This window comes from Kitasatospora sp. NBC_00374, assembly GCF_041434935.1.
Lineage (GTDB): Bacteria > Actinomycetota > Actinomycetes > Streptomycetales > Streptomycetaceae > Kitasatospora.
Genome location: NZ_CP107965.1, coordinates 1 through 114,696, shown reverse-complemented (window position 1 = coordinate 114,696; position 114,696 = coordinate 1). Strand labels below are relative to the sequence as shown.

The 114,696-nt window shown below is 72.1% G+C and carries 117 protein-coding genes (1 of these 117 only partly in view); 89 read left to right on the top strand and 28 right to left on the bottom strand.

Features of this window, described 5'->3' with window-relative positions; translation table 11 throughout:
• Together OG871_RS40015 and OG871_RS40010 are read right to left on the bottom strand one after the other, a co-directional pair.
• On the bottom strand, positions 1–11 hold the 5' end (the start) of the coding sequence (locus OG871_RS40015) for a hypothetical protein (protein WP_331727310.1). The gene continues 253 nt to the left of window position 1, outside the view; only the first 11 of its 264 coding nucleotides appear in the window; its start codon is at positions 9–11; the stop codon falls past the left edge of the window.
• On the bottom strand, positions 8–262 hold the full coding sequence (locus tag OG871_RS40010; protein WP_331727309.1) for a hypothetical protein: 255 nt from the start codon (positions 260–262) through the stop codon (positions 8–10). The genes OG871_RS40015 and OG871_RS40010 overlap by 4 nt, the downstream gene beginning before the upstream one ends.
• A gap of 160 nt (positions 263–422) precedes the next feature.
• Between OG871_RS40010 and OG871_RS40005 the strand changes: the two genes are divergently transcribed.
• Positions 423–1,004 carry a kinase gene (locus OG871_RS40005; RefSeq protein ID WP_371503553.1) on the top strand — a complete coding sequence of 194 codons (582 nt, stop codon included), beginning with the start codon at positions 423–425 and terminating at the stop codon, positions 1,002–1,004.
• A 61-nt stretch (positions 1,005–1,065) separates the two neighbouring features.
• Here the strand turns inward: OG871_RS40005 and OG871_RS40000 are convergent, their stop codons facing one another.
• Both OG871_RS40000 and OG871_RS39995 read right to left on the bottom strand, forming a co-directional pair.
• A complete protein-coding gene (locus OG871_RS40000) occupies positions 1,066–1,794 on the bottom strand; it encodes a hypothetical protein (RefSeq protein ID WP_331727308.1) in 729 nt (242 codons plus the stop codon).
• A gap of 178 nt (positions 1,795–1,972) precedes the next feature.
• Positions 1,973–3,298, bottom strand: a complete 1,326-nt coding sequence (locus OG871_RS39995) for a transposase (protein WP_331727307.1) — start codon at positions 3,296–3,298, stop codon at positions 1,973–1,975.
• A 248-nt stretch (positions 3,299–3,546) separates the two neighbouring features.
• Between OG871_RS39995 and OG871_RS39990 the strand changes: the two genes are divergently transcribed.
• The gene (locus OG871_RS39990; RefSeq protein WP_331727305.1) at positions 3,547–4,323 is read left to right on the top strand and encodes a hypothetical protein; all 777 of its coding nucleotides are present in this window, start codon (positions 3,547–3,549) and stop codon (positions 4,321–4,323) included.
• A 521-nt stretch (positions 4,324–4,844) separates the two neighbouring features.
• On the opposite strand, the gene OG871_RS39985 is transcribed toward OG871_RS39990, so the two are convergent.
• From OG871_RS39985 to OG871_RS39950, 8 genes are all read right to left on the bottom strand, one after another.
• The gene (locus OG871_RS39985; protein WP_331727302.1) at positions 4,845–5,045 is read right to left on the bottom strand and encodes a hypothetical protein; all 201 of its coding nucleotides are present in this window, start codon (positions 5,043–5,045) and stop codon (positions 4,845–4,847) included.
• 469 nt (positions 5,046–5,514) lie between these two features.
• Complete coding sequence (locus OG871_RS39980; protein ID WP_331727299.1) at positions 5,515–6,021, bottom strand: hypothetical protein; 507 nt, start codon at positions 6,019–6,021, stop codon at positions 5,515–5,517.
• Entirely contained in the window at positions 6,021–6,518 is a 498-nt protein-coding gene (locus OG871_RS39975) for a hypothetical protein (protein ID WP_331727297.1), read from the bottom strand. Before OG871_RS39975 ends, OG871_RS39980 begins: the two co-directional genes overlap by 1 nt.
• Before the next feature lie 31 nt (positions 6,519–6,549).
• Positions 6,550–9,597 (bottom strand): hypothetical protein, encoded by a 3,048-nt coding sequence (locus OG871_RS39970; protein WP_331727295.1) that lies wholly within the window; start codon positions 9,595–9,597, stop codon positions 6,550–6,552.
• Between the two features lie 1,044 nt (positions 9,598–10,641).
• A complete protein-coding gene (locus tag OG871_RS39965; RefSeq protein ID WP_331727293.1) occupies positions 10,642–11,526 on the bottom strand; it encodes an oxidoreductase in 885 nt (294 codons plus the stop codon).
• Positions 11,523–12,104: an isochorismatase family protein gene (locus OG871_RS39960; RefSeq protein WP_331727290.1), complete on the bottom strand. Its 582-nt coding sequence runs from the start codon at positions 12,102–12,104 to the stop codon at positions 11,523–11,525. Before OG871_RS39960 ends, OG871_RS39965 begins: the two co-directional genes overlap by 4 nt.
• Entirely contained in the window at positions 12,101–13,264 is a 1,164-nt protein-coding gene (locus OG871_RS39955) for an XRE family transcriptional regulator (protein WP_331727287.1), read from the bottom strand. The genes OG871_RS39960 and OG871_RS39955 overlap by 4 nt, the downstream gene beginning before the upstream one ends.
• A 201-nt stretch (positions 13,265–13,465) precedes the next feature.
• A complete protein-coding gene (locus OG871_RS39950; protein ID WP_371503552.1) occupies positions 13,466–14,263 on the bottom strand; it encodes a GntR family transcriptional regulator in 798 nt (265 codons plus the stop codon).
• Between the two features lie 298 nt (positions 14,264–14,561).
• Here OG871_RS39950 and OG871_RS39945 point away from each other — a divergent pair, with 298 nt between their 5' ends.
• The 40 genes from OG871_RS39945 (at position 14,562) to OG871_RS39750 (ending at position 46,512) form a co-directional block, all read left to right on the top strand.
• Complete coding sequence (locus tag OG871_RS39945; RefSeq protein ID WP_331727283.1) at positions 14,562–14,948, top strand: hypothetical protein; 387 nt, start codon at positions 14,562–14,564, stop codon at positions 14,946–14,948.
• Complete coding sequence (locus OG871_RS39940; protein ID WP_331727281.1) at positions 14,945–15,100, top strand: hypothetical protein; 156 nt, start codon at positions 14,945–14,947, stop codon at positions 15,098–15,100. Before OG871_RS39945 ends, OG871_RS39940 begins: the two co-directional genes overlap by 4 nt.
• 889 nt (positions 15,101–15,989) lie before the next feature.
• Entirely contained in the window at positions 15,990–16,184 is a 195-nt protein-coding gene (locus OG871_RS39935) for a hypothetical protein (protein WP_331727279.1), read from the top strand.
• Between the two features lie 129 nt (positions 16,185–16,313).
• On the top strand, positions 16,314–16,556 hold the full coding sequence (locus OG871_RS39930) for a hypothetical protein (protein ID WP_331727277.1): 243 nt from the start codon (positions 16,314–16,316) through the stop codon (positions 16,554–16,556).
• A 139-nt stretch (positions 16,557–16,695) separates the two neighbouring features.
• On the top strand, positions 16,696–16,971 hold the full coding sequence (locus OG871_RS39925) for a hypothetical protein (protein WP_331727276.1): 276 nt from the start codon (positions 16,696–16,698) through the stop codon (positions 16,969–16,971).
• 228 nt (positions 16,972–17,199) lie between these two features.
• The gene (locus OG871_RS39920; protein ID WP_331727556.1) at positions 17,200–17,490 is read left to right on the top strand and encodes a WhiB family transcriptional regulator; all 291 of its coding nucleotides are present in this window, start codon (positions 17,200–17,202) and stop codon (positions 17,488–17,490) included.
• Positions 17,491–17,599: 109 nt separating this feature from the next.
• On the top strand, positions 17,600–18,007 hold the full coding sequence (locus tag OG871_RS39915; RefSeq protein ID WP_331727274.1) for a hypothetical protein: 408 nt from the start codon (positions 17,600–17,602) through the stop codon (positions 18,005–18,007).
• 9 nt (positions 18,008–18,016) lie between these two features.
• Positions 18,017–19,993: a hypothetical protein gene (locus tag OG871_RS39910; protein ID WP_331727272.1), complete on the top strand. Its 1,977-nt coding sequence runs from the start codon at positions 18,017–18,019 to the stop codon at positions 19,991–19,993.
• A gap of 572 nt (positions 19,994–20,565) precedes the next feature.
• The gene (locus OG871_RS39905; protein ID WP_331727270.1) at positions 20,566–22,857 is read left to right on the top strand and encodes a hypothetical protein; all 2,292 of its coding nucleotides are present in this window, start codon (positions 20,566–20,568) and stop codon (positions 22,855–22,857) included.
• A 3-nt stretch (positions 22,858–22,860) separates the two neighbouring features.
• Complete coding sequence (locus OG871_RS39900) at positions 22,861–25,125, top strand: hypothetical protein (protein WP_331727269.1); 2,265 nt, start codon at positions 22,861–22,863, stop codon at positions 25,123–25,125.
• Positions 25,126–25,211: 86 nt separating this feature from the next.
• Positions 25,212–25,394, top strand: coding sequence for a hypothetical protein (locus tag OG871_RS39895; RefSeq protein ID WP_331727268.1), 183 nt, complete (start codon positions 25,212–25,214; stop codon positions 25,392–25,394).
• Positions 25,395–25,490: 96 nt separating this feature from the next.
• Entirely contained in the window at positions 25,491–25,925 is a 435-nt protein-coding gene (locus tag OG871_RS39890) for an NUDIX hydrolase (protein ID WP_331727267.1), read from the top strand.
• A gap of 89 nt (positions 25,926–26,014) precedes the next feature.
• Entirely contained in the window at positions 26,015–27,085 is a 1,071-nt protein-coding gene (locus tag OG871_RS39885) for a hypothetical protein (RefSeq protein ID WP_331727265.1), read from the top strand.
• A gap of 113 nt (positions 27,086–27,198) precedes the next feature.
• On the top strand, positions 27,199–27,468 hold the full coding sequence (locus tag OG871_RS39880) for a hypothetical protein (protein ID WP_331727264.1): 270 nt from the start codon (positions 27,199–27,201) through the stop codon (positions 27,466–27,468).
• Positions 27,465–28,043 (top strand): hypothetical protein, encoded by a 579-nt coding sequence (locus OG871_RS39875; protein WP_331727263.1) that lies wholly within the window; start codon positions 27,465–27,467, stop codon positions 28,041–28,043. Before OG871_RS39880 ends, OG871_RS39875 begins: the two co-directional genes overlap by 4 nt.
• A 38-nt stretch (positions 28,044–28,081) precedes the next feature.
• A complete protein-coding gene (locus OG871_RS39870) occupies positions 28,082–28,690 on the top strand; it encodes a hypothetical protein (protein WP_331727261.1) in 609 nt (202 codons plus the stop codon).
• Positions 28,691–28,868: 178 nt separating this feature from the next.
• A complete protein-coding gene (locus tag OG871_RS39865; RefSeq protein ID WP_331727259.1) occupies positions 28,869–29,144 on the top strand; it encodes a hypothetical protein in 276 nt (91 codons plus the stop codon).
• Positions 29,145–29,149: 5 nt separating this feature from the next.
• A complete protein-coding gene (locus OG871_RS39860) occupies positions 29,150–29,959 on the top strand; it encodes a hypothetical protein (RefSeq protein ID WP_371503551.1) in 810 nt (269 codons plus the stop codon).
• A gap of 107 nt (positions 29,960–30,066) precedes the next feature.
• Positions 30,067–30,741 carry a hypothetical protein gene (locus OG871_RS39855; RefSeq protein WP_331727256.1) on the top strand — a complete coding sequence of 225 codons (675 nt, stop codon included), beginning with the start codon at positions 30,067–30,069 and terminating at the stop codon, positions 30,739–30,741.
• A gap of 98 nt (positions 30,742–30,839) precedes the next feature.
• A complete protein-coding gene (locus OG871_RS39850; protein WP_331727254.1) occupies positions 30,840–31,574 on the top strand; it encodes a hypothetical protein in 735 nt (244 codons plus the stop codon).
• Between the two features lie 73 nt (positions 31,575–31,647).
• Complete coding sequence (locus OG871_RS39845; protein ID WP_331727252.1) at positions 31,648–32,169, top strand: hypothetical protein; 522 nt, start codon at positions 31,648–31,650, stop codon at positions 32,167–32,169.
• 194 nt (positions 32,170–32,363) lie between these two features.
• Complete coding sequence (locus tag OG871_RS39840) at positions 32,364–32,912, top strand: hypothetical protein (RefSeq protein WP_371503550.1); 549 nt, start codon at positions 32,364–32,366, stop codon at positions 32,910–32,912.
• 427 nt (positions 32,913–33,339) lie between these two features.
• The gene (locus tag OG871_RS39835) at positions 33,340–33,987 is read left to right on the top strand and encodes a hypothetical protein (protein ID WP_371503549.1); all 648 of its coding nucleotides are present in this window, start codon (positions 33,340–33,342) and stop codon (positions 33,985–33,987) included.
• A 49-nt stretch (positions 33,988–34,036) separates the two neighbouring features.
• Entirely contained in the window at positions 34,037–34,618 is a 582-nt protein-coding gene (locus OG871_RS39830) for a hypothetical protein (protein WP_331727245.1), read from the top strand.
• Positions 34,619–34,859: 241 nt separating this feature from the next.
• Positions 34,860–35,072 (top strand): pRL2-8, encoded by a 213-nt coding sequence (locus tag OG871_RS39825; protein WP_331727244.1) that lies wholly within the window; start codon positions 34,860–34,862, stop codon positions 35,070–35,072.
• A 341-nt stretch (positions 35,073–35,413) separates the two neighbouring features.
• Positions 35,414–36,310 (top strand): DUF4097 family beta strand repeat-containing protein, encoded by an 897-nt coding sequence (locus OG871_RS39820; protein ID WP_331727243.1) that lies wholly within the window; start codon positions 35,414–35,416, stop codon positions 36,308–36,310.
• 114 nt (positions 36,311–36,424) lie between these two features.
• Positions 36,425–36,685: a hypothetical protein gene (locus tag OG871_RS39815; RefSeq protein WP_331727242.1), complete on the top strand. Its 261-nt coding sequence runs from the start codon at positions 36,425–36,427 to the stop codon at positions 36,683–36,685.
• A gap of 103 nt (positions 36,686–36,788) precedes the next feature.
• Positions 36,789–37,202: a hypothetical protein gene (locus OG871_RS39810; RefSeq protein ID WP_331727241.1), complete on the top strand. Its 414-nt coding sequence runs from the start codon at positions 36,789–36,791 to the stop codon at positions 37,200–37,202.
• Between the two features lie 150 nt (positions 37,203–37,352).
• A complete protein-coding gene (locus OG871_RS39805) occupies positions 37,353–38,336 on the top strand; it encodes a hypothetical protein (protein ID WP_331727240.1) in 984 nt (327 codons plus the stop codon).
• An 82-nt stretch (positions 38,337–38,418) separates the two neighbouring features.
• On the top strand, positions 38,419–39,495 hold the full coding sequence (locus tag OG871_RS39800) for a hypothetical protein (protein WP_331727239.1): 1,077 nt from the start codon (positions 38,419–38,421) through the stop codon (positions 39,493–39,495).
• Positions 39,492–40,343, top strand: coding sequence for an ATP-binding protein (locus OG871_RS39795; protein ID WP_331727238.1), 852 nt, complete (start codon positions 39,492–39,494; stop codon positions 40,341–40,343). The genes OG871_RS39800 and OG871_RS39795 overlap by 4 nt, the downstream gene beginning before the upstream one ends.
• Before the next feature lie 81 nt (positions 40,344–40,424).
• Positions 40,425–41,195, top strand: coding sequence for a hypothetical protein (locus OG871_RS39790; RefSeq protein WP_371503548.1), 771 nt, complete (start codon positions 40,425–40,427; stop codon positions 41,193–41,195).
• Positions 41,196–41,284: 89 nt separating this feature from the next.
• Positions 41,285–41,944, top strand: coding sequence for a Crp/Fnr family transcriptional regulator (locus OG871_RS39785; protein ID WP_371503547.1), 660 nt, complete (start codon positions 41,285–41,287; stop codon positions 41,942–41,944).
• 42 nt (positions 41,945–41,986) lie between these two features.
• Entirely contained in the window at positions 41,987–42,361 is a 375-nt protein-coding gene (locus OG871_RS39780; protein ID WP_331727234.1) for a hypothetical protein, read from the top strand.
• Between the two features lie 470 nt (positions 42,362–42,831).
• Complete coding sequence (locus OG871_RS39775) at positions 42,832–43,347, top strand: RNase adapter RapZ (RefSeq protein WP_331727232.1); 516 nt, start codon at positions 42,832–42,834, stop codon at positions 43,345–43,347.
• Positions 43,278–43,853: an HIT family protein gene (locus OG871_RS39770; protein WP_331727555.1), complete on the top strand. Its 576-nt coding sequence runs from the start codon at positions 43,278–43,280 to the stop codon at positions 43,851–43,853. The genes OG871_RS39775 and OG871_RS39770 overlap by 70 nt, the downstream gene beginning before the upstream one ends.
• Positions 43,854–43,938: 85 nt before the next feature.
• A complete protein-coding gene (locus OG871_RS39765; protein WP_331727230.1) occupies positions 43,939–45,015 on the top strand; it encodes a hypothetical protein in 1,077 nt (358 codons plus the stop codon).
• A 91-nt stretch (positions 45,016–45,106) separates the two neighbouring features.
• Positions 45,107–45,259: a hypothetical protein gene (locus OG871_RS39760; protein ID WP_331727229.1), complete on the top strand. Its 153-nt coding sequence runs from the start codon at positions 45,107–45,109 to the stop codon at positions 45,257–45,259.
• A complete protein-coding gene (locus OG871_RS39755) occupies positions 45,256–45,741 on the top strand; it encodes a DUF3307 domain-containing protein (RefSeq protein ID WP_331727227.1) in 486 nt (161 codons plus the stop codon). Before OG871_RS39760 ends, OG871_RS39755 begins: the two co-directional genes overlap by 4 nt.
• Before the next feature lie 129 nt (positions 45,742–45,870).
• Positions 45,871–46,512, top strand: a complete 642-nt coding sequence (locus tag OG871_RS39750; RefSeq protein WP_371503546.1) for a hypothetical protein — start codon at positions 45,871–45,873, stop codon at positions 46,510–46,512.
• Positions 46,513–46,580: 68 nt separating this feature from the next.
• Here OG871_RS39750 and OG871_RS39745 read toward each other — a convergent pair whose 3' ends face one another.
• Positions 46,581–47,135, bottom strand: coding sequence for a hypothetical protein (locus tag OG871_RS39745; protein WP_331727223.1), 555 nt, complete (start codon positions 47,133–47,135; stop codon positions 46,581–46,583).
• 262 nt (positions 47,136–47,397) lie between these two features.
• Between OG871_RS39745 and OG871_RS39740 the strand changes: the two genes are divergently transcribed.
• From OG871_RS39740 to OG871_RS39700, 9 genes are all read left to right on the top strand, one after another.
• A complete protein-coding gene (locus tag OG871_RS39740) occupies positions 47,398–48,183 on the top strand; it encodes a hypothetical protein (RefSeq protein WP_371503545.1) in 786 nt (261 codons plus the stop codon).
• A gap of 211 nt (positions 48,184–48,394) precedes the next feature.
• Complete coding sequence (locus tag OG871_RS39735; protein WP_331727221.1) at positions 48,395–50,611, top strand: Mucin-19; 2,217 nt, start codon at positions 48,395–48,397, stop codon at positions 50,609–50,611.
• A gap of 123 nt (positions 50,612–50,734) precedes the next feature.
• Positions 50,735–51,463: a helix-turn-helix domain containing protein gene (locus tag OG871_RS39730; RefSeq protein WP_331727219.1), complete on the top strand. Its 729-nt coding sequence runs from the start codon at positions 50,735–50,737 to the stop codon at positions 51,461–51,463.
• Between the two features lie 77 nt (positions 51,464–51,540).
• Positions 51,541–54,030 (top strand): Helicase associated domain protein, encoded by a 2,490-nt coding sequence (locus OG871_RS39725; protein ID WP_371503544.1) that lies wholly within the window; start codon positions 51,541–51,543, stop codon positions 54,028–54,030.
• A gap of 61 nt (positions 54,031–54,091) precedes the next feature.
• Positions 54,092–54,367, top strand: coding sequence for a hypothetical protein (locus OG871_RS39720; RefSeq protein ID WP_331727215.1), 276 nt, complete (start codon positions 54,092–54,094; stop codon positions 54,365–54,367).
• The gene (locus OG871_RS39715) at positions 54,364–54,687 is read left to right on the top strand and encodes a helix-turn-helix transcriptional regulator (RefSeq protein ID WP_331727212.1); all 324 of its coding nucleotides are present in this window, start codon (positions 54,364–54,366) and stop codon (positions 54,685–54,687) included. Before OG871_RS39720 ends, OG871_RS39715 begins: the two co-directional genes overlap by 4 nt.
• Before the next feature lie 22 nt (positions 54,688–54,709).
• A complete protein-coding gene (locus tag OG871_RS39710; RefSeq protein ID WP_331727209.1) occupies positions 54,710–55,480 on the top strand; it encodes a hypothetical protein in 771 nt (256 codons plus the stop codon).
• A 30-nt stretch (positions 55,481–55,510) separates the two neighbouring features.
• Complete coding sequence (locus OG871_RS39705) at positions 55,511–56,377, top strand: hypothetical protein (protein ID WP_331727207.1); 867 nt, start codon at positions 55,511–55,513, stop codon at positions 56,375–56,377.
• A 102-nt stretch (positions 56,378–56,479) separates the two neighbouring features.
• Positions 56,480–57,289 (top strand): hypothetical protein, encoded by an 810-nt coding sequence (locus OG871_RS39700; protein ID WP_331727203.1) that lies wholly within the window; start codon positions 56,480–56,482, stop codon positions 57,287–57,289.
• A 123-nt stretch (positions 57,290–57,412) separates the two neighbouring features.
• On the opposite strand, the gene OG871_RS39695 is transcribed toward OG871_RS39700, so the two are convergent.
• The gene (locus OG871_RS39695) at positions 57,413–59,086 is read right to left on the bottom strand and encodes a 3'-5' exonuclease (RefSeq protein WP_331727200.1); all 1,674 of its coding nucleotides are present in this window, start codon (positions 59,084–59,086) and stop codon (positions 57,413–57,415) included.
• Positions 59,087–59,278: 192 nt separating this feature from the next.
• Between OG871_RS39695 and OG871_RS39690 the strand changes: the two genes are divergently transcribed.
• The 4 genes from OG871_RS39690 (at position 59,279) to OG871_RS39675 (ending at position 61,711) form a co-directional block, all read left to right on the top strand.
• Positions 59,279–59,668: a hypothetical protein gene (locus tag OG871_RS39690; protein WP_371503543.1), complete on the top strand. Its 390-nt coding sequence runs from the start codon at positions 59,279–59,281 to the stop codon at positions 59,666–59,668.
• Between the two features lie 122 nt (positions 59,669–59,790).
• Entirely contained in the window at positions 59,791–60,180 is a 390-nt protein-coding gene (locus OG871_RS39685; RefSeq protein WP_331727196.1) for a hypothetical protein, read from the top strand.
• 137 nt (positions 60,181–60,317) lie between these two features.
• On the top strand, positions 60,318–61,133 hold the full coding sequence (locus OG871_RS39680; RefSeq protein ID WP_331727193.1) for an alpha/beta fold hydrolase: 816 nt from the start codon (positions 60,318–60,320) through the stop codon (positions 61,131–61,133).
• Positions 61,134–61,399: 266 nt separating this feature from the next.
• The gene (locus OG871_RS39675) at positions 61,400–61,711 is read left to right on the top strand and encodes a hypothetical protein (protein WP_331727191.1); all 312 of its coding nucleotides are present in this window, start codon (positions 61,400–61,402) and stop codon (positions 61,709–61,711) included.
• Positions 61,712–61,724: 13 nt separating this feature from the next.
• Here OG871_RS39675 and OG871_RS39670 read toward each other — a convergent pair whose 3' ends face one another.
• The 3 genes from OG871_RS39670 to OG871_RS39660 form a co-directional block, all read right to left on the bottom strand.
• Positions 61,725–63,020 carry an XRE family transcriptional regulator gene (locus OG871_RS39670; protein ID WP_331727189.1) on the bottom strand — a complete coding sequence of 432 codons (1,296 nt, stop codon included), beginning with the start codon at positions 63,018–63,020 and terminating at the stop codon, positions 61,725–61,727.
• Between the two features lie 296 nt (positions 63,021–63,316).
• The gene (locus OG871_RS39665; protein WP_331727188.1) at positions 63,317–63,529 is read right to left on the bottom strand and encodes a DUF397 domain-containing protein; all 213 of its coding nucleotides are present in this window, start codon (positions 63,527–63,529) and stop codon (positions 63,317–63,319) included.
• A gap of 30 nt (positions 63,530–63,559) precedes the next feature.
• The gene (locus OG871_RS39660; RefSeq protein WP_331727187.1) at positions 63,560–64,405 is read right to left on the bottom strand and encodes a helix-turn-helix transcriptional regulator; all 846 of its coding nucleotides are present in this window, start codon (positions 64,403–64,405) and stop codon (positions 63,560–63,562) included.
• Positions 64,406–64,671: 266 nt separating this feature from the next.
• Between OG871_RS39660 and OG871_RS39655 the strand changes: the two genes are divergently transcribed.
• The 4 genes from OG871_RS39655 to OG871_RS39640 are packed head-to-tail and all read left to right on the top strand — an operon-like array spanning position 64,672 to position 67,268.
• Positions 64,672–65,382 (top strand): hypothetical protein, encoded by a 711-nt coding sequence (locus tag OG871_RS39655; protein WP_331727186.1) that lies wholly within the window; start codon positions 64,672–64,674, stop codon positions 65,380–65,382.
• A complete protein-coding gene (locus tag OG871_RS39650; RefSeq protein ID WP_331727185.1) occupies positions 65,379–65,855 on the top strand; it encodes an ATP-binding protein in 477 nt (158 codons plus the stop codon). The genes OG871_RS39655 and OG871_RS39650 overlap by 4 nt, the downstream gene beginning before the upstream one ends.
• A complete protein-coding gene (locus OG871_RS39645) occupies positions 65,855–66,148 on the top strand; it encodes a hypothetical protein (RefSeq protein WP_331727184.1) in 294 nt (97 codons plus the stop codon). Before OG871_RS39650 ends, OG871_RS39645 begins: the two co-directional genes overlap by 1 nt.
• A gap of 4 nt (positions 66,149–66,152) precedes the next feature.
• A complete protein-coding gene (locus OG871_RS39640) occupies positions 66,153–67,268 on the top strand; it encodes a hypothetical protein (RefSeq protein ID WP_331727183.1) in 1,116 nt (371 codons plus the stop codon).
• Positions 67,269–67,504: 236 nt separating this feature from the next.
• On the opposite strand, the gene OG871_RS39635 is transcribed toward OG871_RS39640, so the two are convergent.
• Complete coding sequence (locus OG871_RS39635) at positions 67,505–68,818, bottom strand: GNAT family N-acetyltransferase (RefSeq protein ID WP_331727182.1); 1,314 nt, start codon at positions 68,816–68,818, stop codon at positions 67,505–67,507.
• 139 nt (positions 68,819–68,957) lie between these two features.
• Positions 68,958–70,349: a transcriptional regulator gene (locus OG871_RS39630; RefSeq protein WP_371503542.1), complete on the bottom strand. Its 1,392-nt coding sequence runs from the start codon at positions 70,347–70,349 to the stop codon at positions 68,958–68,960.
• Between the two features lie 290 nt (positions 70,350–70,639).
• On the opposite strand from OG871_RS39630, the gene OG871_RS39625 reads away from it, so the two are divergent.
• The 14 genes from OG871_RS39625 to OG871_RS39560 all read left to right on the top strand — a co-directional run bounded on the left by OG871_RS39625 (position 70,640) and on the right by OG871_RS39560 (position 85,097).
• On the top strand, positions 70,640–71,260 hold the full coding sequence (locus tag OG871_RS39625) for an HAD family hydrolase (protein ID WP_371503541.1): 621 nt from the start codon (positions 70,640–70,642) through the stop codon (positions 71,258–71,260).
• Positions 71,257–72,243: a glycosyltransferase family 2 protein gene (locus OG871_RS39620; RefSeq protein WP_331727179.1), complete on the top strand. Its 987-nt coding sequence runs from the start codon at positions 71,257–71,259 to the stop codon at positions 72,241–72,243. Before OG871_RS39625 ends, OG871_RS39620 begins: the two co-directional genes overlap by 4 nt.
• Positions 72,128–73,486, top strand: a complete 1,359-nt coding sequence (locus tag OG871_RS39615) for a hypothetical protein (protein WP_331727178.1) — start codon at positions 72,128–72,130, stop codon at positions 73,484–73,486. Before OG871_RS39620 ends, OG871_RS39615 begins: the two co-directional genes overlap by 116 nt.
• Positions 73,487–73,493: 7 nt before the next feature.
• On the top strand, positions 73,494–74,510 hold the full coding sequence (locus OG871_RS39610) for a phosphotransferase (protein WP_331727177.1): 1,017 nt from the start codon (positions 73,494–73,496) through the stop codon (positions 74,508–74,510).
• Between the two features lie 134 nt (positions 74,511–74,644).
• On the top strand, positions 74,645–75,634 hold the full coding sequence (locus OG871_RS39605) for a Gfo/Idh/MocA family oxidoreductase (RefSeq protein WP_331727176.1): 990 nt from the start codon (positions 74,645–74,647) through the stop codon (positions 75,632–75,634).
• Positions 75,631–76,698 carry an aminotransferase class I/II-fold pyridoxal phosphate-dependent enzyme gene (locus OG871_RS39600; protein WP_331727175.1) on the top strand — a complete coding sequence of 356 codons (1,068 nt, stop codon included), beginning with the start codon at positions 75,631–75,633 and terminating at the stop codon, positions 76,696–76,698. The genes OG871_RS39605 and OG871_RS39600 overlap by 4 nt, the downstream gene beginning before the upstream one ends.
• Complete coding sequence (locus tag OG871_RS39595) at positions 76,695–77,483, top strand: hypothetical protein (protein ID WP_331727174.1); 789 nt, start codon at positions 76,695–76,697, stop codon at positions 77,481–77,483. Before OG871_RS39600 ends, OG871_RS39595 begins: the two co-directional genes overlap by 4 nt.
• A gap of 96 nt (positions 77,484–77,579) precedes the next feature.
• On the top strand, positions 77,580–79,490 hold the full coding sequence (locus OG871_RS39590; RefSeq protein WP_331727173.1) for a polysaccharide deacetylase family protein: 1,911 nt from the start codon (positions 77,580–77,582) through the stop codon (positions 79,488–79,490).
• A 21-nt stretch (positions 79,491–79,511) separates the two neighbouring features.
• Positions 79,512–81,035, top strand: a complete 1,524-nt coding sequence (locus tag OG871_RS39585) for an AMP-binding protein (protein ID WP_331727172.1) — start codon at positions 79,512–79,514, stop codon at positions 81,033–81,035.
• A complete protein-coding gene (locus OG871_RS39580; RefSeq protein ID WP_331727171.1) occupies positions 81,032–82,207 on the top strand; it encodes an aminotransferase class I/II-fold pyridoxal phosphate-dependent enzyme in 1,176 nt (391 codons plus the stop codon). Before OG871_RS39585 ends, OG871_RS39580 begins: the two co-directional genes overlap by 4 nt.
• Positions 82,200–83,480 (top strand): asparagine synthase-related protein, encoded by a 1,281-nt coding sequence (locus OG871_RS39575; RefSeq protein ID WP_331727170.1) that lies wholly within the window; start codon positions 82,200–82,202, stop codon positions 83,478–83,480. Before OG871_RS39580 ends, OG871_RS39575 begins: the two co-directional genes overlap by 8 nt.
• A gap of 11 nt (positions 83,481–83,491) precedes the next feature.
• Positions 83,492–83,767 carry an acyl carrier protein gene (locus OG871_RS39570; RefSeq protein ID WP_331727169.1) on the top strand — a complete coding sequence of 92 codons (276 nt, stop codon included), beginning with the start codon at positions 83,492–83,494 and terminating at the stop codon, positions 83,765–83,767.
• A gap of 107 nt (positions 83,768–83,874) precedes the next feature.
• Positions 83,875–84,387 (top strand): NUDIX domain-containing protein, encoded by a 513-nt coding sequence (locus tag OG871_RS39565; protein WP_331727168.1) that lies wholly within the window; start codon positions 83,875–83,877, stop codon positions 84,385–84,387.
• A gap of 23 nt (positions 84,388–84,410) precedes the next feature.
• The gene (locus OG871_RS39560) at positions 84,411–85,097 is read left to right on the top strand and encodes an HAD family hydrolase (protein WP_371503540.1); all 687 of its coding nucleotides are present in this window, start codon (positions 84,411–84,413) and stop codon (positions 85,095–85,097) included.
• A gap of 222 nt (positions 85,098–85,319) precedes the next feature.
• Here the strand turns inward: OG871_RS39560 and OG871_RS39555 are convergent, their stop codons facing one another.
• A complete protein-coding gene (locus OG871_RS39555; protein WP_331727166.1) occupies positions 85,320–85,703 on the bottom strand; it encodes a hypothetical protein in 384 nt (127 codons plus the stop codon).
• Positions 85,704–86,329: 626 nt separating this feature from the next.
• On the opposite strand from OG871_RS39555, the gene OG871_RS39550 reads away from it, so the two are divergent.
• The 3 genes from OG871_RS39550 to OG871_RS39540 all read left to right on the top strand — a co-directional run bounded on the left by OG871_RS39550 (position 86,330) and on the right by OG871_RS39540 (position 91,118).
• Complete coding sequence (locus tag OG871_RS39550) at positions 86,330–88,297, top strand: ABC transporter ATP-binding protein (protein ID WP_331727165.1); 1,968 nt, start codon at positions 86,330–86,332, stop codon at positions 88,295–88,297.
• A 414-nt stretch (positions 88,298–88,711) separates the two neighbouring features.
• Positions 88,712–89,746, top strand: coding sequence for a hypothetical protein (locus OG871_RS39545; protein WP_371503539.1), 1,035 nt, complete (start codon positions 88,712–88,714; stop codon positions 89,744–89,746).
• Between the two features lie 400 nt (positions 89,747–90,146).
• On the top strand, positions 90,147–91,118 hold the full coding sequence (locus tag OG871_RS39540) for an endonuclease domain-containing protein (protein WP_371503538.1): 972 nt from the start codon (positions 90,147–90,149) through the stop codon (positions 91,116–91,118).
• 70 nt (positions 91,119–91,188) lie between these two features.
• Here the strand turns inward: OG871_RS39540 and OG871_RS39535 are convergent, their stop codons facing one another.
• Positions 91,189–92,199, bottom strand: coding sequence for a hypothetical protein (locus OG871_RS39535; RefSeq protein WP_331727162.1), 1,011 nt, complete (start codon positions 92,197–92,199; stop codon positions 91,189–91,191).
• Positions 92,199–95,012: a DEAD/DEAH box helicase gene (locus OG871_RS39530; RefSeq protein WP_331727161.1), complete on the bottom strand. Its 2,814-nt coding sequence runs from the start codon at positions 95,010–95,012 to the stop codon at positions 92,199–92,201. Before OG871_RS39530 ends, OG871_RS39535 begins: the two co-directional genes overlap by 1 nt.
• Before the next feature lie 380 nt (positions 95,013–95,392).
• Here OG871_RS39530 and OG871_RS39525 point away from each other — a divergent pair, with 380 nt between their 5' ends.
• A complete protein-coding gene (locus OG871_RS39525; protein ID WP_371503537.1) occupies positions 95,393–95,959 on the top strand; it encodes a hypothetical protein in 567 nt (188 codons plus the stop codon).
• 89 nt (positions 95,960–96,048) lie between these two features.
• Here OG871_RS39525 and OG871_RS39520 read toward each other — a convergent pair whose 3' ends face one another.
• Both OG871_RS39520 and OG871_RS39515 read right to left on the bottom strand, forming a co-directional pair.
• Positions 96,049–97,533 (bottom strand): hypothetical protein, encoded by a 1,485-nt coding sequence (locus OG871_RS39520; RefSeq protein ID WP_331727159.1) that lies wholly within the window; start codon positions 97,531–97,533, stop codon positions 96,049–96,051.
• 28 nt (positions 97,534–97,561) lie between these two features.
• Entirely contained in the window at positions 97,562–98,620 is a 1,059-nt protein-coding gene (locus OG871_RS39515) for a hypothetical protein (protein ID WP_331727158.1), read from the bottom strand.
• Positions 98,621–98,805: 185 nt separating this feature from the next.
• On the opposite strand from OG871_RS39515, the gene OG871_RS39510 reads away from it, so the two are divergent.
• Entirely contained in the window at positions 98,806–98,991 is a 186-nt protein-coding gene (locus tag OG871_RS39510) for a hypothetical protein (protein ID WP_331727156.1), read from the top strand.
• 112 nt (positions 98,992–99,103) lie between these two features.
• Here the strand turns inward: OG871_RS39510 and OG871_RS39505 are convergent, their stop codons facing one another.
• Positions 99,104–99,289, bottom strand: coding sequence for a hypothetical protein (locus tag OG871_RS39505; RefSeq protein ID WP_331727154.1), 186 nt, complete (start codon positions 99,287–99,289; stop codon positions 99,104–99,106).
• 41 nt (positions 99,290–99,330) lie between these two features.
• Here OG871_RS39505 and OG871_RS39500 point away from each other — a divergent pair, with 41 nt between their 5' ends.
• Entirely contained in the window at positions 99,331–99,957 is a 627-nt protein-coding gene (locus OG871_RS39500) for a hypothetical protein (RefSeq protein WP_371503536.1), read from the top strand.
• A 172-nt stretch (positions 99,958–100,129) separates the two neighbouring features.
• Here the strand turns inward: OG871_RS39500 and OG871_RS39495 are convergent, their stop codons facing one another.
• On the bottom strand, positions 100,130–100,774 hold the full coding sequence (locus OG871_RS39495) for a hypothetical protein (protein WP_331727150.1): 645 nt from the start codon (positions 100,772–100,774) through the stop codon (positions 100,130–100,132).
• A gap of 154 nt (positions 100,775–100,928) precedes the next feature.
• Here OG871_RS39495 and OG871_RS39490 point away from each other — a divergent pair, with 154 nt between their 5' ends.
• Entirely contained in the window at positions 100,929–102,383 is a 1,455-nt protein-coding gene (locus tag OG871_RS39490; RefSeq protein ID WP_331727148.1) for a hypothetical protein, read from the top strand.
• Positions 102,384–102,505: 122 nt separating this feature from the next.
• Here OG871_RS39490 and OG871_RS39485 read toward each other — a convergent pair whose 3' ends face one another.
• Positions 102,506–103,123, bottom strand: coding sequence for a hypothetical protein (locus OG871_RS39485; protein ID WP_331727145.1), 618 nt, complete (start codon positions 103,121–103,123; stop codon positions 102,506–102,508).
• A gap of 123 nt (positions 103,124–103,246) precedes the next feature.
• On the opposite strand from OG871_RS39485, the gene OG871_RS39480 reads away from it, so the two are divergent.
• The 7 genes from OG871_RS39480 to OG871_RS39450 all read left to right on the top strand — a co-directional run bounded on the left by OG871_RS39480 (position 103,247) and on the right by OG871_RS39450 (position 110,367).
• On the top strand, positions 103,247–103,705 hold the full coding sequence (locus OG871_RS39480) for a hypothetical protein (RefSeq protein WP_331727144.1): 459 nt from the start codon (positions 103,247–103,249) through the stop codon (positions 103,703–103,705).
• Between the two features lie 123 nt (positions 103,706–103,828).
• Positions 103,829–107,242 carry a DNA polymerase III subunit alpha gene (locus OG871_RS39475; RefSeq protein ID WP_331727142.1) on the top strand — a complete coding sequence of 1,138 codons (3,414 nt, stop codon included), beginning with the start codon at positions 103,829–103,831 and terminating at the stop codon, positions 107,240–107,242.
• Positions 107,243–107,247: 5 nt separating this feature from the next.
• Entirely contained in the window at positions 107,248–108,309 is a 1,062-nt protein-coding gene (locus tag OG871_RS39470) for a hypothetical protein (protein ID WP_331727140.1), read from the top strand.
• Positions 108,310–108,354: 45 nt separating this feature from the next.
• Positions 108,355–108,600, top strand: a complete 246-nt coding sequence (locus OG871_RS39465) for a hypothetical protein (RefSeq protein ID WP_331727137.1) — start codon at positions 108,355–108,357, stop codon at positions 108,598–108,600.
• Positions 108,597–109,379, top strand: coding sequence for a transcriptional repressor LexA (lexA, locus tag OG871_RS39460; protein ID WP_371503575.1), 783 nt, complete (start codon positions 108,597–108,599; stop codon positions 109,377–109,379). The genes OG871_RS39465 and lexA overlap by 4 nt, the downstream gene beginning before the upstream one ends.
• Positions 109,380–109,407: 28 nt before the next feature.
• Positions 109,408–109,665, top strand: coding sequence for a hypothetical protein (locus OG871_RS39455; protein ID WP_331727135.1), 258 nt, complete (start codon positions 109,408–109,410; stop codon positions 109,663–109,665).
• A 360-nt stretch (positions 109,666–110,025) separates the two neighbouring features.
• Positions 110,026–110,367: a WhiB family transcriptional regulator gene (locus tag OG871_RS39450; RefSeq protein WP_371503574.1), complete on the top strand. Its 342-nt coding sequence runs from the start codon at positions 110,026–110,028 to the stop codon at positions 110,365–110,367.
• 7 nt (positions 110,368–110,374) lie between these two features.
• On the opposite strand, the gene OG871_RS39445 is transcribed toward OG871_RS39450, so the two are convergent.
• On the bottom strand, positions 110,375–111,355 hold the full coding sequence (locus OG871_RS39445; RefSeq protein WP_371503535.1) for an ATP-dependent DNA ligase: 981 nt from the start codon (positions 111,353–111,355) through the stop codon (positions 110,375–110,377).
• A 417-nt stretch (positions 111,356–111,772) separates the two neighbouring features.
• On the opposite strand from OG871_RS39445, the gene OG871_RS39440 reads away from it, so the two are divergent.
• Positions 111,773–112,486, top strand: coding sequence for a hypothetical protein (locus OG871_RS39440; protein ID WP_331727124.1), 714 nt, complete (start codon positions 111,773–111,775; stop codon positions 112,484–112,486).
• Positions 112,483–112,956 carry a MarR family transcriptional regulator gene (locus tag OG871_RS39435; RefSeq protein WP_331727121.1) on the top strand — a complete coding sequence of 158 codons (474 nt, stop codon included), beginning with the start codon at positions 112,483–112,485 and terminating at the stop codon, positions 112,954–112,956. The genes OG871_RS39440 and OG871_RS39435 overlap by 4 nt, the downstream gene beginning before the upstream one ends.
• Positions 112,957–114,696: the final 1,740 nt, after the last annotated feature.

Here is a 114,696-nt window from a genome sequence, read left to right as displayed (position 1 = left end):
AGGGCGGTCACCGGAGAAAGAGGTCGTCGAAGTCGACGCCGTCGTCCTCGGGGCGGCCGGCGCGGTTCCAGTCGTGAACGGCCGCGGCGGCCAGCGCGGTGGCACGGGCGATCCGCTCCTCGCGGGTGCCGCTGGCGGCCAGGTGATCGGCGGTGAGGACCCGGCCGATCAGGGTGTCGACGTCGATGCCCGCACTCGCCGCCCGCTCCCTCAGCTCGCGGACCAGTGCGTCGTCCAGACGGGTCGTCAGCTCTACGGTCATGAGGCGATGGTAGAGCCCGGGCGGGCCCTGGCGTAGGGGCACGGATGTGGCACCGTCCACTCGTGCCCAGACGAGGCACGCGACGGCCGAGGGCCGCTTCACCCGTCGAACAACCGGCCCAGCCGAGTTGCCAGCCCTGGCCGTGGGTACGGTCCGCGGTGTGGACGACAGCGTGGAGCAGCCCTCCGCCGTGAGGGCCGGTGCCGGGACGGGCAGCACGGACACGGTGCTGGTGGTGGTGCGCGGACCGAGCGGCGCCGGGAAGTCGAGCACGGCCGCCCGGATCCGCTCCGCGTACGGCCGCGGCCTGGCCATCGTCGGGCAGGACCTGCTGCGCCGTGAGGTGCTCCGTGAGCGGGACGTCGCCGGCGGCGCGAACATCGGCCTGATCGGCCTGGTTGCCTCGCACGCGCTCGACAGCGGCTTCCACACCGTCGTCGAGGGCATTCTCGACGCCGGCCGGTACGGCGCGATGCTCACCGACCTGGTGGCCGGCCACCGCGGGCGTAGCTTCCTCTACTACCTCGACATCGGCTTCGACGAGACGGTGCGGCGCCACGCCACCCGGCCGTTGTCCGCGGAGGTGAGCGCCGAGCAGATGGCCGGCTGGTACCGGCCGCTGGACCTCCTGCCCGGCGGCGTCGAACACGTCATCGGCGAGGACAGCACCCTTGACGGCACGGTCACGCGGATCCTGACCGACACCGCGCTCACCCCGCCAGGCTGGTCACCCCGCCTCTGAACTGGCGGTCAACGCCGGCCGGTCACCTGGTGAGCAGCGTCCAGCCGCCTGGCTGCCCGGATCAGCTCGCCGTCGCGCGAGCGGCGGCTTCGTCGTCGCATAGCTCCGACAGCTTCGCGACCTGCTCGAACACGGCCTCGATGATCCGTTCCTTGCGCTTCTGCCGCTTCAGGCCGTCGGGGGTGTCGATCGTCTCCAGCGCGATACCGTCCACCGCGTGGGTCAGGTGCCGCAACCCGACCGTCATGAGCATCAACTGGCTCAGCGGGTCCAGGTCCTTGGCCGCCGCTGGGGCGTACTTCTTCGGCATCGGGCCGTCGCGCTCGACGACACGCTTCTCGGTCAGCCGCAGTCCAGCTGCCACCACCCGGGCCAAGTGGACGCTCTGCGGCGCCACCCCGGCGGCATCGGCGTCCGTCGGCCGGGGCGGGGCATCGCCAGGGAAGCCAGTCACGCCCGCGCCCAGCAGTTCCAGGACCTCCGCGGTGCACGAGCAGGGACGGGCGACACCCTTCTCGTCCAACGGCAGGACGTCGAACTCGTCGCTCTCCTCCGCCCCCATCGTCCAGGCCGGGAAGTGCCGCACCACAGTGACGTCCGATCCGAACTCCCGCACTGCGGCCCGCACCAGGCTCTCCGCCGAGTTGATCAGACCCGCACCCAGCATCAGGTCCGTGGCGACCACGAGGAAGCTGCCGTCCTTCGTCGGCCAGACCCGCAGCCGCACGTGGGTGCGGTACCCATTGATGTTGGGGAAGTACCACGCGTGATCATCCCGGACCGGGGTCAAGCGCGACAGGACAGGAAGGACAACCTCATGCACAGCGCGATCCCTTTCGCCGCAGACGCAACATCAAGACGATCACGTTATCCAGTCGGTCCGCTCCCTCACCGGTGAACGCCTGAACCAACCGCTGAGCGCCGCGCTCTGGAAGTCGGGATCGTGGTCGCAATCGCCGGGCCGGACATCACCACAGCGGCAGCTGCCCAGGAGGGCACACACCCTTGCTTGGCCTCCTCCGCGCCGGCCCGAAGACCGTCGAGGACTCCCGGGGGCGGGGCAGCACGACGGCCGCTCGCTCCCGGGTGGTTGACGCTTCACGGACCCGCCGTTCGGCTGGAGGTCTCCACGTCCTGTAGCCGCCGAGCCCGGCGGCCAGAGCATTCTTCGCACCCACCACGTCGGCGTGCTCACGGTGTCCGCAGGATGTGCACACGAAGTCCGCTTGGCTCTTGCGCGACTTCCTGTCCACGTGCCTGCACCGCGGGCACGTCTGACTCGTGTAAGCGGGGTTCACCTTCCGAATGGCCGTCCCGGTGGTCCGCGCCGCGTTGCGCAAGGCCAGCTCCAAGGCGAACCAGCCCTTGTCCCGGATGGAACGGTGCAGGCCCCGCCGCTGGGCCCGGCCCGTCCCCGGGTAGCCGGCCGCCGCGGACGACATCGCCCGCACGTCCAGATCCTCCAGCACCAACAGCGCGCACCCGGTCACCAGCTCGCGGGCCGTCTTGGCGTTGAAGTCCGCACGACGGTGCCGCACCCGGCCGTTGACAACCGCGATGGCGTCCGCCGTCGCGTGCCACCGGCCCGATCCCTTGCACCGCCGGTGCAACTGCTTGTTCAGACGGCGAAGACGCTCAGCCTCGCCCGGCGTCACGAAAGCCCGGTCGAACATCCGCCCGTCGCTGGCCACCACCGCCTGCACGACCCCCCGGTCGACACCCAGCCGGCCGCGCTCCAGCGACACCGTCCGCTGCTTCACCGGGGTGTCCACCCGGAACGCGATGTACCAATGCCCCCCGTCGCGGGAGACCGTCGCCGCCCGTACCTCGCCACCCAGCGGACGCGACCAGCGAAACCGCACCCACCCGAGCTTGGGCAGCTTCACCCGGCCCACGTTGCGAGACACCCGCTCCACCCGCAGCAGCTTCCCCTCCGGGAACCGCATCGACGGCGCCCACCGGCGCTGAGAACGCCACCGCACCCGGAACGGACCGTGCCTGCGGCACGCACCCTCAAGATCACGCAAGGTCTGCTGAAGCACCGAAGACGGCGCCTCACCCAGCCACCCGAACTCGGCCTTCGCCTGCGTCAGCTGCCGGCTCTGCTCCACGTACCCGATCGACCCGCCACGACGCCGGTACTCCCGGTACTGCTCCAACCCCACGTTCCACACCGCCCGGCAGATCGAACCGAACGACTCCGCCAGCACGGCCTGCTCGACGGTCAGCTCCAGCTGATACCTACGCCCCGACAGCACCCGACCCCCTTCGCCGGCACCGAAGCTACCGACCATCCCCAGCCAGCAGGGCGCGTACCAACACCATTCACTCGATCGGGTCCGGAAGGGCCCTCCCGGACCGAGCCCTCCCACGCGACCGGATCCCACAACACGCCCCGCGCCCGCACCCCCCTCTGGCATGCTCACCGACGGTGCGCCGTCCATCACCCGGGCGGAGCTGACCCCGCCGGTCGGCACCAGAAGACGAACACCACCCTGGAACCGACCGAACCACACACCACCCCTGGGCAGGAGACGACACCGTGACCGCCGAAGCCGTATGGACCACCCTCTTCTGGACCGGCCTGCCAGTCCTGGCTGCCGTCGGCACCGCGGCCTGGTGGATGACCCAGTACCCCGGCACCTGGCGGCATGCCTTCGACCCCCGCCACCGCCAGGACCGCGAACACCTCCGAACCGCCCGCCACAACCTCCGCCAGGCCGAGCAGCAGATCGCTGCCGAACAGGACCGCGCCCGCTCCGCCGCCGACACCGCCGCCCGCGATCACCAGAACCGCATCCGTCAGGCCGAGCAACACCTCGCCGCACTCCGCGCCCCCAGCACCGGGCCGCTGCTCCACTCCCTCGGCGAGCGGCTGGACCTCTACGAGCAGGTCCTGCGCGTCAACACCGATCTCTCCACCGGCACGGACTACCCGCTCCTCGGGCTGGAGGTGGACGATCGCTACTCCCTCACCGATGCCTTCCTCTACGTGACCCCGCCCCGCGGCCGACGCGAGCTGGTCACCCTGCCGCTCACCAACATTCCGGAAGCGGACGTACGGGCCTTCGCCGTCCACGTCCACAACGCGATCGCCGACGCTGGCCCGGCCAGCGAACGTCGCCGCGCCCTCATCCCGGCGGCCGAGGCCGAGCTGAAGCACGCCATCGCCGACACCACCGGGCGCGGCCGAGCGGAGCGGAACCTGCGGCAGGTCACCGACCGGGCGAATAACGACCTGCGCATCCCCCGGGCCCGGCGCGACCTGGAAGCCGCCCACGATCGCTGGCACGAGCTGACCGGCCACCGCCCGACCTGACACCCCGGTACCGACCAGTGGCCGGCTGGTCAGGTGCGGCCGGCCCGGGCGAGGTTCCGTGGTCGCAGGAGGACGATCCCCTGAGCCTGGGCCGCAGGCCCGGGCGCAGCGTCCACGGCACGGGGGAGGTCTGGGTCAGCCAGCCGTCCGCCAGCAGGCCCTGGACGATGCGGGACCGGAGCGGCGTGCGCACCTGCCAAGCGAGCCCTTGGCAGAGCTGCGCGTAGGAGGGGCGGTGGCCGTGACGGGCCCGGAAGAGCACGGTGTAGTCGGCGGCGGCCTGGCCGGGTTCGGGGTAGTCGGTCTCCCACGTGGTGATCTGGCCGGGGTGGGGTGGGCATGAAGCCTTCCGCCACCAGGGCCTGCGGGTACAGGCACAGCGGGCAGGACTCGACGGCGTGGATGTGCCGCTGCAGCGCGGGGGAGGCCGAGTTCCGCCAGAGCCTCCAGGCGGCCGGGTCGTAGCGGAGCCCGCGGGTCTTCGCCGTACTGCGGTCGTGCTGGGCTTTCCGGGCCGACGCCTACTCCTTCCAGGTGCGTGGGCGCTGGCCGACCAGGTGCGCGAAGTCGACGGCGAGGTGCCAGCGATGCTTCGGCAGCTCGATCCCGGAGCCGCTCTCGGCGAGCTCGGGCAGTGCAGCCCGGCAGGGGCCGGGCCGGCCGAGCGGGATGACCCCGACGCGGGAGGCGGAGCAGTGCGCGGCGAGTGCCAGGCCATCCACCTACTGCCGCCGCGGTGGAGAGCTCGGTGACCGGCTCGGCGTTCAGCACCGCGGCGACCCAGTCGCCGACCCAGGTGCGGCCGGCCCGCTGCGGCGGCAGCAGGTGGATGGCCTGGTCCGGGAGTGGAGGGGCGGTCAGGACGGCAGGGGACGGCCGCGCTCCCTGGGATGCTGGCGTTCCGGCCCGCCAGCCGGCCGCCTTCAGTGCCGTGACGGCCGCGTGCGGGTCGTCCAGGTTCAGGGCGGCCAGGTCGGCACGGCTCACGCCGGATCCGGCCCGGACGGCCGCGGTCACGGCGAGGAGCTGGGCCTCGGTGCCCGGCAGGCGGAGCGCGAAGACCTAGCCGAGGAGGTGAGGGGTTCACGGGAAGTCCAATGCCCCGCCCCGGCCGGAGGTCACCTCCCCTGCCGATGCCCAGGTCAGTGCCGTGGCCAAGATTCGGGATCGTGTGAACGGGCAACGGGCAGGTCAGCCGCCGTCGGCACCGGTGCTTCGGCGGGATGGGTGGACGTGGCGGGCGGTGCTGCGCGCGGTCCGGATCTGCTGGCGGACCAGGTGAGCCATCTCCTCCTGGTGCTCGGGGGTGGCGGGCGGTCGGACGGCGGGAACGAGCTGGATGTCGATCCGGCGCTGGCGGCAGAGCGGACAGCCGTGGTCGGCGTCGAGGTGCCAGCCGTCCTCGCAGCGCGGGTCCCGGCACTCGGGCGGGGCGGCCAGGTCGTACGCGATGTCGTCGGCCCGCTCGGCGATGCCGGTGCCGGACAGGTTGCTGAACCTCGCGTAGAACCGGCGCTCGATCCGCTCGCGCAGTTCGCCGGGGGTGCGGTGGTGGAGCTCCTGGAGGACGAGCTCGCGCACGGCGGCGGGAATGCCGCCGTGGCGGTTCAGGGCGCTCTGCAGGACGGCGGGGTAGGCCTGGGTGACCCAGACGGCGGGGTGCTGGCCCTGCGGGCCGTGCGGGTGGTGGACGGTCATCAGCGGTTCCTCTCCGCGGCGGCCGCATCGGCCCCCGCCTTCAGGCCCATGTCGAAGTAGCCGCGAACCAGCCGGCCGACCCACTGGCCGACGTGCTGGGAGTGCTGCCCGGCCGGATACCAGGCTCCGCACGAGCACTCCTCCTCCGGGCCGCGGACGCCCGAGCGGGTGAGGCTGGTGAAGATGTGGCCCCCGACCACCCACATCACCCGCCGGTCCAGGTCCTCCGGGACCGTCGACGACGGACCCCGGACGCCGGGCTTTCCGTAGTGCAGGGTGGTCCACTGCCCGCTGCCGGGCTCGGCGTCCAGGTCGTCGTCGGGCACCCACTCCTGGGTGTGCCAGGCGTGCGGCAGGGCCTGGTAGCGGATCTCCACCGCGGTCTCCGGGTGCCGGCCCCGGTGCCACGGCCCGTCGTGCCCGACGGGCAGGGTGCAGGCCGCAGCCCACCGGTAGTGGACGGTCCCGCACAGCTTGTTCGCCGCTGCGTTGGTCATGCCTTCAACTCCCTCGTCCTTGACATCCTTGTCAGCTCACCGCAGCAGGCCGGGTCTCCGTCCGGCGCGCCCGCTGCCGCTCCACGGCGGCGATGCGCCGCTCCAGCAGGTCCTTCGCCGTCCGCTTGCCCGTGGCGACCGCCTCCCGCTCGGCACGCGCCCGGGCCGCCGCCGGCCCCTCGTGCCGGAACGCCTGGAGCGCCGCGGCGTAAGCAGTCTCGACCCCGGCCTGCACGAACTCCGAGTCCTCGTACTGCTCCAGGGCCTCCTCCCGGTACTCCTGGAGCAGCCGCCGCACGGCCTCCAGCTCTGCCACCAGGTCGCCGCCGGACCCGCGCCGGGCCTCCTCCCGGGCCTGCCGCACCTCCCCCCGGGCCTGGTCCCACACCTCGCGCACCGAGGCGTAGACGGACAGGTCCGCCCAGGCCGCCACCGCCAGGGTGACGCAGTCGTGCACCGCCCCGGCGACGGCCGCGGCGACCCGCTCGCCCTCCTGGGCGCGCATCGCGCTCCGCAGCTGAGCGGCCCGGTTCGCGCCGGGGTCCACCTCCGCCACAGCCGGAACCGCCTCGACCCGGGCGCGCCACTGCTCCACCGCGGCGATCTGCCCCTTCAGCAGCCACCGGGCAGCCCGGCCGCGGGCCTCCTCCGCGTCCGCATCGGCCTTCTTCCGGGCAGCCGTCGTACCACCGTGGCGGTGCGCGGCCCGCATCACCACGCCCCACGCCGCAGTGGCCTCCTCCTGAGCCTTCTGCGACCCGGCGAACCGCCCCAATCCGAGCTCCCGGTACTCACCCAGCAGCCACTGCACCGACACCAGCTCCGCCACCTGCGACGCACCCTCGATCAGGTCGTCCCCCACCGACTCGCGGCGGGCAACCTCCCGGGTCCGCCGCAGGTGAGCCAGGGTCTCCTCCCGGACCCCGAGCACCGAACGCTCATCGGCGAGATCCGCGAAGGCCGCCAGCGCCACCGTCACGCACTCCCGCTCCACCCCCGCGATCTCCCGCACCCCGGCACACCGCCGGCACAGACCCGCAGCCTGCTGCGCACCGCAGTCGGCGCACGGCACCGCGACCCGGACCCGCTCGGCCTCCGCCGCCAGCGCCTCCCGCTCCGGGCGCTGCGCCTCCCAGCGCGCCTCGGTCTCGCGCTCCCGCTGCTCGGCTTCGGCCTGGCGGGCCGCACGCTGGGCGGCGTGGTCGGCCAGGGCCTGCTCGATCGGCGCCTGCCGCTGCTCGAAGGCCGCGCCGGGCAGCTGCTGGACGACCTGACGGATCACTGCGCGCCGGGTTGTCCGGCGATCCTCCACCCGCAGGTCACAGCTGGTGCAGTCGGTGTCGGTGTCCAGTCGGACGCCGTTGTCGCAGGCCATGTACGAGCAGACCTGCTCCTGCGGCAGCCCGCGCCTGAGAAACCAGCCGACCGGGTCGTCGACGTAGCCCTTGCCCTGGCTGCGCTGGCGCTGGAGCCGGAAGCGCAGCCGGGCGGCGAGCGCATCCGGCGCGTCGTCCAGGCCCGTCCACAGCGCGACGGCGTCCAGGGCCTTCCGGACGTGCTTGAGGACGAACTCCCTGGTCGAGGGGTTGGTCAGACGTACCCACAGCTCCTCGACGGGAGCGAGCACCGTGTTCAAGCGGGCGTCCTTCGGCAGCTCGACGTAGACCGCCGGCCGGTCGCAGGAGGCCACCGCCAGGTGCTGGTCGCTCTGGTGAGGCTTCGAGGTGTTGGGCTGTTCCCCGCGAAGCGGGCCCTCACCTGCCCCGACGAGCCGAAGTCGGGGCAGGTCGGATTCCGGTCGGTCCTCGCGCGCGCCCGCGCGCTCCGGCCGCACGTCATCAACCACGACGGCGCAAGCGCCGGAAAAGCCACCTCCAACCTGCACAAGCACCCCTACCTCAGCCATCAGAGAGTGGAGAGCGTGAAGGGGGGTAGAAGCGGCCAGGTCTGCGGCTACCGGCTCCCCGGCTTCCTCCACCGCACTGACCTGCGCATCTTCGGCGGGCGAAGGCTCGATTTCGCCGGGGGTAGCAGCGGCAGGGCCGCCGACGAAGACCGAGCCGTTCCCGAACGCGTCCTCCAGGTCCACGGCCAGGTCCGCTACCGGCGGCTCCTCGACCTCGGGCTCGCCACAGGCCTCCCACCACCGGTCCTCAGCCAGCTGCTCCTCGGCGACGGGAGCGGGTACCACCGGGGGGACGGCCGAGGCGTCGGTGTCGGGCGCGGTCTGCTTCGGGACGGACCGCAGACGCGGCGCGGCCCCGGTGACCGCCGGCACGTTGGAGGAGTCGGCCTTGTATGCGGCGGCCACCGCCGGAATCACCAGGCGGGCGCGCGAGCGCAGACCGGACGCGCCACGGCGCGGCCGCGTCAGCACTCCGGCTTCCTCCAACCGGGCCAGGATGTGCGCGGCACCGTCGGGGGAGCAGCCCAGCATCCGGGCCACCGTCACGGCCGGGCGGCCGGCGTGGGTGTCCACCCGGCCGCCGCACATCCGCACCCGCCCCCGGGCGGACGCGGCGAGAACCAGCAGGAGGAGAGCGAGCCGGTCGGTCGCGGCCCCGCGCCCGGTCCGGGAAGCCAGCAGCCCGACCATCGGGTCCCGGCCATCCTGGTGGGCCCACCCCGGCGCGAACAGGTGCTCGACCAGATGGAAGAGCACGCTGAGCTCGACCTGGTTCAAGGCCAGCGGGTTGCGCTCGCCCGTCTCCGGGCAGCGCCCAGCCGGGCCCTGGGAGGTCGTCATCGCCTCCCAGAGCGGCAAGACCCGCAGGCTCAGCGAGTCGACGGAGCCCTCAGAGCCGTCCTCGGTGACGTCGGCCACCGCCGCCTGGACGCCCTCGGGCAGACCCGTCCCCCGCAAGGTCCGCGTCACAGCCTTCATGTAGTTGCGGCTCGATCCGCACCAGCGGCCCAGCTCGCCCTTCCGGATCGTCACCACCCCGCTGTCGGCTCGGGTGCGGGCCATCAGGACCACGGCCGCGAAGCGCACGGCGTCGCTCTGACCCACCAGGCCCGGCGACGCCAACAACGCCCGCACCGCGGCACCCAGCCGGGACCGCATCACCGACGACAGCACCAGCGGATGCGGCGGTGCCTCCGCCGGCGTTCCGTCCTGGGACGGGACAGCACGAAGCCACCGCCGACCCTGGGCCGGACGGGACTCGGCCGCGCGCGGGCGCGGCAACGTCATCGCGGTCGCGCTCACCGGCAGCCTCGAAGGGCAGTCGGGCGCACAACGCGACCGGCCCGCATGGCCGGAGAGGCCGAAAACGGGCGGTTTCGACGGCGTGCGGGCACGCCGGAGTGGAAAACGGCAGCGGGATGCTGCATCATGACGGTGCTCTCTTACTGACGCGGGAGGGCACGCAGAAGCCCCTCACCGGGCCGACGCGGTTCTGGGTAGAACCGAATGAAAGTGCGAATCGACAGGCGACGCCCGGCAAGGCGAAGCGGTCACTCACGAGGAACACATCTGGGCGCACTACCGGGCTGCTAACCCGGTTGGCTCCCGGGCGGCGCTACCGCAAGCCCTCCCTGGCAGGAGGACGAGCGGACGGACGCGCCGCCCCAGTAGGCCTAGGTCATCCCCACCCCCGCAGTGGGCCGGCCACTCAAGGCGGCCGCAGCGGACACCACGCTCCTGACAACACGGAGCGAGGGACAACCCGAACGGACCAGCCCAACAACACGGGCGCCACACGGACGGGTGAACCCAACACGGCGGGCAACGCCGCCGACCTGGGAAATCTCAGACATGTGCAAGCCCGTGGCAGCCGGGCGCGGCAGTGAGCCGCGCGACACCGGCCGGGTGCTGTTGCACCGGCGAGCTGAACTACGGGTACGCTGAATCACAGCGCCACCTCTTCCTAGGTGTGCGGAGTCAGTAGAGCCGCTACCACACAGCTCCTGGCTCCCCGGCCCCGGGCAACCGAGACCGGTGGGGACTATTCCACCCCGCCGCGGTTGCAACGGGGCTTTGGGCTTTCTGGACCTTCACCGCCTTGCAGGGATTCCACCCCCCGCGAGCAGTTGCGGACCGTGTCTGATCCTACGCCCACAGACACCCTCTCCCGCCACGCCATTGCACTCCTCGCGCGTGTGTGTCGGGCTTGACCGTTCATCACACCGCCTGCCGCCGGAAACGGGCCTGAAGGGCCAATGGGGCGCCTGCTCCAGCCCCAACGGCGGTGGCCACCCGCTGGCCGACCCGAGCGGTCAGATCGCCGGCCGTTAGGACGCGAGGATGCTGAGCGGCGGGCGGGCAGAAACCGTCAGGGTCGACCCCGAGTCCCGGGATAGAGGAGGCGACGTTGCCGACGTTCGTGAGCACTGAGTCGACCTCCGCCACCTTGTGGGTACCGTCGGCCATCTCGAAGAGCACCTCGAAGGGCCCGTCCCCCGTGACCGTGACCCGTCGGACCTGGAGCAACGTCACGCGCCCGTCGTGCCGGACTTCGTCGACCTTGTATGCCTCGCCTGCCGTGTGACAGACGGTCAGGTTCTGGCCAGCTTCCGAGTGAGTCCGAAGCCAGGTTCCCAGCGGCCGGTCTCCGCCGAGGACGACGGTTCGCACGCCCAGACCATCGGGCTTCGAGGAGGTGAGGGTGGGGAAGTCGTGGTTGCAAGTGATCCACCCGACTTCACCCGCCTTCGCCGGGCGGGTTCCGGTTGAGGCGATGAGCAGCTCGCCCACGAGGCTCGTGCCGTCGGCGAGTACAGCACGGACGTGATCGTCGGCTGCTTCGATTCGAACCACAGTTGCCCGAACGTGCGTGCAGTACCCATCGATGCCGGCGAGGGCCTCGCCCAGGACTCGGGCGTAGCTGGGGCCGTCCGAGTAGCCGGGGAAGTTGGTGAGGTTGCCAATGCGCCAGAGCGTCCCACCAGGGGTGGTCGCAGGGTCGATCAACACCGAGGTCATACCCACGCTGGCCGCCATGGTGGCGGCGTGGCAGCCGGCGGGACCGGCCCCGACGATCAGGATCTGGGCGTCGGTCGTGGTCACTGAGACCCCCCTTGAGTGAGCGTGCGGTGCAAGTCGGAGCTGGTGAGGAGGAGGTGCTGGCCGAAGTTGCGACCGGCGAGCAGGAGAGCGGCCTGGTGGAACTGGTGGCCACCGGAGGATGCGCAGGCGTCGACTACGAGCCAGGGCGTGATGCCGTACTGGTAGGCGTCGGACGCGCTGTCCAGGACGCAGCTGTCGGTGTCGATCCCGGTGAACACCGCGTCCGTCCATCCCCTCGACTTGAAGGTATCCAGGACTCCGGGCACCTTGAACAAGCTGGACGTCGTCTTCACGATCCGCTCTGTGGCCACCTCGGCCAGCAGGGACAGGTCGGGGTCGAGGGCCTGCTCCTCGGGCGTCCGCAGCTTCTTCCAGCCGCTGATCTTCTCGTACTGCGAGCCGGGAGGGTTGGTGAACGTGGCGACGACGGTGGCACCCCCCGCCCTCTGCCAAGCTCGCATCAGGTCCACGATCACCGGGACGGCGTGCCGGCTCGACTCCTTCACGAACCCGGCCTGGACGTCGACCGCCACCAGAACCGCAGACTCCAGCCGCGGTCCGAGCGGCGCGGTGCTCAAGAGGACTCCTTCAGTGCCGTCCAGGCGCCCTGCAGGCGCTGGGGGAGGTCGCTCGTGCCGATGATCGCGGCCCGCATCAACCGGTCGTGAACCGTCTCCGTCGGCCGGGCTGCTGTCAGGCGGAATTGCGCGCCCCTCAGCCACCGCCAGTCGAGATGACCGGGCAGGGTTGGGTCGGAACCCGCCTCGATCTGGCCCAGGAGATGGGCCGACAGGGCCCACAAGGCCTGAGTGTCGAGCTCCATCGCCACGATGCTGCCGACCGGAAGGGCTCGTTCGTCGGGAGCCGGGTGGTAGGCCACGCCCGACCAACTAGCCACGCCCCGTGACATCTCCCTTCCTCCGGAGAACGTGACCGCCTCCCCATCACGCCAGCCGGTGGAGAGCCGGTCTTCCTCGACGCCGAGCGGCGACGGGTTCGCCTCGTCGGCAGAGCGGTCGACCAGTACCCCAGGGGTTGCCAGCAGCTGGAGCGCGGCGTCCAAGACCTCGTCCTTCCACGGGTGCTGGTGCAGCTCGTAGAGCGAGAGCACGTAGTCCGGCACGGGCACGCCCGCCGCCTCACCCAGAAGCCCGGTTACCAAGACGGATACCACCTGCTGCGCCCAGGCACGATTAGCGAGGTAGGAGGGATATCGCCAAAGCGCCAGGTCAGTGACCGAGTCCAGGCGGAGAGGCTGCCGTATGTGTAGGACGGCGACGTGGAAGTCGTAGACGTACAGGGTCCCGTCTCGGCTTCCGTCGGTTGCCAACCGCAGCATCCGACGATCGAGGCCGGCCGGGCCAGGCGGGCTGGGCGCTGCGGCGGCGCGCAGGGCGTCTGCGGTGGGTCCAAGGTGGAGGGGGATGAACTGGTGGGACGTCAGGCTGAACTCGCCCACCAGCGTGGGCGGTAGATCGACGAGTTCGAACTCGGCCCCGTGCTCGATCAGCAACCCGCGGAACGCTTCCTCTTCGACGGGGCTCAACCGGTCAACCATCCGATCGAGCAGCTGACTGGTGCTTGTCTTGCACGCCAAGTTCTCCCCTCCCCTGCGCCAGTTCTTCACTGAGGTGGGCGACATGCCCAGGCGCTCGGCGAGTTCGAGGTTGGTCATCCGCAGCGCCTCCTTCAGGCACATGGCCTCGCGGCCGGTCCAACGCCTGATGCGGATGCTCACGATTGCACTCCCTCCCTGAACTGCAACGCCGAACTTGCCCAACTGCCCCTCTAGTGACCCGCAACTGGCCTGTAACTGCCCTCGCCACGCCTCCCCGCCCCCCGATCGTCTGGCCATGCTTGATCCGCAGCGGCCGCCAGGCCCTGACGGCAAGGGGGAAGAGTCATGGGTGAGTCCCAAGAGCCAGCTGACGGGACATCGTCAGGAAAGCTTCTTGAAGTCGAGCCCGTCGAAGACGAACTCGACCTGGTCGGGAAGCGCGGCGACCTGGAGGAGCTCCAGCGGTTGTCCGTCCTCGTCGACGAGCAGCCGTTCGACGCGGGCCACGTATCCACCTGGCGCGAGCTTCAGAACACCTACTTCGGCGTCGGTGGCTCGCTGGAAACTGATGCGTTCTGTGCCCAACCCGAGACGGAACTCAGCGGCAAGCGCCGGCAGAGTGCCGCCTTCCACTTTCCCTCTGCGGTCGAGTCCGCACCGGCGAGCCACGTCAACGGGGTACGAGGCGAGCTGGATCTGGAGCACTTCGTCATTGATCATCGCGTGCCTCGTGCGGCGGGTCACCTGGAAGCTCGTGGCCTCGGTCAGGCCCAGCTTGGCTGCCACGCTGACCGTCGCCTCAACGGTCGCGACCTCGATCAAGGCCATGGTTCCGTTCAGCCCTTGGGCCCTCGTGGCTGTCTCCCAAGGGCCCAGGCCGTCGGCGCCGGACTGCCCGTAGCGACTCCAGGGGATTGCTACGACGCTCCTGTCCCGCACGATGTAGCCGGTCCCTGGAACGCCTCTGACCAGCCCGAGTCGCATCAGCTCGTTGTACGCGTTCCCCACGGTCGTCCGAGAACCGCGCCCCTGGGCGATCAGCTCTTTGGTGCTTGGAAGCACGCCTCCCGGTCCAAGCTGGGCGCAAAGCTGCGTCAACTCGGCCGCGAGGGCTTCCCACTTGCGGGACATCCGGGTCCTCCCCTCTGTGTGATCCAGTTCCTCAGTGTCGGAAGACATAGTGAACCACATGTGCAGCTATACCGGCATAGGACAGGTGAGTGCAGCTGTGCCGGAATAGCGTTGACTATGTCGCTGATGGTGTGTCATTCTTATCTCGTCGCCAGGCGGAACGGCCTCGCAAGCCGAAAGCCGCAGGTGACAGACCAGATCGCTGTGTCGGAGCCGGGATTCGCACCCCGGAAAAGGCACTGCGGGCCCGGGACTCGCAATCCCGGACCCGCAGCTGGTGCGGCACGCCTGCCGCACCGGATGGCGATCACCTTCAACCTCAACGCATCTGAGGGAGTAACTCGCCGTGAGCAGTTTGCCGCAGGTCGGAGTGTCCGACCACATCGACCCCACCATGAACGACTCGGCCGTCGCGCCGGTGCTGGAGTTCCGCACCGCGCCGGCCGCGAGCAGGACCGCCGAGCTCCTGGCGGCCGGGCTGTCCGAGGAGGACATCGCCGAGGACCGCTTCGCCGCGATGTTCACACTCCTGGGGCTCGCCGTCGAGCTCGGTGCCGCGGGCACCCTCAACCTGGGGGCCGTCTCGCCGGTCGGCTTCGAGTCCATCGTGTGCGCCCTGGAGTCCGAGGACGTCAGCCACACCGGTGACATCGCCACCGTCGCCACCATGACCTCCGGGGGCCGGTTCGCCGTCTCCGTCCGGGTCGACGCGAACGGGCTGGTGGCCGCATGAGCGCCACCGAGCAGTCCCAGCCGCAGCAGGCGCAGCAGCCGACTCCGGTTCAGCCGGCGTTGACGACCCAGCAGTTCGCCGCCTCGGTCGAGGCGCACGTGGCCCGTGTCAACCTCGCGGTCTCCGACCACCAGGCCGGTGGTCCCCGGTGACGCCGCAGGATCAGGCCCGCCAGCAGGCGGAAGAGGCCCTTCGTCAGGCGCGCGAGCAGCAGGCGCGCATCGACGCGGCGAAGGCCGCGGGCCGGGGCTAGCGCCACCTGGCCGTTCACCACCCTATGGAGCAGCAGTTCTAGCGACTGCCCTTCCTCCGTGAGTAACCCGATTGGCGGGCACGGGGGTTGGGGACCTGGCTAGGCCCAGCTCCGCCACCAAGTGATCACTCTGAGTGCATTAACGGTGGCTCATCGCGAGAGCGGTGGATCGAATGCGCGGAGGCAGACCCCGAGGGGGGACTGAATCCTGCAGCAACCGGACCTTGAGAACTCAACAGCGTGTCATGAGCATTGCAATGACGGGACCGGCGCGGAAGCGCCGGCCGCGGTTCCGCAGTCCGACCCCTCGGGGACGGACGACGAGCCGCCGGCCGCAGCTGCTCCTCCTTCGTGCTGGCAGGCACGACACCCCAGGGTGCGGAGGAGCAGCGGGTCCCGAGCTTGAGGGCGAGATGAGACAGATCGCCCCCCAAGGACGGCAGGGGATGCCGTCGGCGAAGCGGAGCCCTTTCTGGCTCCGCCGCTCTGCCAGCGGTGTCCGGCTCTGGAGAACACGCCCTCGCGGCGTGCCACCCGCACCGTGCGGTCTTCGCCCCGTCGTAGGTGAGCAGGCGGATCTGATGCCCACCCGGTCGCCGGCCTCGAAAGGCCGGCCAGTCCCGCCCCACCGGCGGCGTGCCCATCCGCTGCGAGCGCGCGACGGACGGGCACATCGAGCAGCCCCGTGGTTGCCCTGAACCCCCGGTCCGGTAGCGCGGTTGACGCGCCGTCGAGCCGGGGCGGAAAGGGGAGTTCCGGGACCGCCCCGGCTCCGGAAGGAGCTCGATATGTCGGACCAGAGCGACGCCCAGCTCGCCGCCCAGCTCGCGGGCGGCGCGATCAACGAGGCCCTTGCTAACCCGGGCGACCCGATGGCGGTGATGAAGGCGGAGGCCTTCACCAACGTGGCCCGGGTCTACGGCTCGACTCCGGAGCAGGTCCAGACGGCCCGTTCCGGCGCAGCTGGCCCGAAGGTCGGCTGATCTTGCCCCGTGGTTGCCCTGACCTCCCGGCCACCGACGTCCCGCGCATCAGTGCGGTGGCGCCGGTGTCCGGGGGCGACGGGGAGCTCCGGGACCACCGAGGTCCCCTCCGGTTCGAAGGGGAAGCCCATGAAGCGCTTGACGAGGTTGGTACTCGGCGTCGCGGCGGTCGTCATGGCGGCCGCCGTGTTGACCGCTTGCTCCGACGAGCGGTCCGACGGCTGCGGTCAGCAGTCGCAGGCCGCCGCGCAGTTGGTGGCCAAGTCCACCACGAAGCCGTCCACGGCCAAGCCGTCGGCGAAGGTCTCGAAGACGCCGTCGAAGAAGCCGAGGAAGCACGACCACGACCACGACGACGACTGCGACGACTGAACGCAGTTCAGCAGCCCCGTGGCTGCCCTGACCCCCGGCTGCCGCCCGCGCACCAGCGCGGTGCTTGGGTGCGGCCGGCGGCGATGGGGAGCTCCGGGACCACCCCGGTCCCCTCCACCGAGACCGACCAGGAGGCCACATGGCCCACCCGAACACGCCCAAGCCCAAGATCACCCCCAAGGACAACCCGGACCGGCGCAGCGCGGCCGAGACCGAGGCGCTGAAGAGGACGTCCCCGTTCAACGAGAAGCGTGCCGACCCGCGCTTCGTGTGCCGTTCGGGCCGCTACCCGAACGGCGAGAAGGCCCGCGCTGTGCGCAAGCCGTCGCGGCCGCCGGCCCCGACCACCCCGATCCGCCCGTGGCCGCCGTTCCGCTACCAGGCGGACCGGGAGGCCGGGCAGATCGCGGCCTGACCGGCCGGGCGGAGCGCCCGGCCGGACCCACGTCCCGGAGGACATCCCCGTGTACGAGCACCTGCTGTGCCGCAGCTACATCGGCGGCGGCGACGCGAAGCCGAAGTCGCCGCCCGCGAGCCCGAAGGAGGGCACGAAGTGAACTACCCCTACCTGCTCAACGTTCACCGGCCGCAGGAGCCCGGCGACCTCTACCGCCTGAGCCGGGCCGCCGCCGACTACCTGCCGGTGGCCCCGCCTGCCCCTACGGGGGAGACGGCGACCAACGACTGGCGCCACCGCGCCACCTGCCGGGAAGAGGACCCGGAGCTCTTCTTCCCGATCGGGAACACCGGCCCCGCCCTGCTGCAGATCGAGGAGGCGAAGGCGGTGTGCCGTCGATGCCCGGTCCGGGACACCTGCCTCGCATGGGCGTTCGACACCAACCAGGACCACGGCGTCTTGGGCGGGGTGAGCGAGGACGAACGCCGCTCGATGAAGCGCCGGGCGTCCCGCCAGCGGGCCGCCGACAAGGACTGACCATCCCTCTCTGCCAGTTGCCGGATCCGCCCGGTACCCCCGACGCGGGGCCCCGGGCGGTGACGGGAGCCGGACAGCCCGGCCCGCGAACCCCTGTCGCGGAGGCACCATGCCCGTTCCGCCCGCACCGACCGCGCTCGTGCTCCTGCCCGTGCTGCTGCTGATCGTCGCGGCGGTACGGACGCTTCGAGCCCGACGCCTGCCCGAGCCCGACATCTACGAGCCCGGGCACCACCTCAGTCCCGCCGAGGCCGCCGACATCGAGGCCGGCTTCGAACCGGTCTACCTCCCCACCGCCGACGGGCCCACCCAGCCCGCCGGCCCCGGAGGCGACCAGCCCACCGACGCGGACGCGCTCCAGGCCGAGGCCGACGCCGCTGAGGCCCGGCTCCTCGACCAGTTCGCCGCCCTGGACGAACTGCTGCGCCGCACCGACGACCGATTCCCCGCCGCCGATCCGGCCCGACCGGCAACGGCACCCGCCAGCGCCGCCGCGCCCGGCCGATCGAAGAGGTAGCAGACCTTGATGACCAACCAGACCGGGCCGTCGCTGACGGCCTCCCCCCTCTCCCAGATCCGAGACTTCGTCCCCGTCAACTGGCTCTCGGACCACCTCAACCTCCTGCTCGGCATCGGGGTCGCGGCGGTCGCCGGCATTCTGGCCATGCGCATGTGGCGCCGGGTCGAGCGCGAACTGGAGGAGCAGAAGAACCTGCCCGAGGACGAGGCCGAGCGGCGCAAGGAGCTCTCGGACGTACGGGGCCGCCGGGTCGAGGACGTCCTGACCGTCCTGGTGGCCTCCGCCGCGGCCGGCCTGTCCTCAGACGGCCTTCGCCGCCTGGGACGCCACGTCATCCACCTTCAGCCCCCGTGGGACTGGATGCCGTTCGCCGCACTCGACGTCGCCGCGGTCGTCTGCGGCATGCGGGCGCGGCGCCGCTCGCGCAGCGGCAAGTCGCCCGGCCCCTCCGGCGTGCTGGTGTGGGTCCTGGCTGCGACATCCTCCGCCTTCAGTGCCTCGGAGGCCTCCGACACCATGGGCATGGTCGCCCGCGCCGTGTGGCCGATCATCGCCGCCACCCTCTTCGAGCTCGGCTCGATCGAGGAGCGGCTCGCGATGCGCGAGCTGTCCGCCCGCAAGGCCGGGCAGTGGCTGGACCGCAAGCTCAGCCTGGTGCGGATGTGCCACCCCGTCGAGTGGGTGCGCGTCCAGCTCGCCCTGGCCGCCAACGAGCACATCTCCCAGACCGAAGCCACCCGCCAAGTCCGCATCGACCGCGCCGGCTACCGCCTCTACCGCCTGCGCCAGCTGCTGGGCGACCCCAAGACCCCGGCCCGCACCGGCCGGTTCATCAACGCCCGGATAGCCCGGGCCGACCGCCTCGCCCAACTCGCCCAGGCCCGCGTGCCGATCGAGGACCACGAGGCGGTCATGACGGCCCTGCTGCGCCGGGTGCGTACTCCCGAGTACGCGCGGCTGAACTTCCGCAGCACCAAGGACGTCGAGACGGCGATGCAGACCCGGCTGACCGACCAGGCGGGTACGGCGTCAGGCGGCCGGGGCCCGGGAGCGGGTACGGCCGAGGCGGGTACGGGTACGGGCACCGCGCCGTACCCGCGTGATCGGGTCCGTACCCACTCGGCGCTCGGCCCGTACCCGGGTACGGCACCGGCGGGTACGGGTACGGCCAGCGGGCTGTACCCGGTCGCCGCCGACGCGGGTACGGGTACGGCTGAGGCGGGTACGGGTACGACCGCCGAGCCGTACCCGGGTACGGCGGGTACGGGTACGGGTACGGGCGAGCGGCCGTACCCGGCCACAACGGGTACGGCTGACAGGCCGTACCCGGGTACGGCCGACGCGGGTACGGGTACGGCGAAGCAGGCCGTACCCGCCGCGAACTCGCAGGTCACGGCGGGTACGACCGTACCCGCCCCGCGTCCGGGCTCTCAGCCGGAGCCGCTGCCGGGTACGGGAGCGGGTACGAGCGCGGCGGACACGGGTACGGATGAGGTGCCCGGCCCGGTCGCGGACAGCGTGTACGAGTACGACCTCGGTCCCGTCCGACCCACGGCGGGTACGGGCGGCGAGGCCGACGGCCCCGCACCGGGTACGGCCACCACGCTCACCCACCAGTGGGCGGGTACGGCCGCGCCGGGTACGGACACCGACCCGGGTACGGCCCCGTGGCCCGACGACGCGCTGGCGGGTACGGACTCCGACACCCGCACCGACGAGGAGCTCGCTCCTTTGCTGCTGGCTCGGATCAACCCGGACGGCAAGACGTTCAGCACCGGCGGCATCAAGAAGACCCAGGCCTGGCTGGGCGTCAACCAGGCGCGCGCCCAGCGCGTCATGGACCTGGCCCGCCAGCTCCACCAGAAGGCCGGCGAAACGGCGGCCGCCGAGGGCGCCGAGGCGCAGCAGGCGGCCGGCCCGTCCGAGTCCGGGGTCGACCTGGGCAAGGCGCACACCAAGGAGCTGGCCCATGCTCCGGCTTGACTGCACCGGCCCCCGCAGGGTCTGCGACTGCCTCTGGCGAAGCTCTCTCCCGGGCTCCCCGGCCTTCTCGGCCGGGGTCCCCGGGGGCCCTGCCGGGCGGTAGCCGCAGGCCTTCGGGAACTGCTCGAACCGGCTCGGAACGCGCACTCGCGGCACCCGGTCCGGCCCTGCGCGAACCCCCGAAGACGGGTGCCAGATATCCCGTCCTGCCCCCCGCCGGTGACCTGTCGGCGGGGGGTCCGGACGGCGGTCCGACGGGCCGCCGAAAGGCCTGGCACCGACCCCGAATAATCACCTACAGTTACGAAATCGCTTGTTGTCGCTTGTTGTCGCTACAGGCGACAGCAAGGCAGAACCCCCCGTTTTCCGGGGGACGGGGGGTCCTCACCCCCCCTTTCGCTGTCGTCGCTACAAACGACGACAAGCACGGAACGTAGTCGGCGGGGCGGAGCTCCCCGACCGCGCGGAACACCTCGTTCCGCCCCTCTCCGTCCCGCCCCGGCGCCGCTTCCCCGACCCGGCCGGACGCCCCTCCCCGCCCTTGCGGCGTCCGTCCCAGAGGAGTCCCGAACATGACCACGTCCACGTCCGCAGTCACCGATCCCACCGCCCCCGAGAAGCCCGCCTTCGTCCTGCCCGCCCCGGTCCGCTCCGGCGCCACCGCGCCGCCGCCCGGCCCCGACCCGGAGCCCCAGCCGGCGGAAGCCGGACCTGCCCCGGACCCGGAACTCGCGCCCCCTCCGGGCCCCGACGACGAGCCGGACAGTGTCTACCTGGACGACGAACAGGCGCAGGAGCCGCCGGAGGAGGAGAGCGCGGAGCCCGAGCGCGGGCGGGTCGCGGCGGTGCCGCTGCTCGTCAACGGCGCCAACCTCGCGGTGGTCGCGATCAGCGGCGGCGGCTACTACGGCGGGATGACCGGTGTGGTGGCGGCGGGAGCCGCGACGGCGGCCGGAGCCGGGATCGCGGGTGTCGCCGCGGTCCGCTCCGCCCGGACCGCCGCGGCCGCGACCAAGGCGGGTGGCCGTGCGGCCGGGGCCGCCGCGCGCGGTGCCGGTTCGGCGGCGGGTGGAGCGGGCCGGGGCATAGGAGGCTGGCTGACCGGCAGCCGCTCCGGCGGCGGTGCCGGAGGCGGTCAGCGCCGCTCCGGCGGCGCGGGCGGCGCAGGCCGCGGTCCGGCCGGCCGGTCCGGTGGCAGCGGCAGCTTCTTCGGCTCCGGCGCAACCGGCGGCGGCCGGAGCAGTGCGGGCGGGACGGGCGGCCGGAGCTCCGGCTCGACAGGCTCCACCCGCCAGCCGCTGGGCACGCTCGGCAGTACCACCTCCGGCCGCGGTGCGGCGCAGCGCGGCACCGGAGCGGGCGGCACCACCCGCAACGGGACCTCGGGCCTGAAGGGCACGCACGGCAACGGCCGCGGCGGGACCTCCACGTCGGGGACCGGCGCAGGCCGGCTCACCTCGGCGGCCGGGCGCAGCAGCACCCTGGGCCGCGGTGGCGGGTCCGGCTCCCGGACCGGCGCCGGTACCGGTGGCGGCGGTTCGGCCTCCGGCGGGGCGCGCGACAGCGGCCGGGGCCGGGACGGGATCGGCGCAGCGCGCAACCGCTCCGCCCGTGAGCGCGGCGGTGACCGGCCGCAGGTGCTGAAGGACTGGGACAAGGCGAAGGCCGGCGCCGCCCGCGCAGGCCGGCGGATGTTCGCCTGGGGCCGCGACCGGTCGGCGAAGGCATGGACCTCCTCGGCCGCCGCCCGCCGTCACGCCCGCAAGGCCGGGAAGCGGTGGGCCAAGCACATGGCTCGGATGGCCGGGGCGGGCTTCCTGGCGACGCTGGCCTCGCTGGTCGTGGCCCCGTTCGGGCTGCTGGTCGGCACGTTCGCCAACATCCCGGCCGTGTTCGGCTATCGGCCGTTCACCGGGTTCGGCATGGACTGGCCGGCCCGGGTCTGGCGCAAGATCTGGGGCTGGCTCGGAGCCGGCTCCCGGGCCCGGATGGACGCCGAGCGCCGGGCCGACCAGGCCGCCGAGGACGAACTGGACTCGGGCGGCGACGAGAACGACGTGGCGCACGCGGTCGACGACCCGGGCTCCACGGCACCCACGGTGGCCGGCATGGCCACCACGAACAGCAAGGGAGAGCACGTGTCGGTGTTCGCACAGTCGGCTGAAGCGGTGGCGGAGGCCTACCGCTCCTACGAGCCGCCGGTCATGGCGTCGGTGGCAGCCGAGTACCGGGGGCTGCCCGGCGCGATCCGGCACGCCATGGGCGCGGTGATGGCCCTGGCCGAGAACTCGGCCACGCAGTACCCGATGGACCCGGCGATGGCGGAGAAGGTCTCCGAGGTCGCCCAGATCCTGGAGAGCACCGCGGCCTACGCGGACGACCTGGAGCCCGCCTTCCGGCAGGCACACAAGGACGACCTGCTGCGGCACGAGGAGCCCCGGCCGGGCGAGGACATGTGGAACGTCGGCGGCCTGAAGTCGGACGGCTCGCTCTGGTTCGCCCCGAGTGTGCTGGAGACCGCGGCCGAGGAGGTCCGCACCGTCTACAACAACTGGTCTCCCAAGGGGATGGGCATGGGCGCGGGCGCCATGGCGGTGGGTGCCGAGTACGAGGGCATCCCCGTCGGCCTGGCGCACCTGGCCGAGACCGTCACCTCGATCGCCGTCCGCTCGGCGGAGATCTGGCCGGTCGAGGCGGTCATCGCTGAGATGGCCGGCGACATCGTCCACGGCCTCAAGCAGGCCGAGTCCGCCGCCATGGAGCTGCAGCCCGCGTTCCGGCGCCTGCACGCCAAGGAGATCGACAACAACGAGAACCCTCGCAACGGCGAGGAGATGTGGAACGTCCCCGAGGGAGGCGCGTAACCCATGCCGTACGAACTGGACTGGAGGGCACCGCACACCCTCAACACCGCAGCCCTGACCGCCGCCAGCAGCACGCTGACGGCGGCCAGCCTGACCTACGTCACCGGCCTGAACCCCTGGTGGGACCTGGCCGTGGCCGGCGGCGGCGCCGCCGGCACCATCATCAGCGGGGCCCGCGAGGGCGCCGAGCGCTCAACCCTCGCCTACCGGGCCGCACTGTGGCTCGCAGCGGGCGGCTGGGCGTCCTGGGCCGCCGGCATCCAGGTCCCGTGGTCGGCGACCGCACTGGCCGCACTGGCCACAGGCCTGGTGCTCGGCCGGGTCTCCTGGTCGGCGTCGACCAGGCACGACGAGGCCGTCAAGGTGCGCCGCCGCAAGCAGGCCGACGCCAAGGAGTCCCGCGGCCGCCAGGAGGAGCACAACCGGTGGGGCCAGCAGTGGGAGGCCCGCATCCAGCGGGTCACCAACATCCAGGGCTGCCGCGTCGTCGGCATCGCGACCTGGGAGGCGAACACCGGCTACACCGTCGAGGTGCTGCTGCCCCCGGGCGGCGTCACCTGGAAGCAGGTCAAGGCGAACGAGGAGGGCTTCGGCTCCGACCTGCGCCTGGCGGAGGGCTGCGGCGTCGAAGTCGCAGCCGGCCGCGCCAAGGGAACAGCGATCATCCGGGTCTCGACCGTCAACGTCATGGCGCAGAACCTGCCGTTCCCGATGGACCTGTCCCCGACCAGCATCGACAACCCGTTCGAGATCGGCCGTCACCGCGACGCCACCCCGACGCTGGGCTCGCTCGCCTACATCTGCGGCCTCGGGATCGGCGACACCGGCTCCGGCAAGACCAACACCCTCGGCGTCATCAACGCGCAGCTCCTGCGCACCGTCGACGCGATCGTGTGGCACATCGACACCACCGGCGCGGGCCTGGCACTGCCCTGGCTCACCTCGTGGGCCCTGGACGGCGCCTACGCCCGCCCGGTCCTCGACTGGGTCGCACCGACCCACGACGAGGCCCGCGCAATGGTCCGGATGGGCATCCAGATCATCGAGCGCCGCAAGACCCGCTACCAGCGGCGGATGCGGGAGGTCAACGACACCAAGCTGCCCGTCGGACCGGACGTCCCCGAGATCGTCATCGTCGTCGACGAGACCGCGGACCTGCCCAACGACATCAAGAACGACATCGTCACCATCCAGAACACCGGCCGCGCCATGCGCGTCCGGGTCCTGGTGGCCTCGCTGCGCGCCACCAGCGACAGCATCCCCGTTCCGATGAAGAAGCGGGCGACCTGGCGCTGGGGGATGTTCGTCACCGACCCGGAAGAGCTCAGCTACCTGTTCGCCGGGTACCAGAGCGTCGACCCGAGCGACGCCCCGTGGCCGGGCTGCGGGTTCAACGCCTACGAGTCGACCAAGCCGCGCCCGTTCAAGGCGTACATGCTCGACCCGCGGAACATGGACGCCATCGCCAAGGGCGTCTGGGAGCGCCGGCCGCTGCTCGACCAGATCAGCCGGGACGTCGACTACGGGATCTACTACGGCAGCCGCTGGGCCCGGACCCTGCCGCTGCTGTACCCGGACGAGCCGCTCCACCCGGTCACCGTGCCGTACACCAGCGTCACGGTGGTACCGGTGCCCAGCGCCTCCAACCCGGCCGGGCCGGGCGGCACCTTCGGCGAGGACCCGGTGGTGACCTCCCGGTCCGGCACCGGGCAGGTCGTCCAGCCCGGCACCGTGCGGTGGGACAAGCTCTTCCCCAAGCACGGCGCCCGGCTCGCCGCCCAGCAGCAGGCACCGGCCGGTGCTGACGGTCCGGCCGCCCAGGCCATGCCGCCGGTCCAGGACCGCCCCGCCCCGCCGCCCGGCGAGAGCGGACTGCGCCTGGTCGTCGACAACAGCGGCACCGCGGACCGCGCGGCCGCCGCACCGGTGCCGGCCGAGTCCGAGCCCCAGGCGCCGACCGCACCGGTCGGGCCCGGCGACGCGGCGCCCGCACCGGCTGCTGCGGGCACCGAGCTGCCGCAGCAGGGCCGACCCTCGCCGCAGGACGCGGCCATGCGCCTGCTGCTGGACGCCGGACCGCAAGGAACCGGCCCCTCCCGGATGGAGGCCGAGCTCAAGAGGCTCGGCTACCCGACCGTCCGTACGACCATCAGCGGTTGGCTCACGGTGTGGGTCGCCGAGGGCGAGGTCGTCCGCCAGGGCTCCGGGACGCAGACGTACTACGTGCACCGCAGTTGCATCCGGCACTCCGGCCCCAGCTGGAAGTGAGCAGCCGGGCCGCCCCGCGCGGCCCGGCCCCGGCCCACCGACCCCACCGGCGGCCCGCCGGCCGACACCGAGAACGGAACAACCTCATGTCCGTCATAGACACCCTCAACAACCTCCTCGGCCGCACCGGAACCGACGCCGACCGGGCCCGCGAGCTCATCGACCAGGCCCTCCAGCTCGGCACCGACGGCAACTACAACCAGGCCCACCTGACCGTCGAGGCCGCCAAGGTCTTCGCCACCCTGTCCACCATCCCGCCCCGCAAGTAGCCGCGCCCCGCCCGGGCGCAACACGCCCGGGCGGCGGCCCCACCACCAACCCCAGACCGGCCCGCCACCGCGCGGGCCAGACAAGAGGAACCACGAATGACCGACACCGAGACCGTCCGCCACACCGCCGACGTGGTGTGCATCAGGTCCGCCGCCGCCGGCGGCACCCGCGAGGTCCTGCTGATCGAGCGCGGCTGGCCGCCCCACAAGGGCAAGCTCGCCCTGCCGGGCGGCCACATCGACGACGACGAGAGCGCCCTCGCCGCCGCCGTCCGGGAGCTGGAGGAGGAAACCGGCGTGCGTGCCGACGAGGAGCAGCTGCGCCTGGTCGGCCGCTACGACGCCCCCGGCCGCGACCCCCGCGGCCGCTACATCACCGACGCCTACCTGGTCACCGTCCCGGCCGGCACCCAGGCCAACGCCGGCGACGACGCCGCCGCCGTGCGCTGGGTCCCCCTCACCGACCTCCCCGACGACCTGGCCTTCGACCACGCCGAGATCCTCGCGGACGCACTCTCCCTCGCCGGCTGACCGTCCCCGGGCACCGACAACCGAACAACCCAGCAGGGCACGGCAGCACCAGCTGCCGTGCCCTGCGCCATCCCAGAAGGACAACCGCCGTGACCACCACTCCCACCGCGAAGCAGCTCGCGGACCTGCAGACCATGCCGAACCGACCCAGCGTCGAGACGCTGTTCGAGCCCGAAGCCGGAACCATCGCGATCGGCCGCCACCCCGAAGGCAACGACGCCACGCTGGAGCTGTACGACCCGGACGGCGCGGTCCCCACCGCCATCACCGGTCTCCCCGGCAGCGGGATCAGCGCCCTGCTGAACACGCTGTGGGCCGCCGAGCTCCACTCGGGCCTGGTGACGTCGTGGGTGGTGGACCTGCGCGGCACCCAGGCCGGGCACCCCCTGCTGGCCCGGAGCACCGACACCGTGAGCGGCGCCGTCGAGCTGCTGGCCCAGGCGCGCGAGCTGGTCCTCACCCGGGTCCAGGCCGGCACCGGGCAGCCGACGTTCCAGCCCTACCGGCCCACCCCCGAGCACAAGCTGCTCACCCTGACGCTGATCGGCCTCTCGGACCTGCTCGGGCACGACGAGCGGATCCGGGAGGACCTGGAGTCGATCTCCCGCCTCGCCCGGCGCGGCGGGATGAGCCTGCGCTCGGTGGACACGCCCGGCATCCGGGCTCCCGGCCAGCTCGGACGGTTCTTCGGCAACGGCAACCTCATCGAACTGCTCGCCGGCCGACCCGGCAGCGATCCGGAGCACGTCCTGCCCGGCATGGCGCTGCTGACCCCGCCCTACGGGGAGGGGCTCCTGTTCCGGGCCTGGCCGCCGCTGCCAAGCACGGAGCCCACCCCGGCGCTCGTCCCCGGCGCCGACCTCCCTGACAGCACCGACGCCGCCCTGGACGAGGACCTGACCGAGGTCACCCTCGAACTGGCCACCGACGACGAGCCCGACCACCGCGAGCGACGGCTGCTCGCCCAGACCGAGCTGACCGCCCTTCTCCTCGCCTTCGACGACTGCCAGGACGGCGACGACGACCCGCACGCTGCGGAGGTGTCGCTGAGTTACGTGCCCGCCGAGTACGGCGGAGCGACCTGGCGCGAGACCCGGTACTTCACCGACGCCGCCGCGAGCTCGGTCCTGCTGGCGTTCGAAGCCGGAGAGCCGGCCTGACCGGTTGACCGCATTGCCCACCAGCTCGCCCGCCGCCCGTTCCCACGTCTTCGGCGCGGCGCTCTGGTGGGCTGCGCGGCCAACCGGCCGGACGCAGAAAGGGAGCCGCGACCGTGCCCGAACCGACGACCCGCCACGGGTCCCCAGCCCGACGCCTGCTGGGCGTCCTCGCCGAGCACGACCAGGGCAAGGGCCTCCACTTCGACCAGCGCACCCGCGACCGCTGGTGCCTGCACGGCACCGGCTACGTGGTGCGCAGCGCGACCTTCCGCGAACTCGCCGCCGATCAGCTGATCGACGTCGGCGACAGCAACGAGGACCCCGTCACGATCACCGAACTGGGCCGGGCCTACCACGCCGCGGTCCTGGAAGGACCCCGATGAACACCCTGCCCACCAACCGCGAGACCGTGCTGGAGAGCGCCGACGGCTCCCTGCTTCTCGCCTTCGACCAGATCTCCGGCGTCACCCCGGACGGCCGGATCGTCACCCACCCCCTCGACCGCCGCGGCGCCGAGCCCGCCCGGATCATCAACCAGCAGGCGCCCGCCTGCCTGCAGCCCCAGATCCCGCAGCCGCTCCCGGTCGTCCCGGGCGCTGGCGCCGGGGCTGGGCAGGAGGAGCAGGGGCTGCCGCTCGCCGTGCGCCAGGCCGTGATGCTCGGCTGCGCGATCTCGGTGTCCACCGGCGTGACGCTGTGGCTGGCCGGGATGGGCCTGGCCGCCGCTCAGCCCGCCCTGCACGAGGCGATCGAGTTCATGAAGCTGGCGATCGCGTTCGTTGCCCTGGTGGTCGGCTCCGCCACCGCGGCCGTCGTCTACGTCCGGCGCCGGGTGCGGCGCGTCAACAGCTCCGCCGGCGGGACGGGGGCGACCTACGCGGTGTTCCACCGCACCACCCACAACTCGATCGGCAAGCAGAGCGCCCGCGGCCGGGCGACGGTCACCAACAACTTCTGAGACCACCCGCCGCACCCCGTCAGGAGCACGGAGAACCCATGGCCTCGCCCTCGCCCATCAGCAATCAGGACGCCCCCGCGGCCGCCCGGCCCGGACCGGCCGTCAACACCCCGGCACTCAGCGCCCGGCACACCCGGCTGATCGCCGAGCAGATCCGCGCCCTGGCCGGCCCCGTCGCGGAGGCGGTCGAGCAGCTGGCGGGCCCCCTGCCCACCGTGCGGACCCTCGTCACCGGCCGGGTGCGCGGGGCACTGGCCTCCGCCGCGGCAGAGGCCAGTGCCATCGGCGGCCTCACGCTGCGCGCCCGACTGCGCGATGCGGTGTCGACGTGGTGGATGACCCGCCGCAATACGGTCACCGCCACCTGCGTCCTTGCGGACGACGGCGTGCTGATCGTCGTCTTCGCCCCGGCACTGCGCGCGGCTCCCGGGGACGTACTGGTAGAGGTGTTCGGCCACGAGCTGGTCCACGCCGCGCAGGTGCACCGCCCCGGACGGCGCGAGGAGCGGCTGGAGGACCTGCGCTCCAACCACGGCATCACGAAGCGGCCGCCGGCGGACAGCTACCGCGCGGAATCGAAGGTGTGCCTGGAAGAGGCCCAGGCGCACGAACTGGAGGCCGCGATCAAGGAGCTGACCGGCCGCTGACCGGCCGTCACACCGGCCCGCCCCCGCGCGACGATCCGCGCGGCCCCCGCCGCGCAATGTCCGGCCCTACGGCTTCGTCCCCGGCCAACCGCCCGCCCCGCCCACCGGCCGGGGCGGGCAGCCGCGCTCCGGGGGCGTTGCCGGCCGACCGGCCGACCACAGCATCCAGGAGGACGCCTTGGGCAACACCCTCACCTTCACCCTCCCCGCCGTCCTGGCCGCCGCGCTGGCCGACGACGACCAGGCGGGCACCTGTGACCAGACCGGGTGCGACACCGAGATCGACCTCGGCCCCGCCTCCCGGTGCGGCACCGGCCCGGACGGCTCCGCCGCCTCCGGCTGCGGGCAGCACTTCTGCTCCCGGCACCTGTGGCTGGACGGCGACCACCTGACGCCGCAGCCGCAGCAGTGCGAGCCCTGCATCGACCAGAACACCCTGCGGAAGGCGGCCTGACCACCATGTCCCTGCTCCGACACCTGATCATGAACCGTACCGACCGGCAGGCCTGGCGCAGCGCCGCCACCCTCGCCGACCTCGGCGAGCTCACCGCCCAGTGGCTGGAGGGCACCCGCGCCTCCCGGCCCGGCTACGTCCCCGGCTACGGCCCGGACCCCGAGACCACCGACACCCCCGGCCTCGTGCGGGCCCTCGCCCTGGCCAACCGGTCCGGATACGTCACCGACGCCAGCCAGCCCGGCGAACACGGTCCCGACCAGGACCAGGACTGGTGGGCGCAGCGTGCGGCGGTCTCCGGGTTCGTCGCCGACCCGCAGGTCCTCCACACCCTGCGCCTGGTGGCCGAGAGTCACGGCCTGCTGTACGTCGAGCACCAGCCCGACACCGCCGAACACCTGCGGCCCGAAGGCGTCGTCGTCACCGTCGTCAACGGTCAGCCGTTCACCCAGTTCGGCGCCTGGATGCCGCCCCAGACCGCCCGCCTGGTGTGGAAGGGCGCGGGCAAGGAAGCCGTCGCCGCCGCCGAGCGGGCCTGGCAGGTCACCCTCGCCGACCCCGACTCCGGCCCCGGCCGCGCCGTGATCAACGCCCTCTTCGAGGCCTTCGCCGACCCGGCCGAAGCCCGGTGCGTGCGCTGCGGCTGCACCGAGGACGACCCGTGCAAGGGCGGCTGCTGGTGGGTCCCGGGGCTGGTGATGGAAGACGTGTGCAGCGCCTGCGCACCGGACCGGTTCGACGAACTGGCCGCCCAGGCAGACGCCGCCGCCGACGGGTCGCCCCTCGCGCCGGGCTCGGCGCCCCTCACCCCCTGACCGATCCCAACCGGGCCACCGGCCGGCACAACCGTCGCGGCGGGCCGACGCGCCCGCCCGCGCTGGCCCGCCGCCGAACCGCACCACATCCACGAGGAGAGCAGCCGATGCAGACCTGGAACACCCCCGACCACCACATCGCCGGCGCCGAGCACGGCACCCTGACCTTCAGCGGCGGCGAGGAACTCGTCCTCGCCGACTGGGAGGTCACCGAAGCTGCCCCGGACCAGGACGGCCGCGTCTACGCGTCGGTCCGCGGCTGGATCGCCAACACCGAAGGCACCGGAAGGGGCGACGACCCCTACGTCCTGCCCATCAAGGCCGGCCGGGCGCAGCTGGTCCTGGCCGAGCTGCGCGGCCGCGAGCCCCTGCGTGACCTGGCGGTCCACATCGACAGCTTCAACCCCGGCGCCCCGCACCCGAACACCTGGGACCACCCCGGCTACTTGTGCACCGTCTCGTGGATGGACCGCCGGATCGACGGCGACGGGCAGCCGGTCCTGGAGACGGAGATCGGCTCCATCCGCTGGACCGACCCCGCCAGCGGCCGCGAGTGGGACCTGCAGGCCGCGTACCTGCACGACGGGAAGACCTACAACCCGCTCGGTTTCGTGTGGCGGCACTTCGACCGCTGGCACCGGGGGGTGCCGCTGCTGCACCCCTTCTACGGCGACCACCGCAGCCCGGCCCAGGGCCTCTACGGCCGCCTGCTCACCGACGGCCCGTGGGCCCTGGCCACCGAAGCGCCCGCCCTCGCCGACCCGGCCGCCGCCAGCCGCTGACCCGGCCGCCACCGCCAGCACGACCTCACCACGGGCCCGGCCGCCACGGCCGGGCCCGCATGCCGAGCACCCCACCAGCCCAGATCCGGGAGCAGACCATGAACAACCACACCCCGACCACCACCGAGCCCACCCAGCCCACCCACGCCGTGGCGGCCGCCCCGGCCGCCGGGCGGCGCACCCTCAGGGCCGCCGCCCGGGCCCGCTGGGCGAAGGCCACCGCGCCCGGGACCTTCCTCGACCGCCGCCGCGAGGACCTGGTCGAAGCCCTCGACCACGGCTGGCGGGGATCCGCCCGCTGGGTGCGCATCCTCGCCGGGGTGCTGATCGCCGCGTTCGTCCTCTACGGGTCCGTCGCCCTCTATTCCATCGCGCACCACGTGCTCGCCCAGAGCGGGGAGAACGCCCGGATCGTCGGCATCACCGACAGCATCACCGGCCCGGTGCGCCTCTACCTCGACCAGCACACCGCCGGCCTCCCGATCAGCGGCGCCGACACCTACATCGTGTGGAAGGCCACCGGCGTGCTGACCGCGCTGCTCTCGTTCCTCCTCGGCTCGGCCGTCCCCCGACTCGCCTGGACCAGCTGGTCCGCGGCCACCCTGGCGACCGTGTGGCAGGCCAGCCCGGACAGCGGCCGCACCGTCGCCACCGCCCTGACCGCCGCGGCGCTGGCCGCCGTCTCCATCCCGGCCCTGCGCGGCCTGAGCTTCTCCCTGCGTCCCCAGGTCACCATCCACCGCACCGTCGTGCGGAAGGTCCCGGTCACCGGCCGGCCCGCCCGGAGCCGGGCGGCCGTGCCGTCGCCCCGCACCCCGTTCGACATGTCCTGAACGCCCGCACCCCCTCGGGGCCCGGGCGGCACCGGCCGGGCCCCGGTCAACCCTCAGACCACGGAGCCACCCTGTGAACACCCTGCTCGACCGAGCCGTCGCCCTCGCCGGCGCCGACTCCCCCTCCGCACGAACGATCTGCGTGGACTTCGACGGGGTGATCCACCCCGAAGGCCCGTGGAACGGCGGCCGCCTCCGCAGGGGCCCCCTGCCCGGCGCTGTCCAACGGCTGCGCGCGCTCCTGGACGGCGGATGGTGCCTGGCAGTGGTCACCGCCCGGCACTCCGATTTCCACGAGGACGTCGCCATCTGGCTCGGCGAGCACCTGCAGCGCAAGGTCATCGTGCTCCGCGGGGCCGAGACCGCGTACTGGCTGGAGCCCGGCGTGGTGCTGGTGACCAACGTCAAGGTCGGCGCCCTGGTCTACCTGGACGACAAGGCCGAGGAGTTCACCAGCTGGGCCACCGCCCTCGCGGGCCTGCCCGACTCCCCGGACGACCTCCTGCGGACCGGCTCACCGCATGGCCGCCTGGCGGCCTGGCGGCAGCGGCTCGCGGTGCGCCTCAGGTCTCCAAGGTTTTCCCGAAGGCGTTGATGTCGCAGGTCAGAGCCTTGGCGGAAGCCTTGGTGAGCGCCGGTACCGCTCCGGTATCGCCTCACCAAGGTTTCCGCCAGGGCCCGTCCGGGCCGTCCGTAGTCGCCCTCGACCCCGTCGAGGCGGCCACCGGCCACCCGGCCGATTCACCGCCCGCACCACGGGCGATCCGAGCACCACGAGATGGAGCAGACATGCCCCAAGCGCCCATGCCCGAGAGCAACCAGAAGAAGACGGCCGGTCTGCCCGGGGTCTTCGCCGAGCTGATGTGGGTCGACAGCCCGGACTTCGGCGGCCGCCCCACGGACCGCCGCAACCCGTTCGTCTACGACGTCGATCCCGCGCCGCTGGCCCGGGTCCTGGCCGCCGTCCTGGACATCAACGAGACCGGCATCGGCCGGTCGGAGCTGTCGCGCATCGTCGCCGACGACCCGGACGACGGCCCGATCCACATCGTCCACCTGGCCGCCGTGGTCGAGTCGACGGCCCGCCGCCACGGCGGCTCGCTGGCGACCCCGGCCGGCACGTCGGCGCTGTTCGACGCGGCGGTCAACGGCAATGCCAGCGGCCAGTTGGTCAGCCTCATGGCCAAGGAGGGCTTCGGCACGGCCACCGAACGCGTCCGCGCCCTGAGCGCCCCGCAGCGGTACGAGCTGCTGGAGTCCCTCATCGAGCACTGGTCGCACCCGATCCTCGGCCTGACGTTCGACATCACGCACAGCGGCGTGTTCGGCACCCGCTGACCCACCGCCGTGGTCCCGTCCCCACCCGGGCGGGACCACGGCCCAACCGACGCGCAGACCGGTGCAAAACCTTGGTGGCAGTCAACCCGCCAGGCCACCAAGGTTTCCAGCGGCACACCGTATCCGCAGGTCAAAGCATTGGTGGAAACCTTGGTGGGCGCCGTTGCCGAACCGGTACCGGCGCCGACGGCCTCCACCAAGGTTTCCACCAAGGGTCGCGGGATCCACTGCGGGGACCGGCCGCCGACGTGAGCGGCCCGCAAGCCCGGGAGCTCCCGCTGTGATTCCCCACCGCGCTATCAGTCTGCGAGTCCTGCGCGCCACCATCGACGCGACCCAGTCCCTGGTCACCGTTGCCGGTGCAACGGCCGCCGGCCTCGCCACACACCGAGCCCTGCGGGGCCGGCGAACGACCGACGAGCTGGCCGTGACATCCGTCGTCACCGGCATCGCCGTCGCCGCGGTCGTCCAGGAGGTCCTGGACGACGCCGCCTGCTCCCTGCGAATCAGTCTTGAGCGCCGCAGCCAGCGGCCGGTCGGGGCGATCCTCCGGGAGCTGGCTCCGGAGCCGGAACTGACGCCGATGCAGCAGGTCGAGATCGCGGCCAGCTCCGCTGCCGCGTATGAAGCCCGATGGCAGTCCAACAGCATCCTGGGCACCAACGGCCCGTTGCGGGCACGGAGCTGGACCGGCGCCGCCGACGGATCGGCCACCCTCGACCTGCCGTTCGGCGCGGTCCTGCACTACCGACCCACCCGGCTTGTGGAGGGCATCCGGACCCAGGCGCCGTGGAAGGAGGAGTACCTCCTTGCCGCGGGGGGCTTCGAGGTGGTGGTGCGGACCGGCGGGGACCTGCTGGCTTACCTGCAGCGCCTGGCCGACGGGAAGAGCCTGATCGAACTGGCCAAGCTCGCCGCTGTGCGGCTGCGCGACGCGGACATGTCCGGCTGCTCGCCGGAACCGGGCAGCGCGATGGACGCGGCCCCAGCTGTGAAGGCGAAGCCCGCCTCCCGCCCGAGCCCCGGACGCCCCTCTCCTTCCGGAAAGCCGCAGCAGGCCGCCGCCGACGAGTAGGCCCAGGGAGCCAGTGCCTGCCCTCCCGCCCACATCTCAAGGAGCGAACGTGCCCCAAGACCCCGATCTTCCCGCCCTCGCCATGCTGATCACGCCTCAGACCCACCCCGACCAGGCGTTGGAGAGCGTCCTGCTCCTGGCCGCGGCTCTGCTGCCGATCACCGTGGACAGCCTCTACGGGCCCGTCCGCTACGAGCCGGCGGTGTCCTGCTCACCGGGACCCGTCGGCGCCGGCGATGACGAGGTCCTCGCCGCCTACGGTGCCGTGCCCTCGCTCGGCCAACTGCTCAAGGAGACCGCCCGGGCCTATCACGCCTGGCGCCAGGCCGTCGGCGAACCGGTCGGAGACGACCGAGACGGCGTCCGCGCCGGGCGCCTCGGCGCCCTGGAGCGCCGCTACTTGCTCTGCGAGGCCGTCGTTCTTGATATCGCCTGCCTGCGGGACGGGGACGACCCGCGTGGAGCGGCCGAGTGCGTCGGCTCGATCAACCGGCTGCGGGCGCTGTACGGCCTCGCGGGCTGCGACGAATGGGAGGCCAGGGCTTGGCTGCGGTACGTCCACGCCACGGACTGGGAAGGCGCAGCGCTCCCCGTGCGGGCGGACGCAAGCGGCCCGCGCCCCTCGGAGTAGCTCTACCTGATCCCGGTCGGTGCTTCTGCGGACTGCCGCGGCACCCAGCGCTCAAGCTCGCGCGCCCGGCGCGGCCGCCGAAGCGCCACATGCCAATTTTGAGTTGGCCAAGTCTTGAATGGCCAACTCAAAGTTGGCATACTTGAGATGTCGGGCACCGGACCACCGGAACCGCCGACCCGCACCACCGGGGCCGCCCCGACCGGGGCCGGCCCCACACCGATCGCAGAAGGAAACCTCGATGAGCTGGATCGACGCCCTGGGCGAGGCACTCACCGTCGGCGGCAGCAACCCGGAGAAGGCAGCGAGCCCGCCCCGGGGCGAGTGCCGCCAGTGCTGGGAGCACGCGTATGACAGCCGCCGGGTGCACGCCCACCTCGCCCCCGGTGAGGAGTGCGAGCCCTGCCTCTCCCACATGGGGGGCCGCCACCCCGCCCACCTGATCGTCACCTGATCGGGCACCACGGAGACCGTCAGACCGGGCGGGCCCGGCCGGGCCCGCCCCCCAGCCGACCACCAGGCGGCGGCCGACGCGAACCGCGCCGCCGCTGACCGCCTCCGCTCCGCAGCGGCATCCCGTCCGTGAACCGAAACCGGCGTGCCACCTGTCCGGCTTCATGCGCGCCGACGCCCCCGCGGTGCGGGACGGCGTCCACCCGGCCGAGATCGGCTACCCGACTCCCTGACCACGGCGCCGACTACCTGGCCGTCCGTTCCGCCGAGGGGCCTCGGCGACCCCCGCCCGCAGGAACCCCCACCCCGGCTCAGCCGGGGCGCAACCCGAGGGAAGCACGCATGCCCACCACGAACTCGTTCACCGCTGAGACCGACGGCCCGATCCGCTTCCAGATCGGCATCACGCACGGCACGGTCAAGGTCACCAGCAACTCCGCCGTCACCCGGGCCACGGTGAGCGTGCGCACCGAGGACAACAACGGAGAGGCCGCCGAGGCCGTGACCGCCGCCAGCGCCATCCAGGCCAACCGCACCCTGCAGGTGACGGTCCCGGCCACGGAGAACGCCACGACGTCCGCCGTCTACTTCGGCGGCGGCAACACGGTCGTCAACTCCGTCATCCACGGCACGGTGGACACCGTCAACGGCGCCACCTTCGTCCAGCGCGACTCCGGCAACGTGCACATCGCAGGCTCCGTCAGGGACATGCACATCGGCCGCTCACGCACCGGAAAACGCACCATCGTGGCCGACGGCCAGGTCCTCGTCGGGCACGGCCCGTCCGGCGGGCGCAGCGGCCACATCCAGGTCGATGTCCAGCTGCCGCCCGGCAGCGAGATCGCCTTCACCAGCGACGGCGGCGCCCACCTCGAACTCGACGGCAACTACCGCCGGGTCGAGGCCACCACGGTGAACGGAGACGTGGAAGGCCGCGACTCGGACATCGGCACGGCGACCATCCGCACCACCTCCGGCGACGTCACCCTCGACCGCCTGCGCCAGGGCGGTCTGCTGAAGTCCGTCAACGGCGACCTCAAGATCCGCGAGTACGCGGGCGCCACGCTCACCATCTCCACCGTCAACGGCGACATCAAGGTCACGGCTGCGGACCGGACCACGCCGGGGGACGTCACCCTGAAGACCGTCAACGGGGACATCACCACCAAGCGCGTCCGGGGCAACCCGTACCTGCGCCTGTCCGTGGGTACCGTCCACGGCGACATCAACCACCGGTAGCAGCCCCGGGGCGACCCACTGAGCTGGCCGGCCTGGCGGCCGCCCCGAGGCACCGGACCCGATCCGGACGGACGGGACCCACGATCATGGTCCCTCAACCGATCTGGAGAACCGATGACCACCCCCGACAACACCGCCGCCCAAGGCGGCACGAACGACGACCCGAAGGACATCCTGACCGCCGCCCTCGAACTGAGGGCCCAGGAGTACGCCGCTGCGGACCGCAAGTTCTGGACCACCGTTGACGGCGTGATCAAGGGCGGTGTGCCCCAAGTGGCCGCAGCCAACGCCCTCGGCTACACCCGCGAGACCGTCCGCAAGCAGTTGAAGCGATGGGTCTCCGACGACCCAGCGCAGAGCAGCGGCGACTGCTGACCGAGCAGCCGCCGGTGGTGGGGCCCGCCAACCCGGGCCCCACCACCGGCGCACCTCCACCCGCGGTGGCCCCGCGCCCACCGACACCTTTCCGGAGAGGCTGATGACCACCATCGTCGCGGGGCAGGACCCGCTGCCCGCCGAAGGCCCCCGCCCAACCGGCCCCGGCCACAGGCACACGATGATCGACATCTTCCAGGACTGGCCCGCCGACAAGCCGGTGAACACCGCCTGGCTGGAGGCGGCCGAGTCCGGCACCCTGCGCTACGACCGGGACCGGTACCCGATCCACGCCGTCCCCAACAACGTGGTCTACCTGATCTGGGGCGGCCTGCTCACCGACGGCCCCGACGGACCGGAACTCACCGACGCGGGCCGCACCCGCCTGGCCCACGAGCGGACCTTGCGACCGCCCGCCGCACCCGAGCAGCCCGACAGCCCGGCCGGCGCCGCCCCGGCTCCAGAACCCGCCATCCAGCCCCAGCCGCCGGCCGACCAGCTCACCCTGTTCGGCTGAACCCCCCTCCGACGGGAGTGCCTGCCACGACGCGCAGGTACCACCGCCACACCGCACCCCGTGCCATCCCCGGGGCAGCGCGCCAGGCCTCGCACCCGCCCTCTCTTCGGGCTGCCCGCAGCCCACCCCACCCGCCTTACGGAGACCACCATGACCCAGCCCCTGCCCACGCCCGACACCACCCTCTCGGCCACCGAACTGGCCAGGATCCTCGCGCAGACCGCCCCCCACCGCTCCGACGGCACGGTGTGGAAGGAAGGCGCCGCCACGCTGCTCGACATCGTGGAGCAGCGGCTCCACGCGGTGACCACCGACAGGACGGCCGTCGCCGTCGGCACCGCCGACCTCCACCACACCTCCGGCTCGTGGCGTGTGGCCCTCCTCGACGCCGACGCCGACACTCTGCAACGGTGGGCCGCATCGCGCGGCTACGACGAAGACGTCCATCTGGCCACCGACGGGCAGCGCCTGGACGCCTACACCGCTACCAGTGGCCTGCACCTCCCGGCCCGCCCCGACTACCCCCTGCTCTACTGGCGAGAGTTCCTCACCCCCTACCTGTCCGCCGCTACGGGGCAGCCGACCGCTTTGGACACCGACGCCCTGCGTCGCTGGAGCACCTCCGGCGATGCCCTGTGGATGGACTTCACCGAGCCCACCAGGCCGGTGGTCGTCCGGGGCGAGCGCTTTGTCGGCGTGCAGATGCCGATGAAGCGGACCGCCCCCGGCATCCGGGTGCCGGGCACCGACCCCACGGGCACGGCCGACACCGCGCCGACCCTGCCCCTGCGGGACAAGAACGACGACTTCGCGGTACTGCGCGCGGAGATGCTGAAGCGCGTGGTGACGGCGGAGGAAGCCGTGACCGACGCCCATCAGGCGCAGGACGGGTGGGCAGCGACCGCACACATCCGCTCCGCCGGTTCCGCATGGCTGGCCAGCCGGCTCCTCGCCGAGCTGGAGCGGATCGACCCCCGCCAGGCCTACCTCATCGCGGCGCAGGTCCATGAGGAGCTCGACCTGGGCGAGTTCACCGACGCCGCCTTCGCGACCGCCGTCGAGTCCGGTCTCGACCCCAGCACGTGGCGCGGGAAGTACCAGGACGCCAAGGACGCCTGGCTCCAGCGGTCCTGACGCCCGTCCAGCCACCGCACCCGGGCCCGGGGCGCTGCCGCCCTGGGCCCGCCCAACCCCCTCCGAGAGGACAATCCGAACGATGCCCACCACCGCTTCCACCCCGCCCAGCCCGGCTCCGACGGCTCCCGACGGGCCGAGCGCAGCTACCCCCCGCTCCCTCGCCGAGGTCGCCGGCGTCGTGGCCAACTGGATGGACGGCCGCACCCGCCTGCTGAGCTGCGTGTCCTACCACGTCCCCACCGGCGCGGAGAGCGGCCCGACCGCCCTGCTGGCCGACCTCAACCGGGCCGGCCTGCTCACCCTGGCCTCCCAGTACGGCCAGGACACCAAGTTCCACGGCGACGGCAGCAGGTCCACGCGCCGCGCCGCCGTCGACCTCCTGGTGCCCGGCCGCCAGCTGCGCCGCCGCCTGCGTACCCAAGCCCGAGCCGCCGGACTGATCGTCACCACCCACCGTTTCCCGCGCTTCACCCAGCTGACCGGGCTGGGAGGCCTGACGGTCTCGCTGCTCGACAGCGAGCCCGACGCGAGCTTCGGCGCCCGCCGCGACCGGGACGAACTGCGCCGGCTCCTGCCCGGCGTCGGCCCCGCCGTCCTGCGCGAGGCCGCCTCCGCCCGGCAGATCACCGTCGCCGACCCCGACTGGGGCCGCAACGACCGGCTGTGGCCGCTGCTGCAGCGGTTCGCCGCCCCGGCCGCCACCGAGAGGACCGAGCCCGTGGAACCCCGCGATCAGCTGATCGGCTACGGCGAGAGCGCCCACCTGGACACCGACGTCCTGGAGGAACTCACCGCCCGGACCGAGGACGCCCAGCTCAACATCGTCGAGCAGGTCCTGCGCCAACTGCCCACCACCAGCGGCACCCTGGACCGCGAGCAGGTCCTGCACGTCCTGCAGGCCATGCGGCACCACCCGCAGGACGTCCCGGCCGACGAGCAGCCCGAGCCGCCGGCCGATCTCCTGGCCGCCTACACCCACGTCTCCGACCTCGCGCTGCGCCTCACCGACGCCCTGGACGACTTCCACACCAGCCTGGTCCACGGCGTCCAGCGGGGCGCCGGCCCCGAGCTCGTCCGCCGCGCCGTCGCCGTCGCGGCCGCCGCCGTCCCGCTTGAGGGCACCATGTTCCCGCGGGCATCGGACAGCCTCCGGTGAGCACCGACGAGACCCGCCGCGTCCTGGCCGCTCTCGGCCTGCCCGAGAACTGCCTCCTGGTCCTGCTCGGCATCAGCGGCAGTGGCAAGACCACCCTGGCCACGCTGTTCCCGCCCGCCTCCGTGCTCAGCGCGGACAAGCTCCGCGAGATCCTGACCGGAGACCCGGGCAACCAGACCGTCTCCCGCACGGCGTGGGCGCAGCTCAACGCCCAGCTCGACAGTCGCCTGCGCCACCACGTGCCGACGATCATCGACGCCGTCAACAGCGAGCAGTGGGTGCGGCTCAGCAGCATCTCCCTCGCCCGACACCGCGGCGTCCCGGCCATCGCCCTGGTCGTGGACACCGAGCTGCCGACCGCGCTGATCCGAAACGCCGCGCGCCCGCCCAGCAGCCGTGTGCCGGACCAGGTCGTCCGCACGCAGCACGCCGAGCTCACCCAGGCGCTCCCCGGTCTGCTGGAGGAGGGCTTCGCCGCCGTCCACCACGCCCGCGACCTCCCCATGATGTTGGCGCTCGTCGGCGCCGCCGCCCGCCGGGAGAAGCAGCACCCCGTCCTGCACGTCGAGCGGGTCTTCGGCCGTGACCTCGCCCGCCTGTTCACCTGGCACGACGAGAAGGACGAGGAGGGCTTCGCCACCGGCTCCTTCGCCGTCGCCGGGCAGGAGCTGCTCCTGCGGTGGATGGACGACGGCGACCCGTACGACTGCTCCTTCCAGACCCCGTCGGCGCAGCCCTGCCGCTACTGCGATGGCCCGACCTGGCTGCCCGTGCGCAGCGCCACGGACCTCTTCGGCGCGATCACCGGCAACAGCGCGGCGGACGCCGTCTGCGCGAACTGCGACTGACCTGCCCGGTGCGGCCCGCCCCGGGCCGCACCGCTCAGCGCCCTACCCACAACCCCTGACAGGACCGCCATGAACCCGTTCGTGACCAGCACGATCCTCCCCAGCACCGACGACCGTCAGGTCAGCTACTCGGTGCGCGAACTCGCCAAGGCCCGCAAGCCGATCGTCATCGATGTGCCGGGCGACGGCCAGGAGGCCACCGCCGTCCGCTACCACCCGGAGAGCGACCCGGTCACCGAGGCGCTGGCCGTCGCCGCCGTCCGCCACGCCTACCCCGACCTCCCGGCCGTCGGCACGCTCATGCTCGACTCGGCGACCGAGTACCACCTCTGGCAGCAGGCCGTCGCCGCCGACCGCCGTACCCCCGGAATCGTCGACCGGGACCGGCTGCGCCAGCACGAGTACACCCATCTCCTCCTGCGCGGCGTCGCGCTGGACGTCGTGGCCCTGCAGAGCCAGGGCGACATCCACAGCGCCGCCCAGTGCGCGCGGGCCGCCAACGAGCTGCGCCGCCTGGACGGCATCGGCGCCGTCCCGCAGGAGACCGCCCGGACCTGGCTGCGGGCCACCTACCGCGAGCGGCTGCTCGACGGCCCCCACGCCTGGGACTGCGCCGGCGGCTGCGGCTCCCTGGGCACGGTGATGCGGTACTTCCGGGAGGACGGCGTCATCGTCCACCAGGAGCCGGACGAGTGCGACCGCGGCATCCCCGCCGAGGCGCACGAGGACGACTGCGTCTGCGCCGGGACCGGCCAGGGCGTCCACGACGGCCAGCACCACGTCTGCCTCGGCTACGCCGAAGCCGACGACATCCTCGCGGTCGACGACCCGTGGGCCTCGACGGGGCGCTGAACACCCGCCGGTGACCAGGCCGGGCGCCGGCCACCGGCCGCCGAGTGCTCTACGTTGTGGCAGGACCCGACACCCAGGAGGACAAACCCGTGCCCGACACCAGCGCCGAACCGCAGACTGACCCTCTCGCCCGGCTGTTCGACGAGAAGGGGCACGACATGCGATTCCAGCCGGGGGAGGTGATCCTCCGGCAGGGCGACCTCTCGGACCACGTGCTGCTCGTGTGCAGCGGGTTCGCCAAGGTGGTGCTCACCAGCGGGGACAGCGGGATCGTGCTGGCCCTGCGGGAGGCTCCCGAGATCATCGGTGAGCAGGAGGCGATCGCTGGCGGCCCGCGGTTCGCCTCGGTGCTCGCGCTGACCGAGGTCAGCGCCCGGGCGGTGTCCGCCGGCGACCTGCGGGCCCTGGTAGCTGCCGACCCGGAGGCGGCCCGGGCGCTGGCGCGCACCCTCTCGGACCGGCTCACGGCGTCCAACCAGGCCCGGCGGGACCAGGCCGCGTTCACCGTGACGCAGCGGACCGCCCGGCAACTGGTGGCCCTCGCCGACCGGCTCGGCGCCCCCGACGAGGCGACGGGCACCGTCCGGCTGCCCGTGACGCAGCAAGACCTCGCCGCCTGGGTGGGAGCCTCCCGCGAAGCGGTCGTCAAGGTGCTGCGGCAGCTGCGCGGCCAGGGCACCGTGGCCACCGAACGCAAGACGATCGTCATCCACGACCTGGCCGCCCTGCGCGCCACGGCGGCCCTCTGACCGCCGGGGCCGCCCGGCCCCGGTCTCGCCTGGAGAGTGTGCGTGCACCACGAAGACCCACCACGCCGGCTTCCCGCCCCCTGCCACGACGCCAAGGACCCCGACGGCGGCACCTTCCTCGTGCCCGGGTGCGCCGGCCGGGCCAACGACCCCGACAACGTCTCGGCTTGTACGTGCGTGGATTTCAAGGACGCCGCCTTGGCGCTGATCGCGAAGCAGGACGCCGAACTGCGGGAGAAGAGCCGCCAGTACCTCGGGGTCTGCGACGACTACGCCAAGCTCGCGGCGCGGTGCCGGAAGCTGGAGGCCGAGCTCGCGGCGGCCAACACCGCCCTGGCGAGCTCGCCGTCGGCCGTCCGGCCCGGAGGGCGAGCCGCCAAGGCCGCCCGGACGCCCACCCGCCCGACCCGATCGTGAAAGAGCTGGTCCGCCAGCCCGAGAGCCTGTCCTCGCCGAACTCCTCCCCCCCCGCAGCCCTTAGACCACGAAGGCGCCTGGGAAGACGTCCTGCCGCAGGTCTACCTGCGCGACATTGCGCTGTGGCGACCGCACCGCACCTGACCGTCGAATCACCAAGCCCACCGGCCGCCGGCCCCGCCGCGCAGCCGGTGGGCTTTCGCATGCCGCCGCTCGGCCCGGCCGCAGCCGGCGGTGCGGCCCCGGGTGCCCGCTCAGGCGGTGTCCAGGAACCGGCGGCGGGCATGGCACGAGTCACAACTGCCAGTCCGACAGTGGACGGTGATCGTCCAGCAAAGAGGAAACGGGAAACCCGCCAAGTGCCCTTCCCCGGCCGTTCGGCGCACGGTGGAATGGAGTCATCCCCGCTTCGAACCGCCGGATCCCGGCGGCCGCGGCGATCCCCAAAACACGAAGGGCAGTACACGATCATGAGCATTCTCGACTCCCGGGCCCGCCTCGCTCTCAACCCCGAGGGCACCGAGGCCCGCTACGGGCACGACCACGTGATCCGCGGAGTCGTCCAGTCGTTCGGCTACGGCCACCGCCCGCTGGCCGGCAGCCGCGAGGACCGGTGCGCCCGGCCCGTCTGCCGGCACGTCCCGCGCGCGGACCTGTGCGTGGACGCCACCGTCCACTACCGCAACCCGCACACCGACCCGAGGATGCGCGAGCTGACGGGCCTGGACGACGAGGTGCTCCAGCACGTCCTGGACACCCCTGGTGCCGCCGGCAGCATCGACGCGGCAGTCACCTTCACCGCCAACCTGCTGTACGACGTGGCCAACCGCAAGATGCGGATGGTCAGGGTCGCGGTCGGCTGCGTCGGCGGCCGCCACCGCTCGGTCGCGATGGCCGAGGAGATCGCCCACCAGCTCTGGCTCCGGCACGGCTTCACCCTCGACGTCGAGCACCTGGACGTGCGGCGCCCGGTCATCCAGCCCTGAACCGGCGACGTGCCCGGCGGCTCCTGACCGCGGCCGCGCGGGCCCGGAGGGGCCGGCAGGCCGGCGGCCGCGCCGAGCCGGTCGGCACCCAGCCGGAGGAGTGCGTCTTCTGCCTCATCGCGGCCGGCCGGGCCCCGGCCCGAGTCGTCCAGCGGTGGCCGGACGCCCTAGCCCTGCGCCCCCTCAGCCCGGTCACGCCGGGACACCTCCTGGAAATCCCCGTCAAGCACGTCACGGACTTCACGTCGGACCCCGCCACCAGCGCCGCAGTGATGCGGCGGGCCGCCGAACTCGCGGTCCCTCCGTGCAACGCGATCAGCAGCGCCGGAGCCCCGGCCACCCAGACCGTCTTCCACCTGCACATCCACGTGCTGCCCCGCTCCGCCGCCGACGGCCTGCTGCTGCCCTGGAGCGACCCAGGAGGACCGGAGGAACCCTGCCAGTGCGGATGCGGTTGCGACTCCGAGTTGTGGACGCACCGTCAGTTCGAGGGCTCGGCGACGTAGTTGCACGTCGGAGGCCCTTCCAAATATGGAGAACTTCTCGTACAGTTAGACGTACGAGAAGTTCTCCACTTCGGGAGGGAACCCCATGCCCCTGCACACTGCCAGCGGAACTGACGCCCAGCGAGGCGGCCTCGACATCACTCTCAGCCTCCCCTACAAGGAAGCCCTCGCCGTCGGCCCCGCCGACGCGGACGACCTCGCCAGCTTCCTCCACTCCGCCCTATGGGGCCTGAGCGTCCTGCGCACCGGCAAGGACCACCGGCTCGAAGAGGGCGAGGGCCAGGCCCAGCCCGTCAGCACCGACGACTGGCCCGGGCTGATCAGCACCCTGGAGACCGTCCGCACCACCCTGCTCGCCGGCATCACCGCTGCGGCGATCCGGGCCCACCACGCCTCCGGCGGCAGCGTCGGCCACCTCGCGCTCGGCATGGACACCGCCCGCTCCACCGCCCAGGCCCGCCAGGACAAGGTCCTCAAGAACCCGGTCACCGAGTGGGAGATCTGGGCCACTCAGCCGACCGAGTCGCAGCCGGACAACAGCGACGGCTGGGCCTACACCATCGATCTCCACCCGGAGGAGGCCGCCACCGTCGGCTTCGAGGCCGAGCGGTTCGCGGACTGGCTGGACACTGCCCTGTGGGCCCTGGTCATGCTCCGCACCGGCATCAACCCGCGCGCCGAAGGGGGCCCCCGCCCCGCCGGGCCGGACGACTGGTACTGGGTCTTCGTCCACCTGGTGCACCGGCTGGAGCCGCGCATCAAGGGCATCACGGACGCCGCGGTCCGCACCCACGCCGGGATGGAGGGCACCGTCACCGACCTGGCCGTCGCGATGGGCGTGCCGACCAAGACCGCCCAGAAGCGGCGGGAGAAGATCGTCAACGCGTTCCCCAACGGCTGGGAGCGGTGGGCTCTCATGGGCGGGACCCAGGGCGGCGACCACACCGAGGAGGACGCCGCCAACCCGGCCTTCCACGTGCCCCTGCCGGCCCACGTCACCCAGGTCGTCGAGATCGCCGCCAAGGACGGCCGGGTCGGCACCACCTGCAACTGCGGCTGGACCTCCGAGGACCGCACGGTCGACACCGTCCAGGCGGCGCAGTGGGGCGAGGCCCACAAGGCGGAGATGGCCGTGAAGGACACCACCCTCTCGCGGCGCTGATTCCCGGGGCGGCCGCGATTCCTTGGCCGGACGGCGGCCGCCCCGGACTCCACGACCCGATCAGACCTGATCAACGGACAGGAGTACCGCCATGCTGCACCACACCGAACGTGCTGTCACCCAGCCGGACTGCGTCAGCCACCCGGACGCCCATCGAGGACACCGGCACCTCGCCGGCCTCTCCACCGTGGCGACGCCCACCGCACCCGCCCGCTCCCTCGCCTCGGCGGAGGTGCCCCGGTGACGAGCGCCGACCAGATCGCCCAGGCCGTGACCCTCGCGACCTTCGCCACGGTATGGGCAACTCTCGCCGTCGGCCACACACTCGCCGACCACGTCTTCGGGCAGACCGACCACCAGGCCAGCAACAAGGGCGCACCGACGGCCGACGAAGTCGCCAAGGGGGTCAGCCCGCGGCGCGGCTGGGGCGCGTGCCTGGCCCACGTCACCCAGTACCACCTGGTTCTCGGACTCGTGCTGGCCCTGGTCCGGGTCGCACTCCCACTTCAGCTGCCGTGGCCCCGGCTGGCCGCAGCTCTCGCCCTCTCGGCCGTGACCCACGCCTTCTTCGACCGCCGGTGGCCAGTCCGCTGGGTTCTGGAGCACACCGGGTCCCCAGGGTTCGCGAAGCTGCAAGCAGCCGGGTTGAACGGCCTGTACCTGGCCGACCAGGCCCTGCACCAGACGGTGCTGCTCCTGGCCGCCCTGGTGATCACGCTCCCGTAAGAAGGGAAGAAGCGGCTCACGGCGAGCCCGACCTGTCTGCACTGACTCGAACCTCGACAATCTACCGACTGAGAGGCGCACGCCGTGAGCCAGCTCCACATCCACCCCGCAGGGCTGCCGGACCCGGCAGTGCGCTGGTACGACATTTCCACCGGCCGCCACGACTCGTACTGGGTCCGCAACCTCCCCGACGACCCGTACCAGGGCCCGGCAGAACCGGCCTTGGGCGTGGACGAGCTCGGATTCGCGCTCTACCGGGCCCACCACGAAGCGGCCCACGCGATCCTGGGGATGGCCGCCGGGGCCCATGTCGCATGGGTGAGCCTGCGAATCGGCGACGGGGGAGTGACCGCTACCAACCACCTGGGGGCCGATCTCTGGGGTGAAGTCCTCGCAACCGCCGCCGGCGAGCGCGCCAACGACCGGTGGCTGCGCGAGCAGAGCCTGTGGACCCCGCTCGCCGCGCTGATCACCGAAGTCTGCGCTGACGGCGACCGCGACGAGATCACCGCTGCCCATCCCTACATCGGCTTCGGCGCCAGCGCCGCACTCGACTACGGCGTCCTGCACACCGCCGCCGACCAACTGCTCGACACTTACTGGCCGCAGATCACCGCCGTGGCCGAAGCCCTCGCCGACCGCCAGCACATGACCGGCGACGAGATCGCTGCGCGTGCCGACATGGCCAACCCCGGCCGAACAGCCCACCAGGAGACCGATGCCGGACAGCGCAGCCGGCACGCTGGAACGGAGAAATCTGGGGCGCGGTGACGGTGTGCACGAGTACGATCCCGCATGGTCGGCCGGAGGCAGAGCAGCAGCCTCCGGCCGATCCTGTTTCAGCAGCCGTAGGAGCGCAGGATCTCGGCCGAGCCGGGGTCGGCGGCCGTCAGGTGCTTGGTTCCCCCGCGTCGGGCGTGGTCGAGCACCAGCGGCGGGACGCTGCGGTCCAGCGGCGTGACGGTCATCCGGCCCGGCGCCTGCCGGGTATAGGTGACCTGGGCTGCCCGGGGAAAGGCGTCGTCGGAGGCGTACGGGCTCAGGTTCAGGCACTTGCCCGGGCCCCCGAGCTCGCGGTGATAGCGGTCCATCGGCTCCGGGAAGACGTACGCCGAGGCGCTCGGAGCAGCTGCCGTTAGGGCGAGCATCCCGGCCAGCGCGACGGCGACGTGCCACCAGCGCGCGTTGAACCGGCGCAACAGCCACCTCGCGAGGGGAAAGGTCACTCCAGCGGCGAGGAGCGCCGCTGCGGCCTGGACCGCCGTCGCCGCGACCCGGTGGTCGTGCCAGAGCTGCGAGGCAAGGACGAAGGAGAACGAGCCGACGCCGGCGAGCAGTGCAGCCGCCCCCGTCAGAGAGGCGGCCAGCATGGTGGATTCCTCGTTCTCCAGCATGCCGAGTCTCCGCGCTCCGATGCTCTGAGTCACCGTTCCCCCTCGATCTGCCACGTACCGGTTGACCTGCACTGTAAGCCCAGTGCCCGTCCGGGCGTCGTCATATTCGAGGACGCCAGCCCCGGCCTCCCCAGGCGATCGGGCCGACCTGGTTCCGGGGAGGTGAGGCGGTCACGAGCTTTGCGGCCGCTGACGAGCGACATGCGGCCAGAATTGTAAAGCGACTTGCCATGTCAAGCAGTTTTACAGCATGCTCGTACCTGTGAGCACGCAAATCGAGATCGCCCTGATCGAGCTGAGGACCTGGTCCGCCCCCGGCCGCCGGGCCGCACTGATCGCCGCCGCCTGGGATGCGGGAGAGACCAACGTCTCCGCGCTCGCCGAGGCCGCCCGCGTCAGTCGGCCCACGGTCTACGCCGACCTGCGATCCCAGGGCATCGACCCCGACCACCGCCCCGCCAAGGAGAACGCCGTGCCCGTCAGCCCCGTGACTCTGGAAGGCTTCACCGGACTCAATCTGGACGGCCAGGAGGCCAACCACTTCCAGAAGAGCGTCTACCGCCACCTGCAGGAGCACCCGGAACAGAGCAGTGGCGAGGAGGCAGGCCGCCTGATCGGCCTGATGGACGCCTTGCGCGACTACAACAACCTGCGCCCCCGGCTCCAGGAAGAGCGGATCGCCCGCGAGGAGCGGGACCGGTCTCTCCACCGGGTCGAGGTCCGCTGGGAAGCACTGAGGACCGCGGCGAACTGGCTGGCCGCGCACCACGACTATGTGGTGACCGTCGCCGATGCCCGGATCGCCATCGACATGTGGGAGGACAGGGCGTCCGGCGCGGTCAGCGTGCCCTTCCGGCAGGAGACCCCGCACCAGCGGGCCGCGTACCAGCAGATCCTGGCAGCCGGCCATCCCGCGATCGAACCCCTGACCGTCGACCCGGCCGCCGAGGCCGACCGCCTCCGGGCGAACCTGGAGCAGGCGACCGAGCATCGGCGCCGTCTGGCCGCCGAGACCCTGGCCCTGGCAGGGCAGGGCGATGGCCGCTGACCCTGCCGCCGTGGCCTGACCAACGTCCGGATGCTGGCGGGGTCAAAGGGGGCGACCCCATTCATTCGTAAGTGTAAAGCCACTTGACATGTAAATTGGCTTTACAGGAGACTTGTTCCGTGACCATGCACTCCGTTTCGGCTCCGGCCGACCTGCGGACCCGGACCGCCGAGCGCGGCACCAGCAACACCATCGACAAGGAGGGGGAGTGATGGGACGCCAGGACTACAACAAGGGACTCGCCGACCTGCGCGACCTGCGCGCCGAACTCGGCGTCGCCGAGAAGACCCTGGCCGCCGCATCCGCCGCACGAGACAAGCTGCGGGACCAGCGGGCCCGCAAGGTGATGCAGACCGCCGCCGCGTTCGAGGGCGCGAAGGCGGACGCGATCGCGAAGGCCGCCGGCATGTCGGTCGGCGAAGTCGTCGAGATCGCCCCCCTGCTGGACCCCACCCCCGTCGAACTGCGCTCCGCCCCCGCGGCGCAGCCCGAGCCGTCCCCGGCTGTCACCCCGCAGCCCGAGCCGTCCGGGTCCGCTGCCGTGGAAACCGCACCCGCAGCCGTTGCGGCGGAGGCAGTCGCCGTTCCTCCGGCCCCTGACCGCGAGGCTGGCATCCCCGAGGCGGCCGCCGCCCCCGAACCCGCCGACGAGCTCCAGGCCCCCGAGCCGCAGGCCCGGCCGGTTGAAGAGCCCCCGACCGCCGAGGACCCCGAGCCCGCGGTGCCGACCGACGCCGGGCTCGTCTTCCGTGAGCTGCCGACGATCCCGGCCGGCCCGCAGGGAGCGGCGTTCACCCGCCTCGATCCCGACCTGGTCTCCGAGCGGGCGGTGTTCAACCACAGCCTGCGCAGCATGATCTTCCTGGACACCGCCACCGGCGAGATGACGCTCAAGGGGCAGATCGTCCGGGTCGAGCTCGGCGCGCGTACGCCCGGTGAGATCCTCGATGCCGTGCAGGCCGCCGCGCCGGGCACCCGGCGGATCTACGTCACCAACGGTGCGCCCTGGCACGTCGGCGCCGAGCGATTCCCGACGCTGACCAGCGCGGTGAGCTTGTGGCTGAACACTCCCTCCCCGCGTTGGACCACGGCGGTCGGCCGCGGGCGGGACACGACGGCGGGTCACTTCGTCCACGAGCGTCACCCGGTGGGCCGCTACGTCCGGGTCAACGCCCAGCCCGAGGACATGAGCGTCGAAATCCTCTCGGCGGGGCAGTGGTTCGACACCGGCGGGGCCAACGTGGCCGTGGTCCGCCAGGCGTTCCTCTTCATGTACGAGGCGATCCGTGCGAATAAGGGGTGGGAGAAGCAGGTCCTCCTCGGTTTCCCGTCGGCCACCGCGCTGGACCTGTGGCGCCACACGCTCCCGAAGAGGGGGGTATGGGCGGACGGCTACCCGGTGCTGAGTAGGGAGCTGCGCGAGCTGATCCACGCGACAGCTGGCCAGGGTCGCACCGAGCTGATCCTGCCGCCCCGCGTGCCGGAAGTACTGCCGGGTCTGGTCGAGTACGACCGCATCTTCGCGTACGCCAAGCACACCTGGAAGAGCGGTGTCGGAGCTCCGTCCCGGCTTACCCGGGCGGCCTTCGCCTCGCTCTCCGAAAGGGAGCAGGACGACGCGCTGATGGCCCCCTCGCACTGGAATCTCAAGGTCACTGTCCCGTCCGGGTGGCAGCACATCGGCCTGCTGCCGGCACCGGTCCCCGGAGAGCGGTCTTGGGACTACCCCGCGCGGCCCGGCACCAGCTTCACGACCTGGGCCAGCGGCCCGGAGGTGGTCATCGCGCGCGCCCGCGGGTGGCACGTCGAGGTCCTCGACGGGTTGGTGTGGAAGGCGGGATCTCCGCTGAAGGAGTGGGCGGACAAGCTGAAGGCCACGTGGGCGGGCCTGGCGGCACAGGCGCAGCTCAACAACGATCCGGGCCTCCGCCAGGCGTACCACCTGGCCTCCCGAGGGATTCGTTCCGTCCTGCTGTACGGGATCGGTGCTTTCGCTCAGGGGCCGACGTTGAACAGCGGATTCACCGCCCATGGCCAGCAGGTTCCGGACGGGGTGGAGATCCTGCACCAGGACGCGAACGGCATCACCTGGCAGCACCTCAGCCACACGGCGAGCGACCCTCACCCGGACTGGTCCGCTGCGGTCTGGGGAGGGGGGCGTGCCGCTCTGCTGGAAATGGTGATGAAGGAGGAGGGCGAGGTCCTTGCCACGGTTGGGGCACTTCACGTGCCGCCGGGCACGGTGGTCGCCTTCCGGACCGACGCGATCTACCTCACCCAAGACCCGGGCTGGCCCTCGCGCGGTGTGCCTGGCGACTACCTGCTCAAGGGCGTTCTGCCCGGGCCGGTTGCCAAGCCGACCACGGTCGTGGACCTGCTGGCCCTGCGTGACCGAGGCCGGGCCCACCTGGCCCAGCAGGTCGCCTGACAGCATTCGCCGCCGGGCCCGGGCCGCTCGCACTCGCGGCCGGCCCGGGCCCGGGCACCCCCCGGTCGTCCGGCACCCCGACGTCCAACCGCCGCCCGTACTGCCACCGCTGAGGAAGAGCCGATGCCCGCCACCCCGCCCCCGCTGAACGAGGCCGGCCGCCTCGCCAAGGACCTGATCGACCTCGGCTACAACCGCTCCCAGGTAGCCGGGATGATCGGCCGCGACGCCTCTACCATCTCCCAGATCTTCACCAAGGGTGGAGGAAAGGGGAAGGCCTACATCGGCGCCCTGCAGCAGGTGCTGCGCGCCGTGCGCGGCGGTGAGCGCGACCTTGACGCCCTGGCCGCGATCGCCCAGCAGAACATCACGGACCGGCGTACCCGCAGCGGCCAGAAGGCCCGGGTGCGCGGAAAGAACATCGTCGGCGAGCTCGGGAAGTCGAGCACCGGGACCGCCGGGCGCCAGGCCATCCTGTCCGGGGCCTCACACCTGGCAGAGGTCATCCACGAGACCGCCAAGGTCAACGGCCGGGTCGCTGTCACCGTCCGCATGAAGTCCGACCAGTTCATCCACGCCGCCGGATCGCGGAAGGACTCCCCGGGCCTGCGCCGCGGTGTCGTCCCGCGAGCCGACGGCACCGAGGAGCGCAGCTACGGCTCCACCGTCACCGGCGGGTTCGACGCCCGCGAGTGGTCCCGGCGAGTGGCCGACCAGCGGGGTGACGTCACCGCGGCGGTGTTGGCCTGGCTGGTGGAGACCGGCCGGGCCCGGCCGGGCGCTGAAATCCTGTGGCTCCAGGTCAGGGGATGGGTGCCGCGCCCGAACAAGCGCAAGGGCGGCCGACGGTGACCCACGATCCCGATTCGGCTGGCACCGCGACCGACCCTGACCCAGACGGAGCGATGAACAACGCAGGAGCACCTGACGTGGACCAGTCCGCCACCAGCACGCCGCACTCCGACCAGTGGGCGCGCGCGATCGCCGACGCACCACCACCCCCTCGCCGCCCCAAGGCACCGCCTCGGGTTGTCATCACCGAGTTGCGGGACTACCAGAAGGCCATCACCACGGACGCGGTAAGGGAGGTCAAGGACGGCGGCCGGGCCACGGTCGAGATGACCTGCGGCTCCGGCAAGACCGCCGTCTCCGCAGAGTGCGCCCGCCGGCTCGCCCTGCGCGGCCGCGTCCTGGTCCTCGTCCCGACCATCGAGCTGCTGGAGCAGACGGCCAACGCCTGGAGCACCCGGCACGGCCGACGGGGCCTGTCGGTCGCGGCGTGCTCGCGCGAGGAGGCTCTGGAGCGCGCCGAGGCCGGCGGCCACATCGAAGCCAGGGTCACCACCGACGCCGCCGAGCTCGCCGACATCGTCGCCTCCGCCGCCGCCGACCAACCGGTCACCGTCTACGCCACCTACGCCTCGCTGGCACGGCTGGTGAAGGCCCACGCGGACTTCCGCCTGCCCAGCTGGGACCTGGTGGTCATCGACGAGGCCCACCGCACCGCCGGCGCCGTGGACAAGCCGTGGGCCGCCGTTCACGACGACGACCAGGTCCCCGCCGCCCGCCGCCTCTACTTCACCGCCACCCCGCGCATCGCCGGCCAACGCTCCGGCGGCGACGACCTGACCGATCTCGTGATCGGGAAAGCCCCGAAGCTGTTCTCGATGGACGACGAGCAGATCTTCGGCCGGGTCGTCGCCCGCTACTCCTACACCCAGGCCCAGGCCGAGGGCTGGGTCGCCGACTACAAGGTTTTGGTGCCCGTCGTCACCGACGAGGACCTGCGCGACCTGCTCATGCTGCCCGCCGTCGCCGACCTGCGCTCCCAGCGCACCAACGAGGACCTCCAGAGGCTCGCCCTCCAGGTCGCAGTTCTGCGCGCCGTCGCCGACCTCGGGCTCCGGCGCGTCATCACCTTCCACTCCCGCATCAGCGCCGCCCGCAAGTTCTCGGGCACCTTGCTGGAGACCGCCGACCTCCTGGTCGACCAGGAGCGGCTGAAGGCCGGCGACCCGCTGGCGGACTACGCCCGGCCCGAACGCATCTGGACCGCGGCCATCGCCGGCAACGACCCGCTGAAGGAGCGCCGGGAGAAGTTCCGCCGCTTCGCCGCCCACACCGGCGAGACCGGCGAGGAGTGCGGCATCCTGTGCAACGCACGCCTGCTGGGCGAGGGCATCGACATCGAGGCCGTGGACGCCATCGTCTTCGCGGACCCCAAGTCGAGCGAGATCGACATCGTCCAGGCCTTCGGCCGGGCCATCCGCCAGCGGCCGAACCAGGGCAAGATGGCCTACGTCATCATCCCGGTGTACCTGCCCACCCCGGATGCCGAGACCGACGGCAGCGAGGCCGACGACCTCCCCACGGCCGACCCGGGCGTCGTCAGCGACGCGGGCCAGGCCGTGCAGGCCGAGGCCGAGGAAGCCATCAACGCCTCCGTCTTCCGGACGATCCTGCAGGTCCTGCGGGCCCTGTCCTCGGTCGACTCCCGGGTGGTCGGACGCATCACCGACCTGCGCACCCACCGACCGGGCAAGACCGCACTGCGCGCCACCACCACGGACAGCGAAACGCCGGCGCCGCCGGCCGCCGACGCGGACGAGGCCCCCGGGGAGCAGCTGGACGAGGAGTGGGAGGAGGAGCTGCCGGAATGGCTGGTGATCAACGCCTCTGACCACCAGTCGGAGATCCTCCGTGCCCTGAAACTGCGCGCCTTCTCCCCCCGGGCCCAGGAATGGGAACGCCTGTACCGCATCGCGGCGGCCTTCTACGCCGAGCACGGCCACCTGGACGTCACCGACAAGGAGCGGTTCGGCGAGCTGATCACCTGGCTCGACCAGCAGCGCTACCTGAAGACCGCTGGATCCCTCGGACCGGCCTGGGTGTCCGAACTCGAAGCGATCGGCATGATCTGGTCCAAGCGCGCCAACGCCTGGGAACGCGGCTTCGCCTACGCCCTGCGCTTTCACCACCGCCACGGCCACCTCGCCATGCCAGTCGGCCACCGCACCGACGGCTACGGCGACGGGCAGTGGATGCGGCGCCAGCGGGTGAACGCCGACGCGCTGACCGACGCGCAGCGTGCCCAGCTGGACGACCTGGACCCCTTGTGGCGCCAGGACCCCGACTGGAACCGCTCCTGCCGCCGCTTCGCGGCCTACCTCGCGGCAGGCGGCACCGTGGACGGACCGGTCAACCGGACCGGCCTGGCCGACGACATGGACTTCCGACCCGGGCGATGGCAGTCCCGCCAGGTCAGCGCGGCCAAGAGCGACCAGCTCAACCCGCAGCAGCTCCTGGTCCTGCGCTTCCTCGGCGTCCTGCCGACCGGCCCGGCCGACCCTGCGCCGCACATCCCGCTCGCCCTGCCTTCCGCGCCCCCGGCCGGCGAGGACAGGCAGCCGACCGGCTGAGCTCCGAACACCCCGCGGCCCGGTCGGCCACCGACCGCACCGACCACCTGGAGACACCACGATGACGACTACCAGCGAACCGTCCGGCCTCGCCGAGACGGCTGCTGCCCCAGCGATCACCTGGCATGCGACCTGGGAATGCCACGACTGCAGGGACGGCGGGGACAGCGTGTTCGACGACGGCACCATCGTCGACGCCGATCACGACTGCGACGAGGGGGACGGAGACATCGCCTGGGAGGGCCGAGCGGAGTGCGGCTGCGGCTGGTCCCTGACGACGGACTTCGAGGACGGCGACTACATCGAGGCCAACCACGACTGCGCGAGCGACGGATGACCGGCCCCCGCACCCAGACCGCCGAACGCGAGGAAGTGGCGGGCCGCATTCGTGCGGCCCGCCGCACCTGCGGCCTGTCCCAGGCCCAGGTCGCCCATGCCCTGGGCATTCCCCGCCCGTCCGTCAGCGACATCGAACAGGGCCGCAGAGGCGTCGAGGCCATCGAGCTCAAGCGGCTCGCCAACCTGCTGGGCACCACGGCGGACCACCTTCTCGACACGCAGGACGGCGCAGCGCTCAGTGCCCTTCACCCGGCCGACCGCCGGGCCGCCGAGCTCTACGCCGGCTACCTGCTCTGGCGTCGGACCGGACAGACCTGACCACCACCGCTCGGAGGCCGCCATGACCGACACCGCCGAACCCACCATCTTGACCGTGGCCTGGCCGGCCGTCTGGGGCGAAGGCCTGTACAGCCGCACCGCGCTGCTGTTCTGGCTGGTCTTCCGGGCCCAGGGCGACCGAGACGCGCAGGCCCTCGTGGCCGCCTTCGAAGCCGACATCTTCGACATCGTCCACCACCTCAACGACCTCCAGTTCGGCATGGGCCCCGAGCCCAGCGAGGACTATGTGAGCGGCTGGAACGACGCCAACGCCAAGCTGTACGCCACGCTCTCCCAGCGCATCGACGAGCTCCGCGGCCTGATCTACGAGTGGAGCAGCGGCCGGGGCACCCAGCTGGCCGACGCGACCCCGTACACCTGGAACCGCGAGGCCGTCACCGCCGGCGAACTGCTGCACGCCGCCCTGCCCCTGTACGCCGAGCTCGCCGGAGCGAAGCCCTTCGACACCGAGCTGACCTCCACCGTCCTGACCAACCTGGCCCACTCCATCGCCGACGACGCCGGCACCTACAGCACCCACCTGCGCGACTTCACCGCCGCCCACCGCGACCGGATCGAGAAGCTGCTGGCGGACTACGGGCCCGGCAGCGCCCACGACCGGCCCGAGGGCCGGTTCCAGCTCGTCCGCCAGCCCGAGCTCCTGCCGGTACTGGAACGCCTGCACGCCGAACCGGTCAGCCTGATCGGAGCGTTCGAGGACACCGGCCTGCCCGACACCCTGCTGCTCGACCTGGCCACCGCCTGGGGCATCCGCCGGCCCGAGCAGCCCTGACCTCCCGCCGTCCCGAACCCGGAGACTACCGTGAACACCGCACCTTCGACGTCGCCCACCGCACCGGCAACCCAGGCCGTCCCGCGCCCGCTGGTGGTCTTCGACATCGACGGAGTCCTGTCGCCGTACGACATCCGCGCGGACCTCACCGGCTACACCAGCCATGAGGTCACTCCGCAGGCCTGGCGGGCCTGGGCCGCGTTCGTGCAGCCGCGGCCGACCCGCCATTACATCCGCCTCAACCCGGAGATCGGCGCCCGCCTGGAGGCTCTGCCGGTCGACCTCGTCATCGCCGGCCCGTGGCAGCCCGAGGAGATCGAGGCGCTGCTGCCCGCCCTGGGTCTGACCCGACTCCCGGCGCTGATCCCCCTGCGCGAGCAGGTCTTCTTCGTCCGCCTGGACGACCCGGGCAAGAGCCTGGAGAACCCGGCGGTCGATCTCGACTGGCGCGGCGAGGACGTCCTGGCCGCCGCCAGTCTCCACCGCGTCGGCGCCGACCGGCCTCTCGCCTGGCTCGCCGGCGGATTCACGGACTGGATCAAGCGGACCCTACCCGCCGCCCACGCCGCGCCCCTCCTGCTGCACGAGGTCGACCACCGCATCGGGCTCACCGACACCGACTTCGCCACGCTCGCCGCCTGGGCCACCGCCGTCGCGGCCCGGCCGCCGGCCCCCGAGCTGCGCCTGCGCCGCTGCCGGGACTGCGGTGAGCGCTCATCCACCGTCGTCGACGGCCAGCGGGAGGACCGCACGCACGACGTGTGCGGGAGCTGCTGCGAGTGCTATTGCCCGGACCCGGCATCGGACGGCGGAGACCGATTCCAGCCGTGCGGCGACCTGGAGCGCGAGCGCTGCCAGGCCTGCAGGTGCTGCGCGAACTGCGGTTGCGGCTGCTGACGGCAGCGCCCTGCGAGCACGCATATCCTGCGGGCGTCCCGGTGTGGCCACCGCTCAGATCAAGTACGCACCGCAGACCCGCAGGCCGAGGAGGCAGCCACGATGGCACAGGACACGGACCCGTACGCGAGGCCGGAGTACCCAGGGCCGCTCGCCGAGCAGGAGTTCCGCGACTTCCTCGCCGACACGTACGGCACGACCCTGCCGCTCCACAAGCACCGTTTGGAGAGCTGGGAGACCTACCGGCTGCTCGGTGTTGAGATCGGTCGCGCCGGGCACGACTACGTCATCGCCACGTGGCCGGACGGCTGGCACAAGGTCAGGGCCGGTGAGACGGAGTGGTGGTTCGAGCTTCGGGACGAGCGCGGCACCCCGATGATCAAGGGGACGTACTTGCCCCAGCAGCGCAGTATGCACCTGACCGACGAGGCGATGAAGATGGTGCGTCGCCGGTTCCAGGGGCTGCCGTACTGGCGGCAGAGTCTGATCAGGGCGAAGGGAGGCCCGTGGGCGACCTGGCACCCCTCGATCCGCAAGGGCAGGCCCTTCGACGCCGCCAATCGACGTGCCGTCGCCATCATCGTCGCCAGGCTGAGAGCTCTGGGTTGGGAGACCGGCGAAGAGCTACCGACCGGGGTGGAAATCCTGCTCACCGACCAGGCCACCGGATGGGATGAGGAGCGGCAAGCCGGCGACCGGTTCTGGGTGCTCTCCCTGGGGGTCGCGAAGCTCTCCTACGGAGTGGCTGCCGGCAACGAATACCCGTGGTGCTGGTGGGACCTGAAGACGCCGCTGTCGGAGAACCACCGTTCGGTGAAGTTGCCCGCCGGGCCCACGGCGCTTGCGACCGAGATCGACCAGGTCCTCCGCGGCGGCGTGCCCGCCGGGGTGACGACACCTAAGGCGCTTTGACGTACTGAGCCGGAGCAGAGCGGAGCGACGCTCAGCCACCGGCGACGGCCGGCAACGCTGAAACAGTGAGGCCTCCCGGGATCCGGGAGGCCTCACTGGCTGCATTCTCAGAGCGCGCCCACCCTACCGCCCGCCTGCACCCGGACTGGGGAGGCCGCCCGCTGGGCTGTCGCCCGCCGGGCCGTCCGTCGGGGTGATGGTCACCAGGCTCTTGCTCTGGGCAATCGAGTGGAGGACGTCGCGGGCCGCCTGGGCGTCGCCGAGAGCACGGTGGCCGCCGTAGAGCTTGTAGTCCCGGTGGACCTCCCACACCGACCGGGCGTTCATCAGGCACCACCACGTCTCGGCCGTGTCGAGCCGTCCGGGCCGTCGGCCGATCGCCCGGGTGTGGTCGGCGATCACCGACCGGTCGTAGCCGCTGTTGTAAGCCAGCAGGCGGCGGCCCCGGGTGATCCTGAACAGCTTCGGCAGGATCTCCTCCCAGGTCGGGGCGTCGGCGACATCGGCGTCCGTGATGCCGTGGATGTGCGTCGCGCGGATCGGCGTCTGCGGGTTGACTAGGGTGTTCAGGCGGACCTTCCCGGATGCGGCGTCGATCACTGCGATCTCGCACACCCGCCCGTACAAGTCCGTGGTCTCGGTGTCGATGACCAGACCAGCGCCCGTGGCCGAGACCTGCCGGGCGGTCAGCAGGGTCCGCAGCCGGGCGTCCTTCAACCGCAGCTCGCGGGCGAGCGCGTCCAGGTCTTCCCTGCCTCCGGCGGCCTCCAGGAGCAGCGCCCGGGTCAGCTTCTGCCCGTCCTGCACCGTCCAGTTGATGCTCCAGGCGTCCTGCACGTTGTCGTGCAACAGGTGGACCGGCGTGCCGTGGCGGTCGGCCAGGGTGGTGGCCAGGCGGCGTGCGAGTTCGGCCCGGGAGGGAAGCTTGGCGGCGACCGCCCGCAGTGCTGACGTACGGCCCCGCGGGACGGACCGAACCGCTTCCCAGTCCACCCCGTCCCGCTGGCGCAGCGCCAGGACGTCCGAGGTCTGGTACAGCTTGACCTCCACGGTGCGCACCGACCCGACCTGCTTGACGTGGGAGCCGGCCGCGGCGATCCAGCCCGCGGCAAGGACGTACGGCCAGTCCCGCTTGTAGCTGATGTCCAGGTAGTCCGCCGCCCGTTCGCCAGGGATCAGACGCCGTCCTTCGACCTGCTCGGCGACCTCGGTGTCGGCAGCGAGGACATCGACATCCGTCTTCGCCCACCGTCCCAGCCGCCCGGCGGCCAGGCCGCGCTGCTCGGCGGCCCAGCGGAACTCGGACTCCGTCTCCGCCCAGGGGACGGTTTCCGTCGCGCGGGTGGTGGACAGCGAGGCCTCGATCCAGGCGGTGCGTTCGCCGACGACGGCGGCCAGGGCGCCGGTGTCCGACCACTGCTCGGCCTCCAGCGCCCCATACGTCGGGTGCCCCTCGTAGTTGCCGAGGCGGCGCAGCAGGCCGAGGTCGGCCAGGACCGGCACGTCGTCGGGGGTGATCTCCTCCAGGCCGGTGGTCCGGCGCAGCGTCTCGGCGATCCTGCGGGCGCCGAGCGGTCGCAGGGCGTCGAGCCGGGGGAGCAGGTCGGGCAGTTCGGTGCGCAGCTGGTGGACGAGGGTGCTCGACCAGCGACCCTTGTCGGTGTCGGACGCGGGGATCAGCCCGGCCGAGCGGCCGAGGTCCCAGAGGTAGCGGTCGATGCCAGCCGCATCGGCGGCCTGGTAGGGGCCGTGGTCGGCGCGCTCGGGTGCGGGGGCGGTCTGGGCGGGTGCGGTCATTCTCGCTCGTCCTCCAAAGTGATGTGGAACATAAACCGCATTGGGAACATTTGGCCGATTAGGCATCAAATACCCATGAAGAGACAGTAGTTGGTACCACGGACACAACGGCCCGTGCGCGCACGGCCTGCGGCCCCGAAGCCGCCAGTACAGTTGGCCCGGCAGTGCTGGAAGAGACCGAAGGGGGCCAGGGTGGACCGGCGCAAGATGGACGATGGCCGCCACGCCATCCGGCACGAAGTCGACTTCGCCGCCTCGGTCATCGCCGGGCAGCAGCGCACGCAGATGGTGTGCCAGTGCGGAGTCGTCACCGGCGACATCGCCGGCCACCGCGCTCACGTCGAGCAGGCCCTGCGCGTGCCGGGCCCGGCCTGGTTCCCCGTCGGCGCGCGGCTGGCTGTCATGCTCGTGGGCGGCGTCGCCCTGCTCTTCGGGCTGATGGCCCTCGCGAACCTCAGCCTGTCCGGCACCGCGCACACCGTCGTCCTCGGCCTCTCCCCGCTGGTGAGCTTCGCCGCCACCATGGGCGCCGGCCACGCGCTGCGCCGATTCATTGTTCCGCTCGCCATAGATGGTCGCTAGATGATCTATTCCAAGGGGTCAGTGATCGTAGGACGGTTTGTCCGGTGGCACCGGTCTGCCAGATCGGGCCCTCGTTCTCGTCTCCGCAGGCACCCCTTGGACCACGCCACCAGGAGGAACCAGTGTCATACCCGCAACTGCTCACCCCCGAGGAGAGGCTCGCCGACGCGAAGAAGCTGTTGAGCCTCCCCCGTATTGTCGTGATCTGCGGATCCACCCGCTTCATGACCGAGATGACCGAGGCTGATCTTCTGGAGACCAAAGCCGGAAAGATTGTCGTCAAACCGGGCTGTGACATGAAGTCGCCACACGCACTTTGGTCCGATCCTGTCGAGGCCGAGGCGCTGAAGGTTCAACTCGACGATCTGCACCGGGCGAAGATCCGGCTCGCTGATGAGGTGCTCGTAGTCGGCGACTACATCGGAGACAGCACCCGAGCCGAAATCGCCTACGCCCGGTCGCTGGGCAAGCCCGTGCGGTTCACGCACCCCGAAGTCGACCCTGACGCCTGACCGCCCGCTGCCACCTAGACAACCAGGGTCGGCAGCCGCCGCCTGACCGTCTCACGGTGGCTTCGGCCGCCCCCCGGGGGCGTCGCACCTTTCGTGAGGCTGACACTCGGGCACCCGGTGATGGCTACCATCGGTGAATGGCTGATCGCGATACGCAGTTCAGGTCCCTCGACGGCACGCGGCTGCACGGCACCATCGCCGCCGCTGAGCGCCCCCAGGCTCTGGCCGTCCTGGTCCACGGGGCCGGCGTCACCCGGGAGGAGGGAGGGTTCTTCACCCGGCTGGCCACCGCGCTGGCCGCCTCACGGATCGAGAACCTGCGCTTCGACCTGCGCGCCCACGGCCAGAGCGCCGGCCGCGAGCAGGACATCACCATGGCCGGCGTCGCCAACGACATCCGCGCCGCCGCCGACCACCTGCGCGCCCAGGCCGGGACACTCGACCGGCCGGTCCACCTGATCGCGGCGTCCTTCTCCGGCGGAGCCGCAGCACTGGTCGCCGCCAACCACGTCGAGACAGTGAACAGGCTGGTCCTGCTGAACCCGCGCCTGGACTACCGGGACCGCTACATCGTCAGCAGGCCGTACAACGATGGCGACTACCTGAACGAGACCGCCGCCCGGGACCTGGACGAGCAGGGCTACACCGAGCGCAGCCCGTTCGAACTCGGCCGGGCGCTCCTCAACGAGGTGCACTACCTCGACCCCTCGGCGATCCTCCCGCGCATCATCGCCCCCGCCCTGCTGGTGCACGGCACCAGGGACACCTTCGTTCCGGTGGAGTCCTCCCGACACTACGTGTCCCAGTTCGGCGAAGGCGCCGAACTGGTCGAGCTGGACGGCGCGCAGCACGGCTTCGCCGTGCACGACGACCCCCAGTACCTCGACCCGCAGACCCAGATCTGGCAGGCCGAGGTGATCACGAAGGTCACCGACTTCCTCACCGCGCCGTAAGCACCGACCCGGACGTCGTCCCTCGGGACCTTGAAGCGGAGGCATTCGCCGAAGTCCGCGCCGCCGCACAGGTCAGGAGCCCCCTGAGCGCCGAGCACCTGCAGCGCCTGGTCACCCGGGCGGGGCGACTCAACGGGCCAGCGCTGCTCCACGACTCCTGGTACGGGCTGGTCATCACCGATGAGGACCTCGCCCGCTACATCGGCCGGGCGTGGAGCGGGGCCGAGTACCCGGACCGGAACCTGCCGAGGGCGAGGTGGCGGGAGATGTTCCGCGCGGCCGGCTACACCGCGGACGGCGTCCCGGCACAGCTGCCGTCCGCTCCGGTGGAGCTGTGGCGCGGCAGCGTCCCGGAGCGTCGACGGGACTGGTCGTGGACCGCGAGCCTGGCGGTGGCGCAGGGGTACGCCGCCGGTACGGCCGCCGTCCGGCCGGCAGGGAAGCTCTACCGCACCGTCGCCCCGCCCAGCGCTCTGCTGGCGTACAACAGCGGCCGCGAGGAGGACGAGTACGTGGTCGACACCCGCGGGCTGCGGATCAGCGAAGCCGGCCTGTTGCCGGCGGCGCCGGTGGGCTGAGCCGCCCGCCCGGCTACGCCCCGGCCCGGCCCGCCGGGGCGCCGGCATCCCGGAGTGCGTGGCGGAGCAGGAGGACGGCCGGGCGCCCGGCGTGGGGGAGCAGCGCGGCCGCGGTGCGGCGCAGTTCGGCGAGGGCCTGGCCGAAGCCCGCGTTGGCGGCGATCGACAGCGCGGCCAGGCCGGCGTGGGCGGCTTCGTCCGGCTCGCCGGCGGCGGCCAGGGCGCCGGACATGGCGGCGGTGAAGAAGCTCCGGTCCCGCGGCGCGAACTGGCCGGTGGCCAGGTGACGGCGGAACAGCTCGACGGAGCGGTCGGGCCGTCCGGCCTCGCGGTAGCACAGGGCGCTCTGGACCATCAGCCGCTCCAGGGTGTAGCCCTCGCCCAGGGGGCCGGTGCAGCTGGCCGGGCCGGTGGGCGGCGGGGCTGCTTCTACGGCTTCCCGGGCCTGGTCGAGGAGGCGTTCGATGGCGTCGCCCCGGACACCGGTGATGGCCAGGGCCCGGGCTTCCTGCTGGAGGGCTTCCGCACGTGGCCGGGGTGGCAGGGACCAGGGGCCGGCGTGGGCGGCGTGGGCGAGGTCCCGCATGCGGGCCGGGTCGTCGTCGGCGGCCTGGGCCTTGCGCAGCAGGATGTAGGCGTGCAGCGGTCCGTCACCGGCCATGGTGGCCAGCTCGATCGCGTGGTTGTGCCAGTAGGCGGTGGGGGCCGGGCCGGCGCCGGAGTCGCGGTGCAGCCAGGCGGTGAACTCCGCCGCCCGGGCCCCCAGCGCCAGCAGGTCGCGCCGGGCTCCGAGCGGTGCGCTGCCGGCCGCGGCCTCGATCGTGGCCAGGATGGTGACGGCCTTCGGCAGGGTTCCGCGCGGACCCAGCACGCCGTCGGTGCGCGCCGCCTCGTCCAGCGCGTACCGCAGCTGCGGCAGCCACCGTTCGCGCGGGCCCGCCAGAGCGAGGCTGACGTCGGGCGAAGGCGGAGCGTAGAGGGCAAGGGCGTCGTCGGCTCCCGGCCGGCCCTGTACGGGTAGGCCCGGGCGCCGTCCCGGGGGACGACCGAGCGGCACGAAGCCGAGGTCTTCTAACGGGCGGCCGAACAGGTCCTTCAGCACGGTGCGCGCGGCCCGGTTCGGCCAGCCCGGGCGCGGGGACTCCCAGCGCCGCACCTGGCGGATGGAGATGCCGACCGGCGTGCCGAGCCGCCCGGCGCGGGCCTCGAAGGCGTCGACCAGGTCCTGCTGGGTGAGCAGCCCCAGCGCGACCCGGGCCGCGACGAACGCCGGGTTGCCCACCCCCGTCGCCGATTGCGCCTCGTTCACCGGACCTCCCTCTGGTGCACCTGCTCTTTGAGCGGCGCACCAGTATTGCGGCGCCGGGGCCGATGTGTCCGGTGATCTGACCTCGACTCGCCCGCCCGGGGCACGGTGGACTGGTCGGGCAGGTGCACAGCGAGGAGAGGTGACGGATGTCCACGCCCACGGCCAGCTGCGGCTGGCCGCAGGCAAGGACGAAGCACGCCTCGGGGCTGGCTGGCCGCGCTGCAGAGCGGCGCACCGAAGGGCGGGGCCGGGTGTCAGCGACCCGGCCCCGCCCTGGTGCTCGATCTTCCCCGCCGCTACACCTCGAAGCCCTTCGCGAAGTCCACGAAGGCCCGCCACTGCTCTTCGGGCAGCGTCAGCGTCGGGCCGTCCGGGTTCTTGGAGTCACCCACCTCGACGTGGGCGGCCCGGGTGCGGGACTGGCGCCAGCGGACGCAGTCTCCCGTCTGGCCGCTGTACGAGCTGGTGGTCCACTCGTCCGGGAGGGGACGAGGGGTGCTGCTGGGCATGGCGTTCCCTTCGAGGTGCAGTCGGGCAGGTCAGTCGGCGCGGACGAGCTGTTCGAGGAACGTCCGCGTCGCGCTCGGGTCGAGCGCGAGGTCGGTGATCTGGACCATCGCCTTGGCGTAGGCGTCCAGGGAGGTCTCGTCGTCCAGGTACAGGGTCGTGACCAGCGTCTCGACGGTGGCCACCCGGGCCCCGTCCGGGAAGTCGAGAACGCTGAAGGCGCTGTCGAGGCCGACGTGCGCACCGCGCTCCGCCGGCAGGACGAGCACGGTGGTGACAGCGGGGTCCTGGATGAGCAGGTGTCGGATCTGGGCGCGCATCACCTTGGGATCACCGACCGGATTGCGGAGCGCGGCTTCGCCGATGACGACAGTCAGCGGGGTGGTGACCCGGTGCTGGCGTTCCTGGCGGACCCGGACCAGCGCTTCGGCCTGCTCGGGCCCGTCGTGGACGATGCCAACTCCGGCGTGGAGCAGGGCCCGCGAGTACTCCTCGACCTGGAGGCGGCCGGGGATCAGCAGAGGCTGCCACGCCCACACGGAGCTGGCGGTCTCCTCCAGCCCCAGGTAGTTCTTCAGGGCGATGTGCAGCGATCGGTTGTAGGACTGCCACCAGGTTGGCGATGTGAGACTGCGGACCATCTCCTCCAGCGCGGCGCGGACCTGCCGGTCCTGCACGCCGTAGACGTCCAGCAGCGCCCTGACCACGGGGACGTCGATCCTCACCACGCCCCGCTCCAGGCGGCTGAGACGGTCGATCTTGATCCCGGCCTCCTCGGAGGCGACCTCCAGGGTCTTGCCGGTCTGCTCGCGGAGGCGGCGCAGGATCCCGCCGACCCGCGTCCGGCGGAGGTCCTGCTCGCTGTTGCTGCTGGCCAAGGTCGCTCCTCCTCGTCGTGGTGCCTGAACAGTGTGACGCGTCAACCGGTGATGATCACCGTCGGGGTAACGGTGCGTCACAGTGTGCCGGTGGTCCGGCCGCCCGCCAAGCCTATGTCGCTAATTAGCGTTCCGCGATATTGACGACTCGCTAATTAGCGAGCACAGTAGTGATGCTTGCTCAAGGTGACCGCTTGATCGCACCACGCGATGTGCGGCGTCGCCGACCTGCCCGGCAGGCCTAAACGACGTGGCTGGAGCCCCCGATGACCCACATCACCGCTCTCCTGGACCCGCCCTCTGCGCCCACACGCGCGGCCAGCCCAGGCGCCCGCGATGCCGCGCCCGTCCCCTTACCGACGGCCCCCCTTCCCCCGAACGCAGCGGGCAAGGACTGGCTCGCCCGGACCAGCGCCGACCCTGGCGCCTGCCTGACCGCCTGGCGCACACCGCACGCCCTCGCACCCGTCCGCCCGGCCGACGACAGCCCCTGGCACGTCATCAGCACCGATGTCCGCCTCGGCGACGGAGCGCTCCAGGTACTGGCCGCCGCGAACGCGGTGCCCGGCCCCGCCCTGCTCACGGACACCCACCTCCACTTCTGGGTGCCACGCCTCACAGCCGACTGGGACCGCCTCCTCGCCGGGCACTCCGACACACCCGACGGCCCGTGGGCCTGGGGCAAGGCCCTCACCGTGCACCTGACCCCTTCCAGCGGCACCACCCTGCTCTGCCCCGCACCCGGCGCCGACGCACGCAAGGCCCGCTGGGTCCACGCCCCCGACGGCAGCGGCGCCCTCACCTACGCCGGCAGCCTGGCCGCCGCACTCCACGACGCCTTCCGCGTCCTGTTCGCCGCCACCCCCGCGATCCCGGCCCCCCGAACCGCGAAGCAACCGCGGCAGTCCGACCCGGCCGCCCGGGCCGACCACTTCGCCGCCTTCATCGGGCGGCCGCACCGCACGGAGGCGCCGTGACCACGCCCGCCCGACTCCACGACGCCCAGACCATCTGGCGCAAGGAAGTGGACCAGCTCGCCCCGCGGGACGTCGCCCTGATCCGCAACAGTGCCGTCGCCCACTGCCGCGACATCCGGCTCGCACAGAACCGCCCCGCCGACGACAACGCGCTCGACGACGTCGCCCTGGTGATCACCGAACTGGTCACCAACGCCCTCAAGCACGCCACCACCCCGGGCGCACCCACCCCCATGGCGATTCTCCTCGCGCTCCACCGCGACGACATCCTTGTCGTCGTCAGCGACCCCAGCACGCAGGGACCGCTGCTCGACACCACCGTCCCCGGCCTGGAGGTCGGGGGCCTGGGACTGGGGCTCGTACGCACCATCACCCGCGACCGCTGGGGCTGGCACCCCCTGCCCTTCGGCAAAGCCGTCTGGGCCCAGTGCCCGCTCACCACCCAACCCAGCCCGAATCGAACGGAAATCTGATGGCGCCACTGCCCGGCCCCACCCTCGCCACCGTGCTCGAACAGAGCGACGACCGCACCTTCCGCCTCTCGGACGGCCGCACCCTGCTCGCCCCCCGCCCCGCCGGCGACCAGGACGTCGCCATCGGCTCCTGGATCAGCGTCGACGGCTGGCCCTACGAGATCACCAACATGCTCTGGCGCCCCAGCGGGGGACGCATCCTGCACCTGAACGGTCCCCCCGCGATCCTCTCGATGAAGCCGCAGCAGACGGTCGAGAAGTTCACCGTGCTCACCACCCCCACCCGGCGGTAGCCCGGTGGACCTCCCCCGCCCCCGGCGGCGGCCCGACCCCGCGCAGGCCGCCGCCATGCCGCCGGCCCTGTGGCTGGCCGGCGTCCTGGGACCGCTCCAGCGCGACCGCACCGTCGTGCGGTGGCTGGCCGAACCGGACCGCCTCGTGCCGATGCCCACCGGCATCCGCTGGAACGCGATCTCCCTGGTGGCCGCCACCGCGCTGCCCCTGCTTGACGCCGCGTTGGACGGCCCCTGCGCCCAGCGGATCGGGCCGGTGCTCCACGACGCGCGGACGGGGCAGACCTACTGGCTCATACCGCCCGACCAGGCACCGGACTGGGTCACGCTCCATCCACAAGCCCACCTGCTGCTGGCAGGCCACCTCCTCGACATCCCCGACCCTGGACGCACCCTCGAACCGGACAGCCCTCGCGTCCGCTGGGTCCACTGGCCCGAGGTCAACGGCACGCTCACCTCGCCCCAGTGGCTCCGCTCGGCGCTCCTAGCCCCTGAAGACCTGGATCGGCACACTCCTGCGGCCGCCAGCACCGGAAGTCCTACGACCCCGGGGCGCTCTCCCCCGGCGGTCCCGCCTGACCGTCCGGCCGCAGCCACGACCCGCACCGGGGCGGGCTGCCGGTACCCGGTGGGGGCGTCAGAGGTCGACGGCATAATCCGGGCTGTGGATCTGAGAGCGGAACTGATACCCCCATTGGTGAGCCAGCAGCGGCTGGACGAGCTCTTGAGCGCGATCTCACGGATCGCCGAGCTGGTGCTCTTCGGGGCCGGGAGCGCGGACGACGAGATCAGGGCTTTCAACACGAAGACGGGCCACGACTACGTGGCCCTGGACTTCGCCGAGTACGACGGCAGCCGCAGTCTGAGCGAGTTTGCTCTGGAGGCTGCCCGGCCGGCTCGTCCCTGGATCGCGAACATCACCACGGAAGAGCTTGTCGAGATCGTCCGCAGGATCCTCGCTGGTGACCCGGAGAGCGACTACTACCTACGTCTCTTCGCCGCCAACGTGTCGCATCCCCGGGTCAGCGGCCTGATCTTCCACCCCCCGGCCGAACTGCGTGATGCCTCGGCCGAGGAGGTCGTCCATACGGCCCTCAACTATCGGCCGATCGCCCTGTGAACGGCTGGGAGGTCAACCAACGGGCTGCTGCTGGGCGCTGGCGGGGGAGCCGATCGGACTGCTGGCCAGCCGGGATGCGGCCGAGGTGCCGCGCCGGGCCCGGGAGCGTACCTCGGCCGGTGGCCCCTCTGGCACGTAATGGTGGCGCACCGCCTCGATGCAATGGGGTTGCTGGTGGGCGCACCTCCAAGAGCAGGCCGCCCTCGGGGCGCAGCGCGAGTGCCGATCCCGGTCGACTACGACGGAAGTCCTTGGCCAGGGGCTGCTGGTGATTCGCCTGGTGCAAGTACGTAGACCGCCTGCTCCACACCGTGTTCGTCAAGGCGCCTGTCCGCGCTCAGCCCCAGTGCCTCCAGGAGGCGCCGGGAGCGGCGATTGGCGGCCTGGGTCACTGCCACGAGTTCGCGCTCCGGGTCAGTGGTGCGCACCCAGCGGATGACTTCGGCGACGGCTTCGGCCGCCAGGCCGCGGCCGCCGGCGCTCGGGAGGAACTCGTACGAGACTTCCGTCCGGTCTGCGGTGCGGTGGTCCTGGTCGACGGTGACCCGACCGATCGGCGCCCCGTGGAGGGTGACCGTGAAGTGTCCGGGGTGCCCGGGGGCCTGCTCCAGTCGCCGGGCGATCCGGTCCAGGGGGACGGGGCCGCCCAGGTAGCGCCGGACGCCCGGATCGGACCACAGAGTGCTGAGTAACTCAGCGTCCGCCGTCTCGACCGGGCGCAGGTGCAGTCGGCTTGTGGCGAGGGTGGCCGGCCAGACGCTGGGCTGCCATCTGTCCGATGCCTGGGCGGGGTCTGCCCATCGGGCCAGGACGGGGTGCAGGTAATCCACGGTGGGTCCCAGGGCAGCCAGTCGCGTCGGGGAGTCGACCGTCGCGATCGCCTCTAGTTCCGGTTCGGCACTGCTGGCCATCGACGTCAGCAGCGCCTGGTGGCAACGGCGTACCAGTCCCTCGGGCACGGGCTTGGCAGCCAGGTGCACGCCGATGTTGCTGTGCTCGCCCCGGGAGACCGCCCACAGCCGCAGGCTGTCCGGATCGCTCTCCAGCCCGATCTCCTCCGCGAGTTCGCGCGCGGCGTGCCGGCGGAGCGCCTCGAAGTCGAGCTGCTGTCCGTCCGGCGGTGGTTCGACAGAGCCGCCCGGGAGCTGCCACCGGCCGGGGTGAGCGGTCGAGGCGCTTTCGCGGCCCACCACCAGGCCGCCCCCGGTCACCGGCTGCAGGACGGTGACGAAGACCGCCGCCGGTTTCCACGGGGTGCCGGGCAGCTGGCGCAGGGCCCGGTACCGGTAGGAGAGGGGTGCCCACGATAGGACCAGGCGACCGGGCTGCTGCTCCAGCCCGGTGCAGACGATCACCGGACCGTCGAACAGCGCCGGATTGGCGGCCGCGTCCCGCGCCCAAATTCGGTCCACGGCGAGCCGGTCGGCAGCCGAAACCTGCGGGGGAGCGGTCTCGACCAGGACGAGAGGCTGCGGGCCGAAGAACTCGACGGCTTGGCCGGCCGACGCGGCCGGATGGGCGGCCGCAGGGCTGCGACTGTCGGAGGTCAAAGTGCTCCGTTCATGGTCAGGACTCACTGCTACCGGCCGCGGCCGGTGTCCCATGCGCAGCCAGCCACGACGGACGACGGGCACCATAGGTGGGCCATCTAGGAAGTATGGGGGCTGGAGCCGGGATCATCGAAGGCGCTCACGCTGCACCGGCGTAGACGGTGCTCTCCAAGAACTCGTGAACGACCGGAACGTCGCGGTGGGCCTGGAACTTCGAGCGCAGGTCGGCAAGCGTAGTTGAGCTGCGGGCGGAGGTGACTCCACCCATGTGCTCCACAGCCCGGTGAGCGGTGTCAATCGCTCCGTCGAGATCGTCGAGGGCGATCCTGGCCTCAGCCTCGCGAGCCAGGTAGATGGCTGCTCCGCGGGGAAAATCGTCCTCGCGGTAGGTGTCCGCGGCCCGCAGCCCAGCGGAGGCGTCTTCGAAGTGCGCCAAGGCTTCCTTGGGCCGGCCCAGGTTCAGGGAGCAGGAGCCCTGCAGCATCCTGATCTCCCCCAGGTTCACCCAGTACACGCAGTCCGGGTCGGCGGCGGGGTCCTGGTCCCGTGCCCGGTCGTAGGCGGCCATGGCGGCGTTCTGCGCTCGGGCGGCGGAGCGGCTGTCGCCGGCGTGGGCGTGGGCGCGGGCCAGGCGGGCGAGCAGCATCGCTTCCATTCGGGCGGAGCCGATCTGCTTGGTGTAGCCGAGGGCGCTGTTGACCAGGTCCACGGCGCCGTTCGGGTCGGAGGTGGAGTACCGCATGATGGCCCAGAACGCCAAGGTGTTGGCGGTGACCACTGGGTCTCCTGATGAGGCTGCCGCTCGCAGGGCGACGAGGTAGTGCTCCTCGGCGAGTGCGTGCTGGCCGGAGTCGTAGGCCGTCCAGGCGCAGATCCTGGCGGCTTCGGCGGCGGCCGCGAACAGGCGCCGGCCGTTGGCTTCGGTGTAGGCCGCGGTCTTGAGCCGGGTGGTGATCATGCCGAGTGTGGCGCGGGCGGAGGCGTGGACCTGGCCGGAGCCGAACTGGTCGTCCTGGCGGCGCAGAATGCTCAGGGACGTCTCGAACTGGGTGGGCACGTCCGCGCCGATGCGGGATCCGGCGGCGCGCGCAGGAGCGAGCGGGGCGACGGCGGCCTGGGCCAGGACCGGGGCCATCCCCGCGACGACTATGAATCCTCGGCGGTCCATTCCTTGGCGGTCCATCAGTCCTCCTACGGCGGTGGCGTGGTCCAGCAGGTCAACGGCGGTCTGAGGAGTCCACCTGGCGTGCAGCAGGTCTCTTGAACTCATGCACGCCAAGGCGAGCCAGCTCGGCCAGGGACGATCGGCGATCTCGGCCTCCGAGATGTTGTGCAGGATCGCCATCGCCCGCTGGGCCTTCGGCTCGGGCGTGACGCCTTCGCGGGTCCAGCGGGTGACGCGCTTGCGGTCCGAAGGGATGGCTCCGTAGCCGAGCCGCTCATGGATTGGACTCAGATGCGCAAGGTACTGGGTAGCCGACCACTTTCTCTGCTTCAGAAAGTAGGTCAAGGGATGCTCGTGGATCTCCAAGTGCCCGTCACCTCCGGTTGCTCGTCCCCGTCATGATGCCCATGCAGCACCGGATTCAGCGTCCTCGGGCGCGGCTGGTAACACCTGGGTACACGCTGGGTACGCCTGGGCACTGTCCGTGTCTTCCCGGTGGTGCCGATCGGCGGGATGGTGGATGACGTCGGCAGCCGGCCTCCCCGGAGTAGGGGAAGCCCCGGCCCCGGCCGAGTTCGTCCCGTCGTTGGGCTCACGCTCAGCGGAATCTCGTGTTCGGATCCTGCGCACTCGGCTGCGAGTGCCGAGCCGAGGAGGTGATCACCGGAGTGTCGGGCAACCCCAGATCAGATGTGGACACCGTGCTCTGTGATGTCGGAGACGTCATCATCCGTTTCGATCCCGCCGTGGCGGCGCGGATCGAGTCCCGCCACGGCCTGTCGGCGGGCTCGCTGCTGCCGACTGCGCTGAAATCGCCGCCGGCCAGGCTCGCCATGGCCGGCGGGATCGACTACGAGTCCTGGCGGCAGGCGATAGCCCGGGCCCTGGGCGAGGCCGCGGTCACGGAATGGCTCGACTACCACGGCGAAGCCAACCACGAGGTCGTCGAGCTCCTCAAGGCGCTCAAGAACAACAACGTGCGGGTGGTGCTCCTGTCGAACGCGACGCGCCGCCTGTGGGCCGACCTTGCTCACCACGGCCTGGACGGCCTGGCGGACGCGGTGTTCTGCTCCGCCGACATCAGGGCCGCCAAGCCGGATCCGGCCAGCTATCGGCACGCCGCCGCGCACGGCGCCTTCGACCTGCGCCGGGGGCTGTACGTGGACGACACCGCCTCCTGGGTGGCGGCCGGCCAGGACCTCGGGCTGCGCGGCCACGTATTCGTGACCGCGCAGGGCCTGCAGGAGGAGCTGACGGACCTGGGGCTGCTCCCGTGACCGGCGAGGGCGAGGGCGCCGTGGAACTGAGCGTCGTCGTGACCACCCGCGAGCGCGCGCAGGGCTGCCGACAGCTGGTGCGGGCGGTGCGCGAGCAGTGCGCCGCAGCGGCACTCGCCTACGAGATCGTGCTCGTCTTCGATGGCTGCGAGCCCTACGGGTGGGTGGAGGACGGCGACCCGGATCTGAGGACCGTCGTCCTGCCCGAGCAGGTGGGCATCGCCCGCGCCCGCAACACCGGCATCGGGGAGAGCCGCGGGCAGCTGCTGGCCTTCCTCGACGACGACTGCGTGCCGGCCGGCACCTGGCTCGCCGAGCTGCGGCGCCTGAGCCGGGCCCACCCGGCGAAGAGCGCCTTCGGCGGTCCGGTGATCGGCACCGACAGCGTCAACCTGTACGCCCAGCTGCGCGACGCCGTCTACTACTACGAGACGTTCGGCAGCTGGTACGTCACAGCGGCTGCGGGCGCCGACGTCATGGGCGCCCCGTACGTCAACGGCGGCAACAGCGCCTACCGGCGCGAGGCGATCACCCGGGCCGGCGGCTTCGACGCCCTCCTGCCCGCCTACAGCGACGTCGAGCTCGGCCGCCGGATGCGGCTGCAGCAGCACGCGGTGCTGAGCCCCGGCATGGCCATCCACCACGACCACCCCAGCGCCTTCCGCGCCTACATGCTGCGCTGCTGGCGCAGCGGCAAGGCCCGGGCGCTGCTGTGGGCGCACCGCGGCTACCCGCAGGACCGCCCGTCGGCCGTCGCGCGGGCCGTCGTGTCGAACATCGTCTGGAACAACGCCGTCCACCGGCGGCGACGCGTCATCGCACCACCCACCCGGGTGGTGGCGGTCCTGCTCTGCCAGGAGGTCGTTCATGGATTCGGATACGCGTACGCGCTCCTCGGGTGCCTCGCGGGCGGCGGTCGGCGCGTTCGCGCTGGCTCTGTCCCTGCGACGGGCCTGGGAGTGGCGCCAGGTGCGCCTCAGTAGGACCGGCGCGCAGCGCACGCTCGACGCGCTGGCGGCCGGCCGCGCGCCGGGCGTGCGGGAGCACCGGGTGGTGTGCGTCGTGCCCCTGTACGTCGAGGAGGAGCTGGCCGCCGAGACGGTCGCGTTCTGGGTCTCGGTCGCCGAGCAGAAGCTGTGCGACCAGGTCCTGCTGGTCACCACCGTGAAGGAGGAACCGCGCCAGGGCGGCCGATCGACGCACGAGGTCTGCGAGCGGGAGCTGGAGCGTCTGGGGGCGGATCCGGAGCGGATCGCGCTGCTGCACTGCCAGGAAGTGACCCGGTTCCGGGCCTCGCAGCTGAACCTCGCGGTCGAGCATGCCCGGGCCCGGTTCCTGCCGGAGGTGGAAAACTCCTCGCGGCTGTGGATCGGGGTCTACAACGCGGACTCGCGCCCGCAGCACGAGACGTTCGCGGAGCTCGACGAACGGGTGGCCGACGACGGGACGACCCGCCTGTTCCAGCAGCTGGTCGACTACGTGGTCCCCGAGCGCGGCCGGGCGGGATCGGTGGCGGTGGGCAACGCGGTGCTGCAGACCTGGTGGACCTGGAGCCACTACGTGGCCCGCAACCGCCGCGGCCGGCCCGGGGGAACGGTGTGGTCCAGGACGGCGCCGTACTCGACGTTCGGGCACGGGGAGTTCGCCCGCCTGGACTTCCTGGACCACATCGGCCTCTTCCCCGACTTCGCATACGCCGACGGGCTGCTGCTGGGCTGGATCGCGCGGCTGGCCGGCGAGCCGATCGGGCTGCTGGCCAGCCGGGACGTGGCCGAGGTGCCGCGCCGGGCCCGGGACCTGCTCACCCAGCAGACGGCGTGGCTGCGGGGTCTGCTGAACTTCGACGCGACCGCACGGTGGTGCCGCGAGCAGGGCGTGCTGCGTCTGAGCCCGCTGGAAGTGCGGTTCCTGCGGGCCCAGCACCTGGCCATACCCGTGGGCTGGGGTTTGAGCACAGTGGCGCTCGCGGCGTCCGGGGCGGCTGTGGCTCGAAGGGCGCGGCGGGGTGAAGCGGCTGCACACGATCTTGCGGTCGTGGCAGCATTGGTGAGCTACCCCGTGACGCCGGCCCTGGTGTCCACCGCGGCGAGTCTTCGCGGGGTGCCCCTGAGCCGTCGGGTGCGGGGAGTGCTGGCGTCGTGGCCCTTGGAAGGGCTCGCGTTCTGGCCGGCACTGCTCAGTCACCTGGGCCGCAACCAGCGGGCCCCGGCTAAAACGCCACGGTAGGAGGTAGGTGCGGGTGTCGGTCCTCGGCGACGGTGACCAGCTGCTGCGCGAAGCCCTGTCCGCCGTGCGGGACACGTCGTGGTCCGGTGACCACTACGTGTTCAGCCCGGTGACGGGCGGAACGCAGGCCACCGTGTGGCGCGGGCGGTGTGACCTCCCGCACCTTCCCGAGGTCGCCGTGCGACTGACCCCCAAGCCGGCCGCGCTGATCGACCGGATCGGCTCCCTGGTGAACCGCGTGGAGGGCGTCGTGTGCCCCCAGACTCTCGCCGTTGCCACCCTGGAGACGGGCGGGCGGACCTGGACCGTGCACGTGTGCACCTGGATCGGGAAGGGCGCCGCCAGCTGGAGCGACCCGTTCGGACTGGGGCAGGCCATCGCCCGCCTCCACGAGCAGCTGGCCTGCGGCGGCCAGGACTTCACCGACCGCGGGCTGTCGTTCGAACCGAGCCCGGTGCCGGCCGCCGACGACGTGGCGCAGCTGCCGGCCTGGTTCGTGGCCCGGCACCTGTGGCGCGACCGTGTCCTGCCGCAGTTCGCCGAGCAGGGAGCCCGGCTACCGGTCCAGCCGATCCACGGCGACATGCACGGGGACAATGTGGTGTCCGCCGACGGCGGATTCGGATTCATTGACTTCGACAAGCTGATGCACGCCCCGCGGGCATTCGACCTGGCGAAACTCATCGCGACGGGATTCTTCAAGGTCCAGGGCGGGGAACCGGTCAAGTTCCTGCAGAGCCGGGCCATGGACCTGATCGACGGCTACCGCAGCGTCCAGCCGCTGCAGTACGCCGAGCTGGTGGCCATCGAGGGCTTCGCGGTGATCCTCAACTCGGAGATCGCCCGCCTCGGTATCGCCTACGACGTGGCGTCCTACCGCGAGCAGGCCGACGCCGTGGGCTCCTGGTGGACCAAGCGCCGCCGCTACAGGCCCGGCAACCCGCTCGGCATCCGCCGCCCGGACCCCGCCCACGCGAGCCCCTGGGCGCAGCAGCTGGCGTTCTTCCCCGACGCCGAGCGCTGACCGGAAGCACAGCACCGCACATTCTTTCAGCACCGGAAAATTCGTAGGGAAATTCCCCGGGGCCCTTTGCTGCCCATTTCCGGTGTGCATGGCGAATCGCAGACATTCACCGAAGATTCTCGGGATGGAGTGGCATGCGCACATTACTCGTGGGTTGCGGAAATCAGGGCGGGCAGACGCTTCTGCCCGCGGCGCTGGCCGCAGGGATCGAGGTCACCGCCCTGGTCGACAGCGACCTCGACCGGGCCGCCCGGCTCGCCCGGCAGTGGTCGGTGCCCGACGCCTTCGCCTCGGTGGAGGACCTGGACACCGGCGCGTTCGAGGCGGCGATCATCGCCCTGCCGGTCGACGTCCAGGGAGCACACGCCCGCTGGGCGCTGGAGCAGCGCCTGCACACGTTCGTGGAGAAGCCGCCCGCGCCGGACCTGGCGCGGCTGCGCGAGCTCAGCAAGACGGCGCACGACGCCGGGGTCACCGCGGCCGTCGGCATGAACTTCCGGTGGGCCGACGGTGTGCTCGCACTGCTGGGAGCCCTGGAGAGCGGCTGCTACGGGCAGGCCAGCTACGTGCGGGTGGTCCACGTCGCCCGCAAGCCCGTCGTCTCCTTCAGCGCCGACCTGACCCTTGAGGCGTCGCTGTTCCACGCGCAGGGCGTGCACGCGATCGACCTCGCCGCGCTGCTGCGCCCCGGCGCGACGGCGATCTCGGGGCAGATGCTTGCGGTGGAGCGCGGCCGGCTGTGTCTGCTGGCCGGGGACAACACCGGGGCCGGGCAGCGGTTCGAGGCGAGGTTCGGCAGCTGCGCGGCCGGCTTCCACCACCAGGTGGAGGTGCTGACCGACAGCGGCGACCAGCTGCTGCTGCGGGACCTGGCCGAGCTGGCGCTGGTGCCGGGCGGCGGCCGCGACGACGTGGGCGACTACCCCGGCGCGCGGGTGCTGTGGCGCCGCTCGCCGATCAGCGCCGGGTACGCGGGGGCCGGGTACGCCCCGGAGCTCACCGCGTTCAAGGAGCGGGTCCAGGGCGATGGCGCCCCGCTCCTGGCCACGGTCGACGACCTGGTCCCGACCTACGAGGCGTTCGACGCCCTGCTGGCCGCAAGGGGGCTGGAGTGGACCGCATGATGGGAGAACTGCAGCGTGCCCTGGCCGACGGCGGCACCGGCAACGCGGAGGTCGTCCGGGACCTGGAGCGGGGCCTGGCCCAGCTCACCGGGGCCGACTACGGCCTGTGCGTGTCCAGCGGCACCACCGCGCTGATCAGCGCGCTGTGGGCGGTCGGTGTGCGCCCCGGCGACCAGGTGGGCGTCTCGGCGCTGGGCCCGTCCATGACGGCCCTGGCGGTCACCGCGATCGGCGCCCGCCCGCTGTTCCTGGACTGCGCCTCGCCCACCAGCTTCGGCATCGCCGCGGAGGCGGCGGCCGCGGCCCTGCGCGCCGGGGTGAAGGCCGTGGTGCCGGTCCCGATGTGGGGCTACTGGGACGAGGACCCGCAGGTGCTGCGCGCTCTGCGCGCCGCCGGCGTGCCGGTGGTGGTCGATGCCGCACAGGCCCCGTTCCTGCGGCTGCGTGAGGACCTGTTCGAGCTGGCCGACGTGGTCTGCCTGAGCCTGCACGGGCGCAAGCCCCTGAAGGCCGGCGAGGGAGGCGCCTGCCTGACCCGCGACGCCCGCATCGCGCAGGAGATCCTCACCCTGCGGAACTTCGGGCAGAGCGCCGCCATCACGGGCCACCGCCTGGACCCGGCCGGCCCGTTCGCCGGACGGTTCGGCCTCAACTTCAAGATCAACGCCCTGGGTGCTGCCTGGTGCCTGTCCCAGGTCGCCGACGCGGACGCGGTCCGCACCCGGCTGCAGGCCCTGCGGGACACGGCGCTGGCCGTGCTCGCCGACCGCGGTGCCGAATGGGCCGAGGCCGATCAGGCACCCGGCGTGGCCGAACACGGCCGCTACGGGCTCGTGGTGCTCTGCCCCTCGCCCGCCGACGCCCGGGCCCTGGCCGATGCGGTGGGCGGCGACGGCACGGAGGTCGACAGCCGCCGCTACCGGTACGGCCCCGCCTACCGGGCACCGTTCCTCGCGCAGTACACCACCCACTGCCCCCGGGCCGAGGAGCTCACCGCGCGCGCGGTGGCGTGCCGCCTGGAGGCGTTCACCAGCAGCACGGCGACCGAAGGAGTGACAGCGTGAAGATCGGCATCATCGGGATGGGCCACGTCGGGAACACCATGGCCGAGCTGCTGCGCGGCCACGGCGACCTCGTCACCTTCGACCCGGCCCACGACAGCACGTACCCCCACGACGACCTCGCCGCCTGCGACTACGCGATCGTGTGCGTCAACACCCCGTCCGGCCCGGGCGGTGAGTGCGACGTCACCAACGTCGAGGAGGCCGTCAAGCGCCTGCCGGTGGACCGCGTCCTGATCAAGTCGACCGTGGCGCCGGGCACCACCGACCGGCTGATCGAGCTGACCGGCAAGGAGATCTGCTTCAGCCCCGAGTACGTGGGCGAGAGCACCTACTACAACCCGGTGTGCGCGGACGCCGCCGCGATGCCGTTCCTGATCCTGGGCGGCCGGCCCGAGACCCGCAGCTGGTTCATCGACGCCCTGCTGCCGGTCCTGGGCCCGGTCAAGGTCTACTTCCAGTGCACCGCGCTGGAGGCCGAGATCGTCAAGTACATGGAGAACGCCTTCTTCGCGACGAAAGTAACGTTCGTCAACGAGTTCTGGGAGATCTGCCAGGCCCTGGGCGCCGACTTCCACGCCGTACGCGAGGGCTGGCTGCTCGACCCGCGGGTCGAACCGTCGCACACCGCGGTCTTCGCCCGCGCCCGCGGCTTCGCCGGCAAGTGCCTGCCCAAGGACATCCGGGCGATCGTGTCCGCCTCCCGGCAGGCCGGCTACGACCCCGCGCTCCTCGGCCAGGTCATCGCCAGCAACACCGGATTCCGCCAGGCCCCCGCGGCCGGCTGACACCGAAGCACAGCAGCACACCGGCCGGCGCGCGGGAGCGGCCCCGCTCCCGCGCGCCCCGGCCCTCACGAGATCCGGCCCCGCCTGGGAGCGCCCATGCCCGCTCAGCCCATCGTGGTCTCCGTCAACTACCACCGCCTCGGCACCGTCGATGCGGCGAACCCGTTCCACCGCCTGCACACCATCCCCGACGACGTGTTCGCCCGACACCTGGACCAGATGGCCCGGCGCGGAGCCATCGTCTCCCCGGACCAGATCCGCGCCCGAGAGCTGCAGGACCTCAACTTCCTCGTCTGCTTCGACGACGTGCCCACCTCCGCGCAGCGCGGCATCGACCTGATGCGCGAACGCGCCCTGCCAGTGACCGTCTCCGTGTGCGGGCAACTGGCCGAACACGGCTGGGGCACCCGGGACAAGGTCTACGCGATCGAGAAGTACGCCCCCGAGCCACAGGTGCAGGCGCACATCCGCCGGCACCTGCCGCACCTGGCCGCCGGCCACAACCCGCCGTCGTTCTACCACCTCACCAAGCGCGCCGACCTCGACCCCGCGTTCGTTCGCGACACGCTCATCGACCCGCTGTTCACCACCGTCGAGGACCGCGCCCGCCCCTACTTCCAGCAGCGCGGCTACCTGAGCTGGGAGCAGATCCGCGCCCTGGCCCAGGACCCGCTGGTGACCATCGCCAACCACACCCGCGGCCACGACAACCTGGCCGCGATGACGCCCGAGGCCGTGCGCCGGGAGATCCACGACTCCCACGCCCACCTCGCCCGCGCCCTGGGACGCCCCGCCCGCTACTTCACCATGCCCTTCGGCCAGTTCATCCCCGACCTCGCCCTGGACTGCCTCGATCCGCTGATCGCCCTGGGCTACGAGGGAATCCTGTGGGTCGGCCGGGCCGGCACGGTGCTGCGCCGCCCCTACCGGCACCAGCTGCTGCAGCTGACCCGTCTGCACGCCGACACCACCGAACAGGGGTTCACCGAGCAGCTGGACCACGCGATCCACACCGCCGGGGACGCGGCGATCTGGCAGGTCCCCGCCGCGCCGCGCCGGCGCCCGGTCACCGTGGTCGCCGACAGCGACGCCCACCGCTCCTGCCTGCTGGAGCAGGTCATGCGCCAGGGCAAGGACTACGCCAGCGACCCCGACTTCTACCGCTACCAGTTCACCGACAACCCGAGCAAAGGCCGGCGCCCCGACTACTACGCCGTCCAGGACACCGACCGCCGCCTGGAGGCCACCGCCTACAACTTCCACGCCACGTTCACCATCGAGGGCCACGCCGTGCCCGGGGTGTACCTGTCGAGCTGGCGCAAACTGCCCACCGCCCACCCCACCGCCGCCGCGCACCTGCTGCACCGCATGACCGCCAGCGAGCCGGTCGTCGGCGTCTACGACCCCAACCCGGACGTCCACGCCGCCTTCCGGGGCTGGCAGCAGGCCCTCGTCCACCGGCTCACCCTGCCCGTGCCCGCCCAACCCCCGCCGCCGACCTGCGAGGTCACCGAGAGCAGCGACTTCCCCGAGAGCGCTGCGGCCCTGTGCGAGGCCAGCACCCGCGCGGCCGGCTTCACCCTGCAGCGCACCGGCACCTACCAGCAGTGGCGCCACACCTCCTACCCGCTGGCCCGCGCTACCTATCTGCTCCTCCAGCGGCACGGCACGCCGCTCGCCCTGGCCGTGTTGCTGCGCGCCGGCGACATCATCGCCGTCGCCGACTTCCACACCCGCGACCCCGGCCAGCACCCGAAGCTGCTGATCGCCGTCCTGGCCCACGCCCGAAAGACCGACGCCGCGCTCGTGCAGTGGGAGACCAGCTCCCGGCCCCTTGCCGAACTCGCCGCAGCACGCCACGGCGCCACCGCCACGACGTTCCGCAACTTCTACCACCTCAACCCCACCCTGCTGGCCGACCACGGCGTCCCCGACGCTCTCACCGAGCGCTGGCCCCGCCTGCCACTCCACGAGACCGCGACCACCAGCGACGTCCTCCTGCGGTAACCACGACCGAGAGGCCCAGCCGTGCTCTACACCGTGTCCGACCTCCTCGAACAGCCCGCCCACCGCCACCCCGACAACGTGGCCGTCCAGGACGGCGCCACCACCCTCACCTACCGCCAGCTCGCCGACCAGGCACAACGCTGCGCCGGCTTCCTGACCGGCCGGGCCCAGCCCGGCGAGCGGATCGCGATGCTGCTGCCGCGCAGCGCCCAGACCCTCGCGCTCTGGTTCGGCGCCCACCTGGCCGCCCTGGTGCCGGTCCTGATCCACGACCAGCTGCGCCCGAGGCAGGTCGCCCACATCCTCCAGCACTGCGAGCCCGCGCTGACCGTCACCAACGCACGCACCCGCCCGCTGCTACGCGAGTGCGCCCTGGACCCCGCGCGCACCGTCGACGCCGACAGCGTGGACGGGCCGCCGCTGACCGCGACCCGGCGCATCATCGGCCGCGACCTGGCCGCGCTCTCCTACACCTCCGGCTCCACCGGCAGCGCCAAGGGCGTGATGCTCAGCCACGACAACCTGGTGGCCGGCGCGCTCATAGTCGCCGACTACCTGCACCTGACCGCCGCCGACCGGACCCTCGCGTTGCTGCCGTGGTCCTTCGACTACGGCCTCAACCAGGTGCTGGCCACCTTCGCCGCCGCGGGCACGGTCGTCGTCCAGCGCTCGGCCCTACCGGCCCACATCTGCCGCACCTTGACCGCCGCCGACATCACGGGCCTGGCCGGCGTCCCCACCCTGTGGCACGCCCTCACCAGCCCAGCCTCGCCCTTCCTGCACGGCCACTACCCGCACCTGCGGTACCTGACCAACTCCGGCGGAGCACTGCCCGGCGCCGCCGTACGGGCGGTGCACGCCGCGCACCCCGACGTCGAGATGTTCGCGATGTACGGCCTCACCGAAGCGTTCCGCTCCACCTACCTGCCGCCCACGCTGCTGGACACCAAACCCGACTCGATCGGCCGCGCGATCCCCAACAGCGAACTGCTGGTGCTGGACGAGCAGGGCACACCGTGCCCGCCCGGCACCGTGGGACAGTTCATCCACCGCGGGCCCACCGTCGCCCTGGGCTACTGGCGCGACCCCGAAGCCACCGCCCAGGTCTTCCGCCCCCACCAGGCTGGCCTCGGCGGCCGGGCGGAGAGCGTCGTCCACACCGGCGACTTCGGTTACGCGGACCACGACGGCGACCTGTACTACCTGGGCCGACGCGACGACCTGTTCAAATCGCGCGGCCACCGGGTGACCTGCCTGGAGATCGAGCGGGAACTCACCGCCGGCCCTCTGGTCACCGCCGCCGTGGTGCTCACCGCCGACCGCCCGGGCCAGGACGACCCCGAGATCCTGGCAGCCGTCCAGCCCGGCCCCGACTACTCCACGGCCGCCTTCGACGCGTACTGCCAGCGCGAACTGCCCGCGCACATGCGCCCCCACCACATCACCGTCCTGGAGCAGCTGCCCAGCACCCCCAACGGCAAAGTCGACCGCGAGGCGATCCGCCCGCTGCTCGCCCCCGCCCCACTCGCCCAGGCACCCCGATGACCTGGCCCCCGCAGATCCAGCACCTGCTCGCGCCGCTGGAGGACTACACCCGCCTGCACGCCGCCACGCTGCGCCGCTTCGGCTCCCGCGCCATCGACCTGTCCTTCCCCAACCCGCGCTTCCTCAGCGACCCGCGTCCGTACGCGGCCCTGGCCGCCCTCGCGGCCCGATCCGGCCCCGACGACCTGCGCTACAGCCCCTTCGGCGGCTTCACCCCGGTCCGCCGGCGGCTCGCCGCCGCCCTCACCCGCCGCCACCAGCTGCCCTACCGCTGGAGCGACATCGTCATGACCCCCGGCGCGGCCGCGGCGCTGAACGTCGCCTTCCAGACCCTGTTTACCCCGCCCGACCGGATCATGCTGATCACCCCCTGTTGGATGGACTACCCGCTTTACCTCGCCCAGCTGCAGCTGGGCTGCGACCTGGTCCCCGCCGGCGCCGACAAGCACCTCGACCTGGACGCGATCGAGCGGGCCTGGACACCGAAGACCCGCGCCCTGGTCATCAGCCAGCCCGCCAGCCCCACCGGCGTCGTGCACACCCCAGCCGAACTCACCGCGCTGGGAGCTACCCTGCACCGCCTCGCCCGGCGCCATCGACTGGAGCGGCCGCCGATCCTGATCGCCGACGAAGCCCACCGCGACCACCTCTGGTCCCCCTCGCCCTGCCCATGGCCTGCGCGCCACTACGACCAGACGCTGACCGTGTACTCCTTCGGCAAGGCCTGGCAGATGCAGGGTCAGCGCACCGGCTACCTCGCGGTATCCCCGCGGTTCACCCCCGCAGCCCTGGCGCCCCGGCGTCTGGAGCAGGGGATGAGGCTCAGCGGGCACTGCACCCCGACGTCGATCATGCAGCACCTCGCCGCCGACCTGGCCGACGCCCCCGTCGACAACACCGAACTCGCCGACCTGCAGCACCACGCCCGCACCGCACTGCGCGCACACGGACTCGACATCCCGGACGCTGGCGCCACCCGGTTCCTCTACGCCCGCTGCCCCACCGGCACCGACGACCTCTCCTTCGTCACCACCCTGGCCACCCAAGGGATCCTCACCATGCCCTCCACTGTCTTCCATGAGCCGGGGTTCTTCCGGCTGGCTCTCAACGTCCCGCGCGCCGACCTGACCCGAGCGCTGGACACCATCGGGAAGGCGGCCGCCGGTGCTTGAGAGCCACCTCACGATCGCCAACCTGCCCTGGGCGCCCGCCAGCGGCGAGCAGGCCGCGACGAGTGAGATCACGGCCGACACTGCCGCGCTGCTCGCCGGCCGGTTCGCCACCGCGTACCGCGAAGGCGACCGGGTCGTCCTGGCCCGCGACCGGCTCGGCCTGAACAAACTGTTCGTCGCCCACCACCCGGTGCGCGGCGTCGTCGCAGCCAACTACCTGCGCGACCTGATCCGCACCGGCATCGCCTTCCGCGACATCCACGCGGTCCCGGCCGGCGCCGTGGTCACCGTCGACCCCAGGCGGCGTACCGCGAGCACTCACCACTACTACATACTGCCCGCCACCAGCGGGGGGACCGGGCGACCGCAGCGGGAAATCCTCGCGGAGATCGACGCCACCCTGCGCCGGGGGATGGAGCGCCTCGCCGCCGACCACACGGGCGCCCCGGTGGCGATCTGCCTGTCCGGGGGAGCCGACAGCGCCCTCATCGCCCTGCACGCCAAGCGCTGCTTCCCCCGCGCCACCGCCTACACCTACACGTACACCAGTGACGGCGCCGGCCTCAGCCAGGACGCGGCCGCCGCCCAGCACGTCGCTCAGCACCTGGGACTCGACCACCGCCTGGTCCCCGCCGACACCGAGGCGATCCTCGCGGCCCTGCAACCCGCGCTCCTCCACGGACAGGACTGGCGGGACTTCAACGTCCACGCCGCCGTCGTCAACACCCTGCTCGCCGCCGCCATCGCTGCCGAGCACCAGACGGTCCGCGGCCCCGCGCCGCTCGTTCTCACCGGCGACCTGATGAACGAGGTCCTGGGTGACTACAGCCCCCTGCACTACGCGGGCACCACCTACTACCCGCTTCCCGCCGTCGGCCCGAGCCGCCTGCGGACCAGCCTCACCCGCGGCATCCAGGCCGGCGACCGCGAGGTCGGCGTCTTCAACGCCCACGGCCTGCGCGTCGTCCAGCCCTACGCCTGGGCATTCCAAGCACTGCTGGAGCTGCCCGACCCCGTCGCCAAACACGAGATCATGACCGCGCTCGCCGACGGCGGCCTCCCCGACGACATCCTGGTCCGGCCCAAGGTCCGCGCCCAGATCGGCGAGGCCCACGTGCACCGCGGGATCCTGCCCCTACTGCTCGACGCCGGCCACGACAGCGATCGCCTGCAGCAGGACTTCTGCCAAGTGCTCGCCATCAGCGACCCGCGCGAACTGCGCGCCTTCCTGCGCGGGGGCGTCTACCGGCCCCTGCCCGCCACCCACCGATGACAGGAGAACAGATGCCCGGCCGACCCACCGCTCAGGAGATCGCCACAGCCATCGAGGCCTTCATCAGGGACGTCGGCGCCGTGTCCCCCGACGACACCCTCTTCGACCGCGACATCGACCTCTACGACACCGGCTACGTCGACTCGCTGTGCACGGTCGCGCTGACGGCCTTCCTGCAGGAGACCTTCCGCCTCACCCTCAGCGAGGACGACCTCTTCGACCCCGACCACAGCACGATCAACGGTCTGACCCGCCTCGTCACGCACCGCCGGGCGGCCGGATCGTAGCGGACGTCCTGCCCCTGGCGGAGCCGCACGCGGTATCCCGCGGCTCCGCCAGGGGCAGGCCTCCGGCGACGCCCCGGCCTGCGCCACCGACCTCCAGGAGCCCCACCGTGCCGCCGATCGTCCACCTGACCTCCTCCGTCTACCTGTTCGCCCGGATCGACGGGTCCCTGCACCTCGGCCTGATCGAACACCCCCGGGTCGGCGGCCTACTGATCGCCGGCGGCCACGTCGAGACCACGGTCGAGATGCCCTCCGACGCAGCCCTTCGCGAAACCGCCGAAGAGACCGGCTTCCACGCACGGCTTGTCCCCCCGCCGCACCTCGCGCTGCCCCTTGGCTACCCGCACCCCGCGGTCGCCAGCCCGTGGTGGATCCCCCGGATCCCCGTCAACGCTGACGGGCACGCCAGCGAACCGCACGTCCACGAGGACCACCAGTACGTCGCCGAAGCCGACCTCGCCTGCCCACGAACACCGGCCGAGCACCCGTTCCACTGGGTGCTGGCTGTAGACCTGCCACGGCTCCCGCTGCCCACCGGCACGCGGATCGCCGCCGAGCACCTCTTCGCGCTCCTCGACGTACGGCCCGACCTGCTGACGGCCGGGGTGAAACGCCTTTGACCTACGGCCCGGAGGACAACACGATGCAGCACCCGGTACTCCACGAATCGACGATTCCCCTTGACGCCCCCGTCGTCCTCGACTGCGATGGACTCCTCGTCAACACCCAGCACGCCTGGGACCGCGCCTACACGACTCTGTTCGCCCGCTACGGAGTCCAGCTCAACCAAGCCGACCGCGCCAGCTTCATCGGCATGGAGCTGGCGCCGATCGGCAAGCGCCTCGCCGAACTACTCGCACCGTGCGCGCCACCCGAGCACATGGGCGCCGAGGTGCTGCAGCTGATGCAGGAGCACCTGGGCAGCGGACTGGCCCCGATGCCCGGCGCGGTGGAACTCGTCCAGGCCCTCGCCGGTCGCCGCCCGCTCGCCGTCGCCTCCAACGCACCCACCACCACCGTCATCGCCTACCTGGAGAAGTTCTTCGACCTCTCCGCGTTCACGGCGATCATCGGCGGTGACAAGGCCGCGGCACCAAAGCCAGCACCCGACCTCTACATCGCGGCCTGCACCGCCCTGCAGGTGGAACCGCGAAGCGCCCTGGCCTTGGAGGACTCACCCACGGGAGCCGCGGCCGCGCTCGCAGCCGGCCTGTACGTCATCGGCATCCCCTCCACATCCGACCTCACCTTCCCCTGCCACCTACGTGTCCCCGCACTCACCACCGTCCGGCTGCGCCGCGCGCTTGCACTGGGCCAGCAGCACGCGTGATCACCGACGCCATCCGTGCCGCCGGGTGCCGTGCTGGCTGTTCAGGGGACGATCGACCACTGTCGCGCGGCGCTCAAGACCCGTGCGGCCCAGGCACTCGCCGACCCCGCGGCTGGGGCGGACCCGGCCGACTGACACCGCAACTTCGAGCGGGCCCCTGACCGCCCACGGCGGGTGACCGACCGGTACCCGTTCCACGTAGCTCCGAGAGCGGTCGACCACTCAGGCGTGGTCGGACTCGTACACGTCCTCACACGCCTTGCGGTCGGAGACACCGTCGAAGGTGACACAGAGACGGCCGTCGAACTCGAACCAGCCCCACTCGGCACTCAACGATTCGCCGTGCCGGGTCGCCTTCTGCGGGTAGTGGACTTCGCGGCCGTCCAGGTAGAGGTGCGCGGTGCGTTCCTTCACGCCGCCGGGCGGGTTGGTCCAAATCGCCACGGCCTTGTCGACGTGCGCCCCAACGCCCTCGACCCGGATGCAGACCTGGGGGCCTCCACGGTGAGTGCAGGCACTCGCCGAGCGGGTGGCGGCCTCGGCCTGAGGGCCGGTGAAGGCGGACATGAGGATGACGGCGGCGGCCGCCGCAGCAGTGCGGCGCATGGAACACTCCTCGGCTGGTGATCACGGGTGCCCGGGTCAACGTCCGAAGCCGGGGCCAGGTCGTGGGCGAAGCAGCCCGTTCACCCACGTGCCGCACGATCCCTACCGCCGGCCGCCCCGGCACTGCGCCACCCGGAATGTCGCAAGTCCTTGACACAAATGTCGTGACCTTCAGACATTCCGCAGGCCGAACGTCCCCTCAGCGGGACACCACGCACCCCAAGGCGCCAACCGCTGCGCCCAGCACTACGCGACGAACCAGCGGTCCTAGACGCAGGCCACCGTCGCGGGCTTGAGCATCCGGTGCGGCGCTCCGCCCTCGATCCCTGCGGTTGCCCGCCCTGGCCATGCCATTCGATCGCCGCCCTGGATCACGCCCTCGCGTTCAGGCCGAAGATCGCCGTCAAACAGCGGCAACTCGCCGACGTGAGAACGGATTTGGCCACATCGAGTGAGGGCGCGTACGACACGCCGGAAGGTGTCGGCGGCGGCTGCCAGGATTCAACCCCACCTCACCGCCGGCCCCCGCAGCCGGGTCTGGAGCAAGCCCTCGAACGACAGACCGACCCGCCCGTCCGAGGGCCTTTCGGGCTGTCCAGCTTCGTCCCGACCTCCAGGAGACGCCCGTGGCCCAGCCCACCGCCCCGGCCCAGCCCGCACGCCAACCCGGACCCGGTCAGCAGCCCGAGCACAACGAGAACCTGCGCTTCGACCTGCCCGGCGACAACCGGGCAGCGGCCGCGACCTCGCTGTCCACCAGCTCGATGGTGCGCCGACTCCCGCACCTGGTGCGCCGCGCCCTCGGCCTGGCCTGGAAGGCCGACCGCCGCTCCACCGCCGCGGTGCTGATCTGCCAAGCCGTGTCCGGCGTCCTGGGGGCGGTGGTGCTCGCCGCCACCGCCGCCTCGCTGGCCGGGGTGATGCGCGAGGGATCCGTCACCGAGCACCTGCTGGAGACGGCACCGGCGCTGACGGTCCTGGCCGTCTCCGCCGGCGCCCGGGCCCTGCTCGGTGTCGTCATCGCCGCGCTCTCGGGCCGGATCGCCCCGCGGATCGCACGCGGCGCCGAACTCGCCCTCGTCGAGGCGGGCACCCAGGCGGAACTCGCCGCCTACAACACCCCCGACTTCAACGACGCCTGGGAGGCCGCCGACCGCGGCGCCCAGACCGCCCCCGACCTGCTCGCCGACGCCCTGGACGTCATCGCAGCCGCCATCTCCTTCCTCGCCGCCGCCAGCATCGTGGCCACCCTCAACCCGATGCTCTTCCCCGCCCTCCTCCTCGGCTCCGCCCCGGCCGGCATCGCCGCGGTGCGCACCGCCCGGATCCACTACCTGGCCGCCCTGGCCACCACCGACGAACGCCGGGCGCTGCGGATCTACCGCTGGTGGGCCGTCGACAAGCTGCACGCCGACCAGGTCCGCGCCAGCACCGTCGCCCCGCTGCTGCTCAGCAAGTACCGCGCCGCCGACCAGAAGATCGCCGCCGCCACCGACGCCGCGACCCGAACCGCCGCCCGCGTCTCCGCCCTGGCCGCGCTCGCCACCGGAGCGGGCACCGCCCTCGTGTGGGGCACCCTGCTCGTGATCGTCGCCACCGGCCGGATCACCGTCGCGGCCGCTATCGCCGCCACCTTCGCGCTGCGCACCGCGGCCGCAGGCCTGCAGGGTGTCGTCGGCACCGGCGCCCGCCTCTACCGGGTCGGCCTCTACTTGGACGACTGGGCCAGCTTCCTCGACCAGGCGGGCGGGGCGCGGATCCGCCGCGGCACCACCGTCCCGGCTGCGCCCACCACGATCGAGGTCCGCTCCCTCACCTACAACTACCCGGGCACCGAGGCCAAGACCGCCCTGCACGATGTCGACCTGACCCTGCACCAGGGCGAGGTGGTCGCGATCGTCGGCCACAACGGCTCCGGCAAGTCCACCCTCACCCGGCTGATCACCGGACTGCTGCTCCCGGAGCCCGGGCAGGGCGAGGTGTGCTGGGACGGGGTGCCGGTCCAGGAGCTGGACGCCGACGCGCTGTGGCGCCGGGTCGCCTACACCCCGCAGGAGTTCGCCCGCTGGCCGCTCCCGGCCGCCGAGAACATCCACCTGGCCGAGCCCGGGACTGAGCCCGGCGATGTCCAGGCCAAGGTGGAGGAGGCGGCCCGGGCTGCCGCCTTCGACCGGGTCGTGGACCGTTTGCGTTCGGGCTGGCAGACTCTGCTCGCCCAGGAGTGGCTCGGCGGCCACCAGCTCTCCGGAGGGGAGTGGCAGAGCGCGGCGGTGGCCAGGTCGGTCTACCGCAGCAGCCAGGCGCCGGGCCTGCTGGTGCTGGACGAGCCGACCAGCGACCTCGATCCGGCGGCCGAGCACCGGATTCTGCACGCCGTCCGCGCCATGGCCAAGGGGCGGATCACCGTCCTGGTCACCCATAACCTCGCCAACACCCGGCTGGCCGACCGGATCCTGGTGATGAGCGGCGGGCGGATTCTTCAGGAGGGGAAGTACGAGGCCCTGGCGAGCGAGGGCAGCGGGTTGTTCCGGGAGCTGCTCGACTTCCAGCTCGATCGTTCCCTGCCGAACCAGCGCGCCGCCGAGAACCAGTAGGTGGATGCACTACCGGTTGGGCCTCTCCGGCATCCGCCCGCCTAGGGGGAGCGGACGCCTGCGCGGAAGACCTGGCCCGGTGGGCGAACTCGCCCACCGGGCCAGGCTGACCGAAGCCCCGCTTCGGCAGGGCGGGGCCACGGCGTACGGCCCGATCGCTACTCGGCGGTCTTCCTCGGCCAGCCGGGGGCAAGGCGGGCGGGGTTAGCTGCTGGAGCAGCGTGGGTGCAGGGCTGAACTCGGGCGGCGCGTGCAGGCCGCGTCCGCGGCGGTCGACAAGCGGTCCTGCTGGTATCGCCGAACCTGCCGTCCTGACCGTGCTACTGCGTCGAATAGGCTGCCATATCCGATGCGACAAACCGGGACGTGACGATCCGCCACCACCGGGCGCCGGAGCGAGGGGAGCGCACCGCCATGACGGACGACCAGAAAGCCGCGACGTCGGCCGGGGACAGTACCGGGGGAGGAGTGGACCTGGCCGACGAGGTGCACTACCCGCCGGTGGAGAACGGTCTCGACTACCTCGTCAGCGTGGTCGACCATCTGCAGGGCGGGAAGGTCGGCCGCCGGAGCCTCAAGTACGCCGTGGTGCACCTGCAGGCCGCCACCGAGTGCCTGCTCAAGCACCGGTTGGAGCTGGAGCACTGGAGCCTGGTCTTCAAGAGCCCCGGCGACGCCAAACGCAGCAAGCTGGACGACGGCAGCCTGACCACCTGCACCGTGGACCAGACGATCACCCGCCTCACCGACATTGTCGGCGTCGCCATCAGTGACCTGGAGAAGACCAAGCTCACGCAGCTGGCCGACCTGCGCAATCGGCTCCAGCACTACGGCCGCCACCACGACCCCAAGGGCAAGGTCAACCGGTACGAGATCGAGGCGAACGCCACGTTCGTACTGGAGTTCCTGATCAACTTCCTGAACACCCAACTGCTGGACCGCATCCCCCTGCCAGACGCGGACGTGCTCATGGAGATGTCACGCGTCAGCAGCGGCCTGGACGAGATCCGCGGCTACGTGACGGCGCGGATGGCACGTCTCCGCGGCGAGCTCGATCTCGTGAAGTCCCGCACCGTGCAGTGTCCTGAGTGCGACCAGCTCGCTCTGGTCGCCGGGGACGAGGAGGACGCCTGCTGCCGGTACTGCCTCCACCGGGGCGCGCCGGACGCCATGGCGCTGAACTACGCGCGGGAGATCGTCGGCCGCGGTGAGCTGGACTGGAGCGGCTGGGAGCTGGTGGGTGAGTGTCCCCTCTGCGATGTCCTGGCCCTGGTCCGTGGAGCGATCACCGCTGCCGACCCAGAGAACCCGGTCGACCTGTGCTTCAACTGCGGTGAGAACCTCACCGGCTTGGAGGAGTGCACCAACTGCGGGAATCCGTTCCAGAGCATCGAGGGCCAGACCGCCTGTCACAACTGCCTCAGCGAAATGATCAATGACGGAACGTGAAGCTCCACGAGAGCGGGCCCGACCGCCGCTCTGAGGCCGGAAGCATGGCCTTGGGCCGGCAGCGTTGTCGGTGGCGGCTGCGACACTGAGGCTTGTGCCTCTCATGCTCACCTGTGGCCGGTGCGGCCGGTCATTCTCGGTCTCCCCGTCTCAGGCCGGCCGCCGATTCTGCTCCATGAACTGCTTCCGTGCCCAGCAGACCGAGGACACCGAGTGGGTGACACGGTCTTGCACCCACTGCGGTGGCAGTTTCCGGGTGCGGGGCAAAGAAGAGCGGGCCCGAGCTGCAACGTACTGCTCGGCTGGGTGCCACCGGGCGGCGACAGCGCGTACGGCTCGGGCCTGCGCGCAGTGCGGGACGGAGTTCTTCCCGAAGAACCCGAACGACCACAGCGGCCCGTTGCGCGGGCTGTTCTGCTCGAAGACATGCTCCGGCCTGGCCCAGCGCAACCGGGTGGCCCGGACCTGCCTGCAGTGCGGGACCGGGTTCGAAATGAAAGCGTCGCGGGCCGAGCAAGGCAAGGGCCGCTACTGCAGCGTGGACTGCCAGGCCCTGGCCGAGGGATCCGTCTACCGCCCCTGCCGGGGCTGCGGGAAGACGTTCCGGGTGGTGCGCAGCGTCGCCGAACGAGGCTGGGGCTCCTTCTGCTCGCAGGCATGCACGGCGCGGCGGGTGGAGCGAAGCTGCCGGGTGTGCGGCAAAGGGTTCTCGGTAAAGGCATCGGTGGCCGACGACGGCAGGGGCTTCTACTGCTCGAACACCTGCCGCCACATCGGCCACCGCAACCGGGTGGAGCTGACCTGCCCGGTCTGCAGCCAGCGATTCACGGTGCCCGCCTCGCTGCAGGACAAGCGGCGGACCTGCTCACGCGCCTGCTGGGTGAAGATCATGGGCGCCGATCCCGACATGTCCGCGATCCTGGCGAAGGCCCGGCACGACCTGCTGACGACGCGCTCCGAGACGCGGCCGGAGCGGATCCTGTACGCGCTGATTGCCGAGGTGCTGGCAGAGCTGGCGCCGGAGGTCGGCTGGGAGCGTCAGCACCTGCTGCTGGGGCGCTGGACGGTGGACGCGGCGGTGCCTTCGCTGGACCTGGTGCTGCAGGCGGACGGGGACTACTGGCACGGGCTTCTGCCGGAGTCGCGCGAGGATCCGAGGGTGATTGGGAACCTTGCGAACGACGCGCGCCAGGACCGGGCGCTCGCTGAGAAGGGCTGGACGGTGCTGCGCTTCTGGGAGTCGGATCTGATCGGGGACCTGCCGGCGTGCGAGGCACGGCTGCGAACCGCGGTGCTCCAGCGCGTAAGGGTAGGCGAGCCTGCTCGCCCGCCCGAGCACGACCGTGGTGAGGAGCAGCAGAGCAGCGGATAGCGGCCGTGGACGCGGTCAGCCCTGCTGGGGCGCCGGAGCGGCGTCGGGCCGCCGACCGGTCCCGGCTCCGTCACCTGCCCGGCAAGGCCGACTGACTGCCCAGGCGACGCTGGGCCTGTTCGGCGACGGCCTCGAACGACGTCTCGGTACGCGGAGCACCGATGGCAGGCTGGCGATCAGGGCCGGCCTCGGCGACGATGTCGGCGAGCACCCCGCCGGCTCGCTTGGCCATCCGAATCGCCAGCAGGGTCAGTGCGTCCACATCGACCCCCGGCAGCGGCGTGAGGGCCACCTTCACCGAGGCCGCCGGGCCCGGCACCGGCAGAGGCGGAAGCGGAGGGCGCGCAGAGGGATGCCGCCGGGCGAAAGCGCCGTCGGCACTCACCCGGGGGAGCTCGACCGGCGCCCCGGCCCGGAAGGTCCTCCTCAGGCTGGCGTGGTCGGGGTCGGCGACGCCGGCCAGGAAGTCCATGGCCGCCCGGCCGCGCAGGAGCAGCAGCACGAGCGGGTCCCGGTCCAGGACCTGAGCGGCCTGCAGAAGAGCGGCTGCGGCGTGCCTGCACACCTTGCTGCGGGCCGAGCAACCGCAGGTGACATACAGCTCGTGCGGCGACGGAAGGAGCGAAAGCCCGTGCCGCTCGGTTTCCGTGAGCAGCCGCTCGGTGATCGCGGCACCGCTCAGTTGCGCCCACTTCAGGGGCAAGGCGCGGGCGATGGCGGTCATCTCCCGCCACTGCTCCGGCGGCATGCACGGGATGTCCACCGTGACGCTGACCGCGCCCCGTCCGCGCTCCTCCCATGTCTCCTCACCCTCGTCGAAGACGCAGCGGAGAGAGCCGAACTGGCCCTGCCAGGAGGCCCGGTAGTGGAAGCTGTGCTGCCCGATGCTGACGGACAGCTCGGTCGTCTCGGTGCTGCGGGCGTAGGAGCGGCCTCGGACGATCCGGGTGCGGGTGGCCGGGTCGGCGCACAGCGCGTCAAGCCATGCCCGGCCGACGGCGGTGTCGGCGTCCGCCTTGCTGGCGGCCACGGGGCCCGGGGCGTAGGTGCGGTGGTAGGCGGCGGGGTGGAAGAGGTTCATCAGTTCCTGCGCAGGGTGACGAGGTCGGCGAGTTGCTGGTCGGTGAGGTCGCTGAGTCCGGCTTCGCCCCGGGACAGGACCAGGTCGGCCAGGCGGCGCTTGTCGGCGAGCACCTTCATGACGGCGTCCTCCATGGTGCCGGTGGCCACCAGGCGGTGGACCTGGACGGTCTGGGTCTGCCCGATCCGGTAGGCCCGGTCGGCGGCCTGATCCATCACCGCAGGGTTGTACCACTGGTCCAGCTGCACGACGTGCCCGGCCCGGGTGAGGGTCAGCCCGGTCCCGGCGGCGCGCAGGGACAGGAGGAATACCGGGAACTGGCCGGCCTGGAACCGCTCGACCATGGCGGTGCGGGCCTTGGCCGTCAACTTCCCGTGCAGCAGGTCGTGGCCGATGCCGCGCGCGGCCAGGTGGCCGGCGAGCAGCTCGGCCATGCGCACGTACTGCGTGAAGACGAGGACCGCCTGGCCCTCGGGGATGATGACGTCCAGCAGCTCGTCGAGGAGCGCGACCTTCCCGGACCGCTCGGCGAAGGAGCGGCCGACTGCGGAGTCCTTGTCGTCCAGGTACAGCGCGGGGTGCAGGCAGATCTGCCGGAGCGTGGTGAGCAGCTTGAAGACCAGCCCGTGCCGCGCGATGCCTTCACTGTCGGCGATCGCCGCCAGGTGCTCGCGCACCACTGCCTCGTAGAGGGCGACCTGCTCCGTCGTCAGGTCCACCGGCCGGTCCTGTTCGATTTTGGGCGGCAGGTCCGGTGCGATCTCCGGGTCGCTCTTGAGGCGGCGCAGAACGAACGGCCCGGTCAGGGCCCGGAGCCGGGCGGCCGCGACCTCGTCGCCTTCGGACTCGATCGGCCGGGCGTAGCGGGCGCGGAAGCTGGCGTCGGTGCCGAGCAGGCCGGGGACCGCGTAGTCGAAGATGGACTTGAGGTCGGCGAGCTTGTTCTCCACCGGGGTCCCGGTCAGGGCGACGCGGGCCTGCGCGTCGACCGCCCGCACGGCCTTCGAGACCTGGGTGTGGGGGTTCTTCGCGAGCTGGGCCTCGTCGAGGACCTGCAGGGCCCACCGCCGGGAGCTGAGCGTGTCCAGTCGTCGGTGCAGGGTGGTGTAGGTGGTCAGGACCACCGCGTCCTCGGGAAGGCGTTCCGGAAGCTGGGCGGATCCGTGGACGCGGTGCACCGGGATGTGGGGTGCGAAGCGGCCGAGCTCCGCGGTCCACGAGCCGAGCAGGGTGGCCGGGCAGACGATCAGTGCCGGACCGGCGGTGTCCGGGTGCTCCTGCCGGGACAGGTGCAGGGCGATCAGCTGCAGGGTCTTGCCGAGGCCCATGTCGTCGGCGAGCACAGCCCCCAGCTCCGCACCGGTCAGCTGCTGCAGCCAGGCCAGGCCGACTTCCTGGTATGGGCGCAAGGTCGCGTTCAGCGAGGCAGGGATGTCCGCCTTCCCGTCCCGAGCCTGGGTGAGGACCTCCCGCAGGCGAGCGAGCCAGCCGCCTACCGGGGCCAGGCCGACCACCTCGCCGTCGGGGCCGTCCACCGTGCCGGTGATCGCGGCCGCCAGCCCCTCGATACCGGTCAGGCCCGCGCCGCGCCGCCGACGGAGCTTGGCCGCCAGCGCCGCGTCCACCCGCACCCACCGGTCCCGCAGCCGGATGAACGGCCGCTGGGCCTCGGCGAGCCGGTTCATCTCGGAGGCGGTCAGGGCCCGTCCGCCCAGCGCCACCCGCCACTGGAAATCCAGCAGCTGATCCTGCCCGAGCAGGCCCCCCGGCATCGCCGAGACCGGGCTCCTGGTGGACAGCACCGCGGTCGCGGTGAGCGCCTTCACCACATCGCGCGGCAACAGGACGTCGCAGCCGGCGGCGGCCAGCGCGGTTGCGGGCTCCCCGAGCAGATCGTCGATCTCCTCAGCGAACAGGTCCAGGCCGTCCAGGCCAGGATGGTCGAGGAACTCCTTCAGCGGAGGCCAGACCTCGGCGGCCGCGTGCAGGGCGACCGTGGCGTGGAGCCGGACATGGTCGAGGCCCGGGTCCGCGTCCTCGCCCCACAGCTGGGCAGCCCCCAGCAGCGCTTTGTCCGGGCCGGTACGGCGGACCTGCAGGACGGCACGGACCCCGGACGGCCCGTCCTCGTCGATCTCCACGAGCAGCGAGATCCGTGCCAGCGGAACCGCAGCGGGCGCGGCGTGCAGGGCGAGCTGCGGGACGTGCTGAAGGGGCAGCGCGGTGAAGACCGGCGATCCGGTGCGCTGCGGTGCGTCGGGGGTGCGGGCCATGCCGTCCGCGACGGCGTCCAGGTACGCCTGCAGGAGGAAGCGCGGGTCGGGCATCGCGGGCCGCCCGATGTGCAGCTCCCGGACATCGAGCGCGTGGGCCGTCGGCGGCATCGCCTCTGCCAACTCGACGAACCGGGAACGCTCTTCGTCCGTCCCGGGCGAACACCGCCAGGTATCGAAGCCCGACTCCGTCACCCCGATGTCAATGCGGCCGCGCGAGATCAACTCCAACGCGAACAACGACGCCGCACCCCAGAACCGGCACGACTCGTCCCCCGACCCCTCCAGCCGCGCACGGGTCAGCACCGGCAGCGCCGCGTCCACCGACATCGACCAGAACGGGACCATCTGGCCGGTGACCCGGGCACCCTGCTGGCGGACCACCGACACCTGGCGCCGCGGGAGGTACTCAGCGCCCTCGGGTGGATCGTCCGGCACCGCCGCCAGCACGTTCGGCCGGTAGAAGAGGACCTGCCCCAGCCTGGGCGGGTCAGCCGGCTCGAACAGTGCCGGCCACGCCGTCAGGTCGGTGCTGCTCACCGGGTTCCTCCCAATCCGCTTCGGCGTCGACGCCATGGTGTCCCGGCCGGGCGCGAGCAGGCGCAACCCCCGCACGGTTCACCCGATCGAGTGACAGTCGGGCCGCGGCTCCGCACCCAGCGTCCCCGGCGACTCGGCGCCCCGGCGACTCGGCGCCCCGGCGGCTGCGGGCCGGGCCTGCAGGAGGCCCGGTGGCCACGTCGTGCGGACTGCCGACCCCACGCTACCGCCCGCCCGCGCCCGGCCGCCGGGGACGGCGGGAGACGGCCGGTCCCCGGCCCGGTTTCCCGACCGTCACCCGGCCCTGCGTGGGAAGCTGGTGCACCGCGGCCACCCGGCCGCCGTCGCAGTGGGGGCAGTCCGTGGGTAGCGCAGCACTGTTGACCGCCATGATCCTGCTGGTTCCTCTGCCGGTGACATGGCGCCACCTTCGGCTTCTGCGTCGTCCGGTTCTCGACGTGCTCCGCTCGGACCGCCTGACCGCCTGGGCGGTCGTGTCGGCCTGGTTGCTGCCGGTCGTGGCGGCGTGGGCGTCCGCGCCCGGCAGCGTCACGGTCATGATGGTGGCCGTCCTGGTCTGGTTGATCGTGCCGCCCGTACTGGCCGTTGCCGCACTCCGGTCCCGTAGGGCCGAACAGCGGGAGGACGATCTGCTGCGGGCCACCAACGGCCTCGCCGCCCGCCGTCACCTCGCCTCACCGTGGCAGGTCGGAGCGGCTTGGGGCGCCATCGCCCTCACGCTGATGGCCATCGTCGCGGTCGGGCCGGCCCTCGCCACAGCCCCAGGCCAGCCCGTGCAGCACGACATTCGCCTGCTGTACCTCGTCTGTATCCCGGTGCTGCTCGGAGCTGTGCACGTGATCACGCAGCAGGTGCGGCGTGAGCGCGAAGCCGACCGGGCAGCGGCCGCGGACCGGCGCGCGGTGGACCTCGGATCCCGGGCGTGAACCGCCTCCGCCCTCCGGCCGGGAAGTAGCCGGGACCGGCGTTCCCCGTCGGCTGGGAGGCGATTGCGGGCTGAGCTCGGCCGGCGACTTTAGGGCTTGGAGAGCGGCAGGCTCTCCCAGGCCTGGGCCAGGATCGGGTTCTCCCCGATGGTGCGGCCGTCGAGGCTGGCCCGGATCGACCAGCCGTCGGGGGACGTGGACCCGGTGAGCAACAGGTCCGACACGGTCGTGTCGCCGACGACCACGGCGTCCTCCAGTTCGCTGACGGCGGCGACGGTCACCGGGAAGGTGGCGCTTGGCAGAATGTTGCGGAACTTGCTGCTGTTGACCAGGTGGTAGGGCTCCATCGTCGCGACGACCCCGAGGATGGGCCGGTCGGAGGGGATGTGTGCGAAGGCCGGGTTACCGCCGGTGATGAGATCGGCGGACTTCTGGAGCTGACCCACCGCCTTGGCGAGCCTCTCCTCGATCTCGTTCGCCCAGTCCACCGGACCGAGCCGCAGCGAGGCGGTGGGCCGCGCGGACTTGACCTCGACCAGGAGCACCAGGTCGTCGAGCACCACGAACCAGTCGATCGACTTGACCGTGTTCTTCTTCGCGCCCATGTACGTGATCTCGGGGTGGACGGTCGCATCCTTGATCAGGCTGAGCTGGCGGCCGACGTACTGTTCGAACAGGTCGCCGAGGTCGTGGGCGAACGCCGGCCCGTGCGCCTCGAAGCCGGAGTAGTAGAGCCCGAACGGGGAGACCTTCGCGAGCGCGGCGGCCGGGACGGGCAGGAGGTAGCCGGGACCGAAGTCGGAGAGCGCCGGCCGTCCGCGCAGCGGGTTGAAGCCGAAGCGGCGCAGCGTCGAGTCCAGCGGGGGCATCCCCGCGGCCGCAGCCTCCTTCGCCGTCGCCTCCGCCTGGTCGCGCAACGCCCTGGCGGTGGTGGCGAAGTGGGCGTCGATCACCGTGGCCAGGGCTTCGGGGGTGGTCAGCTCGGTGAAGCCGCCGAGGTCGCGGGTCATCCACTGCGGGTCGAACCGTCCAGCCTGGGCCTTAGAGGAGGCCCACAGCATCTGGGCGACGCCGACGTAATCGCTCAGCGGACAGCCGAACAGCCGCTCATCCCAACCCGGAGTGATCACCTTCGCCTTCGCGGGCTCGGCCGCAGTGGTGTGCTGAAGCATGGCGACGGGCCGCGCGAGCTCGCTGAACTCAAGCTCCTGCCAGACGAACTGCTGCCCGGCAAGCCTCAGCAGAAAGCCCCCCAGCCGCTCACCCACCGGCTGCTGGCGCATCGGCTCGTCCAGGGCGAAGTACAGCTGGAGCATCTCCTCCAGGTCGGCCGACCGGGCGGGCCTGGTCCGGTTCTCGGCGCCGCGCAGCAGCGACACCCAGGCGACGTCCAGCAGCGACCACGGGTTGTACACACCAGCCTCGGGGCTGTGCCGGTAACCGGGATCGCGCATCGAGGGCAGCTTGGCGCCGGTGGCGGCGATCAGCGGGACCAGGGAACTCGGTGCGTGGCGCCGCACGCGCTTGACGTACGTGCGGTCGGGAACGGCGTGGCGCTCGGTGATGAGGAACATAGCTGGATCGGGGAGTCCTTCGTGCAGGTCAGCGGGCAGAAGCGGGAAGTGCGGGGCGGCCGAGGAAGTACCGGTCGCCGGCGAGCCGGAGGAAGGCGGGATGAGCGCCCATCGCGCTCTTCAGGCGCGTGGCGGGGATCTGGACACCGTCGGCGGCCAGCGCTTCACGCAGCTGCGCCGGCGTCAAGGCCGAACGGGCCCTGGCGAGGTGGCGGGCGGCGAGTTGCTCGGTCGTCGCCGGGCCGGAGGGCTCCACCACCACAAGGCGGCCGCGGGTCAGGGCGTGGTCCTCGCTGGCCGCGGCGAAGCGCTCCAGCAGCGGAGCCGCCACCTCCTTGAGCGAGACGGCCCCTGCCCGCCACCGGGACGGGTCGAGGAACCCCTGGTGGCGGCAGACCATCACGGCCAGGGCGACGACGGCGCTGGCGACGATCGGGTGCCGCGCGGCAGCGCGTCCGGCCCAGGCTGCCGCCTCCCAAGCAATCCGGGCGGCGACCTCCGCGACGAGGGCGGAGGTATGCAGGTTCGCCTCGAACCCGGCCGCGCGTAGAAGGCCGTGAGCCGCGCCGACCCAGTGGTCCACCGGGACGGCCAGGCCGAACCGGGTGAAAACTGAGTCCTTGGTCAGGATGACAGCCGGTGCGAGGAACTCCGCGAGGGCCGCCGTCGGGGCGTCGTCGGCGTCGCCCCGGGCATGGGCAGGCAGCGACGGATCGTCGCGGAGCAGCAGCCGGGAGGCGGGGGAGAGGTGGTCGCCGATGGACAGGTCGACGATCGGCACGCCTGAGACCATCCGCCGCCACAACATCTCCTCTGCCTGGCCGAGTGGGACCCCGGTCGCGGCCGCGATCCGCGGGAGGTGCTGCTGCAGTTCCTCCACGATGTGCGCGGCCCCGTAGGGGTTCGAGCGGCCGGTGCCCGCCAGTGCGCTGATCAGATCGACCGGCTCGCCGTCGCGTACGGCGCCGCACGCGACCTGGGCGAGCGCGCAGGCGTCCACGACGGTGACCACCGCGGGCGAAGTCCAGCTGACGGCGGGCACGGCGGCGGAAGCGAGAGCCGGCAGCCCGGCTGGTGGGATGACCATGGCTCAGTGTCGGGCCGCCGGACGCCGCCCGTCGAGGGAATTGAAGAACCGGTTGCACCCGGCGGCCCGCCCTGCTCGCACTCCGCGCCGCAGGCCCGTCGGGGGAGAGTACTGGCCCGGCGGGAGGAGCGGGCCGGTACCGCTGCTGCCACGCGGCCCCGGGCCTGACCGGGCATCATGTCGGCATGGATCTCATCCCTAAACCCGGATACACCGCACGCCTGGACCAGGACCAGGCGAAGGCACGCGACCTGCCGGCCGAGGTCCGGGACCGGATCGCGGCTGCCGCCGAGAGCATGCTGCAGGCCCCGACCGAAGAGACGGCCGGGGCCCTGTTCGCCGAACTGCGGGCGGCGGGATTCGACCAGTAGGCCCTGCCGCGGGCGTGCCGGCCGGGTGCGGACCTTGGCCGCGTCCGGCGCAACGGAGACGGCGGGGCACCGGCCGAAGCCTGGTACCCCGCCGCCCGGCGGCCGAAGGGACTCAGGCCGCCGCCGCCGCGTAGGCCGGCTGCTGCTCGGCGACCTGCCGGCGCGCCTGAGCCGCCCGCTGGCGCAGGATCCTCTCCGCCTCGGCCGTGAACTGCGCCGTGGCCCGCCAGTTGGTGGTGGACAGCGCGCGGACGACCTCTGCCACGGCCTCCCGCAGCGCGTCGATCCACTGAGCCATGCCGGGCCGAGCCGGTGCCCGGCAGCGCTTCAACGCTGCGCGTGGCCAACGTGCAGACCACCATGTACCTCGACCGGGGGACCGTCCACGTCGCTGTCGACTCCAGCTCCGACCAGGGCGAGCGTACGCCGGTCGAGGTCAGCTTCGACGGCGCCGCGATCGCCCGCTGCTGGACCGGCGCCGGGGCGATGGACATCCTGGTCGCCCTCACCACGGAGGTCATCGGCCGCGCCGGCGCGACCGGTGCGGCCACCGTCGTCCACCCCGGCCCGGACGGCCCGACCCCCGTGCACCTGTCCGGCGCCCGCCTGCGCGAACTCCTCCACCAGGCCGTCGCCACCGGCGGCCACGCCTACGCACTGCCCGGAGGTCAGATCCACCTCACTCTCCCGGCGCTCGGCTCCGCGGTCGCGTTCGAGAACCCGTCAGCCCGCAGGCCCGAGTGCCGCCACTGCGGTTGGTGGGCGAGCGAGCACGCGGACCAGCCCTGCTGCCCGGGCTTCGAGGGGATGGGCGGCGACGACCTGGAACGCTGCTCCACATGTGACGGGATCCGAGCGGCTCACGACTGGGACCCGCTGCCCACCTGCGGCCGGTTCGCGGTCGGGGAGCCGGACCTGCCCGAGGACGACGAGGACGACGAGGAGTTCGACGAGTATTCGTGCTGAGGAATGCGCACGGCACCGCGGTCGGACTGCAGTTCCTGCTACGCCCGACGGGGGAGTGGCAGGCGCAAGGGCACCGCCTTACGGCGGTGCCCTTGCGCACCATGAGACGCGGCCTGCGCCTTGGCCTTCACCCCTCCGTCGTACGCCCCGGCCGGGCAGGCAGGGAGAGGAGTCAGTCCTGGGTGTCGGCCTTCGCCCGGATCTTCCGGAACAGCTCGGCGTCGCCGCGCATGACGTCGACCACCCGCGCATCGGTCGCACCCTGTCCGTGGTCCTCGCCGCACGGGCACACGCTCCACCCGTCGGCCTCGACGTGCCCTGCGACCTGCTCGATCAGGTCGGCGGCTTCGTCGAGCAGTCCGACAGGCAGCCCTGCACTGTCGCTCGCGGAGTCGGCGCCGATCGCGAGTCCGATCTCGAAGACCAGGTCGGTGGCGTGCTGGACGGTGCGGGAGTCGTCGTTGCTGGAGGCGAACTTGATCACCTGGGCCAGGGCCATGAGCGGGCGCGAACAGACCCAGCGTGGCATGAAGGCAGTGCGCTGGTCACCCCGGACCGGCCGCACGCCATGTACGGTGTCGGCGCCGTTGGTACCCAGGGCACTGGCGTCGGCGATCTGGTCGGCGACGGCGGAGGGCTCGATGTAGCGCAAGGCGGACCGCGGCTGAATCCCGAGCCGCTGCGCCATCACGGTCACGTTGTGGGCGAGCACGTTCGTCACGGCCACAGGGACAACGTCCAGTCCGCGGGTGAGGAGCTCGGCCTCGGTCTGCGTCGCGAGGGCCTGGAACGCCTTGGAACTTCTGATGTCGGGCACGGCGACAAGCGTAGAGCCCCCAGGGGGCGCCGCCCCGCCGCACCAGTGCGCGCCATTCCCCGCCCACCAAGCGCCGGGCGACGATGTGTCGACAGCGCCCGCCCATGCCGAATTGACCCGGGGTTCGACGCCCGGTGCCGCTACCGTGTCCGCCATGAGCCAGTCCGGAGCGACCCACCTGGTCGCCCTCCACATCGCCAGCGAGCCACCGCAGCCCGCGCCCTTCGCCCCCCGCATCCTGAGCGCCAACCCGAACGCCCCCACCGGGCCAGGACCCCAGGCGCCGGATCCCGCCGAGCCCGACTGGCAGGCGCTCGGGGTGGAGCCGCGGTGGATCGGCACCGACACCAGCAGCTGCGCGGCCGTCCTGAGTCCAGTCGCCGGACCCGCCACCGGCTCGGAAGAGTTCAAGCGGTACACCGCGGGCGCCCGGCAGCGCGGTGAGACCGCCTTGGTCATCGCCAGCATCGGAGCCGGGCAGACCCCAACGGCGCGCAACGTCTTCGATCAGGGATTCGACCACAAGATCCACCTGCCCAACCCGTACGGCTGGATCGGCGGCCGCCTCCTGCCCGCCGGCGTCCGCCCGCAGCTGGCGGACGACCTCGACAACGCCGAGCGCGACCTCGCCCTGCGCCTGCGCAACCAGCTCACGGACTCTCCGTGGTGGGGACTGACCCTGGTCCGGGGCGGACCGCGCCCCGGGTACAGCCACGCCACCATCGCCCCCCAGCCGAAGAAGGGCGAACTGCGCCCCCTGCTGGTCGACGACCTCGGCAATCCGGTGACCGGGGTATGGACGCCTGACGACGACTCGGCCCGCTGGTTCGTCGTCCCCTTCGGCACCGACCGCGGCCAGCTGGTCGACTGGCTCGTCCAGAAGGCCCTGCCCCTCTACGTCCCCGGGCAACTGGTTCGGGCCCGCTCACCGCTCGTCCGGGACCCGGCTTTCGCGACCCGGACCGAGGCCCTGCTGCTCGCCGAGCAGGCCGAGCACCAGCGCGCCTACGAGCTGCGGCAGGCCGAACTCGACAATCGGCTCGCCGAGGTCCGGGGGGAGGCCGACCGGCTGCGCCTGGGCCTGATGTACGGCACAGGCCGCCAGCTGGAGGACGCGGTGCGGGAGGTACTCGCCGCGGCCGGCCTCACGGTGACCCCCCTCGATGACGAGCTGGGCCCCCAGTCGGCCGACCTGCTGGCCGAACTCGGCGGCCGCCGCATCCTGGTCGAGGTCAAGTCGGCCGGGTCGCCGGCGCCGCAGGATTTGGTCGGCAAGCTGTACAAGCACCTGTCCACTTGGCCGTCGTTGAAGCCCGACGTGCCGCTGGACGGCGGGCTCCTGGTGGTCAACCACCGGACGCGGCTCCCGCCCGAGCAGCGCCCCGCCGAGGTCTACCCCCGCGGGCCCTTCGCCGACTCCCTGGAGGTCCCGGTGGTGGGCAGCCTCCAACTGCTCCACTGGTGGCGACAGGAGGACTGGGAGGCCATCCGCCAGGCCGTCTTCGGGGACGACAGCAGTACGCCCCAGCCGGCCGGGGACGCGGCGGCGGGACAGCTGCTGCCCGGACCCGCCGCGCGGACCTCCCGCTTCCCCCTTTGGCGCCGCTGACCCGACCGGGAGGCGCCCGCCGGGCACTCGGCCGGCCCGAGCACGTCAATGTCGAAGGCCCCACCCTCTGGGGTGGGGCCTTCGACGCTGCGCTGTGCGATGGGATGCCCTCGGCGGCGTACCTACCCAGTGGGAGCGTCCTTGGCCCGAAGGAGGCCGCGGGTCCTGGAACCTCGGGCCGGGAGGTGGCCGTGCTCCCAGTAGAGGATCTGCTCGGAGACCTTCGTCCACGCCGCGTGCTCGGGCAGTGCCGCCGTCTCGACCAGGGCCCGAACCTCGACCGCGTGCCGCAGGGCATCGCGGCCCTGGCCCTCCCGCAGCGCGACGCGCATCTTCTCCACGAGCTCGGCCCCCTGCTCGCCCGCGCGACGCTGCGCCGTGACGATGACCGGCATGGCCTCGCCGATGAAGTCGGTGAGCAGCTCGTCCGACCACATCCCCCAGCGGATCCGCGTCACGAGGCGGCCGATCAGCAGGCAGCCGGCCAGGAGGAGGGCTCCGGTGACAAAGGGGAGCCACTTGGGAGGGGTGCCTGAAACGATGCCGGCGAGCACGTAGAGGCCCGGCAGCGTCGCGCCGGTGACGAACACGAAGAGCCCGGCCATGATCTTCTCGATCAGGGAAGCCGACCGGGGCCCCCAGGCTCGGCTGTTGCCACCACGGGCCCGGGCGACGGCAACGGCGCCACAGGTCCCGACGAAGAGCAAGCCGGCGGTGAGGCCGATGCTGAGCAGAACCACGGACCGATCCCATCTGTGCGCCTGGCGAGGACCAGGGGCGTGCCCGGCACTCGCCAGGTTGACACCCGGAGTGTATTGGGCTGCGCCGACAGGGCGGCAGGCCCGCCGCGGTAGCGTCAACGGATGAGCACCACCCCACTCCCCCTCCCCGATGTCGTCGAGAGTGCCGTCGAGGACACCGTCGCCACAGCCAGGCCGGATGCGGGCCTCTGGCTGATCGGCGAACTGGAGCAACGGGGACCCGAGGCCATGTGGGCGGGGGCGCTGCAGCTGATCCGCCCGCTGGCCGCGCGGCCGGCTTACGGCCTGCCCGAGCACGAAGCGGCAGCCCAGTTGCGCGTGAACGCCCGAGCAGCCAACCCCTCGACCGCCCTGGTGCTGGAGATCCGGCTGGCCCTGGGTGAACAGGACGAGGAGGCGGCCTGGGAGCTGTGGTACAAGGCCGACCCCGCGCTGCGCCGCACCGCGATCATGGACTGGCTCATCTCCTACGCCTGGGTGGTCGGCTTTCGCGGGGCAAAGCTGACCGCGCAGCAGACCGTCTCCCTGATCCGGTGCGGCATCCAGGGGCAGCAGCCGTAGTCGCTCATCGTTCGGTGCCATCCACCTGCGGTAATGCAGGTTGCGGAGTTATTCGAACATATGCGCTACTGGAGGTGCCGGAGGGGAGCCGGGTGCCGATGAGAAGGGGCTGACCGACCGGAGGTGATCGAGGTGTTCACGCACCTCCACACAGCCTCGGGCTACTCGGTTCGCTTCGGAGGATCGCTCCCCGGCCCCCTGGCAGAACGGGCCGCCGAGCGCGGGATGACCGAACTGGCACTCACCGACCGGGACACCGTCTCCGGGGTGGTCCGGTTCGCGAAGGCCTGCGCCGCCGCCGGCATCCGGCCGCTGTTCGGCGCGGACCTGGCCGTCGGCACCGTCGAGGACCCGGGCCCGGCCGCCCAGCGGCTCCGGACCCCCGCCCGGGGCGGAGCTTTCGTCGACGAAACCGCACCACGGGTGACCTTCCTCGCCCGCGACCGATCCGGGTGGGCCAACTTGTGCACCCTGATCAGCGCCGCCTGGGCAGCGCGCGCCGAACGTGGCGGCGGCCAGCCCATCGTGCCGCTGGAAGTGCTCGCCGCCCACACCGAGGGCCTCACCGTGCTGCTCGGCCCGGCCTCCGAACCGGTCCGCGCCCTCGCCGGCGGCCGCCCGGACCGCGCCACCGACCTCCTCGCCCCGTGGCGGACCTGGTTCGGCCCCCACCTGCGCCTTGAGGCCGTCCACCTGCGCCGCACCGGCACCGGGCCCGGCTCGCTGCGGCTGGCCGCCCGCACCGTCGGCCTGGCCGCCGACCTGGACCTGCCTGCTGTCCTGACCAACGCCGTCCGCTACACCGACCCGCACCAGGGCCCGATCGCCGACGTCCTGGACGCGGCCCGCCTGCTGCGCCCCGTCCAGCCCGGCAGCACATGCAACGGGGAACGCTGGCTCAAAGGTCCGGGCGAGATGGCGGAGCTGGCGGCCGAGGTCGCCGGGGCGGCCGGCCAGGGCCGCTCCGGCGGGCAGCGGCTGCTGGCGGTGACCGCCCGCACGGCCGCCGAGTGCAGGCTCGACCCGAAGAGCGACCTCGGGATCGGCGGCGTCCGCTTCCCGGAGGAGGACCAGCTCGGCCTGGAGCCGGGCAGCTCCGCCCGGGTGCTCCGCGAGCGCTGCCAGGCGGCGATGGTCACCCGCGGCTACGACCGCGACCCGGCCGCCGTCCAGCGCCTCGGTGAGGAACTGGACGTCATCACCGGGCTCGGCTGGCCGACCTTCTTCCTGACGGTGGGCCAGATCGTCACGGACTTCAAGGAGGCCGGGGTCCGGGTGTCGGCGCGCGGCTCCGGCGCCGGCTCGCTGGTCGTGCACCTGCTCGGCATCTCCGCGGCGAACCCGATGGAACACGGCCTGATGATCATGGAGCGGTTCCTGTCGTACCGGCGCCGTTCCCTGCCGGACATCGATGTCGACGTCCCCGCCGACCGCCGGATCGACTGCTACCGCCTCGTGCTGGATCGGTTCACCTCCGCCCGGGTCGCGGCCGTGGCGATGCCGGAGACCTACCGGGTTCGCTGGGCCCTCAGGGACGTCGCCCTCGCCACCGGGCTCGCGCCCGAGGAAGCCGGCCGCCTCGCCAAGGCATTCCCGCACATCCGCGCGAAGGACGCCCGCGCCGCGATGGCCGAACTGCCGGAGCTGCGACAGGTCGCCGAGCGAGCCGACTACTACGGTGCCCGCTTCTGGGACCTGGTCGAGGGCCTGGACGCACTCCCACGTGGCCAGGCCATGCACCCCTGCGGCCTGGTGCTGTCCGACTCCACCCTGCTGGCCCGCACGCCGGTGCTCCCGACCCCGGGGGAAAGCCTGCCCATGACGGTGTTCGACAAGGACGACATCGAGGACCTGGGCTGCCTGAAGCTCGACATCCTCGGGAACCGGACCATGCAGGCGATGTCCTACGCGCTCTCCGAGATCGAACGCACCACCGGCGAGAAGGTCGACCTGGACGACCCGGCCCAGGTACCGCTGACCGACGAAGGCGCCTTCGCCCTGCTGCGCGAGGGCGAATCCCTGGGCGTATTTTCGATCGACAGCCCAGGTCAGCGCGACCTGCTGGGCCGCGCCCAACCGCGGGCCTTCCTCGACCTGGTCGTGCAGCTGGCGCTGTTCAGGCCCGGGCCAGTCGCCGCAGACATGATCAGACCGTGGCTGGCCGCCCGGCACGGCCGCCAACCGGTCCGCTACCCGCACCCGGACCTGATCCCCGCCTTGTCCCCCACCCTGGGCGTCCTCGTGTTCAACGAGCAGGTAGCCAAGGTCATCTCCGTCATCACGCGCACTGACCTCGCGATGGGGGAGGAGGCCCGCCGAGCCCTCAGCCGCCCCGAGCGCCTGCCCGCCCTGGAGCGCTGGTTCCGCACCCGGGCAGCCGAAGCAGGCTACGACCAACGGGTCATCGACACGACGTGGGCCCAGGTCCAGGGCATGGGCGCATACGGGTTCCCGGCCTCGCACTCGATGGCGTTCGCCGTGATCACCTTCCAGAGCGCCTGGCTCAAGGCCCACCACGGAGCCAGCTTCTACGCCGGAATCATGCAGGCCGAGCCCGGCATGTACCCGCTGCGCCTGCTGCTCACCGACGCCCGCCGGCACGGCGTCCCGGTACTGCCCGTGAGCGTGTCCGCCTCCGAGGCCGGGTACCAGGTCGAGTCCGGCCCGGACGGCCGGCAGGGGCTGCGGATCGCGCTCGCCGCAGTGAAGGGCATCACCGAGGACGAGACCGCCCGGATCACCGCCGCCCGGCCGTTCACCTCTGTTCCGGACTTCTGGGAGCGGGCCCGCCCCTCCCTGCCCACCGCACAGAACCTCGCCCGCATCGGCGCCCTCGACTCGCTCACCGGCGGCCGGATCGGCCGACGCGACCTGCTGCTGCTCCTGGACGAACTCCACCACGGCCGCCGCTCCGCCGCCGTGCCGGACCAGCTCGCCCTGCCCACCCCGGCCGGGCCGACCGCACCGAGCGGGCTGCCGGGGATGACCCCCGGCGAGGAACTCCAGGCGGAGCTGGACGTGATCGGCCTGGACGCCTCCCGCCACCTGATGACCGAGCACCACCAGCTGCTGGCCGAGCTCGGCGTCACCCCCTCCGCCCAGCTGCGCGCGGTGGAGAACGGCGAGGTCGTGCTGGTCGCCGGAGCGAAGGTCGCGATCCAGACGCCGCCCCAGAGCGGCCGCCGAACGATCTTCGTCACCTTGGACGACGGCAGCGGCAGGCCGGTCGACCTCGCATTCTTCTCCGGCCCGGACGCCGAGGCCGCCGCGCACACCCTCTTCCACACCTGGCAGTTGGTGGTCCGCGGCCAGCTGCAGCACCGCGGGAAGGCCGTCTCCGTCGTCGGGCAGCGGGCCTGGGACCTGAACGAGCTCGCCCGGGTCCGGGCAGAAGGCGGCACCGCAGCCGTCCGAGCACTGCTCGCCGCGCCCTCCCCGGGCGATGACCCTGACCAGGACAACCACCCCCGGCCCGACCGGCCCGGACCCGGTGGCGCGGGCCGGCTCTGGCACGCTTCACCCGGATCGGCCGGGTGAGGCAGATGACCACCACGCCCACCAGCGCGACGGTCCTGCACCTGCACGTGCACCGGGCCGGCTTCGAGGCCTACCGCTCCCTCTTCACCGTCCTCGCCGACATCACCCCAGTCGTCCAAGCTCTGCCCCCGGACGGCGCGCTCCTCCAACTCGCCGGCGCTGTCACCTACTTCGGGAGAACACCCGCTGAGCTCGCGGACCTGCTGCAGACCCGGCTCGCCGCGCGCTACGGCCTGGTGACCACCGGCGGACTCGGCCCCAACCGCTTGCTGGCCACCCTCGCCGCCGACACCGCCGCCCCCACCACCATCCAGACTCTGCCCGACGACCCCCGCCTGCAGCTGGCCTTCCTCCACCGGCAGGACATCCGCCTGCTGCCCGGCATCGGCCCCGCTCTGGAGAAGAAGTTCCGACGCTACGGAATCAGCGTGATCGGTGAGCTCGCCGCCCTGCCGCCGGCCACCGTCCAACGGGTTGCCGGCGCGGCAACCGGACGGCTCCTGCTGGAACGCGCCCACGGCACCGACCGCCGCACCGTCACCCCGTCCGGACCACCGGCCACCATCTCCTCCAGCACCCGCTTCGACCACGACGTCCTGGACCCCGAGGAGATCCGCCGCGCCCTGCTCGGCCTGGCCGCCGACCTCGGCGCCCGGCTGCGCGCGGCCGGGCAGGTCGCCCGCGGCATCGAGCTGCAGATCACCTTCGCGGACCGCTCCTCGCTCACCCGGTCCCGGACGCTGCCGGAGGCGAGCTCCCACAGCCCGGCGATCCGGGACGGCCTGTACGCCCTGCACACCCGGCTCGGGCTGCAGCGGGCCCGGGTCCGCGCAGTGACCGCGCGCGCCGGCGGCCTGGCCACCGCAAAGACGGCTGCGGTGCAGCTCACCTTCGATCGGCCCACCGAGTCCGCCCGGACGCTGGAGCCCGTCATCGACCGTGCCAACGCCCGCTTCGGTGCGGGTGCGCTCAAGCCCGGCTCCCTTCACGTCCGTCGGGACGCACCCGGGCGCGCCCGGTCGCCGGCGGACCGGCACGGGTGGGCGCCCGGGCGGCTCAGCGGATGATCCAGGCAGCCGACTCCAGGTCCCTCGTTGCTCGTTGTGCCGAGCATGAACGAGATCACCGTGCTCGACCTCGCGGTCCCCGGCGACCTGCTGCTCTGGCAGGAGATGCAGGGCCGGATCACCCAGGCCCGGATCGACGCGGCCAAGGGGGTCCAGGCCTACCGCGAGGCCACCCGGCCGCTGAGCGCGCGCCGGACCGGCCGACGCGACGCCCCGAACCCCTCGGAAGCTGTCCGCGCCGAGGTCCGATCCAGCGCAACCGGACGCATCACCGCAGGTGAGGCGTACTGAAGGTTCGACAAAGTCCATGGACCGCGCCCAATCGCGGGCGTAGAGTGCCACACCACCAAGATCTCCAGGAAGAGGAGCGCCCCGTGCCGGAGGACAGCACCAGCCCCGTCCGCGCCGGCCGACCGCCCGGCGCCCGCGTCGGCCTCGACGGACTCACGGAGAGGCAGCGGCAAGTCGTCTCCACGATCCGGGACTTCGTCACGCAGCACGGGTACCCGCCCTCGATGAGGGAGATCGGTCTGGCCGTCGGGCTTCGGTCCACCTCATCGGTCGCCCACGTCATCGGGCGGCTGGAGAAGATGCACGTCGTGCGCCGGGACCCGCACCGGCCCCGGGCCTACGTGGTGTCCGAGCATCGCCTCGGCTCCGCTGAGCAGCTGGCCCCGCGGACGCACCTGCCGACGTCCACCTCGTACGTACCGCTGGTCGGCCGCATCGCAGCCGGCGGTCCGATCCTCGCCGAGCAGGACGTCGAGGACGTCCTGCCACTGCCCCGGCAACTCGTCGGCGACGGCGAGCTGTTCGCCCTCACCGTCGCGGGCGACTCGATGCTCGAAGCGGGGATCTGCGACGGCGACCTGGTCACCGTTCGCCGACAGCCAACAGCCGAGAACGGGCAGATCGTAGCTGCCATGATCGACGGCGAAGCCACCGTCAAGAGGCTCAGGCACCGCGACGGGCTGACCTGGCTCATGCCGGCCAACCCCCTCTACGAGCCCTTGCCGGGAGAGCAAGCGATCATCCTGGGCAAGGTCGTCGCGGTACTCCGCAGCCTCTGACGCCCGCCAGAAGAGAAGGGACCTGCCCATGGACGACACCACCTGGCACAGGGTCTACGGCACCGACTTCGACGACCCCACCCCGGGCCCGGAGCCGGACGGCGAGTACCGGGAACTTCGCGGAGGCCCGCTGGACGGCCAGCTCCTCGACGTGAACGGCTGGACCTCCGGGCAGCTGTCCACCGGCGCCTACCTGATCATCCCGGGCGAAGCCGAGCGGGCCGACTACGAGCCCCGACCCACCGACCCGACCCAGTGGGACTTCCAGGGCATCGTCCCCTGCTGAGGCCGGACGGCCTCCACCGGGCAGCGTCGAACCATCCACGCTGCCCGGTGGAGCCCAAGCCGGACGATTGCCTATCCAGAGTAGATTTCATCGCGCCTGACGGGCGGCTCCCGCAACGAGAGGGACAGTGGCCCGATCATCTGATCATCACCCCTTGCGCGCAGTCGCCGACCCCTCCGCGAGCACCGTTGACCTCATGAACCCCCAATAGGAATTCAAAACCGGCAGGACGACCAGTCAGCCTCTCAACCCTGAGCCTCCTCACGGAGCGGAGTTCAACAATTCCGAGCATGTCGACCGCCTGAATTCCAAGAATCCCCAGAATGTAAAATGCTCGACCCTCGAAACCCCATCGCCTAGATTGGGCCCAGCACCGACACGGGGGAGGAAGAAGTGCTACACGACTACGACTGGGGGGACGCGGCCGCCTGCCGCGACACCGACCCGGACACGATGTTCGTCGAGCAGGCCAAGCAGGAACGCGCCAAGACCACCTGCCTCGGCTGCCCCGTCCGGACCGAGTGCCTGGCGCACGCCCTGGACAACCAGCTGGAGTTCGGCGTCTGGGGCGGCATGACCGAACGCGAACGGCGCGCCCTGCTGCGCCGGCGGCCGACGGTCACCTCCTGGCGGGAGCTCCTGGAGAGTGCTCGGGCCGAGCACGCGCGGGCCACCACCGACCCGCGCTGCACGGCTGCCTGACCGCCGACTATCCGATCGGCCCGGGTGCGGCATCGTCATCCCGCAGTCCCCGCCACACCGGATGCCGAAGGCGGCCTGCCGGGGTGAGCTCCAGGAACTCCACCTCGGCGTGAAGCCGCGGCACAGCGAACCGGACCTCGGTGCCGGTCAGCAGTCCCATGCCGCCGACCGGTGCGACGAACGGGCTGGTCGGCGTAGACAGGCGATGCAGCAGGGCGCCCAGGGCCCGGCGCTCTGCATCGGCGAAGCCGGTGCCCACAGCGCCGACGAACAGCAGCTGACCGCCCTCAGCAGCGGGCACCCCAGCCAGGACCGCCCGCACGCTGGCCTCACCCCGCCCACCCGGGAGCCAGCCGCCGATCACGACGTCGGCCACTTGCAGGTGCTTGGACTTGACCCAGTCCCGAGAGCGAGCCCCGGGCCGGTACAGCGAGCCGGCCCGCTTGGCCACGATCCCTTCGAGGTGCTGACCGCGGGTCCAGTCGAAGGCGTCGGCGACCGACGGCCACGCAGGCGGCACTCGCACCTGCGGCAGCTCCAGATTGAGCGATTCCAGAAGGCCTCGACGCTCCTCGTAGGGCACGGTGAGCAGTGGTCGCTGGGTGTGCAGCACGTCGAAGACCACCAGGATGGCCGGCGCCGCTGTCCGCCCGGCCTTAATGGACGCCGGCCGCGAGCGGTGCACCCTGCTCTGCAGTCCGTGGAACGACGGCCGCCCGCTCTGCATCACCACGATCTCGCCGTCCAGGACCAGAGGCCCCGAGACGGTCTCCAGAGCCTCGGCGACCTCCGGGAAGCGGGCTGTGAAGTCTGTCCCTCTGCGGCCGGCCAGCCGGACCTGGCCGCGCTCGACATAGGCGAGGCACCGGGCTCCGTCCCACTTCACCTCCGCCCACCATCCGGCACCGGTCGGCAGCGGTCCTGGAGTCGCGAGCATCGGCTCGACCTGGGGGAGCTGCACCGGCGACATCTGCGCTCGGGAGGCCATAGCTCCATGATCGCGACCACAGCCGGGTACCGCGAGCGGCGTCCGCCCTGCTCGGCTGCTCCAGCGCGAGCATCAGCGGACATATCGATCCGCATATGTTCCACGCATACATCCACCCGTGCCCTGCCCGAGGCGATGCGTATCACTGTTGCTGGGAGCAACAGTGATACGCACTGCCAGCCCGAGCGCTGTTGCCCAGCGCTAGTCCGCTGGGCGCCCCATGCGTTCGGGGCACGGTCCTGCAAGGTCAGCGGGCTCCGAGCCGATGCCAGCCACGGGCGCAGCACCAGGCCCTCACCGTCGTTGTGTCCCCTCAGGGGGGACACAACACGCGCGAAACGTCGGTGATACCGACGTATCTGTCAGCCGGGCTGACATACTGCAGCCGCAGGTGATCACCCAGGAAAGGAGCAGGACGTGGCCCCCGAGCCCAAGGAGGGCCGGCCGCTGACCGCGAAGCGCGCTCCGCGTCCGCTGCCGCCAGTCGACGACGCCCTCCAGGCGTGGAGCAGGCCCATCGCACCGGTGAAGGACCTCGACGAGGTCGCTCGCCGCTACCCGGGCCGGAAGCTGACTCTCGATGGCGAGCGCGCCCAGCTGGAGTTCTACGGCACCCCGGACCGTCCCAACGCGTTCGCGATGGACTCGCTGGAGTTCTTCTTCCTGATCGCGCAGTACTTCCGGGAGGCGCTCCCGCTCCGCCTGATCCTGCTGCTGATCGCCTGCCAGCGAGCGGGCGGCCGTATCCACCTCACCCAGGAGGAGATGGCCACCGTCCTCGACGTCTCTCGGACCAAGGCCTCCGAGGCCCTGCAGGAAATCATGGGCCACGGCATCGCCTTCAAGGTGAAGCGCGGCGTCTACCAGTTCAACCCGCCCTTCAGCTACAGGGCTGCGGAGTTCATCCCCGGCACCGAGACCACCGGCGGCAAGTCCGAGTACATTCGCGTAGAGCAGCACGACACGCTCACCAGCATCCGAAAGGATGCGACCCTGCCGGAACTGGTGCGTTACCCGTCGCTGGAGCACATGCGCAAGGCCATCGAGGAGCTGCGCCAGACACGTTCGAAGCGACGTGCGGAACGCCGCCTCGAACGCAGCGCCCCCCAAGAGGAAGGAACACTGCAGTGAGCCAACTGCGATTCGCCGCAGTCAACGCCGACGGCCTCCTGGCCGACCTCGACCTCCCCCCAGCCGCCTACCGCGCCCTGCTCAAGCTCCGGGTGCTCAGCGAGGCCGGCGGCCGCATCACCATCGACCAGGCCAGCGTCGGCGAACTCCTCGGCCTCAGTCGCCCCAGCGCCAACGCCGCGCTGCGCAGCTTGGAACTTGCCAAGATCGTCAGGAAGGTCCGCAACGGGGTCTACCAGATCAACGCGATGCTGGCCGGCTACAACTCCCCCGAGGACGCTGTAGCAGCCGTCAATGAGATGCCCAGCGAAGACCGGCTGGACGCCCCCGATTTCATCGCCTCGTACCACCGCGCAGTCGCCGCCTACCAGGACCAACTGGCTCAGCAGCGGAAGAAGCGCGCCACCCAGGCCGCCGCCAAGAAGGCCGCCGCCCTGAAGCGCCGCGGCACCCTGCACGCGGTGGGTTAGTACTCCCCAGCAGCGACACCCACGCCCCGTCGTCCGGCACTCCAGCCGAGCGACGGGGCGTTCCCGTTTCGCAGCCCGTCCACCTTGGCCACCGAGTTGCCCAAGCGCGTAGAAATGTCAGCCAGGCCGACGTTTAGCCCGAAATGCTGTCAGCCTCACCGACATTTCGCCGCCGATATACACCCCCAGTCGAGACAGACCAAGGGCGGTCTGTCTCGACTGGGGGGACAAATCGTCAGCCTGACACCCCATCTGACCTGCGCAAATCCGGCGTCTCCCTAATCTGAGCGGTGGCCCCGCGCCGGAGCACGCTCGGGGCCTTCCCACAGCGCCGGCCTCCGGCCGCCCAGGTGCCGGTCGCCTCGGCGGCATTCGCGGTGCGGGGTCGGTCGGGCTGGGCGGCAAGGTGATCCGATCGGGGAGTCGGATCACCTTGCCGCTCAGTACATGTCTGCTGTGGGCTCGTGCGGGGGTCTGCTGGGTGTGTTGGTGGTGTGGGGTGGTCGGGGGTGGTGTTGGGGCTGTGGGTGGGCTGTTGGGGGTGTTGTGGGGGCTGGAGGCCGGCTTTTGGGTGGTGGGTCTCTGGGTGTGGTGCTGGTGGCCGGGTTCCGGGTGGCTGGTGGTGTGGTGGTGGTGACCGGCTTCGGGCCCCCGGGGTGGTGCTGGGCCGGGCCACCGGCCGGGCGTGCTGGTGGTGTCGGGCCACCGGCCGGGCGTGCTGGTGGTGTCGGGCCACCGGCCGGGCGTGCTGGTGGTGTCGGGCCACCGGCCCGGTGGGTTTTCGGGGTGGTTGTGGGTGGTGGTCGGGCCACCGGCCCGAGGGTGTTCGGGTGGTGGTGGGGTGTGTATTTGCGTGGTGTTCGGGGTGGTTTTCGTTGGGTGTTTCCGCCGCTTTCCTCGGTTCTTTTCTGGGGTTTGTGGTGGTGTTCCTTTTATAAAGTGGTCTAGTCCAGCTTTCTGGGAATGCGCATTGTTTTAGGGTTGGGTTTTCTGGCGGGCTTTCCGGCGGGTTTTCTGGTGGGTTGGTGGTGGGTTGGTGGTGGGGGTGTGACGGGTTGTCGGGTGGTGGGGTGGCCGGTCGTGCTGGGCTGGTCGTGCGGGCCGGTCGTGCGGGGGTTCGGGGGGTGTCGGGTGGTGCTGTGCCGTGCCGGTCGGTGGGGAGGGCCGGGCGGGGGGTTGGGTGTCCGTTCTCGGGGTGTCCGGGCCACCGGCCCGGTGTACTGCCCGGGGGTGCCGTACGGGCCCGTGCACGGCTCTGTGCGGGGTGTCCGTGCGGGGGTGGCCGGTGTGCCCGGCCACCGGCCGGGAGGGCGGTCCTGACGGACCGCCACCGGGGCCCGGTCCCGTGCGGGGTATGGGCTTGCCAGCGAGGAATCACGTCATACCTGGCACGGGCCGGGGCACCGCCCCGGCCCATCGGCAGCCCGACCGGCCACCCGATCGGCGGGCCGCCCGGCCACCGGCCGGGTGGTGCCCGGGGCGGCACCGGGACGGCATGGGGATGGCACCGGGCCACCGGCCCGGACGCCCACCACAAGCGGGGCCACCGGCCCCGCCCCTGACGCCCCACCACCTGAGGCCCCGCCAGGGGCCGCACCATCCCCACGAATTGGCCATCGGCCAATTCCCCCAACAATGCACTGCCTATTCCCCGCGCAATTCCGAGGCGCCGCCAGGCGCCGGGGCGAGCGTGCCTGACGGCCCGCCAGGGCCGCCCTGGCCGCCAGGCCAGGGGCGAGG

Bases quoted from the DNA above. Each gene is read 5' to 3' on its own strand.
- OG871_RS40010 (WP_331727309.1), bottom strand. From the start codon at position 262: ATGACCGTAGAGCTGACGACCCGTCTGGACGACGCACTGGTCCGCGAG.
- OG871_RS39995 (WP_331727307.1), bottom strand. From the start codon at position 3,298: ATGGTCGGTAGCTTCGGTGCCGGCGAAGGGGGTCGGGTGCTGTCGGGG.
- OG871_RS39980 (WP_331727299.1), bottom strand. From the start codon at position 6,021: ATGACCGTCCACCACCCGCACGGCCCGCAGGGCCAGCACCCCGCCGTC.
- OG871_RS39975 (WP_331727297.1), bottom strand. From the start codon at position 6,518: ATGACCAACGCAGCGGCGAACAAGCTGTGCGGGACCGTCCACTACCGG.
- OG871_RS39950 (WP_371503552.1), bottom strand. From the start codon at position 14,263: ATGTCTTCCGACACTGAGGAACTGGATCACACAGAGGGGAGGACCCGG.
- OG871_RS39940 (WP_331727281.1), top strand. From the start codon at position 14,945: ATGAGCGCCACCGAGCAGTCCCAGCCGCAGCAGGCGCAGCAGCCGACT.
- OG871_RS39935 (WP_331727279.1), top strand. From the start codon at position 15,990: ATGTCGGACCAGAGCGACGCCCAGCTCGCCGCCCAGCTCGCGGGCGGC.
- OG871_RS39930 (WP_331727277.1), top strand. From the start codon at position 16,314: ATGAAGCGCTTGACGAGGTTGGTACTCGGCGTCGCGGCGGTCGTCATG.
- OG871_RS39925 (WP_331727276.1), top strand. From the start codon at position 16,696: ATGGCCCACCCGAACACGCCCAAGCCCAAGATCACCCCCAAGGACAAC.
- OG871_RS39915 (WP_331727274.1), top strand. From the start codon at position 17,600: ATGCCCGTTCCGCCCGCACCGACCGCGCTCGTGCTCCTGCCCGTGCTG.
- OG871_RS39910 (WP_331727272.1), top strand. From the start codon at position 18,017: ATGACCAACCAGACCGGGCCGTCGCTGACGGCCTCCCCCCTCTCCCAG.
- OG871_RS39905 (WP_331727270.1), top strand. From the start codon at position 20,566: ATGACCACGTCCACGTCCGCAGTCACCGATCCCACCGCCCCCGAGAAG.
- OG871_RS39900 (WP_331727269.1), top strand. From the start codon at position 22,861: ATGCCGTACGAACTGGACTGGAGGGCACCGCACACCCTCAACACCGCA.
- OG871_RS39895 (WP_331727268.1), top strand. From the start codon at position 25,212: ATGTCCGTCATAGACACCCTCAACAACCTCCTCGGCCGCACCGGAACC.
- OG871_RS39890 (WP_331727267.1), top strand. From the start codon at position 25,491: ATGACCGACACCGAGACCGTCCGCCACACCGCCGACGTGGTGTGCATC.
- OG871_RS39875 (WP_331727263.1), top strand. From the start codon at position 27,465: ATGAACACCCTGCCCACCAACCGCGAGACCGTGCTGGAGAGCGCCGAC.
- OG871_RS39870 (WP_331727261.1), top strand. From the start codon at position 28,082: ATGGCCTCGCCCTCGCCCATCAGCAATCAGGACGCCCCCGCGGCCGCC.
- OG871_RS39860 (WP_371503551.1), top strand. From the start codon at position 29,150: ATGTCCCTGCTCCGACACCTGATCATGAACCGTACCGACCGGCAGGCC.
- OG871_RS39855 (WP_331727256.1), top strand. From the start codon at position 30,067: ATGCAGACCTGGAACACCCCCGACCACCACATCGCCGGCGCCGAGCAC.
- OG871_RS39850 (WP_331727254.1), top strand. From the start codon at position 30,840: ATGAACAACCACACCCCGACCACCACCGAGCCCACCCAGCCCACCCAC.
- OG871_RS39840 (WP_371503550.1), top strand. From the start codon at position 32,364: ATGCCCCAAGCGCCCATGCCCGAGAGCAACCAGAAGAAGACGGCCGGT.
- OG871_RS39825 (WP_331727244.1), top strand. From the start codon at position 34,860: ATGAGCTGGATCGACGCCCTGGGCGAGGCACTCACCGTCGGCGGCAGC.
- OG871_RS39820 (WP_331727243.1), top strand. From the start codon at position 35,414: ATGCCCACCACGAACTCGTTCACCGCTGAGACCGACGGCCCGATCCGC.
- OG871_RS39815 (WP_331727242.1), top strand. From the start codon at position 36,425: ATGACCACCCCCGACAACACCGCCGCCCAAGGCGGCACGAACGACGAC.
- OG871_RS39810 (WP_331727241.1), top strand. From the start codon at position 36,789: ATGACCACCATCGTCGCGGGGCAGGACCCGCTGCCCGCCGAAGGCCCC.
- OG871_RS39805 (WP_331727240.1), top strand. From the start codon at position 37,353: ATGACCCAGCCCCTGCCCACGCCCGACACCACCCTCTCGGCCACCGAA.
- OG871_RS39800 (WP_331727239.1), top strand. From the start codon at position 38,419: ATGCCCACCACCGCTTCCACCCCGCCCAGCCCGGCTCCGACGGCTCCC.
- OG871_RS39775 (WP_331727232.1), top strand. From the start codon at position 42,832: ATGAGCATTCTCGACTCCCGGGCCCGCCTCGCTCTCAACCCCGAGGGC.
- OG871_RS39765 (WP_331727230.1), top strand. From the start codon at position 43,939: ATGCCCCTGCACACTGCCAGCGGAACTGACGCCCAGCGAGGCGGCCTC.
- OG871_RS39760 (WP_331727229.1), top strand. From the start codon at position 45,107: ATGCTGCACCACACCGAACGTGCTGTCACCCAGCCGGACTGCGTCAGC.
- OG871_RS39745 (WP_331727223.1), bottom strand. From the start codon at position 47,135: ATGCTGGAGAACGAGGAATCCACCATGCTGGCCGCCTCTCTGACGGGG.
- OG871_RS39735 (WP_331727221.1), top strand. From the start codon at position 48,395: ATGGGACGCCAGGACTACAACAAGGGACTCGCCGACCTGCGCGACCTG.
- OG871_RS39730 (WP_331727219.1), top strand. From the start codon at position 50,735: ATGCCCGCCACCCCGCCCCCGCTGAACGAGGCCGGCCGCCTCGCCAAG.
- OG871_RS39720 (WP_331727215.1), top strand. From the start codon at position 54,092: ATGACGACTACCAGCGAACCGTCCGGCCTCGCCGAGACGGCTGCTGCC.
- OG871_RS39715 (WP_331727212.1), top strand. From the start codon at position 54,364: ATGACCGGCCCCCGCACCCAGACCGCCGAACGCGAGGAAGTGGCGGGC.
- OG871_RS39710 (WP_331727209.1), top strand. From the start codon at position 54,710: ATGACCGACACCGCCGAACCCACCATCTTGACCGTGGCCTGGCCGGCC.
- OG871_RS39700 (WP_331727203.1), top strand. From the start codon at position 56,480: ATGGCACAGGACACGGACCCGTACGCGAGGCCGGAGTACCCAGGGCCG.
- OG871_RS39695 (WP_331727200.1), bottom strand. From the start codon at position 59,086: ATGACCGCACCCGCCCAGACCGCCCCCGCACCCGAGCGCGCCGACCAC.
- OG871_RS39680 (WP_331727193.1), top strand. From the start codon at position 60,318: ATGGCTGATCGCGATACGCAGTTCAGGTCCCTCGACGGCACGCGGCTG.
- OG871_RS39675 (WP_331727191.1), top strand. From the start codon at position 61,400: ATGTTCCGCGCGGCCGGCTACACCGCGGACGGCGTCCCGGCACAGCTG.
- OG871_RS39665 (WP_331727188.1), bottom strand. From the start codon at position 63,529: ATGCCCAGCAGCACCCCTCGTCCCCTCCCGGACGAGTGGACCACCAGC.
- OG871_RS39655 (WP_331727186.1), top strand. From the start codon at position 64,672: ATGACCCACATCACCGCTCTCCTGGACCCGCCCTCTGCGCCCACACGC.
- OG871_RS39645 (WP_331727184.1), top strand. From the start codon at position 65,855: ATGGCGCCACTGCCCGGCCCCACCCTCGCCACCGTGCTCGAACAGAGC.
- OG871_RS39615 (WP_331727178.1), top strand. From the start codon at position 72,128: ATGGATTCGGATACGCGTACGCGCTCCTCGGGTGCCTCGCGGGCGGCG.
- OG871_RS39605 (WP_331727176.1), top strand. From the start codon at position 74,645: ATGCGCACATTACTCGTGGGTTGCGGAAATCAGGGCGGGCAGACGCTT.
- OG871_RS39600 (WP_331727175.1), top strand. From the start codon at position 75,631: ATGATGGGAGAACTGCAGCGTGCCCTGGCCGACGGCGGCACCGGCAAC.
- OG871_RS39590 (WP_331727173.1), top strand. From the start codon at position 77,580: ATGCCCGCTCAGCCCATCGTGGTCTCCGTCAACTACCACCGCCTCGGC.
- OG871_RS39580 (WP_331727171.1), top strand. From the start codon at position 81,032: ATGACCTGGCCCCCGCAGATCCAGCACCTGCTCGCGCCGCTGGAGGAC.
- OG871_RS39570 (WP_331727169.1), top strand. From the start codon at position 83,492: ATGCCCGGCCGACCCACCGCTCAGGAGATCGCCACAGCCATCGAGGCC.
- OG871_RS39560 (WP_371503540.1), top strand. From the start codon at position 84,411: ATGCAGCACCCGGTACTCCACGAATCGACGATTCCCCTTGACGCCCCC.
- OG871_RS39555 (WP_331727166.1), bottom strand. From the start codon at position 85,703: ATGCGCCGCACTGCTGCGGCGGCCGCCGCCGTCATCCTCATGTCCGCC.
- OG871_RS39545 (WP_371503539.1), top strand. From the start codon at position 88,712: ATGACGGACGACCAGAAAGCCGCGACGTCGGCCGGGGACAGTACCGGG.
- OG871_RS39535 (WP_331727162.1), bottom strand. From the start codon at position 92,199: ATGAACCTCTTCCACCCCGCCGCCTACCACCGCACCTACGCCCCGGGC.
- OG871_RS39520 (WP_331727159.1), bottom strand. From the start codon at position 97,533: ATGTTCCTCATCACCGAGCGCCACGCCGTTCCCGACCGCACGTACGTC.
- OG871_RS39515 (WP_331727158.1), bottom strand. From the start codon at position 98,620: ATGGTCATCCCACCAGCCGGGCTGCCGGCTCTCGCTTCCGCCGCCGTG.
- OG871_RS39510 (WP_331727156.1), top strand. From the start codon at position 98,806: ATGGATCTCATCCCTAAACCCGGATACACCGCACGCCTGGACCAGGAC.
- OG871_RS39505 (WP_331727154.1), bottom strand. From the start codon at position 99,289: ATGGCTCAGTGGATCGACGCGCTGCGGGAGGCCGTGGCAGAGGTCGTC.
- OG871_RS39490 (WP_331727148.1), top strand. From the start codon at position 100,929: ATGAGCCAGTCCGGAGCGACCCACCTGGTCGCCCTCCACATCGCCAGC.
- OG871_RS39480 (WP_331727144.1), top strand. From the start codon at position 103,247: ATGAGCACCACCCCACTCCCCCTCCCCGATGTCGTCGAGAGTGCCGTC.
- OG871_RS39470 (WP_331727140.1), top strand. From the start codon at position 107,248: ATGACCACCACGCCCACCAGCGCGACGGTCCTGCACCTGCACGTGCAC.
- OG871_RS39465 (WP_331727137.1), top strand. From the start codon at position 108,355: ATGAACGAGATCACCGTGCTCGACCTCGCGGTCCCCGGCGACCTGCTG.
- OG871_RS39455 (WP_331727135.1), top strand. From the start codon at position 109,408: ATGGACGACACCACCTGGCACAGGGTCTACGGCACCGACTTCGACGAC.
- OG871_RS39445 (WP_371503535.1), bottom strand. From the start codon at position 111,355: ATGGCCTCCCGAGCGCAGATGTCGCCGGTGCAGCTCCCCCAGGTCGAG.